Annotated in this window: 93 protein-coding genes and 2 pseudogenes (2 of these 95 running past the window's edge); 50 read left to right on the top strand and 45 right to left on the bottom strand. The window is 66.8% G+C overall.

Annotation, left to right across the window (positions count from 1 at the left end; translation table 11 throughout):
- The 4 genes and pseudogenes from kstR2 to MB901379_RS21475 all read left to right on the top strand — a co-directional run.
- Positions 1–434, top strand: partial view of a TetR family transcriptional regulator KstR2 gene (gene kstR2, locus MB901379_RS21490; RefSeq protein ID WP_158018451.1) — the 3' portion only. It extends 169 nt beyond the left edge of the window; 434 of the gene's 603 nt are visible here — the last part of the coding sequence; the start codon falls outside the window, past its left edge; its stop codon occupies positions 432–434.
- 25 nt (positions 435–459) lie between these two features.
- On the top strand, positions 460–1620 hold the full coding sequence (fadA6, locus tag MB901379_RS21485; protein ID WP_158018450.1) for a steroid 3-ketoacyl-CoA thiolase FadA6: 1161 nt from the start codon (positions 460–462) through the stop codon (positions 1618–1620).
- Positions 1621–1810: 190 nt separating this feature from the next.
- Positions 1811–2552: pseudogene (locus MB901379_RS25375) on the top strand (hypothetical protein).
- 204 nt (positions 2553–2756) lie between these two features.
- Complete coding sequence (locus tag MB901379_RS21475) at positions 2757–5087, top strand: PE family protein (protein WP_158018449.1); 2331 nt, start codon at positions 2757–2759, stop codon at positions 5085–5087.
- 16 nt (positions 5088–5103) lie between these two features.
- Here the strand turns inward: MB901379_RS21475 and MB901379_RS21470 are convergent, their stop codons facing one another.
- Genes MB901379_RS21470 through echA20 form a run of 5 tightly spaced genes read right to left on the bottom strand, consistent with a single transcriptional unit; the run spans position 5104 to position 10584 of the window.
- The gene (locus MB901379_RS21470; protein WP_158018448.1) at positions 5104–7125 is read right to left on the bottom strand and encodes a fatty acid desaturase; all 2022 of its coding nucleotides are present in this window, start codon (positions 7123–7125) and stop codon (positions 5104–5106) included.
- Positions 7126–7155: 30 nt separating this feature from the next.
- Entirely contained in the window at positions 7156–8223 is a 1068-nt protein-coding gene (ipdC, locus tag MB901379_RS21465; RefSeq protein ID WP_158018447.1) for a (3aS,4S,5R,7aS)-5-hydroxy-7a-methyl-1-oxo-octahydro-1H-indene-4-carboxyl-CoA dehydrogenase, read from the bottom strand.
- On the bottom strand, positions 8220–8963 hold the full coding sequence (gene ipdB / locus MB901379_RS21460; RefSeq protein WP_158018446.1) for a cholesterol ring-cleaving hydrolase subunit IpdB: 744 nt from the start codon (positions 8961–8963) through the stop codon (positions 8220–8222). Before ipdB ends, ipdC begins: the two co-directional genes overlap by 4 nt.
- Entirely contained in the window at positions 8960–9844 is an 885-nt protein-coding gene (gene ipdA / locus MB901379_RS21455; protein ID WP_158018445.1) for a cholesterol ring-cleaving hydrolase subunit IpdA, read from the bottom strand. Before ipdA ends, ipdB begins: the two co-directional genes overlap by 4 nt.
- Positions 9841–10584 (bottom strand): (7aS)-7a-methyl-1,5-dioxo-2,3,5,6,7,7a-hexahydro-1H-indene-carboxyl-CoA hydrolase, encoded by a 744-nt coding sequence (echA20, locus tag MB901379_RS21450; protein WP_158018444.1) that lies wholly within the window; start codon positions 10582–10584, stop codon positions 9841–9843. Before echA20 ends, ipdA begins: the two co-directional genes overlap by 4 nt.
- A 66-nt stretch (positions 10585–10650) precedes the next feature.
- On the opposite strand from echA20, the gene MB901379_RS21445 reads away from it, so the two are divergent.
- Positions 10651–11430: an SDR family oxidoreductase gene (locus MB901379_RS21445; RefSeq protein ID WP_158018443.1), complete on the top strand. Its 780-nt coding sequence runs from the start codon at positions 10651–10653 to the stop codon at positions 11428–11430.
- Positions 11431–11449: 19 nt separating this feature from the next.
- Positions 11450–12364, top strand: a complete 915-nt coding sequence (locus tag MB901379_RS21440) for an SDR family oxidoreductase (RefSeq protein WP_158018442.1) — start codon at positions 11450–11452, stop codon at positions 12362–12364.
- Between the two features lie 78 nt (positions 12365–12442).
- On the opposite strand, the gene MB901379_RS21435 is transcribed toward MB901379_RS21440, so the two are convergent.
- Genes MB901379_RS21435 through MB901379_RS21425 form a run of 3 tightly spaced genes read right to left on the bottom strand, consistent with a single transcriptional unit; the run spans position 12443 to position 14480 of the window.
- A complete protein-coding gene (locus MB901379_RS21435; protein ID WP_158018441.1) occupies positions 12443–12898 on the bottom strand; it encodes a nitroreductase family deazaflavin-dependent oxidoreductase in 456 nt (151 codons plus the stop codon).
- 20 nt (positions 12899–12918) lie between these two features.
- Positions 12919–13305 carry a hypothetical protein gene (locus tag MB901379_RS21430; protein WP_158018440.1) on the bottom strand — a complete coding sequence of 129 codons (387 nt, stop codon included), beginning with the start codon at positions 13303–13305 and terminating at the stop codon, positions 12919–12921.
- Positions 13305–14480, bottom strand: coding sequence for a steroid 3-ketoacyl-CoA thiolase (locus tag MB901379_RS21425; protein WP_158018439.1), 1176 nt, complete (start codon positions 14478–14480; stop codon positions 13305–13307). Before MB901379_RS21425 ends, MB901379_RS21430 begins: the two co-directional genes overlap by 1 nt.
- Positions 14481–14638: 158 nt before the next feature.
- Between MB901379_RS21425 and MB901379_RS21420 the strand changes: the two genes are divergently transcribed.
- Genes MB901379_RS21420 through MB901379_RS21395 form a run of 6 tightly spaced genes read left to right on the top strand, consistent with a single transcriptional unit; the run spans position 14639 to position 20614 of the window.
- Positions 14639–15895, top strand: a complete 1257-nt coding sequence (locus MB901379_RS21420) for a cytochrome P450 (RefSeq protein WP_197717838.1) — start codon at positions 14639–14641, stop codon at positions 15893–15895.
- A gap of 16 nt (positions 15896–15911) precedes the next feature.
- Positions 15912–16961, top strand: coding sequence for an acyl-CoA dehydrogenase family protein (locus MB901379_RS21415; RefSeq protein WP_158018437.1), 1050 nt, complete (start codon positions 15912–15914; stop codon positions 16959–16961).
- Entirely contained in the window at positions 16946–18109 is a 1164-nt protein-coding gene (gene fadE29, locus MB901379_RS21410) for an acyl-CoA dehydrogenase FadE29 (protein ID WP_158018436.1), read from the top strand. The genes MB901379_RS21415 and fadE29 overlap by 16 nt, the downstream gene beginning before the upstream one ends.
- On the top strand, positions 18106–19056 hold the full coding sequence (locus MB901379_RS21405) for a bifunctional MaoC family dehydratase N-terminal/OB-fold nucleic acid binding domain-containing protein (protein ID WP_158018435.1): 951 nt from the start codon (positions 18106–18108) through the stop codon (positions 19054–19056). Before fadE29 ends, MB901379_RS21405 begins: the two co-directional genes overlap by 4 nt.
- On the top strand, positions 19053–19454 hold the full coding sequence (locus MB901379_RS21400; RefSeq protein WP_158018434.1) for a MaoC family dehydratase: 402 nt from the start codon (positions 19053–19055) through the stop codon (positions 19452–19454). The genes MB901379_RS21405 and MB901379_RS21400 overlap by 4 nt, the downstream gene beginning before the upstream one ends.
- Positions 19454–20614 (top strand): lipid-transfer protein, encoded by a 1161-nt coding sequence (locus MB901379_RS21395; protein ID WP_158018433.1) that lies wholly within the window; start codon positions 19454–19456, stop codon positions 20612–20614. Before MB901379_RS21400 ends, MB901379_RS21395 begins: the two co-directional genes overlap by 1 nt.
- 303 nt (positions 20615–20917) lie before the next feature.
- Here MB901379_RS21395 and MB901379_RS21390 read toward each other — a convergent pair whose 3' ends face one another.
- Together MB901379_RS21390 and kstD are read right to left on the bottom strand one after the other, a co-directional pair.
- Entirely contained in the window at positions 20918–21778 is an 861-nt protein-coding gene (locus MB901379_RS21390; RefSeq protein ID WP_158018432.1) for a MaoC/PaaZ C-terminal domain-containing protein, read from the bottom strand.
- A gap of 1 nt (position 21779) precedes the next feature.
- On the bottom strand, positions 21780–23474 hold the full coding sequence (gene kstD / locus MB901379_RS21385) for a 3-oxosteroid 1-dehydrogenase (RefSeq protein ID WP_158018431.1): 1695 nt from the start codon (positions 23472–23474) through the stop codon (positions 21780–21782).
- 84 nt (positions 23475–23558) lie between these two features.
- Here kstD and MB901379_RS21380 point away from each other — a divergent pair, with 84 nt between their 5' ends.
- From MB901379_RS21380 to MB901379_RS21355, 6 genes are all read left to right on the top strand, one after another.
- The gene (locus MB901379_RS21380) at positions 23559–24344 is read left to right on the top strand and encodes a 2-keto-4-pentenoate hydratase (RefSeq protein WP_158018430.1); all 786 of its coding nucleotides are present in this window, start codon (positions 23559–23561) and stop codon (positions 24342–24344) included.
- Between the two features lie 44 nt (positions 24345–24388).
- Positions 24389–25315: an acetaldehyde dehydrogenase (acetylating) gene (locus MB901379_RS21375; protein WP_158018429.1), complete on the top strand. Its 927-nt coding sequence runs from the start codon at positions 24389–24391 to the stop codon at positions 25313–25315.
- Entirely contained in the window at positions 25312–26361 is a 1050-nt protein-coding gene (dmpG, locus tag MB901379_RS21370; RefSeq protein WP_158018428.1) for a 4-hydroxy-2-oxovalerate aldolase, read from the top strand. The genes MB901379_RS21375 and dmpG overlap by 4 nt, the downstream gene beginning before the upstream one ends.
- Positions 26362–26452: 91 nt before the next feature.
- A complete protein-coding gene (locus MB901379_RS21365; protein ID WP_158018427.1) occupies positions 26453–27580 on the top strand; it encodes a hypothetical protein in 1128 nt (375 codons plus the stop codon).
- A gap of 2 nt (positions 27581–27582) precedes the next feature.
- Complete coding sequence (locus MB901379_RS21360; protein WP_158018426.1) at positions 27583–28365, top strand: SDR family oxidoreductase; 783 nt, start codon at positions 27583–27585, stop codon at positions 28363–28365.
- Positions 28365–29510, top strand: coding sequence for a sulfotransferase family protein (locus tag MB901379_RS21355; RefSeq protein ID WP_158018425.1), 1146 nt, complete (start codon positions 28365–28367; stop codon positions 29508–29510). The genes MB901379_RS21360 and MB901379_RS21355 overlap by 1 nt, the downstream gene beginning before the upstream one ends.
- 191 nt (positions 29511–29701) lie before the next feature.
- On the opposite strand, the gene MB901379_RS21350 is transcribed toward MB901379_RS21355, so the two are convergent.
- Both MB901379_RS21350 and MB901379_RS21345 read right to left on the bottom strand, forming a co-directional pair.
- The gene (locus MB901379_RS21350; protein WP_158018424.1) at positions 29702–30154 is read right to left on the bottom strand and encodes a hypothetical protein; all 453 of its coding nucleotides are present in this window, start codon (positions 30152–30154) and stop codon (positions 29702–29704) included.
- Positions 30155–30159: 5 nt separating this feature from the next.
- Complete coding sequence (locus tag MB901379_RS21345; protein ID WP_158018423.1) at positions 30160–31344, bottom strand: Rieske 2Fe-2S domain-containing protein; 1185 nt, start codon at positions 31342–31344, stop codon at positions 30160–30162.
- A 114-nt stretch (positions 31345–31458) separates the two neighbouring features.
- On the opposite strand from MB901379_RS21345, the gene MB901379_RS21340 reads away from it, so the two are divergent.
- Complete coding sequence (locus MB901379_RS21340) at positions 31459–31983, top strand: gamma carbonic anhydrase family protein (RefSeq protein ID WP_158018422.1); 525 nt, start codon at positions 31459–31461, stop codon at positions 31981–31983.
- A gap of 6 nt (positions 31984–31989) precedes the next feature.
- On the opposite strand, the gene MB901379_RS21335 is transcribed toward MB901379_RS21340, so the two are convergent.
- The 7 genes from MB901379_RS21335 to MB901379_RS21305 form a co-directional block, all read right to left on the bottom strand.
- Complete coding sequence (locus MB901379_RS21335) at positions 31990–33624, bottom strand: PE family protein (protein ID WP_158018421.1); 1635 nt, start codon at positions 33622–33624, stop codon at positions 31990–31992.
- 158 nt (positions 33625–33782) lie between these two features.
- The gene (locus MB901379_RS21330) at positions 33783–34706 is read right to left on the bottom strand and encodes an NHL repeat-containing protein (protein ID WP_158018420.1); all 924 of its coding nucleotides are present in this window, start codon (positions 34704–34706) and stop codon (positions 33783–33785) included.
- Between the two features lie 135 nt (positions 34707–34841).
- Positions 34842–35249 carry a nuclear transport factor 2 family protein gene (locus MB901379_RS21325; RefSeq protein ID WP_158019362.1) on the bottom strand — a complete coding sequence of 136 codons (408 nt, stop codon included), beginning with the start codon at positions 35247–35249 and terminating at the stop codon, positions 34842–34844.
- Positions 35249–36130, bottom strand: coding sequence for a TIGR03619 family F420-dependent LLM class oxidoreductase (locus tag MB901379_RS21320; protein WP_158018419.1), 882 nt, complete (start codon positions 36128–36130; stop codon positions 35249–35251). Before MB901379_RS21320 ends, MB901379_RS21325 begins: the two co-directional genes overlap by 1 nt.
- The gene (locus MB901379_RS21315; RefSeq protein WP_158018418.1) at positions 36127–37320 is read right to left on the bottom strand and encodes a thiolase domain-containing protein; all 1194 of its coding nucleotides are present in this window, start codon (positions 37318–37320) and stop codon (positions 36127–36129) included. Before MB901379_RS21315 ends, MB901379_RS21320 begins: the two co-directional genes overlap by 4 nt.
- Positions 37320–38381: a thiolase domain-containing protein gene (locus MB901379_RS21310; protein WP_158018417.1), complete on the bottom strand. Its 1062-nt coding sequence runs from the start codon at positions 38379–38381 to the stop codon at positions 37320–37322. Before MB901379_RS21310 ends, MB901379_RS21315 begins: the two co-directional genes overlap by 1 nt.
- A 15-nt stretch (positions 38382–38396) precedes the next feature.
- Positions 38397–39386: a Zn-ribbon domain-containing OB-fold protein gene (locus MB901379_RS21305; RefSeq protein WP_158018416.1), complete on the bottom strand. Its 990-nt coding sequence runs from the start codon at positions 39384–39386 to the stop codon at positions 38397–38399.
- 58 nt (positions 39387–39444) lie between these two features.
- Here MB901379_RS21305 and MB901379_RS21300 point away from each other — a divergent pair, with 58 nt between their 5' ends.
- Positions 39445–40476 (top strand): LLM class F420-dependent oxidoreductase, encoded by a 1032-nt coding sequence (locus MB901379_RS21300; protein ID WP_158018415.1) that lies wholly within the window; start codon positions 39445–39447, stop codon positions 40474–40476.
- Positions 40477–40536: 60 nt separating this feature from the next.
- Here the strand turns inward: MB901379_RS21300 and MB901379_RS21295 are convergent, their stop codons facing one another.
- Positions 40537–41247: an acetoacetate decarboxylase family protein gene (locus MB901379_RS21295; RefSeq protein WP_158018414.1), complete on the bottom strand. Its 711-nt coding sequence runs from the start codon at positions 41245–41247 to the stop codon at positions 40537–40539.
- A 29-nt stretch (positions 41248–41276) separates the two neighbouring features.
- Here MB901379_RS21295 and MB901379_RS21290 point away from each other — a divergent pair, with 29 nt between their 5' ends.
- The gene (locus tag MB901379_RS21290) at positions 41277–42482 is read left to right on the top strand and encodes a cytochrome P450 (RefSeq protein ID WP_408632315.1); all 1206 of its coding nucleotides are present in this window, start codon (positions 41277–41279) and stop codon (positions 42480–42482) included.
- 56 nt (positions 42483–42538) lie between these two features.
- Here the strand turns inward: MB901379_RS21290 and MB901379_RS21285 are convergent, their stop codons facing one another.
- A complete protein-coding gene (locus tag MB901379_RS21285) occupies positions 42539–43381 on the bottom strand; it encodes a hypothetical protein (RefSeq protein ID WP_158018413.1) in 843 nt (280 codons plus the stop codon).
- 101 nt (positions 43382–43482) lie between these two features.
- Positions 43483–44295: a crotonase/enoyl-CoA hydratase family protein gene (locus MB901379_RS21280; protein ID WP_158018412.1), complete on the bottom strand. Its 813-nt coding sequence runs from the start codon at positions 44293–44295 to the stop codon at positions 43483–43485.
- A gap of 65 nt (positions 44296–44360) precedes the next feature.
- Between MB901379_RS21280 and MB901379_RS21275 the strand changes: the two genes are divergently transcribed.
- A complete protein-coding gene (locus MB901379_RS21275; RefSeq protein WP_158018411.1) occupies positions 44361–46007 on the top strand; it encodes an acyl-CoA synthetase in 1647 nt (548 codons plus the stop codon).
- A gap of 144 nt (positions 46008–46151) precedes the next feature.
- Here the strand turns inward: MB901379_RS21275 and MB901379_RS21270 are convergent, their stop codons facing one another.
- Entirely contained in the window at positions 46152–62294 is a 16143-nt protein-coding gene (locus MB901379_RS21270) for a PE family protein (protein ID WP_158018410.1), read from the bottom strand.
- A 220-nt stretch (positions 62295–62514) separates the two neighbouring features.
- On the opposite strand from MB901379_RS21270, the gene MB901379_RS21265 reads away from it, so the two are divergent.
- The gene (locus tag MB901379_RS21265) at positions 62515–63354 is read left to right on the top strand and encodes an amidohydrolase family protein (protein WP_158018409.1); all 840 of its coding nucleotides are present in this window, start codon (positions 62515–62517) and stop codon (positions 63352–63354) included.
- 4 nt (positions 63355–63358) lie between these two features.
- A complete protein-coding gene (locus MB901379_RS21260; protein ID WP_158018408.1) occupies positions 63359–64906 on the top strand; it encodes an acetolactate synthase large subunit in 1548 nt (515 codons plus the stop codon).
- Between the two features lie 71 nt (positions 64907–64977).
- On the opposite strand, the gene MB901379_RS21255 is transcribed toward MB901379_RS21260, so the two are convergent.
- The 4 genes from MB901379_RS21255 to MB901379_RS21240 form a co-directional block, all read right to left on the bottom strand.
- Entirely contained in the window at positions 64978–69198 is a 4221-nt protein-coding gene (locus MB901379_RS21255; protein ID WP_158018407.1) for a PE family protein, read from the bottom strand.
- A gap of 217 nt (positions 69199–69415) precedes the next feature.
- Entirely contained in the window at positions 69416–70918 is a 1503-nt protein-coding gene (fadD17, locus tag MB901379_RS21250; RefSeq protein WP_158018406.1) for a long-chain-fatty-acid--CoA ligase FadD17, read from the bottom strand.
- A 36-nt stretch (positions 70919–70954) separates the two neighbouring features.
- Positions 70955–72052 (bottom strand): acyl-CoA dehydrogenase family protein, encoded by a 1098-nt coding sequence (locus MB901379_RS21245; protein ID WP_158018405.1) that lies wholly within the window; start codon positions 72050–72052, stop codon positions 70955–70957.
- Positions 72053–72063: 11 nt separating this feature from the next.
- Complete coding sequence (locus MB901379_RS21240) at positions 72064–73245, bottom strand: acyl-CoA dehydrogenase (protein ID WP_158018404.1); 1182 nt, start codon at positions 73243–73245, stop codon at positions 72064–72066.
- A gap of 226 nt (positions 73246–73471) precedes the next feature.
- Between MB901379_RS21240 and MB901379_RS21235 the strand changes: the two genes are divergently transcribed.
- The 12 genes from MB901379_RS21235 (at position 73472) to MB901379_RS21180 (ending at position 85370) form a co-directional block, all read left to right on the top strand.
- Complete coding sequence (locus MB901379_RS21235) at positions 73472–73663, top strand: ferredoxin (protein WP_158018403.1); 192 nt, start codon at positions 73472–73474, stop codon at positions 73661–73663.
- A 104-nt stretch (positions 73664–73767) separates the two neighbouring features.
- Positions 73768–74685, top strand: coding sequence for a 3-oxoacyl-ACP reductase (locus MB901379_RS21230; protein ID WP_232021928.1), 918 nt, complete (start codon positions 73768–73770; stop codon positions 74683–74685).
- Positions 74686–74918: 233 nt separating this feature from the next.
- Complete coding sequence (locus MB901379_RS21225) at positions 74919–75683, top strand: MlaE family ABC transporter permease (RefSeq protein ID WP_158018401.1); 765 nt, start codon at positions 74919–74921, stop codon at positions 75681–75683.
- 34 nt (positions 75684–75717) lie between these two features.
- Positions 75718–76560: an ABC transporter permease gene (locus MB901379_RS21220; protein ID WP_158018400.1), complete on the top strand. Its 843-nt coding sequence runs from the start codon at positions 75718–75720 to the stop codon at positions 76558–76560.
- A gap of 12 nt (positions 76561–76572) precedes the next feature.
- Complete coding sequence (locus MB901379_RS21215) at positions 76573–77775, top strand: virulence factor Mce family protein (RefSeq protein WP_158018399.1); 1203 nt, start codon at positions 76573–76575, stop codon at positions 77773–77775.
- The gene (locus MB901379_RS21210; protein WP_158018398.1) at positions 77775–78827 is read left to right on the top strand and encodes an MCE family protein; all 1053 of its coding nucleotides are present in this window, start codon (positions 77775–77777) and stop codon (positions 78825–78827) included. Before MB901379_RS21215 ends, MB901379_RS21210 begins: the two co-directional genes overlap by 1 nt.
- Positions 78817–79878, top strand: coding sequence for a virulence factor Mce family protein (locus MB901379_RS21205; RefSeq protein WP_158018397.1), 1062 nt, complete (start codon positions 78817–78819; stop codon positions 79876–79878). Before MB901379_RS21210 ends, MB901379_RS21205 begins: the two co-directional genes overlap by 11 nt.
- Positions 79875–81308, top strand: coding sequence for a virulence factor Mce family protein (locus MB901379_RS21200; RefSeq protein ID WP_158018396.1), 1434 nt, complete (start codon positions 79875–79877; stop codon positions 81306–81308). The genes MB901379_RS21205 and MB901379_RS21200 overlap by 4 nt, the downstream gene beginning before the upstream one ends.
- Entirely contained in the window at positions 81305–82459 is a 1155-nt protein-coding gene (locus MB901379_RS21195; RefSeq protein ID WP_158018395.1) for a virulence factor Mce family protein, read from the top strand. Before MB901379_RS21200 ends, MB901379_RS21195 begins: the two co-directional genes overlap by 4 nt.
- Before the next feature lie 19 nt (positions 82460–82478).
- Positions 82479–84149 carry a virulence factor Mce family protein gene (locus tag MB901379_RS21190; protein WP_158018394.1) on the top strand — a complete coding sequence of 557 codons (1671 nt, stop codon included), beginning with the start codon at positions 82479–82481 and terminating at the stop codon, positions 84147–84149.
- A gap of 10 nt (positions 84150–84159) precedes the next feature.
- On the top strand, positions 84160–84870 hold the full coding sequence (locus MB901379_RS21185) for a mammalian cell entry protein (RefSeq protein WP_408632314.1): 711 nt from the start codon (positions 84160–84162) through the stop codon (positions 84868–84870).
- The gene (locus MB901379_RS21180) at positions 84870–85370 is read left to right on the top strand and encodes a mammalian cell entry protein (RefSeq protein ID WP_158018392.1); all 501 of its coding nucleotides are present in this window, start codon (positions 84870–84872) and stop codon (positions 85368–85370) included. The genes MB901379_RS21185 and MB901379_RS21180 overlap by 1 nt, the downstream gene beginning before the upstream one ends.
- A gap of 41 nt (positions 85371–85411) precedes the next feature.
- On the opposite strand, the gene MB901379_RS21175 is transcribed toward MB901379_RS21180, so the two are convergent.
- The 5 genes from MB901379_RS21175 to MB901379_RS21155 all read right to left on the bottom strand — a co-directional run bounded on the left by MB901379_RS21175 (position 85412) and on the right by MB901379_RS21155 (position 88665).
- Complete coding sequence (locus MB901379_RS21175; RefSeq protein WP_158018391.1) at positions 85412–85990, bottom strand: hypothetical protein; 579 nt, start codon at positions 85988–85990, stop codon at positions 85412–85414.
- Between the two features lie 69 nt (positions 85991–86059).
- Positions 86060–87550 (bottom strand): alpha,alpha-trehalose-phosphate synthase (UDP-forming), encoded by a 1491-nt coding sequence (locus MB901379_RS21170; RefSeq protein WP_158018390.1) that lies wholly within the window; start codon positions 87548–87550, stop codon positions 86060–86062.
- Positions 87551–87715 carry a hypothetical protein gene (locus MB901379_RS21165; RefSeq protein ID WP_158018389.1) on the bottom strand — a complete coding sequence of 55 codons (165 nt, stop codon included), beginning with the start codon at positions 87713–87715 and terminating at the stop codon, positions 87551–87553.
- Between the two features lie 57 nt (positions 87716–87772).
- Entirely contained in the window at positions 87773–88075 is a 303-nt protein-coding gene (locus MB901379_RS21160) for a PadR family transcriptional regulator (RefSeq protein WP_158018388.1), read from the bottom strand.
- An 83-nt stretch (positions 88076–88158) separates the two neighbouring features.
- Positions 88159–88665, bottom strand: a complete 507-nt coding sequence (locus MB901379_RS21155; RefSeq protein WP_408632313.1) for a DoxX family protein — start codon at positions 88663–88665, stop codon at positions 88159–88161.
- 140 nt (positions 88666–88805) lie between these two features.
- Here MB901379_RS21155 and MB901379_RS21150 point away from each other — a divergent pair, with 140 nt between their 5' ends.
- The 5 genes from MB901379_RS21150 to MB901379_RS21130 all read left to right on the top strand — a co-directional run bounded on the left by MB901379_RS21150 (position 88806) and on the right by MB901379_RS21130 (position 93188).
- A complete protein-coding gene (locus MB901379_RS21150; RefSeq protein ID WP_158019359.1) occupies positions 88806–89495 on the top strand; it encodes an ABC transporter ATP-binding protein in 690 nt (229 codons plus the stop codon).
- Positions 89495–90301 carry an ABC transporter permease gene (locus MB901379_RS21145; protein ID WP_158018387.1) on the top strand — a complete coding sequence of 269 codons (807 nt, stop codon included), beginning with the start codon at positions 89495–89497 and terminating at the stop codon, positions 90299–90301. The genes MB901379_RS21150 and MB901379_RS21145 overlap by 1 nt, the downstream gene beginning before the upstream one ends.
- Positions 90302–90378: 77 nt before the next feature.
- Complete coding sequence (locus tag MB901379_RS21140; RefSeq protein WP_158018386.1) at positions 90379–91314, top strand: enoyl-CoA hydratase; 936 nt, start codon at positions 90379–90381, stop codon at positions 91312–91314.
- Between the two features lie 249 nt (positions 91315–91563).
- Entirely contained in the window at positions 91564–92400 is an 837-nt protein-coding gene (locus MB901379_RS21135; protein WP_158018385.1) for an SDR family oxidoreductase, read from the top strand.
- Complete coding sequence (locus tag MB901379_RS21130; RefSeq protein ID WP_158018384.1) at positions 92397–93188, top strand: SDR family NAD(P)-dependent oxidoreductase; 792 nt, start codon at positions 92397–92399, stop codon at positions 93186–93188. Before MB901379_RS21135 ends, MB901379_RS21130 begins: the two co-directional genes overlap by 4 nt.
- Before the next feature lie 6 nt (positions 93189–93194).
- On the opposite strand, the gene MB901379_RS21125 is transcribed toward MB901379_RS21130, so the two are convergent.
- Positions 93195–94742, bottom strand: a complete 1548-nt coding sequence (locus tag MB901379_RS21125) for an LCP family protein (RefSeq protein ID WP_158018383.1) — start codon at positions 94740–94742, stop codon at positions 93195–93197.
- Between the two features lie 264 nt (positions 94743–95006).
- Between MB901379_RS21125 and MB901379_RS21120 the strand changes: the two genes are divergently transcribed.
- Both MB901379_RS21120 and MB901379_RS21115 read left to right on the top strand, forming a co-directional pair.
- Entirely contained in the window at positions 95007–95687 is a 681-nt protein-coding gene (locus MB901379_RS21120) for an LppP/LprE family lipoprotein (RefSeq protein WP_158018382.1), read from the top strand.
- A gap of 61 nt (positions 95688–95748) precedes the next feature.
- Entirely contained in the window at positions 95749–96501 is a 753-nt protein-coding gene (locus MB901379_RS21115; RefSeq protein ID WP_158018381.1) for a DUF2510 domain-containing protein, read from the top strand.
- 26 nt (positions 96502–96527) lie between these two features.
- Here MB901379_RS21115 and MB901379_RS21110 read toward each other — a convergent pair whose 3' ends face one another.
- Positions 96528–96953 (bottom strand): integrase, encoded by a 426-nt coding sequence (locus MB901379_RS21110; protein WP_158018380.1) that lies wholly within the window; start codon positions 96951–96953, stop codon positions 96528–96530.
- Positions 96954–96988: 35 nt separating this feature from the next.
- Positions 96989–97231: a hypothetical protein gene (locus MB901379_RS21105; protein ID WP_158018379.1), complete on the bottom strand. Its 243-nt coding sequence runs from the start codon at positions 97229–97231 to the stop codon at positions 96989–96991.
- 113 nt (positions 97232–97344) lie between these two features.
- Here MB901379_RS21105 and MB901379_RS21100 point away from each other — a divergent pair, with 113 nt between their 5' ends.
- On the top strand, positions 97345–98496 hold the full coding sequence (locus tag MB901379_RS21100; protein WP_158018378.1) for a TDT family transporter: 1152 nt from the start codon (positions 97345–97347) through the stop codon (positions 98494–98496).
- A gap of 109 nt (positions 98497–98605) precedes the next feature.
- On the opposite strand, the pseudogene MB901379_RS21095 reads toward MB901379_RS21100, so the two are convergent.
- A pseudogene (locus MB901379_RS21095) lies at positions 98606–98692 on the bottom strand (hypothetical protein); the annotation flags it as partial.
- A gap of 323 nt (positions 98693–99015) precedes the next feature.
- On the opposite strand from MB901379_RS21095, the gene MB901379_RS21090 reads away from it, so the two are divergent.
- Positions 99016–99708 carry a GAP family protein gene (locus MB901379_RS21090; RefSeq protein WP_158018377.1) on the top strand — a complete coding sequence of 231 codons (693 nt, stop codon included), beginning with the start codon at positions 99016–99018 and terminating at the stop codon, positions 99706–99708.
- Positions 99709–99817: 109 nt separating this feature from the next.
- Positions 99818–100693, top strand: coding sequence for an alpha/beta fold hydrolase (locus tag MB901379_RS21085; RefSeq protein ID WP_197717837.1), 876 nt, complete (start codon positions 99818–99820; stop codon positions 100691–100693).
- A gap of 54 nt (positions 100694–100747) precedes the next feature.
- On the opposite strand, the gene MB901379_RS21080 is transcribed toward MB901379_RS21085, so the two are convergent.
- Together MB901379_RS21080 and MB901379_RS21075 are read right to left on the bottom strand one after the other, a co-directional pair.
- Positions 100748–101011, bottom strand: coding sequence for a hypothetical protein (locus MB901379_RS21080; RefSeq protein WP_158018376.1), 264 nt, complete (start codon positions 101009–101011; stop codon positions 100748–100750).
- Positions 101012–101078: 67 nt separating this feature from the next.
- On the bottom strand, positions 101079–101465 hold the full coding sequence (locus MB901379_RS21075) for a hypothetical protein (protein ID WP_158018375.1): 387 nt from the start codon (positions 101463–101465) through the stop codon (positions 101079–101081).
- A gap of 206 nt (positions 101466–101671) precedes the next feature.
- Here MB901379_RS21075 and MB901379_RS21070 point away from each other — a divergent pair, with 206 nt between their 5' ends.
- Positions 101672–102088: a hypothetical protein gene (locus MB901379_RS21070; protein WP_232021926.1), complete on the top strand. Its 417-nt coding sequence runs from the start codon at positions 101672–101674 to the stop codon at positions 102086–102088.
- Between the two features lie 51 nt (positions 102089–102139).
- Here MB901379_RS21070 and MB901379_RS21065 read toward each other — a convergent pair whose 3' ends face one another.
- Entirely contained in the window at positions 102140–104005 is a 1866-nt protein-coding gene (locus MB901379_RS21065) for a DHA2 family efflux MFS transporter permease subunit (RefSeq protein WP_232021925.1), read from the bottom strand.
- Between MB901379_RS21065 and MB901379_RS21060 the strand changes: the two genes are divergently transcribed.
- Positions 104006–105496 carry a WS/DGAT/MGAT family O-acyltransferase gene (locus MB901379_RS21060; RefSeq protein ID WP_158018374.1) on the top strand — a complete coding sequence of 497 codons (1491 nt, stop codon included), beginning with the start codon at positions 104006–104008 and terminating at the stop codon, positions 105494–105496.
- Positions 105497–105556: 60 nt separating this feature from the next.
- On the opposite strand, the gene MB901379_RS21055 is transcribed toward MB901379_RS21060, so the two are convergent.
- Positions 105557–107053, bottom strand: coding sequence for an amidase (locus MB901379_RS21055; RefSeq protein WP_158018373.1), 1497 nt, complete (start codon positions 107051–107053; stop codon positions 105557–105559).
- A gap of 336 nt (positions 107054–107389) precedes the next feature.
- Between MB901379_RS21055 and MB901379_RS21050 the strand changes: the two genes are divergently transcribed.
- Positions 107390–107803 (top strand): hypothetical protein, encoded by a 414-nt coding sequence (locus MB901379_RS21050; protein ID WP_232021924.1) that lies wholly within the window; start codon positions 107390–107392, stop codon positions 107801–107803.
- Here the strand turns inward: MB901379_RS21050 and MB901379_RS21045 are convergent.
- Genes MB901379_RS21045 through moaA form a run of 5 tightly spaced genes read right to left on the bottom strand, consistent with a single transcriptional unit; the run spans position 107800 to position 111070 of the window.
- On the bottom strand, positions 107800–108399 hold the full coding sequence (locus MB901379_RS21045) for a class I SAM-dependent methyltransferase (protein WP_158018371.1): 600 nt from the start codon (positions 108397–108399) through the stop codon (positions 107800–107802). The two genes, MB901379_RS21050 and MB901379_RS21045, sit on opposite strands and share 4 nt — an antisense overlap.
- Positions 108396–109067 (bottom strand): molybdopterin converting factor subunit 1, encoded by a 672-nt coding sequence (moaD, locus tag MB901379_RS21040; RefSeq protein WP_158018370.1) that lies wholly within the window; start codon positions 109065–109067, stop codon positions 108396–108398. The genes MB901379_RS21045 and moaD overlap by 4 nt, the downstream gene beginning before the upstream one ends.
- A gap of 22 nt (positions 109068–109089) precedes the next feature.
- Positions 109090–109587 (bottom strand): cyclic pyranopterin monophosphate synthase MoaC, encoded by a 498-nt coding sequence (gene moaC, locus MB901379_RS21035; protein ID WP_158018369.1) that lies wholly within the window; start codon positions 109585–109587, stop codon positions 109090–109092.
- On the bottom strand, positions 109587–109955 hold the full coding sequence (locus tag MB901379_RS21030) for a 4a-hydroxytetrahydrobiopterin dehydratase (protein WP_158018368.1): 369 nt from the start codon (positions 109953–109955) through the stop codon (positions 109587–109589). The genes moaC and MB901379_RS21030 overlap by 1 nt, the downstream gene beginning before the upstream one ends.
- A gap of 44 nt (positions 109956–109999) precedes the next feature.
- Positions 110000–111070 carry a GTP 3',8-cyclase MoaA gene (gene moaA / locus MB901379_RS21025; RefSeq protein ID WP_158019355.1) on the bottom strand — a complete coding sequence of 357 codons (1071 nt, stop codon included), beginning with the start codon at positions 111068–111070 and terminating at the stop codon, positions 110000–110002.
- 546 nt (positions 111071–111616) lie between these two features.
- Here moaA and MB901379_RS21020 point away from each other — a divergent pair.
- On the top strand, positions 111617–115343 hold the 5' portion of the coding sequence (locus MB901379_RS21020) for a non-ribosomal peptide synthetase (protein WP_158018367.1). It continues 713 nt past the right edge of the window; the window shows 3727 of its 4440 coding nt (coding positions 1–3727); it begins with the start codon at positions 111617–111619; its stop codon lies off the right edge, out of view.

Below are 115343 nucleotides of genomic sequence, written 5' to 3'. Positions count from 1 at the left end.
TGGTCGACGAGCTGCTGCGCGGTTTCCTGGACTGGCTATTCGCCCGGTATCAGGAGATCGCCGAATCCCAGGCCAATCCGCTGGAGCGGCTCAAGGGTCTGTTCATGGCGTCGTTCGATGCGATTGAACATCGGCATGCACAGGTCGTCATCTATCAGGACGAAGCGCAACGGCTGTCGTCGCAACCGCGTTTTTCCTACATTGAGGACCTGAACAAGCAGCAGCGAAAAATGTGGGTCGAAGTGCTGAATCAGGGCATCGAGGAAGGCTATTTCCGGCCGGACCTCGATGTCGACCTGGTCTACCGATTCATTCGCGACACCACCTGGGTGTCGGTGCGCTGGTATCAGCCCGGCGGACCGCTCAGCGCCACGCAGGTGGGTCAGCAATATCTCGCCATCGTGCTCGGTGGGATTACGGCGGATTCCAAATAGATTGAAATCGAAGAGGGAGTTTGACATGCCCGAGGCGTACGTCATCGATGCTGTACGTACCGCGGTTGGCAAGCGCAATGGTGCGCTGGCCGGGATACATCCCGTCGACCTGGCGGCGGTGGCGTGGCGGGGCCTGCTCGATCGGATCGACATCGACCCCGTTGCCGTCGACGATGTGATCGCCGGTTGCGTCGACGCGATCGGCGGACAGGCCGGCAACATCGCCCGGCTGTCGTGGTTGGCCGCCGGCTATCCGGAAGAGGTGCCCGGTGTCACGGTGGATCGCCAGTGTGGTTCCAGTCAGCAGGCGATTTCCTTTGGTGCACAAGCGATCATGTCCGGTACGGCTGATCTGATCGTGGCCGGAGGCGTGCAAAACATGAGCCAGATTCCGATCTCGTCGGCAATGACGGTCGGCGAGCAGTTTGGTTTCACCTCGCCGACCAACGAGTCCAAACAATGGTTGCACCGCTACGGTGACCAGGAGATTTCCCAGTTCCGTGGCTCGGAGATGATCGCCGAAAAATGGAACCTGTCGCGCGAAGAGATGGAAAGGTACGCGCTAGCCAGCCATGAGCGCGCGTTCGGGGCGATCCGGGGCGGCCACTTCGACAATGAAATCATCCCCGTTGATACCGAATCCGGGCCTTTCCGGGTCGACGAAGGTCCGCGCGAGTCGTCGCTGGAGAAGATGGCCGGCTTGAAGACGTTGGTGGAAGGCGGCCGGCTGACGGCGGCGATGGCCAGCCAGATTTCCGATGGCGCCAGTGCGGTGCTACTGGCCTCCGAGCAGGCGGTCAAAGACCATGGGCTGACGCCGCGGGCTCGCATCCACCACATCAGCGCCCGCGCCGCTGACCCGGTGTTCATGCTCACCGGACCGATCCCAGCGACCCGCCACGCGCTGGATAAGACCGGGCTCTCGATCGAGGACATCGCCACCGTCGAGATCAACGAGGCGTTCGCCCCGGTCGTTTTGGCCTGGCTCAAGGAAATCAAGGCCGACCCGGAGAGGGTTAACCCCAACGGCGGCGCGATCGCGCTCGGACACCCGTTGGGGGCCACCGGGGCCAAGTTGTTCACCACTATGCTCAACGAACTCGAGCGCGTCGGTGGACGGTACGGGTTGCAGACAATGTGCGAGGGCGGCGGGACGGCGAACGTCACCATTATCGAGCGGCTCTAAGGCGACTACCAGCGCGGTGGTCGCTGGTTCGCCGAGTGTGAACCACGCGACGGCTAAGCGGCGGGGCGCGTCGGTATTTCACATTCGTGGAGATGTCGGTGGGTGATGCCAGCATTCGCCCATGAAGGAACTCGCGTGACCCTTCTTGGGTTCGGAGGCATTGGCCGCGCGAGCACTCCCGGAGCCGGCGATGCGTGCCAGCTACGAGCCGGTTTATCCGGGTGTCTACGTGCCGTCCGGAATCGAGCTGACAGTGACCCGGCTCGCGCTGGCGGCATGGCTGTGGTCGCGGCACCGAGCGCTGGTCGCCGGCCATTCTGCAGCTGCGCTAGGTGGTGCGAAGTGGGTTAGCCCGGCACTTGACGCCGAGTTGATTCACGACAACCGTCATCCACCCGCGGGCATCACTGTGCGCAGCGACACGGTGTGGGGAACGAGGCGCTGCAAGTCGGCGGAATTCCGGTAACCAGTGCGTCGCGGACAGCCTTTGACCTCGGCAGGCGAACAACTTCGCGGCTGCAGGCGGCCCAGCGACTCGATGCGTTGACCAACGCGACGTCACCGAGGTGGAGGCCGTCATAGCGCGACACCCGGGGGCTCGCGGCGTACGGCGTCTGCGGCAGGTATTGCCGCTTGTGGATGGTGGCGCCGAGTCCCCGCAAGGAGCCCGAACTCGGCTGGTATTGATCGACGCCGGGTTCCCCATTTCCGCGCAGCCAAATCCCCGTACTTGGTCGGGATGGATATCTCGTTGCACGCATTGATATGGGACAAACCCCTTGCAGCGAACTCGCGATCTCGATCGCTGATCTGGGGTTGCTGATTACCGTTGGACGATCATTCGGGTCGGCAGCGACACGCTCAGATATCGCGAGGGCACGCTGTTGTACCGCGTGGGTTCGGCGCTCACCGCCGCGGGACGGCGCCCGTGACCGCCGAGTGTGAACGACACGACGGCTAATCGGCGTGTCACGTCGCGGGATTCACAGTCAACGCTGAGGCATCGTTCATAGCAATTTGCAATAACGCCCTCGGTCCACTAACACCCGTTGATACTGTTTCCTCGGACCAATCGACGTGGCTGCGCGAATACCGGCGGGTACGCCCTCAGTTCGGACACGTGTTGGGAGGTAAGGATGTCGTATGTCATTGCGACTCCGGAGCTGATGCTAGCGGCAGCAACGGATTTGGCTGGGATCGAGTCAACGCTGAGTGCGGCGAACCTGGCGGCGGCCGTCCCGACGACCGGGCTACTTGCGGCCGGTGCTGATGAGATATCGGCGGCCATAGCGTCGGTGTTCGATGGCTACGCACAGCAGTACCAGGCGCTAAGCGGCCATGTGGCCGCGTTTCAGCAGCAGTTCGTACAGAGATTGAATTCTGCGGCGAGTTCGTATGCCGCTGCCGAGGCTGCCAGTGTCGCGCCGCTGCAGGGATTGTTCGACATTATCAATGCGCCGACCCAAGCACTGCTCGGGCGTCCGCTGATCGGCAACGGCGCCAACGGAGCCCCGGGAACCGGCCAAAACGGTGGCGACGGTGGGATCTTGTTCGGCAACGGCGGGGCCGGCGGGTCGGGTGCGGCCGGCCAAAACGGCGGGGCCGGCGGCAACGCGGGGTTATTGGGTGACGGCGGTGCGGGCGGCGCCGGCGGTAGCACCGACATCTTCGGGCACAACGGCGGGAACGGCGGGGCCGGTGGGGCCGGCGGGTGGCTGGGCGGTACCGGCGGGGCCGGTGGGGCGGGCGGCAACGGCTATTTCAACGGTGGTGACGGCGGGGCCGGCGGGGCCGGACGGCTGTTCAGCGCGGGCGGTGCGGGCGGGGCGGGGGGCATTGGCGGTACCAGCGGCAGCACCGGGACCGGTGGCGTCGGCGGTGCGGGCGGGGACGGCGGCAGCTCCGGCATCTTGGCCGCCGCTGACGGTGGGGCCGGCGGCGGTGGCGGCAGCGGTTACGCCGTCGGCGGTGCCGGTGGCAGCGGCGGCGACGCTGGGATATTCGGTACCGGTGGCCGCGGTGCGAACGGCGGTGCGGGCCTGACCACCGGCGGGCCGTTAACAGACCAGGTCAGCGTAGGCGGAGCAGGCGGGGACGGCGGGCACGGCGGATGGCTGGCCGGCGTTGGCGGCGCCGGTGGGTTCGGTGGGTTCGGTCAAGGTCCCGTGGGTGGTGTCGGCGGGGCGGGCGGCGACGCCGGATTGCTCGGTGTCGGTGGCTCCGGCGGGACTGGCGGCACCGGCTTTGCTGGCGTTGGTGCGAATGGCGGTGCCGGCGGCGACGGTGGCCTGCTCTGGGGGCCCGGAGGCGCCGGCGCGCGCGGCGGACAGGGCGGGGCCGGTGCCGGCGGAAACGGCGGGGCCGGCGGATTAGGCGGACTGTTCGGCGGGGATGGCGGTAACGGCGGGGTCGGCGGCACCGGCGCGGGCGGGCCCGGCGGCGCCGGCGGTGCCGGCGGCGACGCATTCCTGTTCGGCGCGGGCGGCGCGGGTGGCTTGGGTGGCACCGGCGTCGGCTTCCCCGGTGACCCTGGACTGTCGGTCGGTGGCCTAGGTGGCAATGGTGGACGCGGGGGCCTGTTGATCGGCGTGGGTGGCGCCGGGGGCACCGGCGGCTTCAGCGGTCCTCTCTCCGAGAACGCCGGCGGTGGTGACGGCGGTGTCGGCGGCAACGCCGGGCTGATCGGCATCGGCGGGGCCGGTGGGTTCGGCGGCGCCAGCGGGTTCGGGGCCGGCGGGGCCGGGGCCGCCGGCGGGACCGGCGGCTTCCTGCTCGGTATAGGCGGTGCCGGCGGCGACGGCGGGTTCGGGGCCGGCGGTGACGGCGGGGCCGGTGGCGCCGGCGGGGCCGGCAGTAGCACTGGATTCGGGTTCGGCGGCGGCGGCGGCACCGGCGGCGGCAGTGGTCTCGGCAACGGGGGCGGCGGCGGTGCAGGCGGTGTCGGCGGATGGCTTGGCGGAAACGGCGGTGCCGGTGGGGCCGGTGGGGACGGCGCGGTCGGCTTCTTGAACTACACCGCAGTGGGCGTTGGTGGTGCCGGTGGGGCCGGCGGAGCCGGCGGCTTGCTGTTCGGTGATGGTGGTGGCGGCGGCAATGGGGGTGCCGGCGGGATCTCGGTAACCGGCGCCAACGACGGTGGTGTGGGTGGTGCCGGCGGTAACGGTGGCGGGCTGCTGGGGCGTGGTGGTGCCGGTGGCGCCGGCGGGGTTGCTGGCATCGACAGCACCGGGGGTTCCGGCGGCAACGGCGGCGATGCCGCGCTGATCGGCAACGGTGGCAACGGCGGCGCCGGAGGTGAGGGCGGGGTCGCCGGAGACGGCGGTGACGGCGGTGAGGGCGGCGACGCCAAGGTGTTCGGCAGCGGCGGTAACGGCGGCAACGGCGCTACCGGGGTGACATCCGGCAGCGGCGGCGCGGGTGGCAGTGGCGGGTTGCTTGGCCCGGATGGGATAGCCGGGCAGCCCTAGCCGGGTCGGAGAGGGCTTAGCCGTCGTAGTCGACGGACACGAACGGCGTCGTCGGATGTGACTGGCAGGTCAGGATGTAGCCGGCGTCGAGCTCAGCCTGACCCAGCGCGAAGTTGTGGTCCATCGCCACATTGCCGTCGGTCAATTTGGCCCGGCAGGTTCCGCAAGCCCCACCCATGCAGGCGTACGGTGCATCGCTGCGGCGTTGCAGCGCCCCCTCCAGGATCGAGTCGCCGGGGGGCAGGTCGAACGTGTCCTGCTTCCCGGAAAGCGTGAAGGTCACCGTGGCTGCCTGGTAGTCGCGGTCGGAGGTCGGCGCAGTTTCGTAGCCGTAGAACAGCTCGAGGTGGATGTGTTCGATGCCAACTTCGTGCTCGACCAGTGACTCACGTACCGCGGTGGTCATCTCCATTGGGCCGCAGATGAACCACTCGTCCACATTGTCCGGCCGTAGTTTCGTGGTCAGCCACCTGTTGAGTTTTTCCCGATCGATGCGGCCGCGGAGTTCCGGGGTGTGCAGAGCCTCATTGGTCAGCACGTGCAGGATCTCCAACCGGTCGGCGTAGCGCGACTCTAGTCGGTCCAGCTCGGCCCTAAACATGGTGGATTCCTTGGTCCGATTGCCATAGATCAGCGTGAACCGGCTCTCGGTCTCGATTTCCAGCGTGGTGGCCAGGATGGACAGCACCGGTGTGATCCCGCTACCGGCCGCCACGCCCACGTAGTGCTTGGCGTTCAGCGGATGCAGTGGGGTGCCGAACCGGCCGGTGGGAGTCATCAGCTCCAGCACGTCGCCGGCCCTGAGCTCACTGGCGACGAACGTCGAGAACGCCCCGCCCGGAATATGTTTGACCGCGATCCGCAACTGGGCCCTGGTAGCCGGGGCGCAGATCGAGTAATTGCGGCGAATGCCTTGGCCACCCAGATCCGTGCGGACGGTCACATGCTGGCCCGGCTCGAAGCGAAACGCGTCCTGCAGCGCTTCCGGTACCGCAAAGGTCACCAGCGTGCTATCGGCGGTGATGGGATCGACCGACGCGACGGGAATGCGGTGCAGCACAGCGTGCGGAGAACTCGACCGGGTCGGCATTCGCACCGGCAGTAGCTTGGCGAGCCGGCCGTTGAGCCGTTTCCACTCCCGGAATTCCGCTGGATTCAGTTGCTGGCCAAAGACCGTGGAGATCGCCGCGTTGCGCTCCAGGTACGCCTCTTCATTGCGCTTCCAGGTACGCAGGTAGCGATAGAAGGGCACCGATGGGTGCAGATGGTGCACCAAGTGATAGTTCTGCGACAGCAGTACCGGGGTGAACAACCATTCGGCGCCGACCCGGTTACGGGTCGCCCGATAGCGGTTGGTGCGCTGAGTGTCCGCCAACCCATGGTGTGGCAGCCAGTCGAACCACCAGGCCAGCACGGTAAGGCCGATCCGCTGCGGTATCAGGAATACCACCGCCAGCGTCCAAAGGTTTCCGGTGAGGATCGCAATGGCCAGGCCGGTGATGCTGAGGGTGAACATCAACATCGTCTCGGCGAATTCGGCGACCGGTCGGCTACGGGCCCGCGGGATGTAGTACTTGAGGTAGAAGTACTCCACCATCGACCAACGCAACGGCAGTGTCCATGGCGAGCCGTGTGAGGCGAAGGTGTCCGGGTCTTCGTCGTCGTCGTTGGAGTGGCGGTGGTGTTGGATGTGGATGAACCCGAAGGCAGGGAAGGCGACTACCGGACCGACAAAGAGCCACGCCAGCCGGCCGAAGAGGCCGTTGACCCAGCGGGTTGAGCTGATCGAATAGTGCGACGCGTCATGGACCACGGTGAACATGACAAAGGTCACCGCGGCATTGATCGGGATGGCCGCCCATAACGGAACCCACCCGTTGATATAGCCGATCGTCGACACGATGAACGCAGCCAATGCAGCCAGGAAGATCCCGACGGTGGGCAAGGCCAGTCTGGGCACCGATTCACCCGGGTCAGGCAGGGCATGATGCGCGGATGAGCCCGGGGCCGCTCGGCCTACGGCGTCGATGGTCGACATAGCTGGAATAGCGTAGTCGACACGCGTCAACTACTCCACCAGCGCGGACGCGGCCCGGAGATGTTCGATCGCGTCCTGCACGATCGACTCGATCAATTGGGCGCACGACGGCAGGTCGTCGAGGATGCCGGCAACCTGACCGGAGGCCAGCACCCCAGCCTCGGTATTGCCATCGACCAGGCCGGCCTTCAGTAGCATTGGGGTGTTGGCCGCCATCAGCACCTGCGACCAGGTCAATTCCTTACCGTGGCGCATGGCAAGGCCGTCCCGAATCATCGACTGCCAGCTCATCTGTGACAGCCGTTTGAATTTCCCGGCATTGCGCACCGCTGCGGCGAAACCCCTTGCTCGCGAGCCGTTTTCAAGCTTGTCCACTAGTCCGGTGCGCAGCACTCGGTGCGGCATGCCGTCGACGCGGGTGGTGACCACGGTGCCGTCCAGGGCCGCTTCTAGATATCGGCGCTTGACGGCATCGGGCACGGTGGAATCGGAGGTGAGCAGAAACCGGGTGCCCATGGCCACGCCGGCCGCGCCGTAGGACAACGCGGCGGCCAGCCCACGTCCGTCGAAGAATCCGCCCGCGGCGACCACCGGAATGTCGGTGCCCTTGACCGCGTCCAGCACCGACGGCAGCAGCAGAGTTGTCGCAACGGGTCCGGTGTGGCCGCCGCCCTCGCCGCCCTGCACGATCATCGCGTCGGCGCCCCAACCCGCCACCTTGCGCGCGTGCTTGGCCGCGCCGATCGATGGAATGACCACCGCACCGGCCTCTTTGAGACGGGTTATCAGCTCTTGTTTGGGCGCCAACGCGAATGACGCCACTTTGACACCCTCGCGAATCATCAACTCGACACGGTCGCCGGCATCGGCGGCATCGGCGCGGATGTTGACACCGAATGGCTGATTGGTGGTGGCCTTGACCTTGCTGATGGCCGTTGCCAATTCGTCCAGGGTCATGGTGGCCGACGCCAGGATGCCCAGCCCTCCGGCGTTGGCGGTTGCCGACACCAGTCGAGCGCCGGCGACCCAGCCCATGCCGGTCTGCACCACCGGATGCTCGACGCCGACCAGCTCGGTCAGCGGCGTACGCAATCTCACGAACGTATCTCCCTATCCCGCAGTGCTTTCGGGTCGATAACCTCGCGGATCAGGCGCAGTTCGGCATCGGTCGGCAGCCGGGTTTCGTCGGCTTCATCGAGGCCATGTACCTCGAACGAGGTGGCTTCCCGGACGTCGTCGGATGTTACCCCCGGGTGTAGGGACATGGCTCGCATGGTGTGGTCCGGGCCGCCGAAGTCGAACACGCCCAGGTTGGATATCACCCGATAGACGTTGACGAACCGAAACGCGGGATTGTCCGGATCCACCTTGTCGTATCCGATTCCGGAGACGACGTCGACGGATGCACAGAACACCCGCTTGGAATGGTTGCCTACCCAATAGCTGGTGGCATGGTTGATGGTGTTGCCGGGTGAACCCCGGACTCCGAACATCTGCCGATTCGGGTGCTGCAGCGGCCCGAACGCCGAGATGTTCTGATTGCCAAAGCGATCAACCTGATTGGCGCCCATTACCACGTGCCGGCGTCCCCAGGCCAGTGTCTCGAACACCCGGCCGAACGGCATCCAACCCTCGACGGCACCCGCCGCCCCTAGCGCCGGGGTATCCGCCAGGAGCCGGGCTTCACCGTCGGTCAACAGGATGTCTGGTGCAAAGGTTAGTCGCGCCAACCGGGCCCCGACCGACGCCATGTTCGTCATCGGGCTGATCATGATTTCGCCGGCGTTCCTGAACAGCTCGGCGCAGGCGACCGCGCAGACTTCGGCTCGGGTGCTCACTTTGCTGCCTCCTCCGCAAAGGCGCGCACGGCGGCCTGGTAGTCATCTTCGGTGCCGGACAAGTAGGTTTGCCTGAACTGCTGCCAGCTCTCCTCTGATGATGCGGCTTCGGCATAGTGTCGCTGGAACTTCTCGTCGCGTGCGTAATCGGGTGCGGCGGTGGTGAAGTGGGCACCGTTTGGGGCTTCCACGACGGCGTCGACCATCATCCGGTTTACTAACAGTGCCTGGGGGGGAACGGCTTTTATCAGTTCCTCGGTGGAGACGATGCGTTCCACCGACAGCAGGCGCTTCTCGGCGGCCATCAGGAATAGGTCGTCGAAGTAGGGGTCGATTCCGGTGTAGGCGGCATTGCCTTGGCTGTCAGCGAGATTGAGGTGCGCGAAAGCCGCGTCCAGGTGTAAGGCAGGCATCGCGATCAGCGTTTCGTGCCTACCCTCCGGGGCTGGATAGGGGCTGGTGACCGTGGCCAGCTCGCCCTCCCAGAAGTCCGGAACCGAACTGCCCAGGCCGGCCCGGATGGGCAGGAAGGGCAACCTCTGGGCGGCCGCCTGCAGTCCGCAGCGCAGCATGCCTTCGTCCATTTCTCGAGCCTCGATGGCACCACTGGTCCGCGCCTTGGCGAACCATGGGTCGTAGAACGGTGCTGAGTCCAGCGACACGAATCCGTAGTACACGCGCCGAACTTTGCCGGCCGAACACAGCAGGCCTAGGTCCGGTCCGCCGTAGGTGACCACGGTGAGATCGGTGACGTCGGTGCGCAGGAGGGCGCGGACCAACGCCATGGGTTTGCGCCGCGAGCCCCAGCCGGCGATCCCGATGGTCATCCCACTGCGCAAGTGTGCGACGGCGTCGTCGAGGGTGGTTCGCTTATCGCTCATGGCTTCTTCACGAACGCGTCGCGGTGCTCGTCGGCGACTCCGGCGAGGTTGAGCTCGAAGGTAAAGCCTTGTTCCATGCGGTAACTCGAGTTGACCCGCTGCACGTCGATGAGATTGAGCGCCTCCTTGGCCGCGCGGATAACCCGAGTGTCCTTGGCGGCGATATCGCGCGCTACCCGGAGCGCCGCTTCGTGGAGTTCGGCGCGGGGCACCACTTCATGCACCGAGCCAAAGTGGTGCAAGGTGGCGGCGTCGACGGTGGCCGCGGTGAAGAACAGCCGGCGCATCATGTGCTGAGGCACCAGGCGTGAGAGGTGCGTTGCCGCGCCCAGCGCACCGCGTTCGACCTCCGGCAACCCGAAGGTGGCATCCTCGGAGGCAACAATGACATCGGCGTTGCCGACCAAGCCGATGCCTCCGCCGACACAAAATCCGTTAACCGCAGCGATTACCGGGACCGCGCATTCGTAGACCGCACGGAATGCGGCGAAGCAGCCACGATTGGCGTCGATCAAAGCGGTGAAGCCTTCGGTGTTCTGCATCTCTTTGATGTCGACGCCGGCGTTGAAGCCACGGCCTTCGGCGCGCAGAATCACCGCGCGGGTGTTGGGGTCAGCGCCGGCGGCCGTTATAGCGTCGGCGAGTTCGAACCAGCCGCGGGATGGGATGGCGTTGACGGGCGGGTAGTCGACGGTGACCGCGACTATGCCGGGCTCGGGCGTGGTGGATGTAATGGTCACTGGCACTTCCTATGGAGAAGACGGCGGCGGCTACCTAAGCAAGCACTTGCTTGGTACGCTAGCACAGTGACCCGTGCCGGAGGAGCAGACGCCATCAATTTGGGACTGGCCGGTCGGGTGGTCCTGGTGACCGGTGGCGTTCGAGGGGTAGGTGCCGGTATCAGTTCGGTTTTCGCAGATCAGGGCGCGACGGTCATCACCTGCGCACGACGAGCCGTCGAAGACCTGCCGCATGAGTTCCATTGCTGCGACATCCGGGACGAGGAATCGGTGAAGCGTTTGGTAGCAGCGATCGCCGAGAAGCATGGCCGGCTCGACGTGGTGGTCAACAACGCGGGGGGATCGCCCTATGCGCTAGCGGCCGAGGCCACGCCAACTTTTCATCGCAAGATCATTGAGCTTAATCTGCTTGCGCCGCTGCTGGTTTCGCAGTATTCATATGCGCTGATGCAAAATCAGCCCCATGGTGGGGCGATTGTCAACGTCTGCAGCGTAAGCGGTCGCCGGCCTACCCCCGGCACCGCCGCCTACGGCGCGGCCAAGGCGGGATTTGAAAACCTCACGTCCACCCTGGCGGTGGAATGGGCGCCCAAGATCCGGGTCAACGCGCTGGTGGTCGGAATGGTGGAGACCGAACAGTCCGAACTGTTCTACGGGGACGCCGAGTCCATAGCCCGCGTTGCCGCCACCGTACCCCTGGGCCGGCTGGCGCGTCCTACCGACATAGGCTGGGCCGCTGCATTTTTGGCTTCCGACCTGGCCTCCTATATCAGTGGTGCAACGCTTGAGGTTGATGGCGGTGGTGAGCCGCCGCCCTATCTGGCCGTTTCCAGCGCCAACAAGTGACAAGTAAGGAGTAATGGGTATGGGCTTGCTCGACGGCCGTGTGGTCATCGTCACCGGAGCCGGCGGCGGAATTGGGCGCGCGCACGCGCTGGCCTTCGCCGCCGAGGGCGCTCGGGTGGTGGTCAATGACATCGGGGTGGGGCTCGACGGGTCCCCCGCGGGCGGTGGCAGTGCTGCGCAGGGTGTGGTCGATGAGATCGCTTCGGCCGGAGGCGAAGCCGTCGCCAACGGATCTGATGTCTCGGACTGGGAGCAAGCGGCCGGCCTGATCTCTGTTGCTGTCGAAACGTTCGGTGGCCTGGACGTCCTAGTCAACAATGCGGGCATCGTGCGCGATCGGATGATGGCCAACACCAGCGAGGAAGAGTTCGACACCGTCATCGCGGTACATCTCAAGGGCCATTTCGCCACCATGCGACACGCGGCGTCCTATTGGCGCGGGTTGTCCAAGGCGGGAAAAACCGTTGACGCGCGGATCATCAACACCAGTTCGGGTGCGGGTTTACAGGGCAGCGTCGGGCAGGCCAACTACAGTGCCGCGAAAGCCGGCATTGCCGCGATGACGCTTGTGGCCGCCGCCGAAATGGGTCGCTACGGTGTCACCGTCAATGCCATCGCGCCGTCGGCCCGCACTCGCATGACCGAAACCGTCTTCGCCGAGATGATGGCCAAGCCCGACGAAGGGTTCGACGCGATGGCGCCGGAGAACATTTCCCCGCTGGTGGTGTACCTGGGCAGCGCCGGTTCCCGCGAAGTCACCGGGAAGGTCTTCGAGGTTGAGGGTGGGACCATCCGGGTGGCCGAGGGTTGGGCGCACGGCCCGCAGGTGGACAAGGGCGCCAAGTGGGATCCGGCCGAGTTGGGGCCCGTCATCACCGACTTGCTGGCCAAGGCGCGGCCGCCGGTGCCGGTGTATGGAGCCGCCGGTTCGTAGCTCGCGGCCCGCGCCGAACGTGCATTCACTGCGAAATTTTGGTCAATTTTTCGCAATGGATTCACGTTCGCTGAAACGCTAGGGATCGCAGACGACGATCGGGATGGTCCGGTCGGTCCAGGACTGGTAGTCGTCGTAGGACGGGTACATATCCACCAGCTGCGGCCAGTATTTGGCGCGCTCCTCGTCGGTGGCATCGCGCGCGGTCAGCTCGAGGACCTCTTTTTTGATCTGGACCGACACCTTCGGGTTGGCCTTGAGATTGAGGTACCACATGGGGTTCTTTTCGGAGCCCCCCTTGGACGCCGCGACCACCACGCGGTCTCCATCGCGCAGAAAATAAAGCGGGCTTACTCGCGGCTGGCCAGTCTTGCGACCGGTGGTGGTCAGCAGGGCGACCGGAATCTTCTGGAAGGTGCCGCCGAGACCCTCCCCGCCGTTGCGGCGGTACATCCAGGTGTTGAGGCGCGACATCCACTTGATGAAGAAATCGGTGAGCGGTGAGTTGAGGAACCGCGGCGGTGATTTCGGCATGACCCCATCCTAAGATCGCGCTATCGCTGAATAAATGGCCGAAAACGCACCGTGATGTGCTGAATCTCGGCCCTCCCGCTCGCACTTTCGGCGGGGATCACGAACGTTTCGTTAACCCGTGACGCGATCCGCCGACCGGCGAACGCCACCTTAGTCAGGACGTCGTAGGCCGCATGCACCTGGTCGCCGACGATGCGGTATGCCGGCGGCGTGGTGTCGGCGATGACGCGATACTGGGGTCCGCGATTGAGGCTGCGGCGTAAGTGGTTTCCGGAAAATCCGTTCTTGACGCCCTGCTCGATGCGGGTGCATCCGGCCGCGAACGGGACGGCGTCGGCATCATGGCTGACGAGTGCGTCGATATACGCCTGCGCGGCGGCAATGCGGTCTTCCTCGGATACGCCCATCAAAGCCGCTCGAGGATGGTGCCGGTGGACAGTGCCCCGCCCGCACACATGGTGATCAGCGCGGTGCTCTGATCGGTGCGCTCCAGCTCATGCAATGCGGTGGTGATCAACCGGCTCCCGGTGCAGCCCACTGGATGGCCCAAGGCAATCGCGCCGCCGTTGACATTGACGCGAGCCATGTCCGGCTCGTGCACCCGCGCCCAGGACAGCACGACGGACGCGAAGGCCTCGTTGATCTCGACGATGTCGATGTCACCCATCTTCATGCCCGCCTTCTCCAGCACTTTCGCCGTCGACTGCACGGGTCCATCGAGGTGGTAGTACGGCTCGGCACCGACGAGCGCCTGGCTGACGATGCGGGCCCGCGGCCGCAACCCGAGTGCCTTGGCTCTGTCTTCGTCCATCCACAGCACCGCCGCCGCGCCGTCGGAGATCTGCGACGACGTCCCCGCGGTGTGAATACCGCCCTCGAGCACCGGCTTCAGCTCGCTCAACCCCGCCATCGTGGTGTCTCGCAGGCCCTGGTCGCGCGAGACCATGTGACGCTCGGCCGTGGGTTGCTTCTGCTCGTCGAGCACCGGCGCCTCGATCGGTGAGATCTCGCGATCGAATCGACCCTCGTCCCAGGCGCGCTTGGCGCGTAGCTGGGACTCGAGCCCGAACGCGTCGATGTCCGCGCGGGTGATGCCGCGGCGCTTGGCGATCCGCTCGGCGGCTTCGAACTGGTTCGGCAGGTCGATGTCCCACGACTCGGCGCGAATGGCTGCGCGGTCGGGGCCGGCATTGGCGCCCAAGCCGACGCGGCTCATCGCCTCGATGCCACAGGCGATGCCGATGTCGATTGCGCCGATCGCGATCAATCCAGCAATCAGGTGGTTGGCCTGCTGGCCACTGCCGCACTGGCAGTCCACCGTGGTGGCGCCGACGTGGTCGGGCAGGCCGGCGGTCAGCCAGGCCACTCGGCTGATGTTGTTGGACTGCTCGCCGAACTGCGTCACGCAGCCACCGATGACCTGCTCGACGTCCCCAGCCTGAAAGCCGGCGTGCAGCCCGACACGGTCCACCAGCGCCTTCTGAACGGCTCCCAGCAGCTCGGTGGCGTGCAGCCCCGATAGCCAACCGTTGCGCTTTCCGATCGGGCTGCGTGTCGCTTCGACGATTACCGGGTTACCCATGGAGCCAGGCTAGAACACGTTTCATTACTCTGACAAGCGACGATGGCTCGTCGCCTTTTGTATGCGGTGAAGGCATGTTTTACTGGCATCAGAGCATCACTAGGACAGCTAGTGTCCTGGGATCCCAGTCATCGCAGACTGTAGTTAGGAGAACGAACGTGCCCTGCCCCAATCTGCCGTCCGGGTTCGATTTCACCGACCCGGACATCTACGCCGAGAGATTGCCGGTCGAGGAGTTTGCCGAGCTGCGATCGGCGGCTCCCATCTGGTGGAACGAACAGGCTCCCGGAACGGGCGGGGGCTTCCACGACGGTGGTTTCTGGGCGATCACCAAGCTCAAGGACGTCAAGGAGATCTCCCGGCGCAGTGACATCTTCTCCAGCTACGAAAACGGGGTTATCCCGAGATTCCACAACGACATCGCGCGCGAGGACATCGATGTTCAGCGGTCCGTCATGCTCAACATGGACGCGCCCCACCACACCCGGCTGCGCAAGATCATCTCCCGCGGCTTCACCCCGCGCGCCATCGGACGACTGCACGACGAGCTCAACGAACGTGCCCAGAAGATCGCCGAAGAGGCGGCGGCCGCGGGTAGGGGCGACTTCGTAGAGCAGGTGTCGTGCGAACTGCCGCTACAGGCGATTGCGGGCTTGCTTGGGGTGCCCCAGGAGGACCGCGGCAAGCTGTTCGAGTGGTCGAACGAGATGACCGGGAACGATGACCCTGAGTACGCCCACATCGACCCGAAGATGTCGTCGGCGGAGCTGATCATGTATGCGATGAAGATGGCCGAGGAAAAGGCCCAAAACCCCGGCGACGACATCGTGACGCAGCTGATAGAGGCCGATATCGACGGTGAGAAGCTCTCCGACGACGAGTTCGGTTTCTTTGTCGTGATGCTCGCGGTGGCCGGCAACGAGACCACCCGCAACTCCATCACCCAGGGGATGATGGCCTTCGCCGACCACCCGGACCAGTGGGAGTTGTACAAGAGGGAACGCCCGGAAACCGCTGCCGACGAGATTGTCCGCTGGGCCACCCCGGTGACCTGTTTCCAGCGCACCGCGCTGGAGGACTATGAGCTGTCCGGCGTGCAAATCAAGCGGGGTCAGCGGGTGCTGATGTTCTACCGGTCGGCGAACTTCGACGAAGAGGTGTTCGACGACCCGTTCACCTTCGACATCATGCGCAACCCCAACCCGCATGTCGGCTTCGGCGGTACCGGTGCGCACTACTGCATTGGCGCCAACCTGGCCCGCATGACGATCAACCTCATCTTCAACGCCGTTGCCGACCACATGCCCGACCTCAAACCGGTCTCGGCGCCCGAGCGGCTGCGGTCCGGCTGGCTCAACGGGATCAAGCACTGGCAAGTTGACTACAACACCGGCACCTGCCCGGTGGCACACTGACGATTTAGTGTCAACGATGGACTTTGATCTCACCGCGGAACAACAAGCCGTCGCCGATGTGGTCACGTCGGTGCTGGAACGGGACCCGACGTGGACGGCGTTGGTCGACGGGGGCGTAACCGCGCTGCCGGTGCCGGAACGCCTCGGCGGCGACGGTGTGGGTTTACTCGAGGTCGGGACGGTGCTGACCGAAGCGGGGCGGCGCGGCACCATCACGCCGGCGCTGGCAACGCTGGGCCTTGGTGTCGTGCCACTGCTGGACGTGGCCTCCGTTGAGCAGCAGGACCGCTACCTGGGTGGGGTCGCCCGGGGTGCCGTGCTCACCGCGGCCCTCAACGAGCCGGGCGCACCACTGCCCGACCGGCCGTCCGCCAGCTTTGCCGGCGGTCGGCTGTCCGGCACCAAAGTTGGTGTCGGATATGGCGAGCAAGCGGACTGGATGGTCGTGACTGCTGATAGCGCGGTGGTCGTGATATCGCCCAAGGCCGAAGGTGTGCGGTTAATCCGCACACCCACGTCGAACGGCTCGCTCGAGTACACGGTGACCTTCAGCGAAGTGGCGGTTCCCGAGTCGGACGTCCTGGCGGGGGCCGCGGCAGATCGAGTCAACCGGCTGGCTTTGGCCATGGTGGGTGCTTACGCCGACGGATTGGTGTCCGGGGCATTGCGGCTCACCGCCGACTACGTAGCCAACCGGAAGCAGTTCGGCAAGCCGCTGTCGACGTTTCAGACGGTCGCCGCGCAGTTGGCTGAGGTCTACATCGCAGCGCGCACCATCGATTTGGTGGCAAAGTCGGTGATCTGGCGACTGGCCGAGGGCAGGGACGCCGACCCCCAAACCGGGGAGGACCTCGACGTCCTTGGCTACTGGGTGACCTCGCAGGCACCGCCGGTGATGCAGATCTGCCACCACCTGCATGGTGGTATGGGGATGGACATCACCTATCCGATGCACCGCTACTACTCCACGATCAAAGACCTGTCCCGGATGCTGGGCGGGCCTTCGCTGCGCCTTGACCTCCTCGGAGGCCGTGACTCGGTGGGAGCGCAATGTTCATCGATTTGACGCCGGAACAGCGACAGCTGCAAGCTGAGCTACGGCAATACTTTTCGAACCTGATCTCCTCCGACGAGATGAAGGAGATGGAGAAGGACCGCCACAACGCGGCATACCGCGCGGTGATTCGGCGGATGGGCCAGGACGGAAAGCTCGGCGTCGGCTGGCCAAAGGAGTTTGGCGGCCTCGGTTTCGGTCCGATCGAACAGCAGATCTTCGTCAATGAAGCTCATCGCGCCGATGTGCCACTGCCGGCCGTAACCCTGCAGACGGTGGGTCCCACGCTGCAGGTGTACGGCAGCGAGATGCAGAAGAAGAAGTTCCTTCCGGCGATCTTGGCCGGAGAGGTGCACTTCGCGATCGGCTACACCGAGCCCGAAGCGGGTACCGACCTGGCATCGCTGCGCACTACCGCGGTCCGCGACGGCGACCACTACATCGTCAATGGCCAAAAAATCTTCACCACCGGTGCCCACGACGCCGACTATATTTGGCTGGCCTGTCGAACAGATCCGGAAGCCGTTAAACACAAAGGTATTTCGATTCTGATCGTCGATACCAAAGATCCTGGGTACTCCTGGACGCCGATCATACTTTCCGATGGTGCGCATCACACCAACGCGACCTACTACAACGATGTGCGGGTCCCGGCGGACATGCTGGTGGGGGAGGAAAACGGTGGATGGCGTTTGATCACAACCCAGCTCAACAATGAGCGGGTGATGCTGGGGCCGGCCGGCCGGTTCGCCAGCATCTATGATCGGGTGCACACCTGGGCGTCGAAACCGGGTGGTGACGGTGTCAGGCCGATCGATCACGAAGACGTCCGACGCGCGCTCGGTGAAATACGCGCGATCTGGCGCATCAACGAGTTGCTCAACTGGCAGGTGTCGGCCGCTGGTGAGGACATCAACGTCGCCGATGCCGCGGCGACGAAAGTGTTTGGCACCGAACGTGTTCAGCATGTTGGCCGACTTGCTGAGGAGATCGTCGGAAGGTACGGCAACGCCGCAGAACCAGATACCGGCGAGCTGCTCGAGTGGCTGGACGCCCAAACTAAACGCAATCTGGTGATCACCTTCGGCGGGGGCGTGAACGAGGTCATGCGAGAGATGATCGCGGCCTCCGGCCTCAAGGTGCCTCGGGTGCCGCGATGAGTGACATCGAGGAAGCTGTCGCGCAGATCAAGGCGGCCGGTAGCAGCAAGCCGCGTGCCGCGCGGGACCCGGTGAACCAGCCGATGATCAACAACTGGGTCGAGGCGATCGGCGACCACAACCCGATCTACGTCGAAGAAGCCGCTGCCCGGGCCGCCGGCCATCCGGGGATCGTCGCCCCACCGGCAATGATCCAGGTGTGGACCATGTTCGGTCTGGGCGGCGAACGGCCCAAGGATGATCCGCTGGGCCCCGTCATGAAGCTGTTCGACGATGCGGGCTACATTGGCGTGGTCGCCACCAACTGTGAACAGACCTATCACCGGTATCTGTTGCCAGGCGAGGAGGTCACCATCACCTCCGAGTTGGGGGAAGTGGTGGGTCCCAAGCAGACAGGCCTGGGAGAGGGATGGTTCGTCAATCAGCACACGGTGTGGCGCGTCGGCGATGAAGATGTAGCCGAAATGGATTGGCGCATACTTAAATTCAAACCGCGTACGGCATCCTCCGCGACAGCCGTTCCCGAGGACCTGGACCCGGATTCGATGATGCGCCCGTCGTCCTCGCGTGATACCGCTTTCTTCTGGGAGGGCGTGAAGGCGCACGAGTTGCGGATCCAGCGGTGTGCCGACGGCACCCTGCGACATCCGCCGGTGCCGGCGGTATGGCAGGACAAGGCCGAGCCCATTGACTACGTGGTGTCCAACGGAAAAGGCACCGTATTCAGCTTTGTGGTGCACCACGCCCCGAAAGTTCCCGGCCGCACATTACCTTTCGTGATCGCGCTGGTAGAGCTCGAAGAGGGGGTGCGTATGCTCGGCGAACTGCGCAATGTCGAGCCCGGACGGGTGGAGATCGGAATGCCAATTCGCACGATCTATATCGACTTCCCGGCCACAGCCAGCGGACCGGAATGGAGCCTCTACGCCTGGGAACCGGACGCATGAGCGCCCCCGCGATCGCGGTTGGCACCACGCTGCCCGAGCTTAAGTTGCATGGTGACCCGACGTTCATCATCTCGACTGCCCTTGCTACCCGGGACTTTCAGGATGTGCACCATGACCGTGATAAGGCGCAAGCCAAAGGATCTGACGATATCTTCGTCAACATCCTGACCGACACTGGGCTGGTGCAGCGCTACGTGACCGATTGGGCGGGGCCGTCGGCGTTGATCAAGTCGATCGGACTGCGTCTCGGCGTGCCGTGGTACGCATACGACACCGTGACGTTTTCCGGCGAGGTGACGGCGATAGAGGACGGTCTGATCACGGTAAAAGTATTGGGCCGCAACAGTCTCGGCGATCATGTCATTGCGACTGTCAAGCTGACGATCGGGGATGGATAGTGTTGTCCGGTAAGGCAGCCATCGTCGGCATCGGCGCCACCGACTTCTCCAAGGACTCCGGCCGCAGCGAGTTGCGGTTGGCCGCCGAGGCAGTGCGGGACGCGCTCGACGATGCCGGCCTGCCCCCTGCCGATGTCGACGGGCTCACGACGTTCACCATGGACACCAACACCGAAATTGCGGTGGCGCGCGCCGCCGGGATCGGTGAGCTGAAGTTCTTCTCCAAGATCCACTACGGCGGCGGCGCCGCGTGCGCGACCGTGCAGCATGCCGCAATGGCGGTCGCCACCGGTATCGCCGATGTCGTGGTGGCGTACCGGGCTTTCAATGAACGCTCCGGCATGCGGTTCGGACAGGTGCAGACTCGGTTGACGGAGAACGCGGACTCGACGGGCGTGGACAATTCGTTCTCGTATCCGCATGGGCTGTCGACGCCGGCTGCGCAGGTCGCGATGATCGCCAAGCGTTACATGCACCTGTCTGGAGCCACCAGCCGGGACTTCGGCGCAGTGTCGGTCGCCGACCGTAAGCATGCCGCCAACAACCCGAAAGCCTACTTCTACCAAAAGCCGATAACCATTGAGGACCATCAGAATTCGCGGTGGATCGCCGAGCCGTTGCGGTTGCTGGACTGCTGTCAGGAGACCGATGGGGCGGTGGCGATCGTTGTGACATCGGCGGAACGCGCCCGGGACCTCAAGCAGCGTCCGGCGATTATCGAGGCGGCATCGCAGGGAGCGAGTCCGGACCAGTACACGATGGTCAGCTATTACCGACCCGAGCTGGACGGATTGCCTGAGATGGGTCTGGTGGGCCGCCAGCTGTGGCAGCAATCGGGTCTCGAGCCATCCGACATCCAGACCGCGGTGCTCTACGACCACTTCACCCCGTTCACCCTGATTCAATTGGAGGAGTTGGGCTTTTGCGGCAGGGGAGAGGCCAAGGACTTCATCGCAGGCGGGGCGATCGAGGTCGGGGGGCGGCTGCCGATCAACACGCACGGCGGTCAGCTCGGTGAGGCGTACATCCACGGCATGAACGGAATCGCCGAAGGGGTACGGCAGCTGCGCGGTACGTCGGTGAATCCGGTAGCCGACGTCGAGCACGTGCTGGTCACCGCGGGTACCGGTGTGCCGACGTCCGGTTTGATCCTGGGCTAGCGGCGCGGGCACCAGGGCAATCCTGGGAGCTGGCAGCTCTCAGTTGAATCGTTAGGGTGTCCCGTTGCTACCGTCAGAGCGGGGAAACCGCCCAGTCCGCCAGCCCGGCCGATACCGCCGGTGGCGATGCCCGAGGTTGCGGCCCCCCTTGCCGCCGTCCCCGGCCGTGACCTTGGTCGGCGATCACGGCTCGATCAGCGCTTCGCGCGTCGCTATCGACACGCATGGCGGTCGGCTCGGAGGGGTGGCTCGGTCCCGGTACCCGGGGCGCGAGCAGGGTGCTCGCCGAGCCAGGAATCAGTGTTACGCGGGCACCAGTTCGACGCCGCTCAGCACGACGGCGTTGTCACGCGACGGCGCGACAACGCCGGCAGCAAGTCGGCCGTCGTCCTTCCAGACGTTGACCTGCAAGGTCTCGCCAGGGAATGCCACACCTGCAAAGCGCGCGCCGTAGGCGGCGACGGCGGAGGCGTCGCCGTCCAGGAACGCGTCGGTGATCGCCTTGCAGGCCATGCCGTAGGTACACAGGCCGTGCAGAATTGGCTGGTGAAACCCTGCGGCTGCCGCAAATTCGGGGTCGGAGTGCAGCGGGTTGCGGTCGCCGCAGAGTCGGTACAGCAGCGCCTGCTGCGGCAGAATCGGCAGTGCGATCTCAAGATCGGGTGCCCGCTCCGGCGCGGCATCTGACCCCGATGGTCCCCGCTCGCCACCGAAGCCACCTTCGCCGCGAGCGAAGATTGATCGCTTCTGGGTCCAGAGGTGGGTCCCGTCGGGCGCGGTGACCGTCGTCTCGCTCCAGATGACCGCGGCCTTGCCCTTGTCCCAGATGTCAGTGAACCGAGTGACGGCCCGAGCCGAACCCGACGGGGGTAGCGGCGCAGGAACTTCCACCCGCTCGCTGGCGTGCAATACCTTGCTCAGCTCGACGTCGATGCCGGGAAACTGCACGGTCGGCGGCTTGGTGGCGTGGAAGGTGGCCGCCACCGTGCCGAAGGTGGGCAACACCTGAGGCGTGTCGTCCACCAGGTAGCGCAGCTCGCGCGGATCCATCGGATCCGCGCCTGCGCCCAAGCCAAGGTGATAGAGCTGAATATCGCTGCTCGCCCACGAGAATTCGACGGGATCCAACGTGGCGTTCAAAGCGACGTCTACATCGATCGGCATGTTAGCGCTCTCCGGCAATGTGCAGGGCGGCCAGGTAGCCGAATGTCATCGCCGGCCCGATGGTGCCACCCGGACCAGGATAGGTGTGACCCATCACCGGGCCGCTGACATTGCCTGCCGCATAAAGACCTTCGATGAAGCTTCCGTCATCGCGTAAGGCGCGGGCGTGAACGTCGGTGCGGATTCCACCTTTGGTGCCGAGGTCCCCGGGAACCATTTTGGCAGCGTAATACGGGGCGTGGGTGATCTCGCCCAGGTTGGGATTGGGCTTGATGGTCGGGTCCCCGTAGTACCTGTCGTAGGCACTCTCGCCACGGTGGTAGTCCTCATCGACGCCTGCCCGCGCGAAGGTGTTGAAACGTGATACCGTCGAGACGAATTCATCGACGGGAAGGCCGGCCTTGCCGGCCAGTTCTTCAAGTGTGTCGGCCTGGACAATGACGCCCGACTCCAACCATTTACGTGGAATGCGCTGCCCGGGTTGCAGTCCCGCGAAGATGTAGCGGTCCCGGTACTGCTGATCGAATACTAGCCACGCGGGAATGTTCTCCCCCGGTCCGGGGCCCTGGCCATGCAGACCGCCGTACATGTGATGGCAGGCTTCAACGTACGGCATCGATTCGTTCATGAACCGCTTGCCCGACATATTGACGATGATCGATCCCGGCGAATTTCGCTCGGACAATGCAAACCACGGTTTGCCGACCAGTGGCACCGTCGGTCCCCACCACGCGTCCTCCATGAGATCGAGTGCGGCACCCAGTTTTTCACCGGCGATGATGCCGTCGCCGGTATTGGCCTTGGCGCCCACGGTCCATTCGGTGGTGATCGGCGCGCGCTGGTACTTCACCCGCATCTGTTCGTTGTGCTCGAAACCGCCCGCCGCCAGGATCACGCCGCGCCGGGCGCGGATCAGCCTGGGTTCAGCCGGCTCCGCAGCGTTGGTGTCGCGCACGTAGACGCCGCGGACCACACCGTCTTCGACGTGGAGGTCGGTCAACGCGGTATTGAGTACCACCGGTACACCGGCCCGCTGCAAGCCGATCCGCAGTGGTCCGATCAGGGCTCGGCCCATACCGACAAGGTTTTTGCCGGTTGCCTTCGCCCACATCGTGCGGGCACCCACCTTCATGCTGCGCAGCACACCCCGGGGGTGTCGCTTCAGTTGGTTCAGCCGCACGTAATCTTGCTGCATGACAACCACATTGAGCGGCACCTTGCCGTAGGCAGGTTCGAGCCCAGCTTCGTCGACGCCGAGCTTGCGGGCATTGAACGGCTTTGGCTCAATCGAGCGGCCGCCGGAGCGCCCGCCCGGTGCCTCGGGGTAATAGTCGGAGTATCCCGGCACCCAGCACATCTTCAACGGCGTGTGCTTCAGCACGAAGGACAGCATCTCGGGCCCACGCTGCAGGTAGGTGTCGATGCGCTGCGGGTCCACCCCGCTCACCGATTGGTCGCCGATGATGCCGTGCAAATAGGTGCGCGCCGCCTCGGGTGTGTCCGCGACCTTGGCGCGCCGGAGGACTTCGTTGTTCGGAATCCAGACACCGCCGCCCGAGCGCGCCGTCGAGCCGCCAAAGTGCGACGCCTTCTCGATGACCATGGTCGAGAGGCCCCGGTGCGCGGCGGTGAGGGCAGCGACCATGCCGGCACCGCCACTTCCGACCACGACCACGTCGTAGTCCTGTGCTGTCATGTAGAACACGTTATAGAATTGCCGGGGTCGGGCGCTACCGGCCCGGTCATCATGATGTCAGCACGACGAGGGGACTTCCGGTAAATGCTCGCTGCTCCGACCCGCGACAACATCGCCGCCGACCTGGCGCGAGCCGAACGCAGCCGTGAGCCGATTGCGCCCTTGACCCCCGCCTACCTCGATATTGACGTGGTTGACGCCTACGAGATCCAGCTGATCAACATTCGTCGGCGGGTGGGCGAGGGGGCGCGGGTGGTGGGTCACAAGGTCGGGCTGTCGTCGCCGATCATGCAGCAGATGATGGGTGTCGATGAACCGGACTATGGGCATCTCCTTGACGACATGCGGGTGTTTGAAGACGCCCCGGTCAAGGCCGCGAAGTACCTGTACCCGCGGGTGGAGGTGGAGGTCGGCTTCATCCTGTCCGCTGACCTGCCCGGTGCCGGATGCACGGAGGACGATGTCTTGGCGGGCACCGAGGCCCTGGTCCCGTCGATTGAGCTGATCGACACCCGGATCAAGGATTGGCAGATCAAAATCTGCGACACCATCGCCGATAACGCCTCCGCCGCGGGCTTCGTGCTGGGTGCGGCGCGGGTGTCGCCGGCCGATGTCGATGTGAAAGCGATCGACGCGGTGCTGACCCGCAATGGCGAGATGGCCGCCGAGGGACGCAGCGACGCGGTGCTGGGGAACCCGGCCACGGCGGTCGCCTGGCTGGCTCGCAAGGTGGAAAGCTTCGGGGTGCGGCTGAAAAAGGGCGACATCGTGCTACCGGGATCGTGCACGTTTGCGGTCGACGCCCGCGCCGGCGACGAGTTCATCGCCGACTTCACCGGGCTGGGTTCGGTTCGGTTGTCGTTCGAATAGCACCGAACTAGTTTCGAGTATCGAGAGCGGTAATAAGGAGCAGCATGCCGTCGAAGGCAAGTGTGGCCATTGTTGGTTCGGGCAATATCAGTACCGACCTGCTCTACAAGCTGTTGCGATCCGATTGGCTGGAGCCGCGCTGGATGGTCGGCATCGACCCGGAAAGCGAAGGGCTGGCACGAGCCCGCAAGTTGGGTTTGGAGACCACGCACGAGGGTGTCGACTGGCTGCTCGCGCAGCCGGAGAAACCCGACCTGGTGTTCGAGGCCACCAGTGCCTATGTGCATAAGGCGGCCGCGCCGAAGTACGCCGACGTCGGAATCCGCGCCATCGATCTGACGCCGGCCGCGGTGGGTCCGGCGGTGATCCCACCGGCGAACCTGCGGGAGCATCTGGATGCCCCCAACGTCAACATGATCACCTGCGGGGGACAGGCGACTATTCCCATCGTGTACGCCGTGGCGCGCGCGGTCGCCGAACAAGGTGGCGTCCCTTACGCCGAAATCGTGGCGTCGGTGGCCTCAGTCTCGGCAGGCCCCGGGACCCGGGCCAACATCGACGAGTTCACCAAGACCACCAGCAAGGGCGTCGAAACGATCGGCGGCGCCGACCGAGGCAAGGCAATCATCATCTTGAACCCCGCCGATCCGCCGATGATCATGCGCGACACCATTTTCTGCGCCATTCCCGTCGACGCCGACCGCGACGCGATCGCCGCCTCCATCCATGAGGTTGTGGGTGAGGTGCAGACCTACGTGCCGGGGTATCGGTTGCTCAACGAGCCGCAGTTCGATGAGCCGTCGCTGAATTCGGGCGGCCAGGCGGTGGTTACCACCTTCGTCGAGGTGGAAGGTGCCGGAGATTACTTGCCACCGTATGCCGGCAACCTCGACATCATGACGGCGGCAGCGACCAAGGTCGGCGAGGAAATCGCCAAGGAGACACTTGCGGTGTCAGGAGGAACGCGATGAGCGGCCAAATTTTTCAAGGCGCCTGGGATATCCGCATCACCGACACGTCGTTGCGCGACGGGTCGCACCACAAGCGTCACCAATTCACCAAAGAGGAGGTTGGCGCCATCGTGGCGGCCCTTGATGCCGCCGGGGTGCCGGTGATTGAGGTGACCCACGGCGACGGGCTGGGCGGGTCGTCGTTCAACTACGGCTTCTCCAAAACCCCCGAACAGGAACTGATCAAATTGGCCGCCCAGACGGCCAAGGAAGCCAAGATCGCGTTTTTGATGCTGCCAGGTGTGGGTACCAAGGAAGACATCAAACAAGCGCAGGACAATGGTGGGTCGATTTGCCGGATCGCGACCCATTGCACCGAGGCCGACGTATCCATTCAACATTTCGGGTTGGCCCGTGAACTGGGTCTGGAAACCGTCGGGTTCTTGATGATGGCCCACACGATTCCGCCGGAGAAGCTGGCCGCCCAGGCCCGCATTATGGCCGATGCCGGTTGTCAGTGCGTGTACGTCGTGGACTCCGCCGGTGCGCTGGTGCTCGACGGCGTCGCCGACCGGGTGTCCGCCCTGGTCGCCGAGCTCGGCGAGGACGCTCAGGTGGGCTTTCACGGCCATGAAAACCTTGGCCTGGGGGTCGCCAACTCGGTCGAGGCGGTGCGCGCCGGAGCTAAGCAGATCGACGGCAGCGTGCGCCGGTTTGGCGCCGGGGCGGGCAACGCGCCCGTCGAGGCACTGATCGGGGTGTTCGACAAGATCGGGGTCAAGACCGGTATCGACTTTTTCGACATCGCCGACGCCGCTGAGGACGTGGTGCGCCCGGCAATGCCCGCCGAATGTCTGCTCGACCGTAACGCGTTGATCATGGGGTACTCCGGGGTGTATTCCAGCTTCCTCAAGCACGCCGTCCGCCAGTCCGAGCGCTATGGCGTGCCGGCGCATCAGCTCCTGCACCGGGCGGGCCAGCGCAAGCTCATCGGTGGTCAAGAGGATCAGCTCATTGACATCGCCCTGGAAATCAAGCGCGAGCAGGACAGCGGCGCGGTCGTCTAGAAGTGAGCGAGCTTCGTCTACCTGCGCCGCTTCCACGCGCGCAAATGTTAGCCATTGACTCAAAATAGGAACACGTTCTAGCGTCGAAGTCGTGTTCTCAAATCCGCTGACCGCGGCGATCGCGGAAGCCGAGAAGCTGGTGGCCGCCGCGCCGCATGTTGAAACCGAAGCCGATCTGCTCGAGGGACTGCAGTATCTGGCCGGCTGCATCGCCGGCTGCATGCACCTGGCGTTCGACTATGAGCGTGACCACCCATTCCTGCAGTCGGGCACCGGCCCGTTCACCAAGATGGGGCTGGATAACCCTGACACCCTGTATTTCGGTACCAGGGTGCACGCTGACCGCGACTACGTGGTCACCGGCAGACGTGGTACCACCACCGACCTGAGCTTCCAGCTGCTCGGCGGCGAGTACACCGACGACAACGTGCCCGCCAGCCAGGCGGCATTCGACGACCGGGAACTTGAGATCGCAGCGGACGGTAGCTTCCAGTGGCAACTACGGCCGACCAGCTCCGGGCAACTCGTCATCCGTGAGGTATACGCAGACTGGTCACAGCAGCGCGGCACCCTGGCCATCTCCCGGCTCGACACCGCTGGCACTGCCCCCCGGTCGTTGACCCGCGAGACCATCGAAAAGCGCTACACCACAGCGGGAAAGCAACTCCTTGAGCGGGTAAAAACCTGGCTGCAATTTCCGCAGTGGTTCTATCTCAACATTCCGGTCAACACGATGGTGGCGCCGCGGCTGACGCCGGGCGGTTTGGCCACTCAGTACTCGTCCGCCGGCCATTTCGATCTGCGGCCCGATCAGGCCCTGGTAATCACCGTACCGGTCAGCGATGCTCCCTACCTGGGCTTCCAGCTGGGCAGCATGTGGTACATCTCGCTGGACTACATCAATCACCAGACCTCGCTGAACAACACCCAGGCACAGGCGGATCCGGACGGTAGGGTTCGCATCGTCGTCGCCGACCGCAATCCGGGTGTCACCAATTGGGTGGAGACGCTCGGTCACCGGCGCGGCTTCTTGCAGTTCCGTTGGCAGCGGGTGTCCCGGCAGCTCACCGAGGCCGACGGGCCGGCCGTCGAGCTGGTTGATTTCGACTCGATACCTGACGCGCTGCCATATCTCGACCACAACAAGATTTCCGAAGAAGACTGGCGCGCGCGAATCGCAATGCGCCAGATGCAAATTGCGGCGAGAATGCTGGGGTAACGATGACAACCATGCTGGACGGAAAGATCGTCGTCATCAGCGGGGTGGGCCCGGGACTTGGCTCCACGCTGGCGCATCGGTGTGCGCGCGCCGGCGCCGACTTGGTGCTGGCGGCCCGTAGCGGCGACCGCCTCGACGATTTGGCCAAGCAGATCGTCGACGCGGGACGCCAAGCTATTGCGGTACGCACCGACATCACCAACGAGGCTCAGGTGGTCAACCTGGTGGACGCCACTCTGGAGGCGTATGGCAAGGTGGACGTGCTGATCAACAACGCGTTTCGGGTGCCGTCGATGAAGCCATTGGCTGACACCACATTTCAACACATCCGGGACGCCATCGAACTCAGCGCGCTCGGGGCGCTGCGCCTCATCCAAGGGTTCACTCGCCCGCTCGCCGAAGCCAACGGCTCGATTGTCAACGTGAACTCCATGGTGCTGCGGCACTCGCAGCCCAAGTACGGCGCCTACAAGATGGCCAAGGCCACCTTGCTCGCTATGTCCCATTCACTGGCCACCGAACTCGGTGACAAGGGTATTCGTGTCAATTCCGTTGCACCGGGCTATATCTGGGGAGATACCCTGCAAGGATACTTCGAACATCAGGCCGGCAAGTACGGAACCACGGTGGATCAGATATACCAGGCCACCGCTGCACACGCCGATCTGAAGAGACTGCCGACCGAGGATGAGGTTGCCTCGGCGATCTTGTTCATGGCCAGCGACCTGTCCAGCGGCATCACCGGGCAGACCCTGGATGTCAACTGCGGGGAGTACCACTCCTGATGACCGATCGGACCGATGTCGGAACCGTGGCCGAACTGCATGCCTCGGCTACCAAGCTGGTGGGGCTCGACGACTTCGGCGCCGACGAGGACAATTACCTCGAAGCGTTGGAGGTGCTGCTTGACGCCTACCGGAACGAGGCCGGCCTTACGGTGTTGGGCAGCAAGATGAACCGCTTTTTCCTGCGCGGTGCTTTGGTCGCCCGGCTGCTGTCCGAAGCCGCCTGGAAGCAATATCCGCGGCACGCCGATGTGGTCATCGAGCGGCCCATCTTCGTCACCGGGCTGGTGCGCACCGGAACCACCGCGCTGCACCGACTGCTCGGTGCCGACCCGACCCACCAGGGTCTGCACATGTGGCTGGCCGAGTTCCCGCAACCGCGCCCACCCCGCGACACCTGGGACTCAAATCCGTTCTACCGCCAACTCAATGCGCAGTTCACCCAGCACCATCGGGACAATCCCGGTTATACCGGCCTGCACTTCATGGCTGCGTACGAGCTGGAGGAGTGCTGGCAGCTGCTGCGGCAGTCACTGCACTCGGTGTCGTACGAGACCTTGGCCCACCTGCCCAGCTACGCCAAGTGGCTGTCGCGTCAGGACTGGACCCCGCCCTACCGGCGGCACCGCAGGAACCTGCAACTGATCGGGCTCAATGACGTCGAAAAGCGCTGGGTTTTAAAAAATCCGAGCCATCTGTTCGCCCTGGATGCGTTGATGACTACCTATCCGGACGCGCTGGTGATCCAGACGCACCGGCCCGTTGACACGATCATGGCATCAATGTGCTCACTGGCGCAGCACACGTCCGAAGGGTGGTCGACGACGTTCCTGGGTGCCCAGATCGGCGCCGACTCGATGGATACCTGGTCGCGGGGTCTGGAACGGTTCAATACCGCCCGGGCCAAATACGATCCGGCCCAGTTCTACGACGTCGACTACGGCGATTTGGTTGCCGACCCGCTCGGCACGGTGGCCGATGTCTATCGGTACTTTGGCCTGACCTTGACCGAACAAGCTCGACAGGCCATGGCGAAGATCCATGCCGAGAGCAAGACTGGCGCGCGGGCGCCCAAACATAGCTATTCGCTGGCTGATTACGGTCTTACCGCCGAAATGGTCCAAGAGAGATTCGCTGGTTTGTGATCGGTAGTCGCAGTCGCCACCTGAGCCTCTGCTCCGCCGGCATGTGATGTGCCCACCTTCGAGCGACAAGCTGGCTGGGCTCCGGGAATTGCGGGACCGGCGAGCGCCTTGTCGCTCGAAGGCGGGCACAACGCCCACTGGTCTCAGTACGGGTCACTGTGGCGAAAGTGACAAGAGCCGCTTCGGTTGGCTCAGTCGGCGGCTGGTGTCGCATCCAGAATGCCCTCGGCCACCGCGTGCTCGATGCTGTCATGCATCTTGGGGCAAGCCTTGGTGCGTGCGGTATCTCCACCGGAGGAGCGGACTTCGGCGAAATGAGCGCAACGCTGCGTTGCCTCGGTATTCCATTGCACCGCTGTATGACCCGGACCGAGCTTCTTCACGGTCACGGTGACGTGGCAGAAGCGGCAATCCACCGGCTGCAAGCCCCCATTGAGATAGCGTTCGCGGTCGGCGCGGCTGGCTTCCCGCACCGCGGCGGCACGCTGCGGGTCGTCAGCGAAATCCCTTGATTTGGACCATGATCGGCGGTCATCGGGCGGTCCCGATGACTCATCGTGGTCATGATGGTCGCCGCGCAGCAGCAACATCGATCGGGCCAGGCGATCGACGTCAGGGAGAGCGTGCTCGTCCGACGGGTCCATGCTCGCTAGTGTTGTTTGGCGGGTACGTCCTCGGCCAGCGATTCGTCCTCGCGGGCCTCGAGTTTCTTTGTCTCCAAATTCTGTTGGACCTCGGCACTCCAGAATTCGTTGGCGCGGGTGGTGTCTACCTCCATCTCGAAACGCTCCACCATTTCGGGCTTGATGTCGGCAACATCTACATAGAACTGCTCATACCAGCGACGCATCTGATAGACGGCACCGTCTTCCTCGACCAGTAGTGGGTTGTCGATGCGCGTCTTGTGCTTCCAGATCTCCACGTCCTGCATAAAGCCTTTGCTGACGCCTTCGGTGAACACTCGAGACAGCTTGTCCGTCATCTTTTCGTCCATGCCCTTGGGCTTTTCGACGATGACACCCCACTGCAGCACGAACGAGTCCTGCGTCACCGGATAGTGGCAGTTAATCAGGATCGATTCGGACTTGTAACCGCCGTAACTGTTGTGCAGCCAGTTGATCATGAACGACGGCCCGAAGTAGGAGGCTTCCGAATCCAGATGTGCCTCACCGTAGGCGGTACCCAGATCATTCACATCGGGGCGCCCCACGTTGTGCAAATACTGCGATGCGATGTGTCCTTCGAAGACGTTCTTGAAGTACGTCGGCAACCCGAAATGGATGTAGAAAAAGTGCGCCATGTCGGTGACGTTGTCGATGATGTCGCGGCAGTTGGACCCCTCGATGAGGATGCGGTTCCAGCGCCACTGGGTCCATTCGTCACTGGCGGCCTCGGGGATGTCCGGGATCCTGACGGCCGGGTCGGGGGGGTTGCCCTCATGGTCGTGCCATACGAAGAGCAGACCGCCGCGCACATCGGTGTTCCACGATCGGGTGCGCGCCATTCTCGGTGTGCGCTTGGCATACGGCACCAGCTTGCACCGGCCGTCCCCGCCCCATCGCCAGTCGTGGAAGGGGCAGGCGATCTCATCGCCTTTGATGGTGCCCTGGGAGAGGTCGCCGCCCATGTGCCGGCAGTAATTGTCGAGGATCTTCACGTCCCCGTGCGAGTCGGTGAACACCACTAGCTTGGTGCCGAACGCCTCCACACCGTGCGGCTTGCCGTCCATGAAGTCTTCGGCCACGCCCAGGCAATGCCAGCCCCTGGCATATCTGGTCGGCAAGGCGCCCGCATCGATTTCCCGGACGCCGACGCCACTTGTGTCGGTATTCACCGTGTCACCTCCAGATCGCAGTCTCTAACTAGAACACGTTACAGTTTTGGGTCGGGGGAGTGCAACGACGGCGAGTCTGGCCACGGCATATGCGTAGTGCGGTATATGTAAACGATGCCGCTATTTTCTTTCGAGGGTCGCTCCCCCCGGGTAGATCCCACCGCGTTTGTGGCCCCAACTGCCACGCTTATCGGTGATGTGACCGTCGAGGCGGGGGCGTCGGTGTGGTTTAACGCCGTGCTGCGGGGTGACTACGCACCGGTGGTCGTGCGGGAGGGGGCCAACGTGCAAGACGGGTCGGTACTTCATGCACCGCCCGGCATCCCGGTCGACATCGGACCCGGAGCGACGGTCGCGCACTTGTGCGTGATCCACGGCGTCCACGTCGGGTCTGAGGCGTTAATCGCAAACCATGCAACGGTGCTCGACGGCGCGGTAATCGGTGCCCGCTGTCTGATAGCGGCGCATTCGTTGGTGGTAGCCGGAACCCAGATCCCGGCGGGAATGCTGGTCACCGGGGCGCCGGCCAAGGTGAAGGGACCGATTGAGGGAACCGGCGCCGAGGTGTGGGTCAACGTCAATCCACAGGCCTATCGCGACCTGGCCGCGAGGCACATGACGGGGCTCGAGCCGCTCTAGTTCCGGCTAGTCCAGCCCGGACGTCCCGTCGAGGCCGGCCAACAGGCCGCCCGCGCCGGCCGCGCCGCCCTCGCCATTACCCGCCTGGCCCGACCCGCCATTGCCGCCGTTGCCCCCGTTGCCTACCCACTGCGCGCTGCCGCCGGCTCCACCGTTACCGCCGGTGCTCCCAGGCGGCAGGGCCTGCCCGCCGGCGCCGCCCGAACCGCCGGAACCGAACACCCCAGCTCTACCACCATTGCCGCCGTCCCCGCCGACACTGCCGGACAGCGCGGTGATCCCACCACCACCGCCGGCGCCACCGTCACCGATCAGGGCGCCACCGGCACCACCGTTGCCGCCGGTGCCGCCAATCAAGTCACCGAACCCCCCGACGCCGCCGGTGCCCCCGGCCCCGACGAACCGGGCAGCGCCCCCGGCGCCCCCGGCCCCGGCGATGTTGACCGAATCTCCGCCGGTCCCACCGGCGCCACCGGCGCCGAACACGCCGGCTCGGCCGCCGGCCCCGCCCGTCCCGCCCCCGGTCCCGAGCGAATTCCCGCCGGTGCCACCCACCCCACCATCACCGGCGAGCAACGCGCCGGCCCCGCCGGCACCGCCGTCACCCCCAGACCCGCCATTCGGGTTTATCGAACTTCCGCCATTTCCGCCGCCCCCGCCGTCGCCGGAGAGCAAGCCCGCGGCGCCGCCGACCCCGCCAGCGCCGCCGACCCCGCCCACTCCGCCGTTGTTGGCCAGTGAATTCCCGCCAAGCCCGCCGACTCCACCGTCGCCGAATAGCCACCCGCCGCCGCCACCGGTGCCGCCGGTGCCGCCCGCCCCGCTGCCCTCGAGAGAAAGTCCGCCGGTGCCGCCCGCTCCGCCGGAGCCGAACAGTCCGGCGTGGCCGCCGGCCCCGCCGTCGCCGGCATACAGTTGGGCGACGCCTCCGGCCCCACCCACCCCGCCGTCGCCGACCAGCATGCCGCCGAACCCACCGGGCCCGCCTGCCCCGCCGTTGGCCGTCAACGAGCCGCCCCCGGCGGCGCCACCGGCGCCGCCCGCTCCGCCAGCGCCTCCTGTTCCGAAAAGCCCTGCAGCGCCTCCGATCCCACCGGCCCCGCCGGTCCCGGAGTTCGCGCTGCCGCCCGCTCCGCCGGCTCCGGCGGTGCCCCAGAGCAGCCCCGCTGCACCACCGTTGCCGCCCGCGGAGCCAGCCGCGCCGGACCCGCCGCTGCCGCCATTGCCGATCAAGATTCCGCCGTCGCCGCCGTTGCCACCCGTTCCCGGCGCACCGTTGGCGCCGTTGCCAATGAGCGGGCGCCCTACTGCCGCCTGGGTGGGTGCGTTCACCGCGTGCAGCAGCCCCTGCGTGAGCGAGGCGTTGGCGGCCTCGGCACTCGAATAAGACGTCGCAGCGGCGCTGAGATTGCACACGAACTCGTCGTGAAACTTCGCCGCCTGAATACTGAGTGCTTGATACGTCTGGCCGTAGCAGGCGAACAGCGCCGCAACAGCGGCCGAGATCTCATCGGCGGCCGCCGGCGCGAGCTGGGTGGTGGCGAATTCCGCCAATTTGCTGGCTTCGCGGACCAGTGACCCGATGGTTAGTGCATCGTCAGTCGTCGTTGCCAGTATGGCCGGGCTGACAGTGACAGCCATGCTTTACCTCCCGCGTTCGCAACGAGTGTCGCAGATGCGGTAAGTGAGCGGGACCGTTATTTCCTTCGCGAGTCGCTCTTCCCGCGCCGGCCCACCGCGTGCGCGGCCCCTACCGCTGCGCGAAATCGGCGACTAAGCCCCGTCGTCGGGAAGCAAGGTCATCCCGTCGCCATCAGCTTCAGCACTCGGTCCTTGAAGTCGATCACATAGACGGCACGTTGATCGTCCACTGCCACATCGGTTGGCCCGGATAGTCCGGAAAAGGGCAGCGTGGTCTGGATGTTCGAGCCGGCTGCCAGCTTGAGCACTCGATTGTTGTTCAAGTCGCCCACATAGATATTGCCGTCGCGGTCCACGGTCACTCCCGTGGGGAAATTGAGACCGGTCAACGGGAGATAGACGGGTGTTGTGGCGCCTTCGGCGAGCGCCGCCACCCGGTTATTGCCGCTGTCGCTGACGTAGACGGTTCCAGCGCTGTCCACGGCGACATCGTAGGGACGATTAAGGCCGGTGAACGACAACTCGCTGGGGGCCTCGGCGCCCGCGGGCAGCTGCAACACGTTGTTGTTGACGTGGTCAACCACATACACCGTGCCGCGGCCGTCAATTGCCAAACCATGCGGGTCGGCCAGGCCGGTGAACGCGAGCTCGGTTGGGGTTCTTAGATCGGCCGAGAGCTTCAGTATCCGCTTGCCCATCCCGTCAATGACGTAGACGGCATCGTGGCTGTCGACGGCCACGCCGTCCGGACTGAGCGGAGCGGTGATCGGTAGCGCGGTCGCCGTGCTGGCACCCACGGGCAGCTTCAGCACCCGCTTGTTGCCCGGGTCGGCGACGTAAACGGTGCCCATGCTGTCCACCGCCACGCCGTCGGGATCTCCCAGCCGGAAGGGCAGCTGGACTTGGTCCGGCCGGGCGGCAGCAGTGGACAGGCCGACCTTGTTGGCCTCGAGTTCCGCCGATGATGGCTTGAAGATCAGGAATCCGACGCCCGCGAGGACCGCGACGGCGACTATCGTCGCCCCCGCCACGAGCAAAGCGCGTCGGCGCCGCGACGAAGCGCCGTATTCCACGCCATCCATAGGCCGACTCCCTCGTCACCTTGGCTGATCGCGATCAAAAGACAGTACCGCGCACATGATCGGCATGCACGGGAAATTCGGCGGCTGGTTTGGCAAACATCGGCGGGCGGACGAAGCCGGCCCAAATGTGACGCCCTAGATTTTCCGGGTGGTTGCCGCCGCGCGGTCCATCTCCCAGTACGCGCGTAACGCCACCAGCTGTCCCGCTTCGTTAGCCTTGTAGGTGAACACGCCGTCGGCGGTGGTCTGGTAGTCGCCAGTGGTGATCAGGATGTGCCCGACGTTGGCTTCCTCGTTGCCGCATTGGTAAGTGTCGCGGAAGAAAAACTCGATCTTGGTGGTCGGGGCGATGGCCTTGTCCCAGAAGGCTGATATCGCGTCTCGGCCCTGGTGGCCCTTGCCTTCGGGGTCGAAAGCCGATGGCCCGATGGGGTCTTCGACGATCGCGTCGTCGGCGAACACCGCTAGCCAAGCATCCTTGTCGCGGGCCTCGACGGCCTGCCGGGAGCGGCGACCGGCCTCGTGTGCCGGGTGATTGCCGATCACTCGTCTTGCCAGCCGGAATGGATGTACGTGTCGGCGAAGCGCTTCATCGAGTCCCGCTTCTTGTCCAGCGGAGCGTCGAAACCGAGCCCATCAAAGACCCACGGTATGACAATGTTGTCGGTTACCCCGATCTCGGCCAGCTCCCGATGCCCATCCACCCCGAACTTGTCGATGCAAACTGCCTGGAACTCGAACGGCAGCTCGGCCCGGCCGTATTCGGCGCGCAGTTCATTGAGTTTGCCGATGGTCTCCGACAATTGCGCGCCGGTCATCATCGCGCTGGTCCAACCATCGCCGATGCGCGCCGCGCGTCGCAGCGCTACGTCGGTATGCCCGCCGACGTAGAACGGCACCGGTCGGCTGGGGGCAGGGCTCATCTGTAGGCGTTCGAAATCGTAAAACTCGCCGTGGAACTCAACCATGCCCCCACCCAGCACCAGCTTGATCACGTCGATCATCTCGTCGACCCGGGCGCCGCGCCGTTTATACGGAACGCCGCACCACTCGAACTCTTCCGGCGCCCAACCGATCCCGACCCCGAAACCGAAGCGGTTGTTGGTCAAGTTGGCCACCGAGCCGACTTGGCGGGCCAGCAGCAAGGGATTACGCGACCCAAGCTTCATTACGTTGGTGTAGAACCTCAGCTTGGAAGTGACCGCGCCCATCGCACCCGCGGCGATCAACGGGTCCACCCACGGCGTGTCCTCGTTCCACATCCGCGAGCCGTCGGGGGTGTATGGATAGTCGGCAGCCGCCTTTTCCATGAAGAACAACGAATCCGGTAGTGCGATGGAGTCGAACCCGACTTCCTCGGCGGTTTCGGCGATGCCGACCAGCTGGTCGATCGGACCCATCGCGATGCTGCAGGTGTACTTCATCCGGCGGCCAGCCTCGGTTTGTCGGAGCCGACCACCCACATGGAGTAGTACTGCGAGCCCCCACCATAAGCGTGGCCCAGGGCTTTTCGGGCGTTGGGAACCTGATGGTCTCCACCCTTGCCCATGACCTGGATGGCCGCCTCCGCGAAGCGGATCAGCCCCGAGGCGCCGATCGGGTTCGAGGAGAGCACGCCGCCGGACGGATTCACCGGCAACCGCCCGCCGATCGCGGTTTCGCCGGCCTCGGTGAGTTTCCAGCCCTCGCCCTCCGGAGCAAAGCCGAGGTTTTCCAACCACATTGGTTCGAACCAGGAGAACGGGACATAGATTTCGGCGGCGTCGATCTCATCGATGGGGCTGGTGATGCCGGCCGCTTTCCACAGCGCTGCAGCCGCGTCGCGGCCGGCCTGCGGGCTGACTTGGTCGCGTCCGGAGTATGCCAGCGGTTCGGTGCGCAGCGCGGTGGCATGGATCCATGCTACTGGGTGTCCTTCGGTCAGCCGGGCATCGGCGATCTCTTCGTTGCCGATCACGACGGCGCAGGCGCCGTCCGACGACGGACAGGTCTCGTCGTAGCGGATCGGATCCCACAGCATGGGTGATCCCATCACCTTCTCCAGGGTGATGTCGGGCTGCTGCAGGTGTGCCAGCGGGTTGCGGCTGCCATTGAGCCGGTCCTTGACCGCCACCATCGCGCCGATGTTCGTCGGAGCTCCGGAGCGTCGGATGTAGGCCCGCACATGCGGGGCGAAGTAACCGCCGGCACCGGCTCCCACCGGCTTGATGAAGGGAATCGGAATCGACAGTGCCCACATGGCATTGGACTCCGACTGCTTCTCCCAGGCCATGGCTAGCACGCGGCGGTATTTTCCGGACTGGACCAGGCTGGCAGCCACCACCCCGGTGGATCCGCCGACCGAACCCGCAGTATGCACTCGGATCAGTGGCTTGCCGGTGGCACCCATGGCGTCAGCCATGAACAGCTCCGGCATCATCACGCCCTCGAAGAAGTCGGGCGCCTTGCCGACGACGACGGCATCGATGTCAGCGAAGGTGGAGCCGGAATCCTGCAGTGCCCGGTCGATGGCCTCGCGGACCAGACCGCTCATCGAAACGTCTTGCCGTTTGGCGACATACTTGGTTTGGCCGGTACCGAGTACTGCGGCCAGCTGTGCTGCTGCTCCGGCCATCAGTTGTTCCCTTCCATGACCGCGACCAAGTTCTGTTGCAGCGCTGGCCCGCTGGTGGCGTGCGCTAGCACGCGGCCGGCCGAACCATCCCAAATGTGTCGTGCAGCAAAGCCGATGCGCTCCAGGCCGGCGACAAACATGGGGTTGGCCGCCAGCGCTCCGCCGGACGGGTTCACTCTTGTCTTCTCTGGAAGTCCGATAGCCTCGACGATAATCAAATGCTGGTGGGTGAACGGGGCATGGATCTCGGCGACGTCGATGCTGGTGTCCCCGCCGGTAGCCGCCTTGGCCGACATTGCGGTGGACGGTGAGACGGTCAAGTCGCGCACTCCCAGCGACGGGGACTCGATGCGGTGCTCGAAACCTGTTATCCACGCTGGTGATTCGCGTAGTTCCCGAGCGCGGTCATCGGCGGCCAGGACGATAGCGGCGGCGCCGTCGGTGATCGGCGCGATGTCGTGACGTCGCAGTGGGTCGTTGAAGAACGGGCGGGCCAGCAGTTCGTCGATGCTCTTGGCCGGCTTCTCGGAGTCATTTCGTGCCGAATGGGCGAACGAGTCGAGGGCGACCTGAGCCATCTGTTCGTGGGTCCACCCGCCGGACTCGAGACCCATGCGCGCCTGCAAGCCCGCCATCGACACCGAGTCGGGCCACAGCGGAGCAACCGTGTAGGGATCGGTCTGCCGCGACAGGATTTGCCGCAGGATGCCTGCCGAGGACTTGCCGAAGCCGTATACCAGGGCGGTGTCGACCTCGCCGGTCAGGATTTTGATGTAGGCCTCGTAGAGGGCCCAGGCCGCGTCCATCTCCACGTGCGATTCGTTGATCGGCGGAACGGCCCCGATCGAGTCGATCGCCGAAATGAACGAAAATGCCCGTCCAGCAAGGTAATCCGAGGACCCCGAACACCAGAATCCGATGTCGGACTTCGTGATGTCGAGTTCTTTGTAGAGCTGGGCGAAGCACGGCATCAGCATCTCGACACCGTTGGTGGTGCCATCGGTACGGCGAACATGCGGGGCGTGGGCGAAACCGACCACCGCGACATTGCGAGCGCTCATAGCTGGATATGCCCTTTACAGGTGGTGTTTGTAGGTGTCGTAGTCCGCGTCCGGTTCCCCGGTCGGCCGGAAGTACTCGATGTTGTCGATGCCAAAACCCCACTCCTCGCGGGGTTTCCACACCGCTTCGACGCGCATGCCCATCCGTACCTCGTTCGCGTCGACATCGGCGACCAGGTGCAAGAAGGGGATATCGGCGCCGTCGAGCAGCACATAGGCCGCCACGTAGGGCGGCTTGATGCGCTGGCCCTGGAACGGGATGTTGATGATCGCGAACGTCGTCACCGTGCCCTTGTCCGGCAGCTCGACGAACTCGGTGGTCGGCTGGCCGGTGGCCGGATCGGCCCCGTGCGGCGGGAAATACACTTTCCCGGTTTTCCCGGTCCTGGCGCCGAGCAGTTTTCCTTCGGCGATGGCGCGCAGGTAGGCGCTTTCTTCGTGGGATGCGGTGTGCTGGATGGTCAGCGACACCGGCGTGACGATCATGGTGACCGGGTCCTGGTCGCTTGGTACCCCAGGTGGTTCGGTGTCCTCGCCCAGCTTGAAATAGGCGATGTCGGTGATGGCGCCCACCAACTCGTCGGCCCAGTGCACGTGGACCCGGGCGCCCATCTTGATCTTGTCCGGTTCGCCCGCATCCACCGCGTGCATCAGCGGCGTGTCGGCGCCGTCCAGCTTGATCAGCGCCCACGCGAATGGGCGATCCAACGGCTGGCCGGCCAATGGCTCCGGTTGCCAGGTCCAGGATGCGACGGTGCCGACACTGGCCACCGGTACCATCTCGCTCAGCGGTTCATAGGTAACCGGGTCATATTCCGCTGGCGGTACATGCACCCGGCCATCCGATCCGCGAACCCCTAAAATCCGGCGTTCACGCAGTGCGGTGAAGAACTTGCCTAGGGTGGGACCCACCGAACGGGTGTAGTCGAACGACAACGTTAGCGGCGCGGAGAGGGGCGGCTCAGGATGATCGATCCGGGTCAGGCCGCTCGAGGTGGCTGTCACGCCTTCGAGTAGAACAGGTTCTAAGAATGGTTTCAACATTAGTCTCGGGGAGGCAGGGATGAAGCTCGGATTGCAGCTGGGCTACTGGGGCGCGCAGCCCCCGGAGAACGCCGGTGAGCTGGTCGCGGCGGCCGAGGAAGCCGGCTTCGACGCCGTCTTCACCGCCGAGGCGTGGGGATCCGATGCCTACACGCCGTTGGCCTGGTGGGGTTCGTCGACGCAGCGGGTGCGGCTGGGCACCTCGGTGATCCAGCTATCCGCGCGCACTCCTACCGCGTGCGCGATGGCGGCCTTGACGCTGGATCATCTCAGCGGCGGCCGGCACATTCTCGGGCTCGGTGTGTCCGGCCCCCAGGTGGTCGAGGGCTGGTATGGCCAGAAGTTTCCCAAGCCGCTGGCCCGCACCCGCGAATACATCGACATCCTTCGCCAGGTCTGGGCCCGGGAAAGGCCGGTGACCAGCGACGGCCCGCACTATCCGCTGCCGCTGACGGGTTCTGGGACAACCGGCTTGGGCAAGGCGCTCAAGCCCATCACCCATCCACTGCGTGCCGACATCCCGATCATGCTGGGCGCCGAGGGGCCGAAGAACGTGGCGCTGGCCGCCGAGATCTGCGACGGGTGGCTGCCCATCTTCTATTCACCGCGGATGGCCGACATGTACAACGAGTGGCTTGACGAGGGCTTCGCCCGGCCGGGAGCGCGCCGCAGCCGGGAGGATTTTGAGATCTGTGCCACCGCGCAGATCGTCGTCACCGAGGACAGGGCGGCCGCGTTCGAGGGGATCAAGCCGTTCTTGGCCCTCTACATGGGGGGTATGGGGGCCGAGGACACCAACTTCCATGCTGACGTCTACCGCCGGATGGGCTATGCCGAGGTGGTGGACGAGGTCACCAAGCTATTCCGGTCGGATCGCAAGGACGAGGCCTCGAAGGTCATTCCCGACGAACTCGTTGACGACGCGATGATCGTCGGCGACCTCGACTACGTGCGTAAGCAGATTACGGCCTGGAAGGCTGCCGGCGTCACCATGATGGTGGTGGGTGCTCGCAGCGTTGAGCAGGTCCGAGAGCTTTCTGGGTTGGTTTGAGCCCGACCTAAGCGGTTCTTGCCAGGAGATTAGAACGCGTTCTAGATTGGCCGGGTGGCTTCAGATGGCGTGGGCGTCGCCGAACGTCATCTCCACGTTGGCTGCCGACTGGGAAACCAGCGCACGCTTGGGCAGCCCAAGGGAAGCCAGCTCTTTCGCGTAGGGGTGGTTGCCCAGGTGCAGACGCGCGCCGCCAACCCGGATTCGCATTCCCGAGATCTTCATCTCCCACGGGATCTCTCTGGTCACCCCGTCCTGGTGGGAGTAGGTCTTGAGCACCTGGGCCTTGCCCGTCGGGACCGGCACGGCGTTGCTGAACTCCATCCCGGCGATCAGCTGCCCGTCGGCACTCACGTCGAAACGGAACTTCCTGCCCTCGGAGACGTTGAACTCCGCCATGATCTTGGGGAAGCCCCAGATGGTGCGGCCCGCCTCCAGGGTGAACAACTGGTCGACCGGCAGGTGATGAATGAATGCGGCCGCCCTGCCGAGCGCTCGGGGTCCGCGGGCCTGGACGCCCGGTGGGTTGACCATGACGGCGGTGCCGTATTCGTGGTACTGCCCCAAGTCGCCGTCGACGTAGCGCACCAGCATCTGCATCACCAGCGCCTTGCCCGGCAGGTATTCACACACCCGCAGCCCGCTGTAGTCGATCAGACGCTGTGTCGCGTCGGCGGGGACGGAGAACATCGCGGAGTGCAAATTGGCCGTGCGGATTCGGACCGGCATGGTGAGCACCGTGCCGGCGATGGTGTGTTGAGAGTTGGGCATGGTGCTCACTGTAATGCGAAGGAATGGCGATGACGAGACCGCTGACCAAACCCGACGTCGACCTGACCGACGGCAACTTTTACGCCAGTCATGAAGCGCGAGAGGCATATCGGTGGATGCGGGCAAACCAGCCGGTGTTCCGGGACCGCAACGGCCTGGCCGCGGCATCGACCTATCAGGCCGTGATTGACGCTGAGCGCCAACCCGAATTGTTCTCCAACGCTGGCGGTATCCGTCCCGACCAGGACGCGCTGCCGATGATGATCGATATGGATGATCCCGCGCATCTGTTGCGGCGCAAGCTAGTTAATGCGGGGTTTACTCGCAAGCGGGTCAAGGACAAGGAGCTTTCGATAGGGCACCTGTGCGACACGCTGATCGACGCGGTGTGCGAGCGCGGTGAATGCGACTTCGTACGCGACTTGGCCGCGCCGCTGCCGATGGCGGTCATCGGCGACATGCTCGGCGTGCGTCCCGAACAGCGGGACATGTTCCTGCGATGGTCCGATGACCTGGTGACGTTTCTGAGTTCGCATGTATCGCAAGAGGATTTTCAAGTCACCATAGATGCATTCGCCGCCTATAACGAGTTCACCAGGGCTACCATCGCGGCTCGTCGTAGGGAGTCCACCGACGACCTGGTCAGCGTGCTGGTTAGTTCCGAAGTGGACGGTGAGCGGTTGACCGACGACGAGCTGGTCATGGAGACTCTGCTCATCTTGATCGGCGGCGACGAGACAACCAGGCACACCCTGAGCGGGGGAACGGAGCAGCTGTTACGCAACCGGGACCAATGGGACCTGCTGCAGGGTGATCGTGCGTTGCTGCCCGGCGCTATCGAGGAGATGCTGCGCTGGACCGCGCCGGTGAAAAACATGTGTCGGGTGTTGACCTCGGATACCGAGTTTCACGGGACCGCGTTGCGCGAAGGTGAAAAGATGATGCTGCTCTTCGAGTCGGCGAACTTCGATGAGGCGGTGTTCTCCGACCCGGAGACGTTTGATATCCAGCGAAACCCGAACAGTCATCTGGCTTTCGGTTTTGGCACCCATTTCTGCTTAGGCAATCAGCTGGCCCGCCTTGAGCTGTCGTTGATGACGGATCGGGTAGTGCAACGGTTGCCGGACCTGCGGCTGGCCTCCGAGGACTCGGCGTTGCCGCTGCGACCAGCGAACTTCGTCAGTGGTTTGGAATCCATGCCCGTCGTGTTCACGCCGAGCGCGCCGCTGGGGTGATTCTCTCGCCGAGTGTGACGTGATTGCGAAAAATCTGTCGAAACCTCGCACTGAGTTCACGCTCGGCGAGCCCAGGCCGCGGCTACCCGACGCAGTATCCCGCCTGGTACATCCTCGACGGTGACCCGGACGACGATCCAGCCCAGCTCGGTGGTCAGCGTCTCGATGCGCACGATGTCCCTGTTGAATTGTCTGCGACTTATCCGGTGGTGGTCACCTTCGTATTCGACCGCGACTTTTATGTCCGCCCAACCCATATCGAGTACGGCAATCAGCTGGCCGTACTCGTCGTAAACCGGGATCTGGGTCTGTGGCCTTGGGTAGCCGGCCTCGATGAGCAGTAACCGCAGCCACGTCTCGCGGGGCGACTCCGCACCGGGGTCGACCAGGGAGAGTGTGTGTCGGGCACGCCGGATGTTTCGGTGTCCCTGGTAACGGTCGGCGAGTAGTTCGGCATCGGAGATCTTAAGTCTGGTTGCCCGGCTGAGTGCATCGACGGCCGTGACCGCCTTGCTGATCGGGTACCGACAGGCCAGGTCTAAGGCGGTGCGCGCCGCGGTGGTCGCCGTTAGACCGCCAATCAGTTCGACTTCGTCGTCGGCAACACGATCCGACCATGTTTCGATACCCATAGGGGGACGGCGATGTCCGTATAACAATTGCGCAGGCGCCCGATGGTCGACCCACTTGGCGCCGTGCAATGCCGCTGCCGATCGTCCGCCGATCACACCACGCCTGCGCGACCACAGCCAAGCGGCATGCGCACGTGTCGTCGCTGTAAGAGTAGTGCCAGGAGCGACGTAGACGTCAGGGTGGATCGCAGTGAATTTGCTTCGCAGCCGGTAGGGCGTCAACGTGCCGGAAGTGATCGCCTCGCTGCCGATAAACGGATCCGCCATGCAGGCAGTGTGCCGTGGGGGACCGACAGCCTCACCGAACGTGAAGTCAGTGCGGAATTGTCGCCCATTTTTCGCAGTCAGTTCACGCTGGGCGTGGGAGGTTAGCGGTTCTGGAAGTTGGGCGTGCGCTTCTCCGCGAATGCACGCGGACCTTCCTTGGCGTCGTCGGACAGGAAGACCTGGATACCGATTTGAGTGTCGATCTTGAACGCATCGTTCTCGGCCATACCCTCGGTCTCCCGGACGGTCCGCAGGATCGCCTGCACGGCCAACGGCCCATTGGCCGCAATGACCTCCGCGATCTCGAGCGCTCTGGTCAGTGCCTGCCCGTCGGGCACGACGTATCCGATTAGGCCCATCTCCTTTGCCTCGGCCGCGGTGATGTGCCGTCCGGTAAGCAGCAAGTCGCAGGCCACCGTGTAGGGGATTTGGCGCACTAGCCGAACCGCCGAACCGCCCATCGGATATAGGCTCCACTTGGCCTCGGAGATGCCGAATTTTGCGCTCTCGCCGGCGATGCGGATGTCGGTGCCCTGCAGGATCTCGGTCCCGCCGGCGATTGCGGGGCCTTCGACGGCAGCAATGAGGGGTTTCGTAAGCCTGCGGCCTTTGAGCAGGGCGTCAATGCGCGACGGGTCGTAGCTGCCGTCTTTGAAGGAGTCGCCGGGCGGCTTGTGGGTTGCCGCCTTGAGGTCCATGCCAGCGCAGAAGTAGCCACCGGCACCGGTCAGGATGCAGCAACGGATGTCGGGATCGTTGTCGACGCGGTCCCATGCGTCGACCATGATTTGCATCATTTCACCACTTAGAGCATTACGCCGCGACGGTCGGTTCATGGTCACGATCAGGGTGTGCCCGCGCTGTTCCACTAGCGCGTCGGGTCCGGACTCCTCGTTTGCTGGTGTCTCGACCACGGTAACCGCCTCTCGTTCGACATCTGCGCGTTCGCTTGTCAAGAAATGTAACACGTTCTAGTTTGGTGGCCGTGGCCCTGAATATTGCCGATCTCGCTGAGCACGCCATCGACGCTGTGCCTGACCGCGTAGCCCTCATCTGCGGCGATGAGCAGCTGACCTACGCCCAACTGGAGGAGAAAGCCAACCGTCTTGCGCACTATCTGATCGGCCAGGGCGTCCAGCAGGACGACAAGGTCGGTCTTTACTGCCGCAACCGCATCGAGATCGTCATCGCGATGCTCGGCATCATCAAGGCGGGCGCCATTCTGGTGAACGTCAACTTTCGGTATGTCGAAGGGGAACTTCGATACCTGTTCGACAACTCCGACATGGTGGCGCTGGTCCACGAGCGGCAGTACTCGGACCGCGTGGCCAACGTGTTGCCCGAAACCCCCAACGTGAAGACGATCCTGGTCGTCGAGGATGGCAGCGATACGGACTACCAGCGCTACGGCGGCGTCGAGTTCTACTCGGCGATCGCTGACAGTTCACCCGAGCGCGACTTCGGCGAACGCAGCGCCGACGCCATCTACCTGCTGTATACCGGTGGTACGACCGGCTTTCCGAAGGGCGTGATGTGGCGCCATGAGGACATCTACCGGGTGCTTTTTGGTGGAACCGACTTCGCGACAGGAGAATTCGTCAAGGACGAATACGACCTGGCGAAAGCCGCCGCCGCCAACCCGCCGATGATCCGCTATCCAATTCCGCCGATGATCCACGGCGCCACCCAGTCGGCCACCTGGATGTCGATCTTCTCGGGTCAAACCACGGTTCTAGCACCGGAATTCAATGCCGACGAGGTATGGCGCACGATCCACAAGCACAAAGTAAGCCTCTTGTTCTTCACTGGCGATGCCATGGCCCGGCCGCTACTCGATGCGCTGCAGAAAGACAACGACTACGATCTTTCTTCGCTATTTCTGCTGGCCAGCACCGCGGCCTTGTTCTCGCCGAGTATTAAAGAGAAACTCCTTGAACTGCTGCCGAATCGGGTTATCACGGACTCAATTGGCTCGTCGGAGACCGGATTTGGCGGCACCAGCATCGTCGCCTCGGGGGCGCCGCACAGTGGTGGTCCGCGCGTGAGCATTGACCATCGCACCGTCGTACTCGATGAGGACGGTAACGAGGTGCAGCCCGGGTCGGGCGTGCGCGGCTTCATCGCCAAGAAAGGCAACATTCCCGTCGGCTACTACAAGGACGAGAAGAAGACCGCCGAGACGTTCCGCACGATCAATGGTGTGCGCTATGCGATTCCGGGTGACTACGCACAGGTCGAGGAAGACGGTACTGTCACCATGCTGGGTCGTGGCTCGGTGTCCATCAACAGCGGTGGTGAAAAGATCTACCCCGAAGAAGTCGAAGCGGCGTTGAAAGGCCATCCCGACGTGTTCGACGCCTTGGTGGTCGGGGTGCCCGATCCGCGGTACGGGCAGCACGTGGCTGCGGTCGTGCAAGCCCGGTCCGGCTGCCGCCCGTCGCTGGCTGAATTGGATAGCTTCGTGCGCTCTGAGATCGCGGGATACAAAGTGCCGCGCAGTCTTTGGTTTGTCGACGAGGTGAAGCGCTCACCCGCGGGCAAGCCCGATTACCGCTGGGCCAAGGAACAGACGGAGGCTCGCCCCGCCGATGACGTGCATGCGAGCCATGTGGCGGCCGGCGGATGATGGGTATCGCCTAGCCGGCCGAAAACGTATTCCAGGTCGAGTCGCCAACGCCTGCGAATCGGCCTTTGCCTGAATAGGCAAACAGCTTGGCCGCCAACTGAGCAGACTTGTCACGGCTATCGCTGTATCGCTGCCCTCGCCCGATCAGGGTTGGCCTCCGCTGCCACCGGTGCCGGCTTTGCCCCCGGTTCCGCCGGTCCCGCCCAGGACACCGGAAGGGCCCTTGCCGGCCGTGCCGACACCCCCGCTGGTGCCGTTGATGCCGGGAACGACGCCACCGTCGCCAGCGCCGCCCTTGCCCCCGTTTCCGCCGTGGCCGCCGCCGCCACCGGTTCCGCCGGTGCCGGTACCGGCACCGCTACCACCTGCACCGCCGGTGCCACCAACTGCACCAGCGCCGCCACCGCCGCCCGCGCCTCCGCTGCCGTTGCCGCCGCCGGTCCCGCCGATGCCACCACCGCCGCCGGCGCCGCCGGTGCCACCTGCCCCTCCGTTGCCGTTCCCGCCGACACCGGCGTTGCCGCCCGTGCCGCCGTTACCGGCGGCGCCACCCGCGCCGCCCGCGCCGCCAGTGCCCGTACCGGCGGCACGGGCGTTGCCGCCTGCGCCGCCGCCACCGCCGCTGCCACCGTCGCCGGCGGTACCGCCGTTGCCGCCGCCAGTTCCTCCGGCTCCGCCGTTGCCCCCCGTGCCGGCCGCACCGCCCATACCGCCGATACCGCCGGTCCCATTCCCAGAGGTGCGGTTACCGCCAGCACCGCCGTCGCCGCCGTTGCCGGCGTGGCCGCCGGCTCCGCCGGTGCCACCACCAGTGGAACCGATGCCGGCACCGCCGGTACCGCCGTCACCGCCCCTACCACCGATTCCGCCGGGGCGGCCAGCTGTGCCATTGCCGTTTACGGCGCCGCCCTTTCCGCCGTTGCCGCCACTTCCTCCGGCACCTCCAGTTCCACCGGTACCGTTGGCCCCACCGCCGGCACCGCCGGAGCCGGCGGCACCACCTGCACCGCCGGTCCCGCCGGCTCCGCCGTTGCCGCCGTTTTGGTTGGTCCCGCCGGATCCGCCGTTTCCGCCGTTTCCGGCGATGCCGCCGTTTCCGCCGTTTCCGCCGTTTCCGCCACCGGTCCCACCAATGCCGGCGCCGCCGGTCCCGCCGGCTCCGCCGGCGCCCCCGGCAAAGCCCACACCGCCGGCGGCCCCGCTACCGGCGTTTGCGTTTGCGCCCGTGCTGCCGGCCCCGCCGGTGCCGCCGTTTCCGCCGCCGCCACCGCTACCGGAGCCACCGTTAGCTCCTGCACCGGACCCGCTGCCGCCGGCGCCGGCAGTACCGCCGGTACCGCCCGCGCCGCCAGCTCCGCCCTTGCCCCCGGCGCCGGGCTCGGCGTCTCCGCCGATACCGCCGGTGCCGCCAATGCCTCCGCTCCCGCCGGCACCGCCGTTGCCATTACCGCCGGCACCAGCGTCGCCGCCCTTCCCGCCAGCACCGGCAGCGCCGCCCTTGCCGCCGGCGCCCCCGTCGCCGCCAGAACCACCGACCCGAGGGTCGCCTATGCCGCCGTTTCCGCCGTTGCCGCCAGCGCCGCCTTTGCCACCGGAGCCGCCGCCGATGCCGCCGGTGCCGCCGGTGCCGCCGGTGCCGGCAGCTCCGCCGACGCCGCCGGGGCCACCGACCTCGCCGCCGTCTCCGCCAGTGCCACCGTCGCCTGCCGCGCCGCCGATCCCACCGATGCCTCCGCCGGTGGCACCTATGCCAGCGCCGCCGGTACCGCCGGTGCCGCCGTCGCCGCCCTTGCCCCCAATGCCACCGGGGTCGCTATTGAGGGGGCCCTGGCCGCCGTGGCCGCCGGTGCCGCCCACACCACCGGTGCCGCCGGTCCCGCCGGTGCCGTTGCCACCCGTGACCGAGCCGCTACCGCCGGCGCCGGCGGCGCCGCCGGCGCCGCCCTGGCCGCCCTGGCCGCCGTCGCCGCCGGCTTTCGCCGTCATATTGGCGCTGTTGTCGGTGCCGGCGCCGCCGTTGCCGCCGTTGCCGCCGTTGCCGCCGTTTCCGCCGAGGCCGCCGACTCCCTGCTTGCCACCGGTACCGGAACCGGCCGCACCGCCGGTGCCACCTTGGCCGCCGGCGCCCCCGGTGGCGCCTTGTCCGCCGTTGCCGCCGTTGGCGGCGCCTGCGCTGCCAACGCCGCCGGTGCCGCCGCTGCCGCCTTGTCCGCCGGTGCCACCGTCGCCGGCGGTGCCGGAGGCGGCTTGTCCGCCGGTGCCGGTACCGCCGAGGCCTGCGGCGCCGCCGGTGCCACCAGTGCCGCCTTTGCCGCCTTGGCCGCCGACCAGGCCGGGGTTGGCGCTGTTGTCGGTGCCATTCCCGCCGGTGCCTCCAGTGCCGCCGGTGCCGCCGGTGCCGCCGGTGCCGCCGGCGCCTTGTTGGCCGGCGGTGCCGCCGTTGGCGTTGCCGGCGTCGCCGCCGTTGCCGCCTTGGCCGCCGGCGCCCCCGGTGGCGCCTTGTCCGCCGGTGCCGCCGTTGGCGGCGCCGGTGCTGCCGGCCCCGCCTTGTCCGCCGGTGCCGCCTTGTCCGCCGGTGCCGCCGTCCCCGGCGGTGCCGGAGGCGGCTTGGCCTCCGGTGCCGACCCCGCCGAGGCCTGCGGCGCCGCCGGTGCCACCAGTGCCGCCTTTGCCGCCTTGGCCGCCGACCAGGCCGGGGTTGGCGCTGTTATCGGTACCGGCACCGCCTTGGCCGCCGCCACCGCCGGTGCCGCCGGTGCCGCCTTGGCCGCCCGCGCCTTGTTGGCCGGCGGTGCCGCCGTTGGCGTTGCCGGCGTCCCCGCCGTCGCCGCCTTGGCCGCCGGCCCCACCGGTAGCGCCTTGGTCGCCGGTGCCGCCCCCGGTCGCACCCATCGCCCCGGCCCCACCAGCGCCGCCGGTACCACCCTTGCCGCCGGTGCCGCCATCGCCGGCAGTACCCGCTGCGGCTTGCCCGCCCAAACCATTGCCGCCGAGGCCGGCGGCGCCGCCGGTGCCACCAGTGCCGCCCATACCACCGTCACCGCCGACCAGGCCGGGGTTGGCGCTGTTGTCGGTGCCATTCCCGCCGGTGCCTCCAGTGCCGCCGGTGCCGCCGGTGCCGCCGGTGCCGCCCGCGCCTTGTTGGCCGGCGGTGCCGCCGTTGGCGTTGCCGGCGTCCCCGCCGTCGCCGCCTTGGCCGCCGGCCCCACCGGTAGCGCCTTGGTCGCCGGTGCCGCCCCCGGTCGCACCCATCGCCCCGGCCCCACCAGCGCCGCCGGTACCACCGATCCCGCCGGTGCCGCCATCGCCGGCAGTACCCGCTGCGGCTTGGCCTCCGGTGCCGACCCCGCCGAGGCCGGCGGCGCCGCCGGTGCCACCAGTGCCGCCCATACCACCGTCGCCGCCGACCAGGCCGGGGTTGGCGCTGTTGTCGGTGCCATTCCCGCCTTGTCCGCCGCCACCGCCGGTGCCGCCGGTGCCGCCTTGGCCGCCCGCGCCTTGTTGGCCGGCGGTGCCGCCGTTGGCGTTGCCGGCGTCCCCGCCGTCGCCGCCTTGGCCGCCGGCCCCACCGGTAGCGCCTTGGTCGCCGGTGCCGCCCCCGGTCGCACCCATCGCCCCGGCCCCACCAGCGCCGCCGGTACCACCGATCCCGCCGGTGCCGCCATCGCCGGCAGTACCCGCTGCGGCTTGGCCTCCGGTGCCGACCCCACCGAGCCCGGCGGCGCCGCCGGTGCCACCAGTGCCGCCTTTGCCGCCTTGGCCGCCGACCAGGCCGGGGTTGGCGCTGTTATCAGTGCCATTCCCGCCGGTGCCTCCAGTGCCGCCGGTGCCGCCGGTGCCGCCGGTGCCGCCCGCGCCTTGTTGGCCGGCGGTGCCGCCGTTGGCGTTGCCGGCGTCCCCGCCATCCCCGCCTTGGCCGCCGGCCCCACCGGTAGCGCCTTGGTCGCCGGTGCCGCCCCCGGCCGCACCCATCGCCCCGGCCCCACCAGCGCCGCCGGTACCACCCTTGCCGCCGGTGCCGCCATCGCCGGCAGTACCCGCTGCGGCTTGCCCGCCCAAACCATTGCCGCCGAGCCCGGCGGCGCCACCGGTGCCACCAGTGCCGCCCATACCACCGTCACCGCCGACCAGGCCGGGGTTGGCGCTGTTATCGGTGCCATTCCCGCCGGTGCCTCCAGTGCCGCCGGTGCCGCCGGTGCCGCCGGTGCCGCCCGCGCCTTGTTGGCCGGCGGTGCCGCCGTTGGCGTTGCCGGCGTCCCCGCCGTCGCCGCCTTGGCCGCCGGCCCCGCCGGTAGCGCCTTGGTCGCCGGTGCCGCCCCCGGTCGCACCCATCGCCCCGGCCCCACCAGCGCCGCCGGTACCACCGATCCCGCCGGTGCCGCCATCGCCGGCAGTCCCCGCTGCGGCTTGGCCTCCGGTGCCGACCCCGCCGAGGCCTGCGGCGCCGCCGGTGCCACCAGTGCCGCCTTTGCCGCCTTGGCCGCCGACCAGGCCGGGGTTGGCGCTGTTGTCGGTGCCATTCCCGCCTTGTCCGCCGCCACCGCCGGTGCCGCCGGTGCCGCCTTGGCCGCCGGCGCCTTGTTGGCCGGCGGTGCCGCCGTTGGCGTTGCCGGCGTCCCCGCCGTCGCCGCCTTGGCCGCCGGCCCCGCCGGTAGCGCCTTGGTCGCCGGTGCCGCCCCCGGTCGCACCCATCGCCCCGGCCCCACCAGCGCCGCCGGTACCACCCTTGCCGCCGGTGCCGCCATCGCCGGCAGTCCCGGAGGCCGCTTGCCCACCCAGACCATTGCCGCCGAGCCCGGCGGCGCCACCGGTGCCACCAGTGCCGCCCATACCACCGTCACCGCCGACCAGGCCGGGGTTGGCGCTGTTATCGGTGCCATTCCCGCCGGTGCCTCCAGTGCCGCCGGTGCCGCCGGTGCCGCCGGTGCCGCCCGCGCCTTGTTGGCCGGCGGTGCCGCCGTTGGCGTTGCCGGCGTCGCCGCCGTTGCCGCCTTGGCCGCCGGCGCCCCCGGTGGCGCCTTGTCCGCCGGTGCCGCCGTTGGCGGCGCCGGTGCTGCCGGCCCCGCCTTGTCCGCCGGTGCCGCCTTGTCCGCCGGTGCCGCCGTCCCCGGCGGTGCCGGAGGCGGCTTGGCCTCCGGTGCCGACCCCGCCGAGGCCTGCGGCGCCGCCGGTGCCACCAGTGCCGCCTTTGCCGCCTTGGCCGCCGACCAGGCCGGGGTTGGCGCTGTTATCGGTACCGGCACCGCCTTGGCCGCCGCCACCGCCGGTGCCGCCGGTGCCGCCTTGGCCGCCCGCGCCTTGTTGGCCGGCGGTGCCGCCGTTGGCGTTGCCGGCGTCCCCGCCGTCGCCGCCTTGGCCGCCGGCCCCACCGGTAGCGCCTTGGTCGCCGGTGCCGCCCCCGGTCGCACCCATCGCCCCGGCCCCACCAGCGCCGCCGGTACCACCCTTGCCGCCGGTGCCGCCATCGCCGGCAGTACCCGCTGCGGCTTGCCCGCCCAAACCATTGCCGCCGAGGCCGGCGGCGCCGCCGGTGCCACCAGTGCCGCCCATACCACCGTCACCGCCGACCAGGCCGGGGTTGGCGCTGTTGTCGGTGCCATTCCCGCCGGTGCCTCCAGTGCCGCCGGTGCCGCCGGTGCCGCCGGTGCCGCCCGCGCCTTGTTGGCCGGCGGTGCCGCCGTTGGCGTTGCCGGCGTCCCCGCCGTCGCCGCCTTGGCCGCCGGCCCCGCCGGTAGCGCCTTGGTCGCCGGTGCCGCCCCCGGTCGCACCCATCGCCCCGGCCCCACCAGCGCCGCCGGTACCACCGATCCCGCCGGTGCCGCCATCGCCGGCAGTACCCGCTGCGGCTTGCCCGCCCAAACCATTGCCGCCGAGGCCGGCAGCGCCACCGGTGCCACCAGTGCCGCCCATACCACCGTCACCGCCGACCAGGCCGGGGTTGGCGCTGTTGTCGGTGCCATTCCCGCCTTGTCCGCCGCCACCGCCGGTGCCGCCGGTGCCGCCGGTGCCGCCCGCGCCTTGTTGGCCGGCGGTGCCGCCGTTGGCGTTGCCGGCGTCCCCGCCGTCGCCGCCTTGGCCGCCGGCCCCACCGGTAGCGCCTTGGTCGCCGGTGCCGCCCCCGGTCGCACCCATCGCCCCGGCCCCACCAGCGCCGCCGGTACCACCGATCCCGCCGGTGCCGCCATCGCCGGCAGTACCCGCTGCGGCTTGCCCGCCCAGACCATTGCCGCCGAGGCCGGCGGCGCCACCGGTGCCACCAGTGCCGCCCATACCACCGTCACCGCCGACCAGGCCGGGGTTGGCGCTGTTATCGGTGCCATTCCCGCCGGTGCCTCCAGTGCCGCCGGTGCCGCCGGTGCCGCCGGTGCCGCCCGCGCCTTGTTGGCCGGCGGTGCCGCCGTTGGCGTTGCCGGCGTCCCCGCCGTCGCCGCCTTGGCCGCCGGCCCCGCCGGTAGCGCCTTGGTCGCCGGTGCCGCCACCGGCCGCACCCATCGCCCCGGCCCCACCAGCGCCGCCGGTACCACCCTTGCCGCCGGTGCCGCCATCGCCGGCAGTACCCGCTGCGGCTTGTCCGCCGGTGCCGGTACCGCCGAGGCCTGCGGCGCCGCCGGTGCCGCCGGTGCCGCCGGTGCCGCCTTTGCCGCCGGCTACACCGGGGTTGGCGCTGTTATCAGTGCCATTCCCGCCTTGGCCGCCGCCACCGCCGGTGCCGCCGGTGCCGCCGGTGCCGCCCGCGCCTTGTTGGCCGGCGGTGCCGCCGTTGGCGTTGCCGGCGTCCCCGCCGTCGCCGCCTTGGCCGCCGGCCCCACCGGTAGCGCCTTGGTCGCCGGTGCCGCCCCCGGTCGCACCCATCGCCCCGGCCCCACCAGCGCCGCCGGTACCACCCTTGCCGCCGGTGCCGCCATCGCCGGCAGTACCCGCTGCGGCTTGGCCTCCGGTGCCGACCCCGCCGAGGCCGGCGGCGCCGCCGGTGCCACCAGTGCCGCCCATACCACCGTCGCCGCCGACCAGGCCGGGGTTGGCGCTGTTGTCGGTGCCATTCCCGCCTTGTCCGCCGCCACCGCCGGTGCCGCCGGTGCCGCCTTGGCCGCCGGCGCCTTGTTGGCCGGCGGTGCCGCCGTTGGCGTTGCCGGCGTCCCCGCCGTCGCCGCCTTGGCCGCCGGCCCCGCCGGTAGCGCCTTGGTCGCCGGTGCCGCCCCCGGTCGCACCCATCGCCCCGGCCCCACCAGCGCCGCCGGTACCACCGATCCCGCCGGTGCCGCCATCGCCGGCAGTACCCGCTGCGGCTTGGCCTCCGGTGCCGACCCCGCCGAGGCCGGCGGCGCCGCCGGTGCCACCAGTGCCGCCTTTGCCGCCTTGGCCGCCGACCAGGCCGGGGTTGGCGCTGTTGTCGGTGCCATTCCCGCCGGTGCCTCCAGTGCCGCCGGTGCCGCCGGTGCCGCCGGTGCCGCCCGCGCCTTGTTGGCCGGCGGTGCCGCCGTTGGCGTTGCCGGCGTCCCCGCCATCCCCGCCTTGGCCGCCGGCCCCGCCGGTAGCGCCTTGGTCGCCGGTGCCGCCACCGGCCGCACCCATCGCCCCGGCCCCACCAGCGCCGCCGGTACCACCCTTGCCGCCGGTGCCGCCATCGCCGGCAGTCCCGGAGGCCGCTTGCCCACCCAGACCATTGCCGCCGAGCCCGGCGGCGCCACCGGTGCCACCAGTGCCGCCCATACCACCGTCACCGCCGACCAGGCCGGGGTTGGCGCTGTTATCGGTGCCATTCCCGCCGGTGCCTCCAGTGCCGCCGGTGCCGCCGGTGCCGCCGGTGCCGCCGGCGCCTTGTTGGCCGGCGGTGCCGCCGTTGGCGTTGCCGGCGTCGCCGCCGTTGCCGCCTTGGCCGCCGGCGCCCCCGGTGGCGCCTTGTCCGCCGGTGCCGCCGTTGGCGGCGCCGGTGCTGCCGGCCCCGCCTTGTCCGCCGGTGCCGCCTTGTCCGCCGGTGCCGCCGTCCCCGGCGGTGCCGGAGGCGGCTTGGCCTCCGGTGCCGACCCCGCCGAGGCCTGCGGCGCCGCCGGTGCCACCAGTGCCGCCTTTGCCGCCTTGGCCGCCGACCAGGCCGGGGTTGGCGCTGTTATCGGTACCGGCACCGCCTTGGCCGCCGCCACCGCCGGTGCCGCCGGTGCCGCCTTGGCCGCCCGCGCCTTGTTGGCCGGCGGTGCCGCCGTTGGCGTTGCCGGCGTCCCCGCCGTCGCCGCCTTGGCCGCCGGCCCCACCGGTAGCGCCTTGGTCGCCGGTGCCGCCCCCGGTCGCACCCATCGCCCCGGCCCCACCAGCGCCGCCGGTACCACCCTTGCCGCCGGTGCCGCCATCGCCGGCAGTACCCGCTGCGGCTTGCCCGCCCAAACCATTGCCGCCGAGGCCGGCGGCGCCGCCGGTGCCACCAGTGCCGCCCATACCACCGTCACCGCCGACCAGGCCGGGGTTGGCGCTGTTGTCGGTGCCATTCCCGCCGGTGCCTCCAGTGCCGCCGGTGCCGCCGGTGCCGCCGGTGCCGCCCGCGCCTTGTTGGCCGGCGGTGCCGCCGTTGGCGTTGCCGGCGTCCCCGCCGTCGCCGCCTTGGCCGCCGGCCCCGCCGGTAGCGCCTTGGTCGCCGGTGCCGCCCCCGGTCGCACCCATCGCCCCGGCCCCACCAGCGCCGCCGGTACCACCGATCCCGCCGGTGCCGCCATCGCCGGCAGTACCCGCTGCGGCTTGCCCGCCCAAACCATTGCCGCCGAGGCCGGCAGCGCCACCGGTGCCACCAGTGCCGCCCATACCACCGTCACCGCCGACCAGGCCGGGGTTGGCGCTGTTGTCGGTGCCATTCCCGCCTTGTCCGCCGCCACCGCCGGTGCCGCCGGTGCCGCCGGTGCCGCCCGCGCCTTGTTGGCCGGCGGTGCCGCCGTTGGCGTTGCCGGCGTCCCCGCCGTCGCCGCCTTGGCCGCCGGCCCCGCCGGTAGCGCCTTGGTCGCCGGTGCCGCCACCGGTCGCACCCATCGCCCCGGCCCCACCAGCGCCGCCGGTACCACCCTTGCCGCCGGTGCCGCCGTCCCCGGCAGTACCCGCTGCGGCTTGCCCGCCCAAACCATTGCCGCCGAGGCCGGCGGCGCCGCCGGTGCCACCAGTGCCGCCTTTGCCGCCTTGGCCGCCGACCAGGCCGGGGTTGGCGCTGTTGTCGGTGCCATTCCCGCCTTGTCCGCCGCCACCGCCGGTGCCGCCGGTGCCGCCTTGGCCGCCGGCGCCTTGTTGGCCGGCGGTGCCGCCGTTGGCGTTGCCGGCGTCCCCGCCGTCGCCGCCTTGGCCGCCGGCCCCGCCGGTAGCGCCTTGGTCGCCGGTGCCGCCCCCGGTCGCACCCATCGCCCCGGCCCCACCAGCGCCGCCGGTACCACCGATCCCGCCGGTGCCGCCATCGCCGGCAGTCCCCGCTGCGGCTTGGCCTCCGGTGCCGACCCCGCCGAGGCCTGCGGCGCCGCCGGTGCCACCAGTGCCGCCCATACCACCGTCACCGCCGACCAGGCCGGGGTTGGCGCTGTTATCAGTGCCATTCCCGCCTTGTCCGCCGCCACCGCCGGTGCCGCCGGTGCCGCCTTGGCCGCCGGCGCCTTGTTGGCCGGCGGTGCCGCCGTTGGCGTTGCCGGCGTCCCCGCCGTCGCCGCCTTGGCCGCCGGCCCCGCCGGTAGCGCCTTGGTCGCCGGTGCCGCCCCCGGTCGCACCCATCGCCCCGGCCCCACCAGCGCCGCCGGTACCACCCTTGCCGCCGGCGCCGCCATCGCCGGCAGTACCCGCTGCGGCTTGCCCGCCCAAACCATTGCCGCCGAGGCCGGCGGCGCCACCGGTGCCACCAGTGCCGCCCATACCACCGTCACCGCCGACCAGGCCGGGGTTGGCGCTGTTGTCGGTGCCATTCCCGCCTTGTCCGCCGCCACCGCCGGTGCCGCCGGTGCCGCCGGTGCCGCCCGCGCCTTGTTGGCCGGCGGTGCCGCCGTTGGCGTTGCCGGCGTCCCCGCCGTCGCCGCCTTGGCCGCCGGCCCCGCCGGTAGCGCCTTGGTCGCCGGTGCCGCCCCCGGTCGCACCCATCGCCCCGGCCCCACCAGCGCCGCCGGTACCACCGATCCCGCCGGTGCCGCCATCGCCGGCAGTCCCGGAGGCCGCTTGCCCACCCAGACCATTGCCGCCGAGGCCTGCGGCGCCGCCGGTGCCACCAGTGCCGCCCATACCACCGTCACCGCCGACCAGGCCGGGGTTGGCGCTGTTGTCGGTGCCATTCCCGCCGGTGCCTCCAGTGCCGCCGGTGCCGCCGGTGCCGCCGGTGCCGCCCGCGCCTTGTTGGCCGGCGGTGCCGCCGTTGGCGTTGCCGGCGTCGCCGCCGTTGCCGCCTTGGCCGCCGGCGCCCCCGGTGGCGCCTTGTCCGCCGGTGCCGCCGTTGGCGGCGCCGGTGCTGCCGGCCCCGCCTTGTCCGCCGGTGCCGCCTTGTCCGCCGGTGCCGCCGTCCCCGGCGGTGCCGGAGGCCGCTTGCCCGCCCAGACCATTGCCGCCGAGCCCGGCGGCGCCGCCGGTGCCACCAGTGCCGCCCATACCACCGTCACCGCCGACCAGGCCGGGGTTGGCGCTGTTATCGGTACCGGCACCGCCTTGTCCGCCGCCACCGCCGGTGCCGCCGGTGCCGCCGGTGCCGCCCGCGCCTTGTTGGCCGGCGGTGCCGCCGTTGGCGTTGCCGGCGTCCCCGCCGTTGCCGCCTTGGCCGCCGGCCCCGCCGGTAGCGCCTTGGTCGCCGGTGCCGCCCCCGGTCGCACCCATCGCCCCGGCCCCACCAGCGCCGCCGGTACCACCCTTGCCGCCGGTGCCGCCATCGCCGGCAGTCCCCGCTGCGGCTTGGCCTCCGGTGCCGACCCCGCCGAGGCCTGCGGCGCCGCCGGTGCCACCAGTGCCGCCTTTGCCGCCTTGGCCGCCGACCAGGCCGGGGTTGGCGCTGTTGTCGGTGCCATTCCCGCCTTGGCCGCCGCCACCGCCGGTGCCGCCGGTGCCGCCTTGGCCGCCGGCGCCTTGTTGGCCGGCGGTGCCGCCGTTGGCGTTGCCGGCGTCCCCGCCGTCGCCGCCTTGGCCGCCGGCCCCGCCGGTAGCGCCTTGGTCGCCGGTGCCGCCCCCGGTCGCACCCATCGCCCCGGCCCCACCAGCGCCGCCGGTACCACCGATCCCGCCGGTGCCGCCATCGCCGGCAGTACCCGCTGCGGCTTGGCCTCCGGTGCCGACCCCGCCGAGGCCGGCGGCGCCGCCGGTGCCACCAGTGCCGCCTTTGCCGCCTTGGCCGCCGACCAGGCCGGGGTTGGCGCTGTTGTCGGTGCCATTCCCGCCGGTGCCTCCAGTGCCGCCGGTGCCGCCGGTGCCGCCGGTGCCGCCCGCGCCTTGTTGGCCGGCGGTGCCGCCGTTGGCGTTGCCGGCGTCCCCGCCGTCGCCGCCTTGGCCGCCGGCCCCACCGGTAGCGCCTTGGTCGCCGGTGCCGCCCCCGGTCGCACCCATCGCCCCGGCCCCACCAGCGCCGCCGGTACCACCGATCCCACCGGTGCCGCCATCGCCGGCAGTACCCGCTGCGGCTTGCCCGCCCAAACCATTGCCGCCGAGGCCGGCAGCGCCACCGGTGCCACCAGTGCCGCCCATACCACCGTCACCGCCGACCAGGCCGGGGTTGGCGCTGTTATCAGTGCCATTCCCGCCGGTGCCTCCAGTGCCGCCGGTGCCGCCGGTGCCGCCGGTGCCGCCCGCGCCTTGTTGGCCGGCGGTGCCGCCGTTGGCGTTGCCGGCGTCCCCGCCATCCCCGCCTTGGCCGCCGGCCCCACCGGTAGCGCCTTGGTCGCCGGTGCCGCCCCCGGCCGCACCCATCGCCCCAGCCCCACCAGCGCCGCCGGTACCACCGATCCCACCGGTGCCGCCATCGCCGGCAGTACCCGCTGCGGCTTGCCCGCCCAAACCATTGCCGCCGAGGCCGGCAGCGCCACCGGTGCCACCAGTGCCGCCCATACCACCGTCACCGCCGACCAGGCCGGGGTTGGCGCTGTTATCGGTACCGGCACCGCCTTGTCCGCCGCCACCGCCGGTGCCGCCGGTGCCGCCGGTGCCGCCCGCGCCTTGTTGGCCGGCGGTGCCGCCGTTGGCGTTGCCGGCGTCCCCGCCATCCCCGCCTTGGCCGCCGGCCCCGCCGGTAGCGCCTTGGTCGCCGGTGCCGCCCCCGGTCGCACCCATCGCCCCAGCCCCACCAGCGCCGCCGGTACCACCGATCCCGCCGGTGCCGCCATCGCCGGCAGTCCCGGAGGCCGCTTGCCCGCCCAAACCATTGCCGCCGAGGCCGGCAGCGCCACCGGTGCCACCAGTGCCGCCCATACCACCGTCACCGCCGACCAGGCCGGGGTTGGCGCTGTTATCAGTGCCATTCCCGCCGGTGCCTCCAGTGCCGCCGGTGCCGCCGGTCCCGCCGGTGCCGCCCGCGCCTTGTTGGCCGGCGGTGCCGCCGTTGGCATTGCCGGCGTCCCCGCCATCCCCGCCCTGGCCGCCGGCCCCACCGGTAGCGCCTTGGTCGCCGGTGCCGCCCCCGGTCGCACCCATCGCCCCAGCCCCACCAGCGCCGCCGGTACCACCGATCCCGCCGGTGCCGCCATCGCCGGCAGTACCCGCTGCGGCTTGCCCGCCCAAACCATTGCCGCCGAGGCCGGCAGCGCCGCCGGTGCCACCAGTGCCGCCCATACCACCGTCACCGCCGACCAGGCCGGGGTTGGCGCTGTTATCGGTGCCATTCCCGCCGGTGCCTCCAGTGCCGCCGGTGCCGCCGGTGCCGCCGGTGCCGCCCGCGCCTTGTTGGCCGGCGGTGCCGCCGTTGGCGTTGCCGGCGTCCCCGCCATCCCCGCCTTGGCCGCCGGCCCCACCGGTAGCGCCTTGGTCGCCGGTGCCGCCCCCGGCCGCACCCATCGCCCCAGCCCCACCAGCGCCGCCGGTACCACCGATCCCGCCGGTGCCGCCATCGCCGGCAGTACCCGCTGCGGCTTGCCCGCCCAGACCATTGCCGCCGAGGCCTGCGGCGCCACCGGTGCCACCAGTGCCGCCCATACCACCGTCACCGCCGACCAGGCCGGGGTTGGCGCTGTTATCAGTGCCATTCCCGCCTTGTCCGCCGCCACCGCCGGTGCCGCCGGTGCCGCCGGTGCCGCCCGCGCCTTGTTGGCCGGCGGTGCCGCCGTTGGCATTGCCGGCGTCCCCGCCGTCGCCGCCTTGGCCGCCGGCCCCACCGGTAGCGCCTTGGTCGCCGGTGCCGCCACCGGCCGCACCCATCGCCCCAGCCCCACCAGCGCCGCCGGTACCACCGATCCCGCCGGTGCCGCCATCGCCGGCAGTACCCGCTGCGGCTTGCCCGCCCAAACCATTGCCGCCGAGGCCGGCAGCGCCACCGGTGCCACCAGTGCCGCCCATACCACCGTCACCGCCGACCAGGCCGGGGTTGGCGCTGTTATCAGTGCCATTCCCGCCTTGTCCGCCGCCACCGCCGGTGCCGCCGGTGCCGCCGGTGCCGCCCGCGCCTTGTTGGCCGGCGGTGCCGCCGTTGGCGTTGCCGGCGTCCCCGCCATCCCCGCCTTGGCCGCCGGCCCCACCGGTAGCGCCTTGGTCGCCGGTGCCGCCCCCGGTCGCACCCATCGCCCCAGCCCCACCAGCGCCGCCGGTACCACCGATCCCGCCGGTGCCGCCATCGCCGGCAGTACCCGCTGCGGCTTGCCCGCCCAAACCATTGCCGCCGAGGCCGGCAGCGCCACCGGTGCCACCAGTGCCGCCCATACCACCGTCACCGCCGACCAGGCCGGGGTTGGCGCTGTTATCAGTGCCATTCCCGCCTTGTCCGCCGCCACCGCCGGTGCCGCCGGTCCCGCCGGTGCCGCCCGCGCCTTGTTGGCCGGCGGTGCCGCCGTTGGCATTGCCGGCGTCCCCGCCATCCCCGCCCTGGCCGCCGGCCCCACCGGTAGCGCCTTGGTCGCCGGTGCCGCCCCCGGTCGCACCCATCGCCCCGGCCCCACCAGCGCCGCCGGTACCACCGATCCCGCCGGTGCCGCCATCGCCGGCAGTCCCCGCTGCGGCTTGGCCTCCGGTGCCGACCCCGCCGAGGCCTGCGGCGCCGCCGGTGCCACCAGTGCCGCCCATACCACCGTCACCGCCGACCAGGCCGGGGTTGGCGCTGTTATCAGTGCCATTCCCGCCTTGTCCGCCGCCACCGCCGGTGCCGCCGGTGCCGCCTTGGCCGCCGGCGCCTTGTTGGCCGGCGGTGCCGCCGTTGGCGTTGCCGGCGTCCCCGCCATCCCCGCCTTGGCCGCCGGCCCCACCGGTAGCGCCTTGGTCGCCGGTGCCGCCACCGGCCGCACCCATCGCCCCAGCCCCACCAGCGCCGCCGGTACCACCGATCCCACCGGACCCCCCATCGCCAGCAGTCCCGGAGGCCGCTTGCCCACCCAGACCATTACCACCGAGCCCGGCGGCGCCGCCGGCTCCACCTTTACCGCCGCCACCACCGTCACCCCCGGCCACACCGGGGTTGGCGCTGTTATCGATCCCATCCCCACCGGTGCCACCGCCACCGCCAACGCCACCGTGACCGCCTACGCCGCCAGCACCTTGGCTGGCACCAGTTCCGCCGCCGTCCCCACCCGCGCCGCCGGCACCCCCGGCAAAGCCGGCTCCACCGGTAGCCCCGGAGCCAGGCGCTGCGTCGGCGCCGGCAGCCCCGGCCCCACCAGCACCGCCGGAACCCCCGGCGCCGTTAGTGCCCGTGCCGCCCGCGGCGCCCCCGGAACTAAAGAATTGACCGGCAGCACCACCGGCCCCCCCTTGGCCTGAGGTACCCCCAACGCCGCCGGTGCCGCCAGTGCCGCCGATACCGCCCAGGCCGGCTAGATCGCCGTCGGCACCGGTGCCGCCGGTGCCACCGATCCCGCCGGCGCCGCCAACGCCCCCGCCTCCTGCGCCGCCGAACAGCAAAGCTCCGTGGCCGCCGGCTCCACCCGCACCGCCCGTACCCCCGGCTCCACCGGTACCGCCTAGCGGCCCGCCGTTGCTGCCCGAGCCGCCTGCCCCACCAGCACCGCCAGCGCCACCGGCGCCGCCGTGGCTGAACAACCAGCCGGCTCCGCCCGCTCCGCCGGCGCCGCCGGCACCGCCGGAGCCACCACCTGGAGCAGTGTCGGTGCCCGCTCCGCCGGCGCCGCCGGCGCCGCCCGCGCCGAACAGGAACTCGGCGCGCCCGCCGGCACCGCCGGTGCCGCCGCCGACTCCACCGGCGCCGCCAGCTCCGCCACCGCCAATCAAGAGCCCGCCGTCGCCGCCGGCCCCACCCGCACCCCCGCCGGTGCCGCCGGCCCCGCCCGCGCCGCCGGCGCCGAATAGCAATTCGCCGCGTCCGCCGGCGCCGCCGGTGCCGCCGCCGGCCCCGCCAGCTCCGCCTGTACCGCCGCCACCCCATAGGACTCCGCCGTCGCCGCCGGCCCCGCCCGTGCCCCCGTCCGCGCCGCCGGCGCCGCCCGCGCCGCCGGCGCCGAATAGCAATTCGCCGCGTCCGCCGGCGCCGCCGGTGCCGCCGCCGGCCCCTCCACTGCCGCCGACACCGCCGCCGCCCCATAGGATTCCGCCGTTACCGCCAGCGCCGCCGGTGGCTCCACCGGCTCCACCGGGGCCCCCGGCGCCGCCTACACCCAACAGCCATCCGCCGTTGCCACCGGCTCCGCCGTTCGCGCCGACACCGCCGGCACCGCCGATGCCGCCGTTGCCCCACATGCCCGCAGACCCACCGGCACCGCCAGCCTGCTGCGGTCCACCAGGTGCACCGTTGCCGCCGCTACCGAACAGGATCCCGCCGTCGCCCCCGGCGCGGCCAGGGGTGGTTGCGTTGGCACCGTCACCGATTAGTGGGCGCCCCAACAGCGCCTGGGTCGGCGCATTGATCAAACCGAACAACGCTTCTTCGGCGTTTTGGGCCTCGGCCCATGAATATGAGCCGGCGCCGGCCCGCAGCGTTTGGATGAATCGCTCCTGGAACTGCGCAACCTGAGCGCTGACGGCTTGATATTCGAGGCCGTGGCCGCCGAACAGCGCCGCGATTCGTATCGAGACCTCATCGGCGCCGGCCGCGAGCAGCTCGGTCGTCGCCGCCGACACCGCCGCGTTGGCCAGGCTGACCGTAGAACCGATGCTAGCTAGATCCCCCGCTGCTGCCGAAACGACTTCAGGGGACACGAAGACATACGACACAGCGGCACTCTCCAAACGGCGCAGACGGACTTGACAATCTCCGCCCCACGCCGGGATCGCTAGCGAGAAGCATAATTTTCGCGAACGTCATTGTCTTCGTTTTACGGATATCTAATTCGCCTCGGTCCGCCGCGATGGGCCCGAGTGCCGAGCGCGGGGGAGACGGCCTTTCGCTGGTTCACCACGTCAGCGTCACCACGGCGTCTACAGTCAAATCGCGATGACGATCGATGTATGGATGCAGCATCCTTCGCAACGGTTTCTGCGCAGCGACATGTTGGCCTCGCTGCGCCGCTGGACCGGTGGTTCAACGCCAGATTCCGAGATTCCCATCGAGGTGACCATCGCCTCGATGGATGCCGCCGATGTTGGGGTGGGTTTGCTTAGCGCATGGCACGCTCCGGGCGGCCAGGAATTGGTCTCCAATGATGAGGTCGCACAATGGGTTCGGTTGCACCCAAACAGGTTTGCCGGTCTCGCCGCGGTCGACCTCGATCATCCGATGCAAGCGGTTCGCGAGCTGCGGCGCCGCGTGCACGATGACGGATTCGTCGGCCTGCGGGTGGTCCCTTGGCTGTGGAACGCGCCACCCACCGATCGGCGCTACTATCCGCTTTTCGCCGAGTGCGTGGAATCGGCAGTGCCGTTTTGCACCCAGGTAGGGCACACCGGCCCGTTGCGACCATCGGAGACCGGGCGCCCGATCCCCTACATCGATCAGGTCGCACTCGATTTTCTGGAGCTGGCGATCGTGTGTGGCCACGTCGGCTATCCGTGGACCGAAGAGATGGTTGCTGTCGCCCGCAAGCACGAGAACGTCTACATCGACACCTCCGCCTACACGATCAAGCGGCTGCCCGACGAGCTGGTCCGGTTCATGAAAACCGGCACCGGGCAGCGGAAGGTCCTCTTCGGTACCAACTACCCGATGATCGCCCACTCCCACGCTTTGGCGGGCCTTGACGAACTCGGCCTGGCCGACGAGGCTCGACGCGACTTTCTGTACGCCAACGCCGAGCGAGTCTTCGGGCTCGCTAATCGAACCCCAGCAAAGGAGTAGACAGGTGAACGGTGCTCAGGCCCTGATCAACACCTTGGTCGACGGCGGTGTCGACGTCTGCTTCGCCAATCCCGGCACGTCGGAGATGCATTTTGTGGCGGCGCTGGACACCGTCCCAAACATGCGCGGGGTGCTGACCCTCTTCGAGGGCGTGGCCACCGGAGCCGCTGACGGGTATGCCCGCATCGCAGACCGGCCCGCGGCGGTGCTGCTCCACCTGGGCCCCGGACTGGGCAACGGGTTGGCCAACCTGCACAATGCGCGCCGAGCTCGGGTGCCGATGGTGGTTGTCGTCGGTGACCATGCGACGTATCACAAGAAGTACGACGCCCCTTTGGAATCCGATATCGACGCGATCGCGGGCACGGTGTCGGGGTGGGTGCGCCGGACCCAGACGGCGACGGACGTCGGGGCGGATACCGCGGAGGCCATCGTGGCGAGCCGGTCGGGTCCGCAGATTTCGACGGTGATTCTGCCCGCGGATGCGTCCTGGTCCGATGGCGCTGGGCCGGCCGCACTGAAACCCGCACAGCCCGCGCCAACCACGACCGATCTCGGGACGATTGCGAAGGTGCTGCGTTCGGCAGAGCCGGCCATGATCCTGGTCGGCGGGGATGCGACCCGTGGGCCGGGTTTGGCCGCGGCCGCTCGGATCGCAGAGGCAACCGGGGCCCGTTGGTTGTGCGAGACGTTTCCCACTCGGCTGGAGCGCGGTGCCGGGGTCCCGGCGGTCGAGCGCCTCGGGTATTTCGCGGAGGCGGCCGCCGCGCAACTCGACGGCGCAAAGCACCTGGTGCTGGCCGGGGCCAAATCACCGGTGTCGTTCTTCGCTTACCCGGGCATGGCGAGCGACCTGGTGCCGGCCGGCTGCGCGGTACACGTGCTCGCCGAGCACAGGGGAGCGGCCGACGCCTTGGTCGCGTTGGCTGACGAGCTGGCGCCGGGGACAAGCGCACCGGTAGCGAGTGCGTGGCGACCCGAACTGCCGACGGGCTCGCTGACCTCGATAACGGCGGCCGACGTGATCGGCGCGCTGATGCCTGACGCGGCGATTGTCGTCGACGAGTCCAACACCTCCGGCGTGATGCTGCCGCAGGCGACCGCAGGAGCGCCCGCTCATGACTGGCTGACGTTGACCGGCGGGGCGATCGGCTATGGCATTCCGGCGGCGGTGGGCGCCGCCGTCGCCGCGCCGGAGCGTCCGGTGCTGTGCCTGCAGTCCGACGGGTCGGCGATGTACACGATTTCGGGTTTGTGGACCCAGGCGCGAGAGAACCTCAACGTCACAACCGTGATCTACAACAACGGCGCCTACGACATACTGCGGGTCGAGCTGCAACGCGTCGGCGCGGGATCGGCGCCCGGCCCCAAAGCGTTAGATCTTCTCGACATATCCCGCCCGACAATGGATTTCGTCAGGCTTGCCGAAGGTATGGGTGTCCCGGCGCGACGCGTTAGCACGTGTGAAGAGTTCGCCGACGCCCTGCGCGAGTCGGTGGCCGAACCGGGGCCGCACTTGATCGACGCGGTGGTGCCATCGCTATTGGGATAGCCGCCGCCGGTCGCGGATAAAGCGGAATGGTCCCGACGCGCACTGTCCCCGCCATGGCGGACGGACGTGGCTCACACTATGGCGTTGCCGCCCAAACCGGCGGCGCCGCCATCGGAGCCGGTGGCGCCGGTGCCGCCCACACCGCCGATGGCACCGGTGCCGGCCTGGCCGTCGCCCCCGTCTTCGCTCGGGTCGCCGTCGCCGCCCACGCCACCGGCTTGTCCGGTGCCGGAGAGTCCGCCGCTGCCGCCATCCCCACCGGCACCGCTGGCGCCTCCGTTACCGCCGGTGCCGCCGGCACCCGATGTGACGCCCGTCCCGCCGTCTCCGCCGACGCCGCCGTCGCCGCCGGTGCCACCCTGGCCGCCGGCGCCGCCGCTGCCGCCGTTGCCAGCGACACCGCCGCCGGAACCGGCGGAGCCGCCGTTGCCGCCCTGACCGCCGGTGCCGCCGGCCGCACCCGCAGAGCCGACGCCGCCGGTGCCGCCGTTGCCACCGTTACCACTGTCACCGCTGCCGTTGTTGGTGCCGCCGTTACCGCCGCCCCCGCCGCTGCCGCCTATGACACCGCTGCCACCCTTGCCGCCGTTTCCGCCGGTACCCCCGGTGCCACCGTTGCCTCCGTTGGCACCGCCGGCGCCGGCCGAGCCGCCGTTGCCGCCGTTGCCACCCGTGCCGGCATTGAGGGTGCCGTCATTGCCGTTGCCGCCATTGCCGCCGTTGCCGGCGGTGCCGGTGGCGCCCAGGTCCACGTCGCCGCCGTTGCCGCCGGTCCCCCCGCTAGCACCATTGCCACCAGCGGGAAAACCTTCGATGGTGCCGTTCGTGGCGTTGCCGCCATCACCGCCGTTGCCGGCGACGCTGCCAGTCGATCCGGCGGTGACGTTGCCGCCGTTTCCGCCGTTGCCACCGGCCGCGAACCCGCCGCCGGCTCCGCCCTGCCCACCGTCACCGGCCGTCGCTGTATCGCTGGCCGAGGCGTTACCGCCGGCGCCGCCGTTACCGCCGGGTCCGCCGAGAATGCTGCCGGTCCCGCCAGCTCCGCCCTTTCCGCCGCTGGCATCACCGCTGCCGTTGCTCCCAGCGCCGCCGGCACCGCCGTCTCCGCCCTGCTGGACTTGCGTGATTGGGGTTCCTACCGGCGGGGCGACGTCAGGCATGCCGACATCGCCGGGGCCCCCGTCACCGCCCGTCGTGCCCGAGGTGCCGGTGGTTCCGGTCCCGGCCTGGGGCTCGTTTGGGCTGTAGGCCGTATTGACGGCACCCGCACCTTGGCCGCCGTTGCCGCCGTTGCCGCCATTTCCGCCGTCGCCGCCGGCGCCCTGCGCGCCGGCGCTGCCTCCGCTGCCGGTGCCCAGGCTGCCGCCCGCTCCGGGCGCGCCGCCGTTGCTTCCGCCACCGCCACTGCCGCCGGCTCCGCCCGAGGGGGTCGGCAAGCTGCTGGCGGGGACGAACTGTGCGCCGATGGCACCTGCGGCGCCATCGCCGCCGTCGGCGCCGTCGCCGCCGTCGCCGCCGAGGCCCCCGTTGCCGCGAATGGGCCCAGCGCCGCCGGTGCCGCCTTGACCGCCATTTCCGGCCGTGCCGGCGTCGCCACCGCTGCCGCCCGCACCTGACCTGCCATCGCTGGTAAGGCCACCGAACGCGCCATCGCCGCCGTCGCCACCCCGGCCGGCATTGCCGCCGGACCCGCCGGTCCCGCCCTTGCCGGCTTGGGTGTTGGTGGCTCCGGCGCCGCCCGTGCCGCCAATGCCGCCATTGCCGGCATTGCCGCCACCACCGCCGTCGCCGCCGGATCCGGGGGCCGCGATCGTGGTGCCCTGCACACCGTTGCCGCCATCGCCGCCCCTACCGCCGGCGCCGCCACTTCCGGCGTCTCCGCCGACGCCCCCTTGCCCACCGACGCCCGCGGCGCCGCCGTTGCCGCCTTGCCCGCCCTCGCCGCCTTGGCCGCCGGAACCTCCTTGCCCGCCCTTTGCCTCAGTCCCAACACCCAGGCCAGGGTCCGTCGCGGCGCCGCCGGCGCCGCCTTGGCCGCCCACGCCGGCGTTGCCGCCGGTGCCGCCGATGCCGCCGGTTCCGCCGATGCCCCCGGCATCGCCGGCGTTGCCGCCCGCCCCGCCATTGGCGCCGCTGCCGCCGCCGCCACCGGCTCCGCCGGCGGGCGCGGTGGATATGCCGGTGGTTCCGCTGCCGCCCTCGCCGCCGCTACCGCCCTGGCCGCCGTTGCCGCCGTTGCCGCCGCTACCGCCGGTCCCGCCGTTCGCGCCGGCGGCCCCGCCCGAACCGCCGTTACCACCACTGCCGCCCGCGGTGCCGTCGCCGCCAGCGTCGCCGGAGAAAAGTAGCCCATCGGCGCCGTCGACGCCGTCGCCGCCTTGTCCGCCATTGCCGCCCAAGCCGCCGTTGCCGCCAACGCCAGAGCTGCCTGCTTGACCACCCGCACCGGCCAGGCCGGCCGCTCCGGGCGCGCCGCCGTCGCCGCCAGCGGCCCCCGCGCCACCGTTGCCGCCGGCTTGAGTTGACGTCCCCCCGCCGCCGGTGCCACCACTACCGCCGTCGGCGCCGTTGCCGCCGTCGCCGCCGTCGCCGCCGGTGCCGTTGGTACCCCCTTGGCCGCCGTCCCCGCCCTTACCGCCGGCGCCTCCCGCTACCCCAGGGTCCCCGTTGGCGGCGGTAGCACCGTTGCTGCCGTCGCCTCCGCTGCTGCCGTTGCCGCCATTTCCTCCGGTCCCGCCGGTGCCGCCGATGCCGAGGCTGCCTGCCTGACCACCGCCGCCGGCGCCGGCGAAACCACCGGTACCTGGCTCGCCGCCCAGCCCACCGTTACCGCCGTTGCCACCAGCGCCGGCGACGCCGCCACCGGCGACTCCGTTGGCGCCGTCGCCTCCGCCTCCGCCTTGACCGCCGGCGCCGCCCTGCCCGCCGTTGCCGGCGACGCCACCGCCGACGGCAGCTCCGCCGTTGCCGCCGTTACCGCCTTGGCCGCCCCCCAAGCCGGCGGTGCCGTCGTCGCCCAGGTTGACGCCGTTGCTGCCCATCGCGCCGGCACCGCCGGTGCCGCCGGTGCCGCCGGTGCCGCCGGCTCCGAACGTGCCAGCAAGGCCGGCGTTGGTCAGCAGTCCGGCGGCTCCGGCCGCACCGCCATTGCCGGCCGCCCCGCCATTTCCGCCGTCACCTCCGGTGCCGGCGGTGATGGTGTTGGTGCCGGCGCCGCCGGTGCCACCCATGCCGCCGGTGCCGCCCTGGCCGCCGAGGCCGCCGGCGCCACCGTGGCCGAACAACACCGGCCCAGCACCGCCCGTGCCCCCGGCGCCGCCGTTGCCACCCAGGCCGCCATTTCCTCCGGTCCCGCCGGCGCTGGCCGCGGCCGAACCTGCCGTGCCGTCCCCGCCCTGGCCGCCCGCGCCGCCGTCCCCGCCGTTCATGAACAGTCCACCCGCGCCGCCGTTGCCGCCGGTGCCTCCGTTACCGGCATTCCCACCGCCTGCGGTGCCCGTCGCCCCGATGCCACCGGCTCCGCCCGCCCCACCGGCGCCAATCAACCACGCGCCGTCGCCGCCGTTACCGCCGTAGCCGCCGGTACCGCCGTCGGTTCCGCCCATGCCGCCGGCCCCGCCGACGCCGCCGCCGCCTATTAACCACGCGCTATTGCCCCCGTTGCCGCCGGTACCACCCATGGAACCAGTGGCGCCGGTGCCGCCCGTGCCGCCGGCGCCGCCGGCGCCGAATAGCAGCCCGCCGCTGCCGCCGTTACCGCCGGCAGCGCCGCCCGTGCCGCCGGTGCCGCCCGCGCCACCATTGCCCCACAGCCCGGCCGAGCCGCCGTGCCCACCGGCCTGGCCGGCGGCCCCGGCGGCCCCGTTGCCGCCGCTGCCAAACAACCAACCGCCGTCTCCGCCGTTGCCGCCGGGTGTCGTCGCGTTGGCGCCGTTGCCGATCAGTGGGCGCGACAGGAAAGTTTGCGCCGGCGCACTTATCGCATTAATCGCCGATTCCAGCGGCGATGCGTTGGCCGCCTCTGCGGCGGCGTATGACCACCCGGCCGTGTTCAGGGTTTGCGTCAACTGGCTATGAAACGTCGCCACCTGCGCGGCCATCGTCTGGTAGCCCGCGGCGTGCTGGGAGAAGAGCGTGGCAATGGCCGTGGATACCTCGTCGGCGGCAGCGGTCAATACTGTTGTCGTACGGCTGGCCGCGGCCGCGTTGGCGGCAGCGATCGACGAGCCAAGACTGGCCAAATCGGCGGCGACTGCCGTCATCGTCTCTGGCGCAGCAAGCAGGTACGACATTCGGCAACCTTACGCTGAATAGAGGCGCGATTCTGAGCACTTATCCGAGCCGGATCGTATCGCGATCCGGGAAATTCATCGGCCGTTTCTGGCGAACCAAATTGCGCCAATTGCGCAGACTGCGGCGCGCATTTCGTTGAGTGGCAGCGACACACCGCCGGGCCGCGAAACGTGAATTGGCCACCCGTGAATTATTTCTAGCAGGCTGGCGGGCCGGTTATTGCCGAATCGACCAGACGGGATCGCCGCAGTCGATACCCTCGGCCGCAAGCCGTCGTTTGAGCACTTTGAAGGTCATTGTGCGCGGCAGCGCTGAGCTGACTCGGACATAGGACGGCCACTGCTTGGGTCCGAGGTCGGACTGTTCGGCCAGGAAGGCTGCGAACTCGTCGGCATCGAACTCTGTGCCAGGGGCCATCACGAATGCGGCCATCACCTGGTCGCCTACCACCGGATCAGGCACCGCATACACCGCAACCTCGGCGGACCCGGGGTAGCGCAGCAGCACCCGCTCGATCGGTGCGGTGCCGAGGTTTTCACCGTCGACGCGCATCCAATCGCCGAGCCGGCCAGCGAAGTACGCATAGCCCGCCGGGTCCTGGTAGGCCAGGTCACCGCTGTGGTAGCTGCCGCCGGCCATCCGCTCGGCGGTGGCGGCTTCATCGTTGTAGTAACCCTCGAACCGGCCCGGTCCGGAGGTGTTGACCAGCTCCCCGACCACGCCGGGCGGGCATCGTTCGCCGGTGTCGGGGTCGATGATCTGGACGCCGTCGGGCAGTGGCCCCAGTGCGCCTTCGGGGGTGTCGGGAGTGCGTGCGATGGCCACCCCACCTTCGGTGGAACCGAAGCCGTCCTGCACGACACAACCGAACCGGCGGCCAAATCGCTCGACGTCGGCGGGTACGCCCTCGTTGCCGTACACCGCGCGCAGCGGGTTATCCGCGTCGTCGGGTTGTTCGGGTGTGGCAAGCACGTACGACAACGGCTTGCCCACATAGTTGGCGTAGGTTGCGCCGTAGCGGCGGACATCTACCAGGAACCGCGACGCAGAGAACTTGCGCCGCAACGCCATGGACCCCTGACACGCCAGTGCCACCGCCCACCCGACCAGGACCGCGTTGGAGTGGAACAACGGCATCGACACGTAGCAGACGTCGTCGCGGCCGAGCCCGAAGCGCTGTGTCATTGTTAGTCCGGCGATCGCGACTTTGCTGTGGCTGCACTTCACCGCCTTTGGATCGCCGCTGGTGCCCGAGGTGTAAATCAACATGAAATGATCTTCTGGCAAGGCAGATTGAAACGTGATCTTCGTATCCCGCTGGGCGGCAACCTCTTCAGTCCACTCGACGGAATCGACGTTTATGTGTTCGATTTCGCCCAGCGTCGCAGCCGATTCGGAATCGGCGAGCACCGCTTGGCAGTGCGCGTGCTCGATGTCACGAACCAGCGCGCTGCCGCGGCGCACCGGATTGAGGCCAACAGGAATGATCCCTGACATCCCGGCCGCGACCAACATCGCCGAAAAGAACGGGGTGTTCTGCAGCAGCACCCCCACGTGTGGTGGGCGTGCGGGATTCAGGCGCTCACGCAATGCCGCCGCGATCGCCGCGCCGTGCTGAAGGTGGTCGTGCCAGCTGGTAAACGTGTCCTCGAAATAGACACCCCGATCGTCGATTTCGGCTAGCGGCGCCAGGAGTTGCGTTACGGTTAGGTCACTCATTTAGGACATCCTGCCGCGCTCCTGGTCGGGGCCTTCCTAGGCGGGGGCTTCGGCCAGTTCGCGGCCGATCCGGCGCAGCTGTCCGGTGGCACCGCCCAGGGCAAACTCGGTCTCTTTGGCAGCTAGAAAGTAGCGGTGCACCGGGTGATCGGTGTCGACGCCGACCCCGCCGTGGACATGCACGATGGTGTGCGCGACACGGTGTCCGGCATCGGCGGCCCAGAAAGCTGCCGACGCCACGTCAATCTCTGCGGGAAGGTCCTCCGATACTCGCCAGGCTGCTTGGGTGAGTGTCAGTCGCAGCCCTTTGACGTCGATATAGCCGTCGGCCAACCGCTGCCCCACTGCTTGAAAGCTGCCGATCGGGCGGTCGAACTGTTCACGGGTGCGAGCGTATTCGGCCGTCATTTGTAGCCCGCGTTCGAGCACGCCGAGCTGAAATGCGCTGCGGCCCAGCGTCGAAATAGTACGGAGCCAAACGGCGACATCGCTTCCGCCGACCTTGCGCGCAGCGTCCAGCCGGGTCCCGTCCAAAGCCAGATGGCCGACGCTGCCCAGGCCAGTGGTCTGCAGAGGCGTCACCGTGACCGCCGGGTCGTCGGCAGCGACAAGGAAAACGGCGGTGCCGGAATCGGTTTCTGCTGGTACCAAAAACGCGTCCGCCGCCGGGCCGTAACCGATCTGGGTCCGGGTACCGGTCAGGCGATAGCCGTCACCGGCCCCGGTGGCTCGCACCGGGCCCTCGCCCATCTCGCCGTCGAGGGCGACCGTGAGGATCTTCTCGCCGTTGACCGCGGGCACGCCCCAGTCCTGCTGCAGGCCTTCGGCGCCGAACCGGGCCAGTGCGCCGGCGGCCACTACCACCGAATCTAGGTACGGAACGGCGGCCAGTTGGTGGCCCAGCGCCACCAGGATGGCGATCTGCTCGAGCAACCCGAAACCATCGCCGCCCACTTGGGTGGCGGCCGCGCTGGTCAGGATGTCGGAATCGATGAGCTTGCGCCACAACTTGCGATCGACCCGTTGCTCCAGCTTGTCGAGTTCGCGCTGATGCTCGGGGGTGCACACCGCGTCGACGATGGTGTCCACCAGGCCGCCGAGATCCTGCGCCGCTTCGGTTGTCGAGAAGTCCATGGTTGATCCTTTCAGCGGCTGGCTCGGGGCAATCCCAACGCGACCATGCCGATAATGTCGCGCTGGACTTCGTTGGTCCCGCCCCCGAAGGTCAAGATCAGGCACGCGCGGTGCATCCGCTCGACCCGGCCGCGCAGTAGGGCACCGGGGGAGTCCTGGCGCAGCGTGGCCGCGGTGCCCAGCACCTCCATCAGCAGCCGGTAGGCCTCGGTGGCCAGTTCGGTCCCGAACACCTTGGCCGCGGAGGCATCGGCCGGTGACGGGGATTCGTTTTCCGACGACGCGAGCTCCCAGTTGATCAACTTGAGGACCTCGGCCTTGGCGTGTACCCGGGCCAGGTTGAGCTGCACCCATTCGGAGTCGATGAGCCGCGCTCCGGTGACGTCCTTGGTGTTCTGTGCCCACTCCCGCACCTCTCGCAGGCACAGGAAGATCGGCGCCGGTGACACGAGCGCGACGCGTTCGTGGTTGAGCTGGTTGGTCACCAGCTTCCAGCCCGCGTTCTCTTCACCGACCAGATTGGTCACCGGCACCCGTACGTCGGTGTAGTAGGTGGCGCTGGTGTCGGGGCCGGCCATAGTGTGCACCGGTGTCCAGGAGAAACCCTCGGCGGTGGTCGGCACGATCAGCATCGAAATGCCACGGTGCTTTTTGGCTTCGGGGTTGGTGCGCACCGCCAGCCAGACATAGTCGGCGTAGGCGATCAGGCTGGTCCACATCTTCTGGCCGTTGATGACATAGTCGTCGCCGTCGCGTACCGCGGTGGTACGCAGGTTGGCGAGATCGGTGCCGGCGCCGGGTTCGGAGTAGCCGATCGAGAAGTGCAGGTCCCCGGCCGCAATCTTGGGCAGGAAGAACTTCTTCTGCTCGTCGGTTCCAAACGCCATGATCGTGGGCGCGACGCTGTTGATGGTCAGGAATGGCACCGGAGCGCCCGCAAGCGCGGCCTCATCGGTGAAGATCAGCGAGTCCATCGGGGAGCGGTCCTGGCCGCCGTACTCCTTGGGCCAGTTGAGCGTGAGCCAGCCGTCCTTGCCCATCTGCGCGACAGTTTCTCGGTATACGTTGCCGGTGCCGTACTCACCTTGTACCGAGCTCAGCGCCTCGCGCCGCTCCGGGGTCATCAGTTGTGAGAAGTACGTCCGCAGCTCGCGACGCAGCTCCTCCTGCTCAGGTGTGTAGCTGATGCGCATTCCTGCCGCCTTCGGTCGAACAATCGTATTTGGGTCACCAGCGATGACGTGCCATCGCGCATCGGCCGCAACTGAGCCAGCGGCGACCCACGCGTTATCCCGGTTGTAACACGTTCTAGTCTGGGAATCCAGCGACGGTCGGATCGGTATCACTGGAGCTCGGCGGTGGGTCCTATGGTGGTGCTAGACACTGATCAGGTGCTGAGCCGGGTTCAAGGAGGATGCCGTGCGAGTGATAGTGGACCGTGACCGGTGCGAAGGCAACGCGGTGTGCTTGGGGATTGCGCCGGATATCTTCGACCTGGACGACGAGGATTACGCCGTCGTGAAGGTGGACCCCGTCCCGGCCGATCAGGAGGCGCTGGCGGAGCAGGCCATCGCCGAATGTCCACGCGCCGCCCTGTTGCGCGAGGACTAGGCAGGAGCGGAGCGGACTGGGCAGGACCTGGAAATCTAGACCCCGCAACTGTGCCCGACTCGGCGGCCAGCCTCGGGTACCCGGAAACTAGAGGTATTCATAAATTGACTAGCAGCACGAACGCGACCGATCTGTCCGGAAGGGTCGCGGTGGTGACCGGCGCGGCAGCGGGGCTGGGCCGCGCCGAGGCGGTGGGCCTGGCCAGGCTCGGAGCCACCGTCGTCGTCAATGACATCCGCACCGCCCTGGACGCCTCCGACGTTATCGACGAGATTAGCGCCGCCGGGGCCAAGGCGGTGGCCGTTGCCGGCGACGTTAGCCAGCGCGCAACCGCCGACGAGCTGATCGCCAGTGCCGAAGGACTGGGCGGGCTGGACATCGTTGTCAACAACGCCGGCATCACCCGGGACCGGATGCTGTTCAACATGACCGACGAGGACTGGGACCAGGTCATCGCGGTGCACCTGCGCGGCCACTTCCTGCTCACCCGAAACGCGGCCACCTACTGGCGCGCCAAAGCAAAGGGAACCACGGACGGCTCAATCTACGGTCGGTTGATCAATACCTCGTCGGAGGCCGGGTTGATGGGCCCGGTGGGGCAGGCCAACTACGGTGCCGCCAAGGCGGGTATCACCGCGCTTACCTTGTCCGCGGCGCGGGCGCTGGGCCGCTACGGCGTGTGCGCCAATGCGATCTGCCCGAGGGCGCGCACCGCGATGACAGCCGATGTTTTCGGTGCCGCGCCAGATATCGGCGAGGGCGAGGTCGACCCGCTGTCGCCCGAGCACGTGGTCACCCTGGTGCAGTTTCTGGCGTCCCCCGGGGCTGCGGAGGTCAACGGGCAGCTGTTCATTGTGTACGGCCCGCAAGTGACTTTGGTGTCGGCGCCGAGCGTGGAGCATCGGTTCAGCGCGGACGGGCCGGCGTGGGAGGCAACCCAGCTGAGCGCGACGTTGCACGACTACTTCGCTGGCCGCGATGCGGATCTCAACTTTGCGGCCACCGGTCTAATGGCCAATTAGTGTTCCGGGGTCTGTGCCGCACGGCCGGCCACGGGTTGGAACCAGGGTCAAAATCGCTGCACGACAAGTGGTTTGACCAGCTAAATTGGCGCCCATCATACAGAGATTCCGTTCATTGACATGGGCAAGTCGTTCTGGGTTAGTATGAGCCGGCTCACACGCAGCCGGGTTGAAACCCTGGTCGGGGCTCAGGGGACAAGTCGGCTGCGCCGCCTAGCAGACGGGGGACCAAGTTGATTCAACAACTTGCGGTTCCGGCCCGGGCCGTGGGCGGGTTCTTCGAAATGTCCATCGATACCGCTCGTGCGATGTTCCGGCGGCCGTTTCAGTTCCGCGAGTTCTTGGATCAAACGTGGATGGTTGCTCGCGTTTCGCTCGTGCCGACGCTGCTGGTTTCCATTCCTTTCACCGTCCTGGTCGCGTTCACCCTCAATATCCTGCTGCGTGAAATCGGTGCCGCTGACCTCTCCGGCGCCGGAACTGCGTTCGGCACCATCACCCAGCTGGGCCCGGTGGTCACCGTGCTTGTCGTGGCCGGGGCCGGTGCCACCGCTATCTGCGCGGACCTAGGTGCCCGGACCATCCGCGAGGAGATCGATGCAATGCGGGTGTTGGGTATCGACCCGATCCAACGTCTGGTCGTACCCAGAGTTCTCGCTTCGACCTTGGTTGCGCTGCTGCTCAACGGCCTGGTGTGCGCGATCGGTCTGTCGGGTGGCTATGTCTTCTCCGTTTTCTTGCAGGGCGTCAACCCCGGAGCGTTCGTCAACGGGCTTACCGTGCTCACCGGGTTGCGGGAATTGATCCTCGCCGAATTCAAGGCGCTGCTGTTCGGAGTGATGGCCGGCTTGGTCGGCTGCTACCGAGGCCTGACCGTCAAAGGCGGGCCGAAAGGTGTGGGTAACGCGGTCAACGAAACTGTGGTCTACGCGTTCATCTGCCTGTTCGTCATCAACGTGGTCATGACCGCCATCGGCGTAAGAATTTCGGCGCGGTAACAGATGACGGACAGCAAGCGATGGTGATGACGGGATGAGTTACGACGCCACTATCCGCTTTCGCCGATTGATGTCGAGGCTGCAAGCGCCGGTCGACAACTTCGGCGAGCAGGCGCTGTTCTACGGCGAAACCATGCGTTACATCCCCAACGCCATCACCCGCTACCGCAAGGAGACGATCCGACTGGTTGCCGAGATGACGCTGGGCGCGGGAGCTCTCGTCATGATTGGCGGTACCGTCGGGGTCGCCGCGTTTTTGACCCTGGCGTCCGGCGGCGTCATCGCGGTGCAGGGGTACTCATCGCTCGGCGATATCGGTATCGAGGCCCTTACCGGTTTCCTGTCGGCGTTTCTCAACGTGCGCGTGGTGGCACCGGTGATTGCCGGCATCGCGCTGGCCGCCACCATTGGCGCGGGCGCCACCGCCCAGCTAGGCGCCATGCGGGTGTCCGAGGAGATCGACGCCGTCGAATGCATGGCGGTCCACTCGGTCTCGTACCTGGTGTCAACTCGGTTGATCGCCGGGCTCGTCGCGATCATTCCGTTGTATTCGCTGGCGGTGTTGGCCGCGTTCTTTGCCGCGCGCTTCACCACGGTGTTTATCAACGGGCAGTCCGCGGGCCTCTACGACCACTATTTCAATACCTTCCTAATTCCTTCCGATTTGTTGTGGTCGTTCCTGCAGGCCATCGTGATGTCGATCGCGGTGATGTTGGTGCACACCTATTACGGCTACAACGCCAGCGGCGGATCGGTGGGTGTGGGGGTCGCCGTCGGTCAGGCTGTGCGCACCTCGCTGATCGTGGTCGTCGTCATTACCCTGTTCATCTCGCTTGCCGTCTACGGCGCGTCCGGCAACTTCAACCTCTCCGGATAAGGGCAACAGACTATGGCAAGCGGCGGATCGCGACGCACCAGCGTGCGGGTGGCGGCGGCGCTGCTGGCCGGGCTGATGGTGGCCGCGGCCGTCCTGACCTACCTGTCCTACACCTCCGCCTTCACCTCGACCGACACCGTCACGGTGTCGTCGCCGCGGGCCGGGCTGGTGATGGAAAAGGGGGCCAAGGTCAAATACCGGGGCATCCAGGTCGGCACCGTCGAAGACATCACCTACAGCGGTGAGCAGGCGCGGCTGAAGCTGGCCATCAGAAGCGGGGAGATGCATTTCATCCCATCCAACGCGACGGTGCACATCGCCGGAAACACCATCTTCGGGGCCAAATCGGTGGAATTCATCCCCCCCAGGGTGCCGTCACCGACCTCGCTGAGTCCGAATGCGCACGTGGCGGCCGCCCAGGTGCAGCTCGAGGTCAACACGCTGTTCCAGTCGCTGATCGACCTGCTGCACAAGGTCGATCCGGTGGAGCTGAACGGAACGCTGAGCGCACTGTCCGAAGGCCTGCGTGGCCACGGAGACGACTTGGGGGCGCTGCTTTCGGGGCTGAATACGCTGACGCGCCAAGCGAACCCGAAGCTGCCCACCCTGCAGGAAGACTTCCGCAAGGCGGCCATCGTGACCAACGTCTACGCCGATGCCGCGCCCGATCTGAACACCGTGTTCGACAGCCTGCCGACAATCAACAAGACGGTGGTGGACAAGCAGGACGACTTGAACACCACGCTGTTGGCTACCATCGGTCTGGCCAACAACGCCTACGAGACGCTGGAGCCGGCCGAGCAGAACTTCATCGACGCGATCAACCGGGTTCGGGCACCGCTGAAAGTGGCTCATGATTACTCACCCGAGCTTGGCTGCCTGTTCAAGGGGATCGACCGTGGTGTCAAGGAATTCGCTCCATTGATCGGTGTGCGCAAGGCCGGACTGTTCACTTCGTCGAACTTTGTGTTGGGCGCACCGTCGTACACCTACCCGGAGAGCCTGCCGATCGTGAACGCCTCCGGTGGTCCGAACTGTCGTGGCCTGCCCGACATTCCGACCAAGCAAACCGGCGGGTCGTTCTATCGGGCACCGTTTTTGGTTACTGACAACGCCTACATTCCTTACGAGCCGTTCACCGAGGTGCAGGTCGATGCGCCCTCGACGTTGCAGTTCCTATTCCACGGCACCTTTGCAGAACGGGACGACTTCTGATGGCGGCGGGGGGAGTGCCGTCGCATCGTTCGATGGTGATCAAGGTGAGCATCTTCGCGGTGGTCATGTTGGTGGTCGCCGCGGCTTTGGTGGTGGTGTTCGGTGATTTTCGCTTCGGGCCCACCAGCGTCTACCACGCGACCTTCACCGATGCGTCGCGGCTGAAGGCCGGCCAGAAGGTGCGCATCGCCGGGGTGCCCGTTGGTTCGGTCAAAAACGTCAAACTCAACCCGGACAACACCATCGACGTGGCCTTCGCGATCGACCGGGCCTACACGGTGTACTCGTCGACCCGCGCGGTGATTCGGTACGAAAACCTGGTCGGCGATCGGTATTTGGAGATCACGTCGGGTCCCGGCGAGCTGCGGAAGTTGCCTCCGGGTGGCACGATAAACGCCCAGCACACGCAACCCGCGCTGGATTTGGATGCGCTGCTGGGTGGATTGCGGCCGGTGCTCAAGGGTCTGGACGCGGACAAGGTCAATACCATCACCAGTGCCGTCATCGAATTGCTGCAGGGACAGGGCGGGGCGTTGGCCAACGTGCTCGCCGACACCAGCGCCTTCTCGACGGCGCTGAGCCGACGTGACCAGCTGATCGGCGACGTGATCAACAATCTGAACTCGGTGTTGGCCACCGTCGACCAACGCAGCGCACAATTTTCGGCCAGCGTCGACCAGCTGCAGCAGCTGATCACCGGACTGGCCGACAACAAGGACGCGATCGCCGGCGCGATTCCGCCGCTGGCGTCCACGACGACCGATCTCACCGAGTTGTTGCGGAATTCGCGCCGACCCTTGCAGGGCGTGCTGGAAAACGCCCGGCCGCTGGCCACCGAACTCGACGACCGAAAAGCCGAGATCAACAACGATGTCGAGCAACTGGGCGAAGATTACCTGCGGTTGGCCGCGCTGGGTTCCTACGGGGCATTTTTCAACATTTACTTCTGCACAGTGACAATCAAGATCAACGGACCGGCCGGGAGCGACATCCTGATCCCGATGGGGGGCCAGCCGGATCCCAGCAAGGGGAGGTGTGCTTTTGCCAAGTAGCAAACACGACCGCGACCCGTTGCGCACCGGCATCTTCGGGCTGGTGCTGGTGGTCTGCGTGGTGCTCATTGCGTTCGGTTACAGCGGACTGCCGTTCTTTCCGCAGGGCAAGACCTACAACGCCTACTTCACCGACGCCGGCGGCATTACGCCGGGAAACAACGTCTACGTCTCGGGCTTCAAGGTCGGCAGCGTCACGGACGTGAGTCTGGCCGGGGACAGCGCCAAGATCACCTTCAGTGTGGACCGCAATGTGGTGGTTGGTGACCAGTCGCTGGCGGCCATCCGAACCGACACCATCCTCGGCGAACGGTCTATCGCGGTGACCCCGGCGGGCAATGGAACGGCGACGGCGATTCCCCTGAGCAGGACCACCACGCCCTACACCCTCAACGGCGCGTTGCAGGATTTGGGCCAAAGCGCCAACAATCTGAACAAGCCTCAACTCGAGCAGGCGTTGGGGGTCCTCACCGACACGCTGCACGACGCCACACCGCAATTGCGCGGTGCGCTGGACGGGGTGACGTCGCTCTCGCGCACTCTCAACACGCGCGATGAAGCGCTGCAGGGCCTGTTGGCGCACGCAAAGACGGTCACCGGGGTGTTGTCCCAGCGCGCCACGCAGGTCAACAAGCTGATTGTGGACGGCAATCAGTTGTTCGCCGCCCTGGATGAGCGACGCTCCGCCCTCAGCGCGCTGATCTCGGGAATCGATGACGTCTCGGCGCAGCTTTCCGGATTCGTCAACGACAACCGCAAGGAATTCGGCCCGGCGCTGAGCAAGCTGAATCTGGTGCTGGCCAACCTCAATGAGCGCCGGGACTACATCACCGAGGCGCTCAAGCGACTGCCCGCCTACGCCACCACCCTAGGTGAAGTGGTCGGCTCGGGCCCCGGGTTCAACGTCAACGTCTACAGTGTGCTGCCGGCGCCGATGGTCGGCATGGTGTTCGACCTCGTCTTCCAACCTGGCAAGCTGCCGGACAGCTTCGCCGATTACCTACGCGGGCTCATTCAGGAGCGCTGGATCATCAGGCCGAAATCACCATGATGAAGCAACGTTTCGGCGGTCGGGGTATGCGGGCGATGATCATCGTCGCGTTGGTTGCCGCGTTGGTGGGCGGCGTTTACGTGTTGTTCTCCGCCGGCGAGCGCGGTCGCAAAATTGTCGCGTACTTTACCTCCGCGGTCGGCATCTATCCGGGTGATGAGGTCCGCATCCTGGGTGTCCCGGTCGGTGAGATCGACTCGATCGAGCCACGGCCGACCGACGTCAAAATCACCATGTCGGTGTCCAAGGACGTCAAGATTCCCCGCGACGCCCAGGCGCTGATCATTTCGCCGAACTTGGTGGCGGCGCGGTTCATTCAGCTCACCCCGGTCTACACCGGAGGAGCCGTGCTGCCGGACGGGGCCAGCATCGAGTTGTCTCGCACCGGAGTTCCGGTGGAGTGGGACGAGGTCAAGGAAGCGCTGACCAAGTTGGCTGTTCAGCTCAGTCCTGCCGCCGGCGAACTTCAGGGCCCACTGGGGCTGGCGATCAACCAGGCCGCGGACACCCTCGACGGCAATGGCGAATCGTTCCACAATGCCTTGCAGGAACTTTCGCAGGTCGCTGGGCGCCTGGGCGACTCACGCAACGATATCTTTGGCACCGTCAAAAACCTGCAGGTGCTGGTTGAGGCGCTGTCGCAGAGCAACGAACAGATCGTGCAGTTCGCCGGTCACGTGGCCAGGGTGTCTCAGGTGCTCGCCGACAGCTCACGCAATCTTGATCACACCCTGGGCACACTCAACCAGGCACTTTCCGATGTGCGCGGCTTCCTGCACGAGAACAACTCGACGCTGATCGAAACGGTCAACCAGCTGGGTGACCTCACCCAAACCCTGAGCGACCAAAGCGACAACATCGAGCAGGTATTGCATGTGGCCGGACCTGGTATCGCCAACTTCTACAACATCTATGACCCCGCGCAGGGCACGTTGAACGGTCTGCTGTCGATACCCAACTTCGCCAACCCGGTGCAGTTCATCTGCGGCGGCTCCTTCGACACCGCCGCCGGATCGGCGGCGCCCGATTACTATCGGCGCGCGGAACTGTGCCGAGAGCGGCTGGGGCCGGTGCTGCGGCGGCTTACGGCGAATTACCCGCCGATCATGTTCCACCCGCTCAACACCATCACCGCCTACAAAGGCCAGGTCATCTACGACACCCCGGCCACCCAGGCGAAGGCGGAGACGCCGGTGCCGGAGCTGACCTGGGTACCGGCTAGAGGTGCGACGCAGCCTGCGCCGGGCAACACCACCGATCTGCAGAGTCTGTTTGTCCCGCAGGCCCCGGGGCCTGCGCCCGGATCTCCTCCGGGGTACGGTCCCGCGCCGGGACCGCCGCCCGCAGGGGCACCCGCCGGGCCGGGCGCCGGTCTATCGAGTCCAGCATCCGGGGCGCCGCTACCCGCGGAGCAGGGGGCGGGCGGATGAAACGAATCTGGTTGCGCGGCAGTGTGTTTGTGGCTGGTTGCGCGCTGCTCGCCGGTTGCCAGTACAGCGGGCTGAACTCGCTGCCAATGCCCGGAACCGCCGGCCATGGCAGCGGCGCGTATTCGGTCACGGTGGAAATGCCTGACGTGGCAACGATGCCGCAGAATTCACCGGTGATGGTCGATGATGTCACCGTTGGCAGTGTTGCCGGCATCCGAGCCGTGCAACGGCCCGACGGATCCTTCTTTGCCGCGGTCAAGCTGGCATTGGACGAGAACGTGGTGTTGCCGGCGAACGCCACCGCGAAGGTCTCCCAGACGTCGCTGCTGGGTTCGATGCACATCGAGCTGGCCGCGCCGGCGGATGAACCGGCCGAGGGCCGGCTGGTGGACAAGTCAGTCATCCCGGAGTCGCGCACCGGCCGCGCGCCCACCACCGAGGAGGTGTTCTCGGCGCTTGGCGTGGTGGTGAACAAAGGCAATGTCGGTGCGCTGGAAGACATCACCGATGAGGCCTATCAGGCTTTGGCGGGCCGGCAGGGGCAGTTCATCGACCTTGTCCCCAGGCTGGCGGAGCTGACGGCAGGACTCAAGAAGCAGGTTAACGACATCATCGATGCGGTCGACGGGCTCAATAGGTTCGCCGCGATCCTGAACAAGGATCGCGACAGCCTCGGCCGGGCGCTGGACACCTTGCCCGACGCGGTCCGGGTGCTCAACAAGAACCGGGGCGATATCGTCGAGGCGTTCACCTCACTCAAGCGGCTGGCCATGGTCACCTCACACGTACTGTCCAAGACCAAGGTGGACTTTGCCGAAGACCTCAAGGCGCTGTACTCGGTCGTCAAGGCTCTCAACGACAATCGCAAGGAATTCATCACCTCGCTGCAGTTGCTGCTGACCTTTCCGTTCCCGAATTTCGGCATCAAGCAGGCGGTGCGCGGCGATTACCTAAACGTGTTCACCACATTCGACCTGACCCTGCGCCGCATCGGCGAGACGTTCTTCACCACGGCGTACTTCGATCCGAACATGGCGCACATGGACGAGATCCTGAACCCGCCCGACTTCCTGGTCGGCGAACTGGCCAATCTGTCCGGACAGGCGGCCGATCCATTCAGCATCCCGCCCGGTACGGCTTCAGGACAGTAGGGACAGTAGGGGTCCGACGATGATCGACAGACTCACCAAGATTCAGCTGGCGATATTTGCGCTGATCACCGTCGTCACGCTGATCGTGATGGGCATCTTCTACTTGCGGCTGCCCGCCACCTTCGGCCTTGGTACCTACCACGCGAGCGCCGATTTCGTTGCCGGCGGTGGCCTGTACAAGAACGCCAACGTCACCTACCGCGGTGTTGCCGTGGGGCGGGTGGAGTCAGTCGAACTAAACCCCAATGGTGTCACCGCGCGAATGCGGCTCAACAGTGGCACGCCCATCCCGTCCAACGTGATTGCCAGCGTGAAGAGTGTGTCCGCCATCGGCGAGCAATACATCGATTTGGTGCCGCCGGACAATCCGGCGCCGGGCAAGTTGCGCAACGGATCTCAAATCGAACGCAAGAACACCCGTATCGGTCAGGATGTCGCCGACCTGTTGCATCAGGCCGAGACGCTGGTCAACAGCCTCGGCGATACCCGGTTACGGGAGGTGTTGCACGAGGCGTTCCAGGCGACCAACGGCACGGGTCCGGAGTTGGCCCGGTTGATCGAATCGGCACGATTGCTCGTCGACGAGGCCAATGCCGACTACCCGCAGGTATCTCAGCTGATCGATCAAGTCGGTCCGTTCCTGCAAGCCCAGGTTCGCGCCGGAGGGGACATCAAGTCACTCGCCGATGGGCTGGCCAGGTTCACCTCCCAACTCCGTCAGGCCGACCCGCAACTGCGGGGCACGCTGGCCACCGCCCCCGATGCCATCGACGAGGCCAACACCGCATTCTCCGGAATCCGTCCCTCCTTCCCGGCGTTGGCGGCCAGCCTGGCCAACCTGGGGCGGGTGGGCGTGATCTATCACAAATCGATCGAGCAGCTGTTGGTGGTCTTGCCGGCCTTGTTCGCCGCGATCACCACGGCTGCCGGCGGCGTGCCGCAGGACGAGGGCGCCAAATTGGACTTCAAGATCGACCTGAATGACCCACCACCATGCAACGTGGGCTTTCTGCCCCCGCCGCTGATCAGGTCGCCCGCCGATGAGTCGCTGCGCGAACTGCCGTCGGACATGTATTGCAAGGTGGCCCAGAACGACGCCACCACGGTGCGCGGCGCGCGTAACTACCCATGCCAGGAGTTCCCGGGCAAGCGGGCGCCCACGATTCAGCTCTGTCGTGACCCGAAGGGCTACGTACCGGTTGGCCGCAATCCCTGGCGCGGACCGCCCGTCCCCTACGGCACACCGGTAACTGACGGGCTGAATGTGTTGCCGCCCAACAAGTTTCCCTACATCCCGCCGGACGCCGATCCCGATCCGGGTACCCCGATTGTCGGTCCGCCGCCGCCGGGCGTAACCCCCGGTCCCGGGCCGGCGCCGCACCAGCCGGCGCAGCCCGCGCCGCCGCCCAACGACAACGGGCCGCCCCCGCCGTTTACGTCGTGGATGCCGCCGGATTATCCACCGGAGCCGCCGCAGATTCCGTACCCCAAGACGCTGCCGCCGCCGCCCCCACCGGTGGGTACCGGACCGGAACCACAGGCCAGTGGCCCGGCCTATACCACCTATGACCAGATGACCGGAATCTTTACGGACCCGGCGGGTGGCACTGGTATCTTCGCGGCTGGCATCAACGGCGCTTCCAGTGCGGAGAATTGGGTGGACCTTATGCTTGCTCCCAGGCCCATGTAGGGGCCACGTGGTGGACGTGGCGGAAACAGAACAACAGCCGACGGCGCGTGTGCGGCGGCGCGCGTCTCGCGCCGCGGGTCCGGCGAACAGCGAGGTCACCGGCGGCGATGCGCGCGAAACCACGGTTAAGGTCAATTCCCCTCCCGCCGATCGGAAGCGGCCGGCCAAGCCGCTGAAGGCGGTGCGGCCACCGCCGCGGCGGCCGGCCCACCGCAAGCTGGTCGGGTGGCTGTCCGCGGTCGCCGCGGTGTTGCTGATCGCCGCGCTGGCCAGCTGTGTGCTCGTTCTGGTTTCCCAGCACCGTGACGCCGAGGCCGCGCAGGCACGTCGGCAGCGTTTTGTCGACACCGCGACCCAGACGGTGGTCAACATGTTCAGCTACACCCCGGACACCATCGACGAGGCCGTCAACCGGTTCGTGGGCGGTACCAGTGGCCCACTGCGCGGAATGTTGAGCGCCAACAACAACGTGGAAAACCTCAAGGGTCTGTTTCGGGCCACCAATGCGACGTCGGAGGCCGTCATCAACGGCGCGGCGCTAGAAGAAATCGACAACATCAGCGACAACGCATCGGTGCTGGTATCGGTGCGGGTGACGGTCGCCGACATCGACGGTGTCAACAAGCCGTCGATGCCTTACCGGCTGCGCGTCATCGTGCACGAGGACGAAACCGGACGGATGACCGGCTACGACCTGAAGTACCCGGACGGGGGCAACTGATGCGATTGAGGCAGTGGCGGCGGTGGGCGCTCACTGCCGCCGGCGGCTTGCTCGTTGTCGTCATCGTGGGGCTGGCCGCTGCCGGCGGCTGGTTCTACTGGGACCGGGTGGAGGCCCAGGGCGAGGCCGCGGCGCGGGCAGAGTTGCCGGGATTGGCCGCGCGGGAGATACCCCAAGTCTTCGCCTACGACTACCAGACGGTGGAGCGCAGTCTTACCGCGGCATATCCCATGCTCACGCCGGATTACCGCGAGGAATTCCAGAAGAGCGCCAACGCCCAAATCATTCCGGAGGCCAAGAAACGCGAGGTAGTGGTCCAGGCCAACGTCGTTGGCGTGGGCGTCATGGTGGCGAAACGGAATTCGGCGTCGGTGATGGTCTACATGAATCGCACGGTCACCGACAAGTCGCGCCAGCCACTGTACGACGGCAGCCGGCTACGGGTGGACTTCAAGCGGATAGATGGAAAGTGGCTGATCGCCTATATCACGCCAATCTGATCCGAGGGCGCCACACCGGCTCCGCCCCGACGCCGGACGGCTCAATAGCACATGGCAATGCCGTTGCAGTACAACGGATAACGTTCGATCGGACTGGGTGGGGGGCCCACCATCTGCAGCGAGAACGATTCCTTCTTCATGTCCGGCGCCAGACCGCAGACCGCGCCGTGCAAGGTGGTGTGCGTGCCGCTGAGGTTCTCGTCGCTGAAGGCATAGGTTTCGGTGGACGGCGCGGTGCTGCCGTCCGGACACAACACGCCCTCCGGCTTGTTTACCTGGAAGGTCCATAACACGCTGGACAGCCGAGCCCTGCCGCTGAAGTTTTGTAGCCGGTCGGCGCGGGTGATCTGCTCGGGTGTCGTACTGACCACGTTCAGCGCACAGTTAAATGCCCAAACGACGGGGTCGGAATAGTCGTTCATGTTTCGGGTGCCGGAGGGCTGATCGCACAGTGCCGTGATCGTCCAGGTAACGCCGGATACGCCTGCCTGGTTGAAGGTATAGGCGCCATCCGGCGGTGGTCCGAGCGCGTGCGCGGGGTTTCCCGAGTCCAGCGCGATTCCCACCGCGGTGGCTGTGCAGATGGTGGCGGTGGCGGCCAGCATGCGACGGATCTTCATCGCGATCCTCCCTTCACGCTGCATCGAGTATCACAGCGATCCGGCGGCAACACCATGGCCCGAGCCTAGCTAGTTGGTGTCGTGCGGATTTGCCTCCGCGAGAGCGTCCAGGAATGCCTTCGCCCACCGGTCCACATCGTGGGCGAGCACCTGGCGTCGCATTGACCGCATCCGTCGCCGCCCGGCCTCCGCGGTCTGGTTGAGCGCCTCGTCGATCCCGTCTTTGACGCCTTCCAAGTCGTGCGGGTTGACCAGATAGGCGTGCCGAAGTTCGGCCGCGGCTCCGGTGAATTCACTGAGAACTAGGGCCCCACCGAGATCGCTGCGGCACGCGACGTACTCCTTGGCCACCAGGTTCATGCCGTCCCGCAGCGGGGTGACCAGCATGACGTCGCTGGCCACAAAGAACGCGATGAGTTCGTCACGCGGCACCGGGCGATGCAGGTAGTGCACCACCGGGTGGCCGACCTCGGCGTACTCACCGTTGATGTGGCCGACCTGGCGTTCGATGTCGTTGCGCAGAATCTGGTAGCTCTCCACCCGTTCGCGGCTCGGTGTCGCCAACTGGACCAGGACGGTGTCATCGCGTTTGACCCGTTCCTCGGCGAGCAGCTCGGCAAAGGCCTTGAGTCGGACGTCGATGCCCTTGGTGTAGTCGAGCCGGTCGACACCCAGCAGGATCTTGCGGGGATTGCCCAGTTCGGTGCGAATCTCGCGGGCGCGGCGCCTGATGTTGCGATCGCGGGCCGCATGGTCAAGTGCGCCGGAGTCGATCGAGATGGGAAAGGCGCCGACCCGGATGGTGCGGGATCCGAGCATGACCTCGCCGAACCGGGACCGCACACCGACCGTCCCGCGCGAGGTGTCGGCCCCCACCAGGCGCCGCGACAGGATCAAGAAGTTCTGCGCACCACCTGGCAGATGGAAACCGACCAGGTCGGCACCCAGCAGTCCCTGGATGATCTCGGTCCGCCAAGGCAGTTGCATGAACAGCTCGACCGGCGGGAACGGGATGTGCAGGAAAAAGCCGATGGTCACGTCCGGCCGCATCGCGCGGAGCATCTTTGGGACCAGTTGCAGCTGATAGTCCTGGACCCACACGGTGCCGCCGTGGGCCGTCGCACGGGCGGTGGCCTCGGCGAACCGGCGGTTCACATCGACGTAGCGATCCCACCATTCCCGGTGGTATTGCGGCCGGACTATGACGTCGTGATACAGCGGCCATAGCGTGGCGTTGGAAAAGCCCTCGTAGTACTGGGCGACGTCCTCGGCGCTGAGCCGCACCGGGTGAAGTTGCAGTTCGTCTTCGGCGATGGGCTCGTCGAGGACGTCGACATCGGTTTCGATCACGCCGGGCCAGCCCACCCAGGCGCCGCGCCGTCGTCGCAGCAGCGGTTCCAGGGCGGTCACGAGCCCGCCGGGGCTGCGTTTCCAGGTTGTGGTGCCGTCGGGAAGGCGCTCCTGATCCACGGGCAATCGGTTGGCAACGACTACAAAATCGGAGTCGCCGAAGATCTCCGTTCGTGTTGGCTCCGCGGACCGGTGTCCTCTGGGAGCCATTTAGCTCTCAGACTTCGCCGGTCCAATACCGAGCATGGATAAGAAAACGCGGCACTCGTCGGCATCGTTTGCGTATGCGGCGACGACACGCCTGGCCTGGTTGGCGGTGCTGTCGGCCAGCGGCTCCACGTCGCCGATATCGCCATGGTCAGTTTTTGTAGGCATTACACAACTGTAAGCCAAGGCCGGGCCGTGTTGCCGGCTGCCGACGTGGTGCGGCCGCTAGATATCGCTGCCGAGCACTTCCCGGGCGAGCTCGCGCAGCGCGCGGCGATCCTCGGTCAGCGCCGCCAGCCCGGCCGGGGTGGCCTGATAGACCCGGCGGGTGCGGCCGTCGACGACCTGATGCTCGGACACCAGCAAACCGTCGGCCTCGAGCCGGTGCAGGGTGGGATACAGGGTGCCTGGGCTGACCCGGTAGCCGTGGCGGCTCAGCTCCTCGGTCAGCCAGGCGCCGTGGACCTCGTCGGCCGCGGCGTGATGCAGGATGTGCAATCGCACCGCGGCCCGCTGGAACTCCCGCAACGACACCACCTCCGACAGCTGGCCAAACCGATATCGACTTGCGATTCTGTGGTGCTCAAGCTTACGAGCGGGGGCGACATCGGCTACCTCGTGCGCCTCGCGCTGGTTCCGGCGGGGGGCTTGCGGTGCTCAGGGGGGCTGGGGCATTCGGTTGCGAGTCGGGCATCCACCGACCAGCGGCCGGGGCCAGACCACAGCAGGAAGGCCAATCCGAGCAGCATCGACAGGTCGGTGCGGGCATCATGAGCCATGCCCCAGAAGCCTTCCACCCCGAGAAACCCGCCCGGTTGCAGTTCTGGGAGTTTTGTCAGCACTATCGCGCCCACGATGTCGATGAGTAGGGGAATCGCCGCGGCCCGGGTCACCATGCCCACGACGATCAGAGTGCCGCAGACGATCTCGATCACTCCGTCCAGATTGGCCAAGAACGTGGCGGCGGGGATGCCGATCCGCTCGAAGCGGCCCGGCCCTAGCTGGTGTGGGAACAGGAACTTTTGGATGCCCTCGCTGAGGAACACCAACCCCACCATCAGTCTTATACAGATCGCCGCGGGTGATCCCTGCGCGCCCAGGAGTCGCCGCCATGACATTCGCGGTGTTCGGGCCCAACTCGCTACGTCCAACTCGGTCTCCGATATCGTTTTCCGATAGTGGAGCCGAGCTTACCGGCTGGCTCGGCCGGCGCAGCGAGTGGAAGGGTGCCGTGGTGGATGGGGACTCAGCGGATGTGATGTTCGAGTTTCGCGACGTGGTGGTGGAGCGCGACCGGATGCGAGCCTTGGACGGGTTCAGCGCTTCGATTCCTGGCCAGGGCGTGACCGCGGTGGTCGGTCCCTCGGGCGCCGGGAAATCGACGTTGTTGCGCCTCTGCAATCGACTGGAGGTGCCAGTGGGTGGGCGGGTGTTGTTTCGAGGGAAAGACATCGGCGCGACCGACCCATTGTGGCTGCGGCGCCGGGTGGGCATGTGCTTTCAGCGTCCCACGCCGTTCCCGGGCACCGTGGCCGACAACCTTCGCGTCGCCCAGCCGGATGCCTCCGACGAGCGGATGGCGGAATCGTTGGCCCGGGTGGCGCTCACCGGATGGGGCGACCGATCAGGGTCGCGATCGTGGCTGGACCGAGATGCGACCGCGCTGTCGGGTGGGGAGGCGCAACGCATGTGCCTGGCCCGCACCCTGATGGCGCAACCGGAGGTGTTGCTGCTGGATGAACCCACGTCGGCCGTCGACACCGATGCGGCCGAGGCTATCGAGCGCGTGGTCCGGCAGCTGGCCGCCGATGGGATTCCCGCGCTCTGGGTCACCCACGATCCGGCCCAGGCAAAGCGGGCCGCGGACCGGGTTCTGTGCGTCGAAAGGGGCCGCTGCCTGGGCGTTGGCCCGGTCGCGAGCAAGTCGGACGACGGGCCGACGACGTGATGAACGGCCAGATCGGTTGGCTTGGGCTGGCGACGTCGCTGGCCTTGGTGGTGGTTGCGGCGGCGATCTCGCTGTGGCAGCGGCTAGGGCTGGAACGCCAAGTGGTGTGGGCGGCTGCCCGCGCCCTGGTCCAGTTGCTTCTGGTGGGTGGTGCCTTGACGTTGCTGTTTGACCCAGGCCGGTCGTTGTGGTGGTCGTGGATGTGGATCGTCGGCATGATCGCCTATGCGGGCGATGTCGCTCGCCGACGGGCGCCCGAGGTGCCCTGGCTGGCGCCGCTGGCGATCGCCGCGTTCGCATCCGCGGCGGCGATCACGCTAGGCGTGATATTCGGTCTGCGGGTATTCCCGCTGCAGGCCCGGACGCTGGTGCCGATCGCGGGGATGATGATCGGCAACTCGATGACGGCCATGGTGCTGGTGGCCCGGCGCCTGGTCGACGAGCTGCGCGACAAGCGGGACGAGGTCGAAGCCAGACTCGCCCTCGGCCAGCCCTCTCGGCAGGCCGCTTCCCCCTACCTGAGAATCGCGTTGCGATCGGCCATCTCCCCGCAAATCGAAACCACCAAGGCCACCGGGCTGGTGTTTCTGCCGGGCGCCATGACCGGTCTCATCCTTGCTGGCGTACCGCCGGTGCAAGCGGTGCTGGTACAGGCGATTGTGATGTTCCTGGTGCTCAGCTCGGTGGCTACCACCACCGTCGTCGTGGGCCTTGGCCTGGTCCGTCTGGTGTTCACCCGCGACCATCGGCTGCGGCCGCTGGGGCATCGCGGCCAAGGTGTCGCACCGGCCCGATCCAAGCCGTGACCGGCGGCCAACCGCTTACACGCCGGACGTAATCTGTAAAGATCGATGCAAGCCCCGTGACAAGTTAGGTGGGCGGAATGACACTCTCCGACCAAGCCGGTATCCAGGCGAACAGCGCCGCACCGGCCGAGCTGGTGGCCTACGAAACCCTCGAGGAGGGCCGCATTGCCCGGATCTGGCTCAACCGGCCCGAGGCCCACAACGCGCAAAATCGCACTCTGTTGGTCCAACTCGATGAGGCGTTCTGCCGTGCCGAGGCGGATGACACCGTTCGCGTGGTGATCCTGGCCGCGCGGGGCAAGAACTTCTCCGCCGGACACGACTTGGGGTCGGAGGAGGCGATGCTGGAGCGCAAGCCCGGGCCGGCGCAGCATCCGACCTTCCGCTCCCATGGCGCAACTCGCGACGCGGTTATGGAGAAGCTGTACCTGCAGGAGTGGCATTTTTACTTCCAGAACACTTGTCGCTGGCGTGACCTGCGAAAGATCACCATCGCTCAAGTGCAGGGCAACGCGATCTCGGCGGCCCTGATGCTGATCTGGGCTTGCGATCTGATCGTTGCCGCGGACAACGCCAGGTTCAGTGACGTGGTCGCGGTACGGCTCGGCATGCCGGGTGTCGAATACTATGCCCACCCTTGGGAGTTCGGTCCTCGCAAGGCCAAAGAACTTCTGCTGACCGGTGATTCGCTGGACGCCGACGAGGCCTATCGCCTCGGCATGGTGTCCAAGGTTTTTCCGGTCGACGAACTGGCGGAGAAGACGTTGGAGTTCGCGCGGCGCATTGCCGAGCGGCCCACTATGGCGGCCTTGTTGGTCAAGGACTCGGTCAATGCCGCCTCCGACGCGATGGGATTCACCGAAGCGCTGCGGCACGCATTTCATGTCCACGAGTTGGGGCACGCGCACTGGGCGGCCCACAACGAGAACAGGTACCCAATTGGTCTGCCACCCGACGTCGAGGACTGGCGCACAGGCAAACCGACCAAAGTGGCCCGCCGCGATACGCCGTAGCCGGCCCGAAGACCGGTGGCCGTACTTAGTCGCTGACCGCCCGGGACCTGGGCTCACAGGTCCCCGCCCGACGCTCCGCACCGCGGGCCGTCTTGGCGCGATGTCGCGAGTCATAAACCATGGCAACGATCTGCGGCGCGTCGTGTACGACGTTTATGTGTCGCGGTAGGTGGGACTCGACCGGCCCGAGTGACGGCCGCCATGGTTCTATAACGAGAACCTGTTGCAGTTTCGGCGAGAGGGGTTCACATGCAGCTTTCGTTCCAGGACCGGACCTATTTGGTCACCGGCGGTGGCAGTGGCATCGGGAAAGGGGTGGCTGCCGGTCTGGTGGCAGCTGGAGCCTCGGTCATGATCGTGGGCCGCAACCCCGACCGGCTGGCAGGTGCCGTACAGCAACTTGAGACCCTGACCGGCCACGGTAGTTCCATTCGCTTTGAACCCGCCAATGTCACCGACGAGGAGGAGGCATCGCGCGCCGTGGACGCGGTCACGGCCTGGCATGGTCGATTGCATGGCGTGGTGCATTGCGCAGGCGGGTCGGAGACCATCGGGCCGGTCACCCAAATCGATTCCGCAGCCTGGCGTCGCACCGTCGACCTCAACGTCAACGGGACCATGTATGTCCTCAAGCACGCCGCCCGGGAGATGGTGCGCGGCGGCGGCGGGTCATTTGTCGGCATCTCGTCGATCGCGGCCAGCAACACCCATCGCTGGTTTGGCGCGTACGGGGTGACCAAATCGGCCGTCGACCACTTGATGCAGTTGGCGGCCGACGAGCTGGGGCCGTCCTGGGTCCGGGTGAACAGCATCCGCCCGGGCCTGATCCGTACCGAGCTCGTCGCGCCGGTCACCGAATCACCCGAGCTGAGTCGGGACTACGCGATCTGCACGCCGTTGCCACGGGTGGGTGAGGTAGAGGACGTCGCCAACTTGGCGATGTTTTTGCTCAGCGATGCCGCCAGCTTTGTCACCGGGCAGGTCATCAATGTCGATGGTGGCCAAATGCTGCGACGGGGCCCAGACTTCTCAGCGATGCTGGAACCGGTGTTCGGCTCCGACGGGCTGCGCGGGCTGGTCCCGTGAAGCGGCTCAAGGGCCAGCGAATATTGGTAACCGGCGCGGGATCCGGCATCGGCCAGGCCACCGTGCTGCGGCTGCTGGACGAGGGCGCCGCGGTGGCCGGGGCGGACGTCGTTGTCGCCGGTCTGGCGTCCACCCAGGCAAGAGCGGTCGAGGCGGCGAATGACGCGAGGTTCACCCGGTACGAAATGAACGTCGCCGACGAGCATTCGGTGATCGATGGGGTGCGCTCCGCGGTAACCACCCTGGGCGGCCTGGACGCGCTGGTCAACGCCGCCGGCATGCTGCGCGCCGCACATACCCACCAGACCAGCACCGAGCAGTGGAATCAGATCCTCGCGGTTAACCTAACCGGCACCTTTCTGGTCGTTCGCGAGGCGCTGCCGGCGTTACTGGAAAATCAGCGCAGCACGATCGTGAATTTCAGCTCGACCTCGGCGTCCTTTGCACACCCCTACATGGCCGCCTACGCGGCGAGCAAAGGCGGAGTCCAGGCGTTCACCCATTCGTTGGCACTCGAGTACGCGAGTGCCGGGCTGCGCGCGGTATGCGTGGCACCGGGCAGCATCAAGTCCGGCATCACCGACGCCACTGGCGGATATATCCCGCAGGACGCCAACTGGTCGCTGTTTAGCCGGTTGCTGCCGATCCTGCCTACCAGCGTGAAATCCAGCGGTGCCGGAATGGCTGATCCTGCGGCGGTGGCCGGGGTGATTGCCATGCTGGTGTCCGCCGACGGGGCCTTCATTACGGGCACCGAGATCCGCATCGATGGCGGAACGCACGCCTGATTGCGGCTAGTTGACGCAGGGAACGCCGCCACCGTCGATCGGTTTTCCGCGGTCGGGTGCCGGGTAGGCGGTGGTGGCACCGCCGTTGTAGTACGTGTTGGGCTTGCTGTACGTGGTGGTGGGCGTTGTGCTGCCGTCTTGGTAGTCGTCCGGCGCCGGCATGGAAAAGTTGGTGTCCACGGTCACTTGGATGTGGCCGGGTTCGATGCTGGGATCCGGCTGCGCGGCGGCGTCGACGCCGATCAGGGTGCCCAGATTCAGCGCGTCGGCTTGTGCGCCCACGCCGTACTCGATCGTGGTCGACGTCGGGTCACCGGATGCACGGTCGCGAACCTGACCAGCGGTGTAGCCGTGCTTGCGCAGCGCGCTGGACACCTGGCTGGCCAGCCCACTGATGCTGCCGGCATTGACTACGTCGACGACGGTGGACGGGTTGGGTTTGGCGGTCGTCGCGGTTGGGGTGGGCGTCGGGGCGCGGCCGATGGCGGCGGCCACCTCGGCTTTGATCGCGGCCGGGTCGACGATGTTGACGTCTTGGCCGTCGATGTTGTCGTAGCGGACCACGGGCAGCGTCCTGAACTCGACGTTTCCGCCGGCCAGGTCTCCCATACGGCGGAACAGATCTTCATCCCAACCGGCTGACAGGACGACATCCTTGCGCGCCACGGCCATCAGGCCGTCCAGCCTGTCGAGGTTGGTGAACGTGCCTGAATCCTGCAGGTCCCGCATCGCCGACGACAGGAACGCCTGCTGTCGATGGGTACGGTCCAAGTCCCCGTTGTCCAGGCCATGGCGCTGCCGCACGAACGCCAGCGCCTGGGAGGCGTCCAACCGCTGGCGGCCGGCCGGGAAGTCGGCTCCCGAATATGAGTCGTACACGGCGTGGTTCAGACACACCTCGACGCCGCCCAAAGTCTGGGCCAGATCATAGAAACCGGCCAGGTTGATCTCGGCGAAGTAGTCGATCGGAACGCCGGTCAGACTTCGTACCGCGCGCAGGGTTGCGGCCCGACCGGCTTCACGCCCCCGGGTTTCCAGTTCTCGCTGGCTGCTCACGCCCTGATCGGCGAGCTTTTGCGCGACGTATTGCTTGGTAAGCCCGTAGGCCTCTTTGATCTTGATGTGGGTGTATCCCGGAACCCCCGTGAAGGGCACCCAGTCGTCGCGGGGGATGGAGAAGGCGACCACGTTGCCGTCCGCTCCTACGTGCACGAGTATCAGGGTGTTGGTGTTGTAGCCACCCTGATCGGAATCGCCCGCGTGTAGGTGCTTCAAGACGGACCAGGGCAGGTCATTGCCTTCCTGGTCCTTGCGGGAATCCAGCCCGATCAGCAGGATATTCATGTTGTTGCCCGTGGAACGTGGATCCTCCGCGGTAAGGGCCTGAGAAATGGTGATGCCACCGAGCGCGCCGTGCGCCACCCAGTACCCAGCTCCTGTCATGCCCAGGGCGACGATTGATGTCAGCGTCATGAAGCTGCGCGACAGCCGTTGACGGATGCGCGACGGCTTTCGGACCGCCCGATGGCGGGCCTTGCTGCGGGAACGCGTCATCACAAGCCCCGACCGATCGCCGACAAACCACGTGGCGCTCGGCCAGTGGTTTGCGGCGTCGTCGCTTGCAGCATGCCGTCTAGTATGCGGTAGATTGCTGTGGAGCCCACACTCCAGTTGCGTTGATGTGGGCAGATTCACCCATTGGAGCAGACCGGCCGCCCGCCCGGCTCATGCCCGCTACCTGCAGGTTCTGGCTGCAATTCGGCAAGCTCGGAACGCCGGGGAAGTGTCGGAAGGGTATTGGGGAGGATCCCGGGAAATATGTCGTCTGGCGAGATCGACCCCAACTGGCCTCCGCCGGCCTATGAGCCGTCCGATGCCGTCGATACGACACCACCGGCGACGGCACGCCGGTCTGGCCGCGGCATCTGGCTGCCGGTGCTGCTTGGGCTCATCTGTGTCGGCTTAGTGGTCTCTGTGGGCTTCGTGGTGTTTGTGGGCAAGCGCGGGTCGATCCCAAGTCCGGCGGCGCCGACGACCGTGCAACCGAACCCCACGTCGACAACGTCTGCGGCCTCCAACGCACCCGGGGCGTGCGGACCGGACGAGGCCGCCGCGGTGTCAGCGGCGCTAGCCAAGCTGCCCCCGGACAGGAAGACGGGTAGACCGTGGAATCCCGCCCCGGAATCCAGCAACTACGACTCGTGCGCGGAGTTGTCCGCAGTCGTGGTGACCGTGCAGGACTCCACCCGCAGTTCACCCGATCAGGTGCTGATGTTTCATCGCGGAGCATTCGTCGGCACCGCCACGTCTGAGGCTTACCCGTTCACCGAGTTGGAGGCGCCGGCTTCCACCGACGACCTGGTGGTCCTCACCTATCGGGCGAATCAGAGCTGCGACACCTGCCTGGATGGCACCTTGACCACCGTTGGTTTTCAATGGCAAGCGGACCACGTCCAGATGCTCGATCCGCCGCCGGACTCGTTGAATACGCCGCCGTGATCCGGCGCGCCGTGACCAGCCGCAGCCGACCGAAGACCCTGACGTTGAATGGAGCGTGACCGTGCCGACTGCACCGCCGGCAGGATGGTATGCCAATCCCGACGGTTCAGGGGGACAAAGATATTGGGACGGTGAACACTGGACCAAACATTGTCGGGCGCACCGTTCGCTGCCGCGATCGCGACTGGCGGCCATTGCGGATCGGATGCGTCGGGTCTGGTCCGCGATTCCTGCGGTGGTGCGGATAGCGCTGCCCGTCGCATTGGTGCTGCCGGTGGTCGGAATTGGGCTTGCGGTCTGGCTAAACTCGCCGCGCAACGACAATTGGACGCAGTTGCCCAGCCAGCTCAACTGTCAGATACAGGCTGGACCAAGGCCGCCCGAGAGCATCACCGTGGCTTCGGTGATTGTTCAGCATCCGCGCAGCGGCGTACTGGAGCTGGTGATCCGATTTGTACAACCGTTGCCCCCGTCGCCAACGGGCACCCACGCGTCGGGATTTGTCGGCTACGTCCTGACATACAGCCTCGCCAACAACGGCAAGAAGTTTGTCGAGCTGGGTCCGGAAGAGGACACCGACGACCTTGCCATCGTCAGCACGTTGGCGTCCAACAACAGCGACGCATCCATGCGGCCCGACCGGGATACCAACGCCCGCAAGACCGCGCCCGACACCATTCAGATCAATCTCGACCTCCGTCGACTGCGGATCGACAACCAACCGGTGGATCCCGTGCTGACCGTCGATTCGCAGTTCAATACGCCGTCGACCACCACAGTGAAGTTCGCGCCGCAAATCTGCCACGGCTCGTGACCCCTGCCGACCGCACTACGGCGCCCTCAGCAATACAGGTAGGCGATGTGCCAGCGGCCGTTGACGTAGTCGGCGGTGAACTGGCCGCCCAGCCGGGAATCGTCGTCGACGATGTTGCCCGAACCGCCCACGTACGCTGTGAAGCCGGGCGGATTCCAGTTGACAGCTTGCGGGTGCGGTGTGAGGTCGGGTGTGCAACCGATCTGCTTGGTGACGTAGCCGTCAATGATCTGCCGTTCCGCGGTCGCTTGATCCCCACCCATGGGTGCATCGGGTGCCGGGTCCGCGGGGCACGAACGCGTTGGGCCGCACCAGCCTCCGCTCGGGTTGGTGAGTACGACGGCGGGCGCGCCGGGGGCGGCATAGGTACTGCAAATCAGCATCGTCGAGGCGAGCATCGCGGCCGCAGCGCAGTTGATCGGGCTGACCCGTCGGGTGATCCGGTGGACCATCGGCCGCGTACCTCCAGACTGTTCCTGACGGGAAATCACTGGAGTTTCACTATTTCGTCTCCCGACGTGTAATACAACGGGATATTCGAACCCAAGGCGTGCTCAAGGAGGAATACGCCGAATGGTTCGATTTCGTAGTAGTAGTGAATATATCCGTGCGTATCGACCGCGGTAGCGCACCTGCGGCCCGGGGCACCGCACCGTTGCTTGATCGGCATAGCCAGCGCGGCAACCAGCAGTACAACGGCAATCCAGACCGCCAGTGGGGCTCTGGTCAAATGCGAACCTCGTTCCTAAGGAGGCACTACTGCAAGGCAGTGTATGCGGCATTCCGCGATGCCCTCGTCCACCGGTTCGCAGCGGCTTGTTGCTGCATTAGGGTCTGTCAGCTATGGCCGTTGCAAGCTCGGACGAGGCCCCATCGCTGCGTACGCGCGTCGAAGTGCTAGGCAATATCGGGCCCAACTGGTTCGCCTCGGTAATGGGCACCGGAATCGTTGCGGTCGCCGGGGCTACCCTGCCGCTGCACGTGCCGGGACTACGCGGGTTTACCGAGGTGGTGTGGGTGATCGCCGCCGTCTTGCTCGGCGTGCTGATCGTGCTGGTGGGCGGTCACTGGTTGCGTCATCCCACGGTGGCGCGCGCCCACGCCCGCAATCCGCAGATGGCCCACTTTTACGGTGCGGCGCCCATGGCGCTGATGACGGTCGGCGCCGGAGGGGTGCTGGCCTGCGGGGACCTCATCGGCCAACGCGTCGCTGTCGACCTGCACTGGGTGCTGTGGACGGCGGGCACGCTGGGTGGCCTGTTCACCGCTGTCAGCATTCCGTTCTTGATGTTCACTCAGCTCCGCGTCGAGCCCGACGCGGCATTCGGTGGTTGGCTCATGCCGGTGGTCCCGCCGATGGTTTCGGCCGCGACCGGTGCGCTGCTGCTCCCGCACATGCCGCCGGGAACGGGTCGCGAGACCATGCTGTACGGCTGCTACGCGATGTTTGGACTGTCCTTGCTGGCTTCGCTGAATATCATTGCGATGATTTGGAGCCGGCTGGTGCTCTACGGCACTTCCGGCACGGCACGAGTGCCGACGCTATGGATCGTGCTTGGGCCGCTTGGCCAATCGGTCACCGCGGCCGGGCTGCTGGGTGCCGGCGCCGCGACTGGGGCCGTTGATCAGAAACTGGCCGAGGACATGCAGGCGTTCGCGATCGTCTTCGGCGTTCCGGTCTGGGGCTTTGCGGTGCTGTGGATTGCGCTCGCCAGCTCGCTGACGGTGCGTACGCTGCGGCGTGGCATGCCCTTCGCCCTGACCTGGTGGAGCCTGACCTTTCCCGTTGGCACCTTTGTCACCGGTACTTGTCAGTTGGCCTTGCACACTCATCTCCCGGCGTTCAAGGTGGCTGCCGCGATTGCCTATGCCGGCCTGCTGACCACCTGGGTGCTGGTGACCATCCGCACCGTGCGCGGCAGCCTGCGCGGCAACCTGCTCAAATTGCCGCCGAGCACTGCGCCGATCAAGGCCAGTAAGGACCCGGTGTCCTGATCACTCGGTGGCGGTTGTAGACGGCGTTCCTGGACGGCTGTAGATGATCAGGTCTCAACCCGACGGCTCACGCATATCGTCGGGTCTGTGGATCACATCAGCGTGGCGTTCAGGGCTGGCGTGCGGCGGGGGCCACGACCACGAAGTCGGCGTCTTTGCCCACGGCGAAGTTGCCGAACCGGTCTTCCATGGCGAGTGCGCGTGCCGTCTAAGGTGGCGATGAATAGTGTCTCGGCCGAGTGCGCGGAGATACGGCGGCGCCGGGTTCGCAGAGATGCACTTTTGAACGCGGCGCCGACCGCCTGTGGACGGAGTCATGGGTCGGCACAGCGAAATCCGTTCCGGCACCGATACTTACCCCCCGGGCCAGCGCCCGTCGTGCGAAATCTTGGTTGGCGAAGCGGGATTTCGATGGCGGCACGCACGGGGGCTGTCGTTCGACTAGCTGGCCGCCAGGAGGCTCTCATTCGGTGAAACTAGTGTGGCCTGGCGGATTGTGGTGGTCAGTGGTTTGAGACGATGCGAAGATTGCTGCCCGTGACAGGAAGTTGGGGTTCATTGCTGACCAGTCTTGTTCCGCTTGCCCTCGTAATTGCGGTTTCCCCGATAACGGTCATTCCGGCGGTGTTGGTGCTGCACTCGCCGCGACCACGCCCGGCGAGTCTGGCGTTTTTGGCCGGTTGGTTGCTCGGGTTGGCCGCGGTCACCGCGATCTTTGTCCTAGGCTCGGGCATGCTTGGCGGTCTGCATCAGAAAGCGCCGCCGGGCTGGGCTTCCTGGCTGCGCGTGATCCTTGGTTCGGCGTTGATTCTCTTCGGTATCTATCGCTGGCAGACCCGGCACGGATTCACCGAATCCCCGCGCTGGATGCGTTCGTTTTCGACCATCACACCGCGGCGGGCGGCGATAACCGCGGCCGTGCTGGTGGTGGTGCGCCCCGAGGTCCTGATTATTTGTCTGGCGGCCGGGTTGGGCATTGGCACGAGTGCGCTCGGGCTGGCGGGTAAATGGGTGTGCGCCGCGATCTTTGTTGCGATTTCGGCATCGACGGTCATCGTTCCCATCGTGGCGTTTGTGAGTGCCGGTGATCGCCTTGATGAGCCGCTGACCCGACTCAAGGACTGGATGGAGAAGAACAACGCGGCGATGCTAGCGGTCGTTCTGGTCCTTATCGGGTTGATGGTGCTCTACAACGGAATCAGCGCCTTATGACGATGGCCTGAGCGGCGTTTGGGGCGGGCGCCGCCGCCTGGGTTGGAGCCGGGCCCAGCGTGGTGCGACCTCGCGGGGGCGGCCGAGACGTGCGTCTTACTATCGGGTGATGGTGGCCGCGCCGGAGCCGTTCGCTGTTCGGGGAACGGGGGGTGTCCGTATCGTCGCCGATCGGTTGGGTGATGGGCATGCGCGTGCCGTGGTGTTCTTGCACGGCGGGGGTCAGACCCGCCGCTCGTGGGGCCGGGCGGCCGCAGCCGTGGCCGAGCGAGGTTGGCAGGCCGTCACGATCGACTTGCGGGGCCATGGCGAATCCGACTGGTCGGTTGACGGCGACTACCGCGTGGTGAGCTTCGCCGGCGACGTGCAGGAGGTGCTGCGCGGTCTGCCCGCCAAACCGGTGCTGGTGGGCGCCTCACTGGGCGGGTTCACCACGATGCTGCTGGCCGGGGAGGTTTCCCCGGGTATCGCCAGCGCGGTCGTGCTCGTTGACATCGTGCCGAACATGGATCCCTCCGGGGCGAATCGGGTACATGCGTTCATGGCTGATCGGGTGGAATCGGGCTTCGGCTCACTGGACGAAGTCGCCGACATGATTGCCGAGTACAACCCGCATCGACCTCGGCCCGTCGACCTGGATGGGCTGACCACCAACCTGCGCCGGCGCGGTGATCGCTGGTATTGGCACTGGGACCCGCAGTTCATCAGCGGCACCGCAGCGTTTCCCCCGATCGAGGTGACCGAGTCCGAGCGCCTGTACACCGCCGTCGAGGCGATCCTGCGCGACGGCGTACCGATGCTGCTCATTCGGGGCCAGATGAGTGATTTGGTCAGCCAGGAGCGTGCCGATGAGTTCTTGGCCCGTTTCCCGCAAATCGAGTTCACCGATGTGCGCGGCGCCGGGCATATGGTGGCGGGTGACCGAAACGACGTCTTCGCCGATGCCGTCTTGGACTTCCTCAGCCGGCGTGTGGACCGCGGGTAAGCTGCTTTTCGGCTTGCGGATGTGAAAAGGACTTGTCCGCCAAGAAGATTCGGATTATCGCTCGAGCGCTTTCACCAGCAGGTTCTTGATCTCCAACGTGGATGCCTCGATAGCGCGGATGCGATTGTTGGAGTCGTCGGCCGTGGCTCGCACCTCGCCGCCGTATGCACGAAGCACGTCGGCAAGCATCTGTTGGGTGTTGCCGAACGCTGTGATCGCCTCGACCAGGGAGCGGTAGTCGGCCTGCGACTTTTCGACAGCCGCAACCCGGGATTTGAGATCTTCTAGGGCGTTGTTGAGCGACTCTTGTGTGGTCACTCCGGCATCGTAAGCGCGCTGTCCGCCCAAATGTCAGAATTCGGCTCTGGTCCGTTCCGGAGCAACGTCAGCCGGCAACTCCGGTGATGACCAGACTCTGCACGCCGCTGGCGCAGCCCCGAAGGAAGTCCTCGTCATTGACACCGTCGACCTCCCGGACGGACGCCAACTCCCTGGCACAGACATTGTGTGTCTGGCCGGAGATGACCGTTGCCGCATCGGGGAATCCCATTGCCCGCAATCTGGTCACCGTGTAGCGGCCGTCCTCGACCGCCTTGTTGTAGCCCAGTTGGTAGGACGGACCGGAACCCTCGCCGGGGTCGGCATTGGCGGGCGCGGCAACCATTACGGTCGCTCCGGCGGCGATGCCAAGCAACACGCGGGGCAGCCGCCCCACGATGGAGCGCCGGGTTGCCTGCTGCGGGTGGTTGAAGGTCGCTGCGCCATCGGTCATCGCACTAGCCCCGATCTATAGTGAGGATCCCGTTTCCTGTGACGGTCTTCCGTGCCGTCTGGGGGCCCATGCGAGTAACTTTACGATAGATGTTCCAAAAATGGAATAGTCGTCCCGAAAATATCAACTGAGGTGGCTGCAGGGTGTCTGTGATCCGCTGGCGCGCCAAAGTTGACTGGAACCGAAACCAGAAATAGGTTGGTGAAATGCCGAGACTGAACCGTGCAGGTAAAGACCTTGGCCGTGTCCTTGAGTGGCTGCTCAACCGCGATATCCCGGACAGCGAAATCGGTTCCGCGCTCAACCTGCCGAAGGCCACCTACTCCCGGCGCAAGGACGCCGAAGACTTTCCCGACTACGCCGAGCTGATCGCGATCGGGGAGTACTTCGGCATCTCGGCACGCGTCCTGCAGATTGCCTTCGGCTGGCGCGGCGAGGACGAATTGATCCTGCTGGACATCGATGAGATGCGGCTATACATGGAGCAAGCCGGGTCGGCGCTATTTGGCAACGAACGGATTCGGCGCTACATCGAGCAACGCGAGGGCGCCGATTACCCCTTGGCTTCGGCCATCCTGAAGATGGCGGCGCCGGGCACAACGTCGGCGACTGACGGCAGGTGACACCGCTGGCGCTCGGCGCCCGGATCGGGGCGGGCATACCGCCCGGTCGGGCTACGGATCGGGCTGCGCCAACTCCACCCGGGCCGTGGGACGTTTAGGTAGGAACGATGCCGGTATCGCGGTGGCCGCGACCACGATCATGGCGACCAGGAAGACTCCGGCGTAGGCCAGGGACAATTCGTTGGTGAGCTGCTCGGAGGCGTCGGGCGGGAAAGCCTGCGCGGGCAGGCGCGACGGGATGGGTTGCCCGACCCGTCCAACGAGGCCGTCCTGGTGGACGCTGTCCGCGTGTTCGGCCACGGTGATGATGGCGCTGTCGTCGAATCTGCTGGTGAGGATCACCGACATCAGTGCGGCGCCGGCAGCGGCGGCGACGTTGTGGTTGACATTGAATAACGTTGAGCCGTGCGCGACTTCGCTGGAGTTCAGCGTGCGCACGGCCGACCAAGAGACCGGAACCATCATGCAGGAGCTGCCGACGCCGAATGTCGCGAGCCCGGCCAGCAGTATCGCTAGGTGTACGTGCTGTCTGCTCATCGCGTAGATAAAGATGCCCATGCCCGTGAGGATCACACTGGTACCGATCAACACCACACCGCGCGGCCCGTGCTTTTCCATGGCCCGCCCGACGATCGGCATGGCCGCGGCGGCGGCCAGTGTTTGCGGGATCAGCAGCAATCCCGATTGGAAGGGTGTCTTTCCGAGCACCTGCTGGAAATACGCCGGAAATAGCAGGCAGCTGCCGAAAAAGGTGACGGCAAACATGAACCTGGTGGCGTTGGCCGCGGCCACCGTCCGGTTTTGGAGTAGGCGCAAATCGATCAGGGCATGGTTGGCCCGGTGCAGCGCGTGGAGGATGAATGCGCCGATCAATAGCACGCCCGCAATCACCGGCACCCAGGCATGCGGATTGGCGAAGGTGTCGAGTCCGGGTATCTCTGACAGGCCGTAGAGAAACAACACCAGGCCTGGAGACAGCAACGCCATGCCCAGCACGTCCAGCGGCTCCGCGGGCATCGGATCATCCTTGGGCAGAACGAATCCCGCCAATACCAAAGTGAGTGCACCCATCGGGAGGTTGATCAGAAAGATCCATGGCCAGCCGAAGGCGTCGATCAGCCAGCCGCCCAGGATGGGCCCGGCGATCGGGGTCAGTAACACGGTGATCATGCTGATCGTCAGCACCCGGCCCAACCGCGCCGGACCGGCCGCACGAGCCAGAATGATGAGCTGCAGTGGGATGAGTATTCCCCCACCCACACCCTGCACGGCCCGAAAGGTCACCAACAGTGCGATATTCGAGGCCAGTGCGCACAACAACGATCCCAGGGTGAACAGCAACACCGAGGCCACCACCAACCGTTTGGTGCCCAACCGGTTGGCCGCCCAGCCGGTGAGCGGAATCACCGCCGCCAGTGACAGGGTGTAGCCGGTCGACGTCCATGCGACGACTGCTTGGGTGGAGGAGAATTCGTCGATGAAGGTCCGCTGCGCCACGTTGACGACGGTGGTATCCAAGGTGACCATCACCGGAAGCATCAGGCACGTCAGCGTGGTCATCAAAAGCCTGGAATCCAGCCCGATGGGATAGTCGTCGGCCCGGGCGTCACCGTCCAGTCGCGATTCGCCCGCGGCGCCCGCACTGGCAACGGTCTTCGGTAGCCGCGGCGGCCGACCCGCCCGCCGACGCATCTTGTCACTGTATCTGCCGGCGTCGCCGTCCAATGGGGTGGCCGCCGGGCCGGGCGGCGCCCGATATGTCTGGTCCCGTGTCGTCGACATCGCGGGGCAATGCCCCCACCGGAAACCGCGGGCGTGGACGACCGCGGGTTGGGTTACGGTCGAATCCTGGAAACGTTCTGTGCCATCGCTGACCGGCTCGGTGCGCGACGACACCGGCACTGAAGGAGTGGTCACATGGGCAAGACCGCCAGGCGGCTGGGACCGCAAGACATGTTCTTCCTCTTCTCCGAATCGCCGAGCACCATGATGCACGTAGGCGCGCTGATGCCGTTCGCGCCGCCAGCGGACGCGCCGCCGGATTTCCTACGCGGACTTGTGGACGACAGCAGGGCCAACGAGGTGGTGGAGCCGTGGAATCTCAAACTCAGCCATCCCGATCTGCTTTACAGCCCCACGCAGTCATGGGTTTTCGACGAGAATTTCGATCTGGACTATCACGTGCGGCGCTCGGCGCTGGCCAGTCCGGGCGACGAGCGTGAACTCGGAATCTTGGTGTCCCGCCTACATAGCCATGCCCTGGACCTGAGCCGTCCGCCGTGGGAAATGCACTTCATCGAGGGACTGGAAGGCGGGCGGTTCGCCATCTACATCAAGATGCACCATTCGCTGGTGGACGGGTACACCGGTCAGAAAATGTTGGCCCGCAGCATGTCTACCGACCCGCACGACACCACCTATCCGTTGTTCTTCAACATTCCGCTGTCAGACCGGGGGCCCGCCGAAGCCGAGCAAACCACCGGCGCGGGCCTGATGAGTGGGGCGGGCAGCATGCTCAGCGGCGTAGGCGACATGGTCAAGGGCCTCGGCGGCCTGGTAAGCGGCGTGGGTAGCGTGCTCGGGTCGGTGGCCAACGCGGGACGATCCACGATCGACCTCACCAAGGCGCTCGTCAACACCCAGCTGCGCAGCGACCACGAATACCGCGACCTCATCAGCTCGGTGCAGGCCCCGCACTGCATACTTAACACCCGCATCAGCCGCAACCGCCGCTTCGCCACCCAGCAATACTCGCTAGATCGGCTGAAAGCTATTGGCGCCCAAAATGATGCAACGGTGAACGACGTCGCGGTGGCGATCATCGGCGGCGGTCTACGCCGCTTCCTGCGCGAGCTTGGTGAGCTGCCCGACAAGTCGCTGATCGCGGTCTTGCCGGTCAACGTCCGACCCAAAGACGACGAAGGCGGCGGCAACGCCGTGGCGACCATCCTGGCGACGTTGGGCACGGACATTTCCGATCCGGTGCAGCGCCTGCAGGTCGTCACCGCCTCGACCCGCATGGCAAAAGCCCAGCTCAAGACCATGGACAAAGAGACCATCCTGGCCTACACCGCGGCGTTGATGGTGCCCTATGGGATACAGCTGGCCAGCACCATGAGCGGGGTGAAGGCGCCCTGGCCGTACGCCTTCAACCTCTGCGTCAGCAATGTCCCGGGGCCCGCGGATGTGCTCTATCTGCGGGGCAGCCGGATGGAAGCGTCGTATCCGGTCTCCCTGGTGGCTCACAGCCAGGCCCTCAATGTCACCCTGCAAAGTTATGCCGGGACACTGAACTTCGGGTTCATCGGTTGCCGCGATACGCTGCCGCACTTGCAACGGCTTGCCGTCTACACCGGTGCGGCCCTCGACGAATTGGACGAGCTGACGGCCTCATCCGCGGCGAACTGACGCGCATCGCGCGGGAATGCGGGAATACGGTAACGGTGGTGTCGGCTGAAATTCGGTGAACTAGTCGAGCGTTGCCGCGGCTGCCGGATGCCGGTGCGCCCACGGTTGGGCTTCTTCGAGTTGTGCTGCCAGCTGCAGAAGATCTCCATCGGCACCCAGTCGCCCAACGAACTGCACGCCCAGGGGCAGCCGGTCGGCTGTCCAATGCAGGGGCACGTTGATGGCCGGCCGTCCGGTGAGGTTGGCGAGCTGGGTGTAGGGCACCCAGCCCAGACTCTCTTGGATAAGCTCATCCATAATTCCACTAAGCGCCAGCACTTTTCCTGCGCGGAGCCTGCTCATAACCCGAGCCACCGACTGCAAGCGGTGCGAGGTCGTCGTCGCGCCGATGGGCAGCGGTGGGGTGGCCAGGGTGGGGGTCAGAAAGAAGTCGTGGGTTTCGTGAAACGTTGTCAGGGATTGGATGTAGTTGTTGATGTGTTCCAGCGCCTGCATCGGTGCCAGCACGCCGGTCGATCGCGCCAGCTCGCACATTGCCAGCGTGTCTGCCTCGAAGTCGTTGTCGCGGGCTCCCGTTCGTTTCTTGATGTCGGCGACTTGGCGGTGGAGCTGTGCGAACCAGATGGTCAGGAAGTCGCGCGCCAACGCGGCATCGTCGTAGGGCGGCTCGACCTCCTCGACCTGATGGCCCAGGTCGCTTAGCAGCTGGGCTGCTTGCTGGACCGCCGCGATGGCCTCCCGGTGCGGATGGGCAGTGATCGCGGAGGAGGTCGAGTATCCGATTCTCAGGGTGCCCGGACGGTCCGTGATGTGTGCGGTGAATGGGCGGTCGGGAAGTGCAACCCGATAGGCGGCGCGTGGGTTGGGGCCAATGATCGCGTCCAAGAGGGCGGCGCTGTCTCGAACGGTGCGCGAAACCACGCCCTGGGCGACCATGCCGAACATCGGCTCGCCGGTCTGCGGGCCGTACGGCGACAGCCCGCGGCTGAGCTTGAGACCGACGAGCCCGTTGCAGCCGGCGGGAATGCGGATCGAGCCACCGCCGTCGTTGGCCCCGGCCGCTGGGACAATTCCAGCGGCCACCGCCGCACCGGATCCGCCGGAGGATCCGCCGGGGGTGCGTTGCAGGTTCCACGGGTTACGCGCCGGACCCCAGTACTCGGATTCGGTGACTCCTTTGGCCCCGAATTCGGGGGTGTTGGTCTTGCCGAAGATCACCAGTCCGGCGTCCAAGAACCGCTGCGTAACCAGGGCGTGCCGCTGGGCGACGTCGGTCGCCAGTGACCGCGATCCGCAGGAGGTGGCAAATCCGCGGTATTCCTGATCGAGGTCTTTGATCAGGAATGGCACCCCGGCAAACGGTCCCTGCAGTTTGGGGTCGGCGGCCCGCCGGTCGGCAACCTCGTCGAGGCGCGAAATGATTGCGTTTAGCCGGGGATTGACCGCGTCGGCTTGTTGGCGTGCCAGGGCAAGAACTTCGGCCGGGGTGACCTGCTTGCGTTCGATCAATTCGGCCAGGGCGGTTGCATCCAAGGACAGGTATTCGTCGAGCTGCATTGGCCGATCTTATGACTCAGGCCCGGTCGGCAGCGTCGTGATTGCATCCACGGTTTGTCAACCGACGTCGAGGCGGCCGGAATCGCCGGCTCAACATTTCGAATCAGCGGTACCGGAAACCACTTTTCGCTGGGCTGCTGTAGTTGTGAAAATAATTGTGGCACAACGCCATATAACCACCGTCGGCATGCCGTGTGCGACCCGTCCAATGGGCTCTTGACAGTGCGCGCGGCGGGCGCTCATTCTGGTCGGATGGCAACCAAAGTCGCGATCAAAACGGGGAAGAACGAGAGGCCTGCCGATCCGACCGCTGTGAGCAATCGGCAGGGTAGCCAGGTGACGGAGTGTGCGCCGAGGACCGCGCCGACCACCGGCGCCAGCCACTCGGCCGGTGCCGAATTGCCGGAGCTCGCGCTATTCGAGGTGAATCGGCCGGTCCGGGTAACCATTCCCGCGGAGCTGATGTCGCTTTGTGCGGAGGATCCCGAATCAACGACGGTAAGTGTTAGCAAAGTCGAGGTTTCGTTTACCGCGATTACCCACACGATTGGTGTGAAGTCGTTCTGGCATTTCGTCGCCTCGTTTCCGCTGCGGCGAGCCTTTTCCGAGCAGCTGGCCATGGAACTGCATGACGCCATAGTCGCTCGCATCCCAGCCGAGGCTATGGACGATGTGCGTGTGCGCGTGACCAAGTACACGCGAGGAAGTCTCATCATGGTCGTGGACTATCCCGCGGTGGATGGCGGCTAGCTGGCCTCCCCGGCCCTGCTGGCGATCATCCGACGTGAGGCATGTGCATCGCTGGCGATGTCGACCTGCCGCAACAGCGTGAAATCGGATGTTAGGAGGCTGGCGGGCTCGCCGGGCTTCGGCCGCCACGCTTCCCGCATGTTGTCGCCCACCGTCGCTTCCCACGCCACCAGCCCACCGGGCAGCACCATGGTGCAGGCCCTCTGGAAGACCGCTCGATCCCAGAAGAATCGGCACATCACCAACGCGAATCGGTCCTTGGTCGGCACCCAGTCGGACAGGTTCGCATGCACCAGGTGCAGGCGTTCGGCAACATTGCGCCGCGTCGCTTCGGCGTCAAGTTCTCCCAACGCGACATCCGAGACGTCGACCGCAGTGACCTGGCAACCCAATTCCGCCAGCGCCAGTGCTGCGCCGGATCGTCCACACGCCAACTCGAGCACGTCGCCCGTCGGCGTGAAGAATTCGAGGATGTCGCCCATCCATTCACCAGTCGTGAAATTGGCACCGCGATGGCGGACGGCACGCGAATACTTCTCATTCCAGCGGACACGATCGGGGTCTTCGGCCAACGATGGAACGACCGTAAGTGTCACGGCCGCATGCCAATCCACTCGGCGCCGTCGGAGGAGAATTCCTTCTTCCAGATGGGTGTCTCCTGTTTGAGCAGTTCGATGCACATGCGGCAGGCGTCGAATGCTTCGCCCCGATGCGGCGCGGCGGCAGCGATGACGACGGCGAAATCGCCAATTTGTAGGTGCCCGGTGCGGTGTGCCACCGCGACTCGAACTCCATCCGCGGTCGCCTCGCAGCGTTCGATGATGGAATCGAGGGTCCTCAACACCATCTCTGGGTATGCCTCGTAGAACAGATGCGTGACCTCGTGCCCCTCATTGTGGTCACGAACGATCCCGACGAAGATCGCGACGGCTCCCTGTTTGGGGCTCTTGACCGCGGCGAACACCTCGTCGATGCTGAGCGGTTCTTCGGTCAGCCGGCAGTACCGGCCGCCGCCACCGGCGACCGGTGGGATAAAAGCGATGGTGTCGCCTTCCGTCAACGTTGTCGACGTGGGTGCGATTGCTTCGTTGATCGCGATTTTGACCGCCCGGTGATGCTTTGCCAACGTGGGATAGCGATCCACCAACGTCGTGATCAGGTCGTTGACGGTCGAGCCCTGCGGGATCGTGACTTTCTCCTCGCGTGTTTTGCTGCAAGCCTCGCGAATCAGTCCGAAGTACAGAACATTAACCGTGATGTCCATCTAGCTCACACCCACTTTGAAGTCAGGAACTATTCTCCGCGTCGCGGCGATAGTGGCCCGAACGTCCGCCTGATTTCTCTTCCAGGACGATTTCGGAAATGACCATGCCACGATCGACCGCCTTACACATGTCGTAGATGGTGAGCGCGGCCACCGAGACCGCGGTCAGTGCCTCCATCTCTACTCCGGTGCGGCCGACGGTCGTCGTCGTTGCAATGATCAATATTCTGTCGGGCGGTTGCGGGACCAGTTCGACGACGACGGCGTCCAGGCCTAAGGGATGGCAAAGCGGGATGAGTTCGCCGGTTCGTTTTGCCGCCATGATGCCTGCCAGGCGTGCGGTGGCCAGCACATCGCCCTTGGACGCGGCACCGCTGATGATCATGTCCAAGGTTGCCGGGTCCATGATGACCGCGCCGGAAGCACGCGCCTGACGGTGCGTCGATTCCTTGGCCGATACATCAACCATCCGGGCCGCGCCGTGTTCGTCGAGGTGGGTCAAGATGTTCCGGTCGGCCATTAGTGTCCTGCTTCCTTGCGCGCCACGGGATATGCGGCGGTGATGGCGTGCGCGAGATCAAAATCGACTGGTGTGAGACAGCGCGACTGCCGCGTCCAGATAACCACGCTGACTTCCCTTTTGTTGGTGACGGCGAAATCAGGATGATGGTTGTGTCTCTCGGCGAGCATGGCCAGCTGGGTCACGAAACCAACGGATTCCGCAAAACTCGCGCAATGGAATGTTCGATGCAGGTGCCCGTCGACAAGCTGCCATCCCGGCATTGAGTTCAACCGGACGGCGATGTCTGCCGCGTTTAGGGCGACCGCGGCGCCGTCACACACAGCGTGCGGTTTGACGTGACCGTGGCCGGAGTCAACAAGGGCCATGGCTCTTCTCCTTAGTCGCCGTCGGCTTCTTTGTCTCCAATGCTCTAACCGCCTCGGGTGTGCATCTCAAGGTGGGGGTCACGCTGCAACGAACTAACTGGAAGGAATACGCCCCGCTCCTGTTGGGCAAGCCGGTTTTCCGCTCCCCGGTCGGCCCGCCGTTTCCATCCCTCGCTGATAATTGCCAGCAATTCGGAATGAGTGGCGCCGGCTCGCAAAGGGTCGCGCAGGTTGATCCCGTTCAATGCGTACAGGCAATGCAGCCAAATCCCGTCGGCGGTCAAGCGAGATCGATCGCAGGTGGCACAAAAGGGATCGGTGGTCGACGCCACAATACCGAAAATCGTGCCGTCGGGTAACGAGAATTGATTGGCCGGCGCGCTGTCGAGCTTCGGTAGGGGCTGAATTGCCCCATAGTGTCTTTCTAAGGTGGCCAGCATTTCTGCTTTCGGAACTACCATCGCGGATGACCAGTTTGTTGCGCCGCCAACATCCATGTATTCGATAAATCTGACCTCGGCGGCTACGGTCTTGCCGAATTCGATGAGATCGCGGAGTTCATCGTCATTGACATGCCTTATCACCACGGTATCGAGCTTGGTGTTGGAGAAACCGGCCGCAAAAACCGAACGAATGCCGGCGACGATCTTGGCGTGCGTACTTGGCCGGCGTCGGCTCAGCGCCTCGAAGCGGTCGGGGCGCAGCGTGTCGAAACTGACGGTTACCCGGCACAGACCCGCGGCCTTCAGCTCTTCGATGCGGTCGGCTAGCAACACGCCATTAGTGGTTATCGCGATGTCGCTGAGGTCAGCGGGTCCCATCAACTTGCGGGCAAGTACCTCGACAATTTCGGCCAGATCCGGCCGGATCAACGGCTCGCCACCGGTTATGCGTACTTTCCGCACCCCGGCCTCGGCAAACACATCGACGATGCGGTCAATCTCGTCGCAGGTCAGCAGGTCGCGTTTCGGCAACCATTTGTAGTGTTCCTGGGGCATGCAATACTGGCATCGTAGATTGCATTGATCGATCACCGACAGTCGCAAATCTGTCAACGGACGGCGAAAGATGTCACGCACTATCGTCGAGTTCAACCCGGCCTCCGGTAATAGGATCCGTGCTGCTTGCCGTCAAATTGGGTGGTTTCGTCGCCGGGCACGAAGTGGGCTCCTAAATTCGTCGATATATGAATAAATATTGTCATCGGTTTGGCGCGGGTGCATCGCTATGAATCAACCCGTCTGGCGCAGAACCGGCGAACATCGTCGACCGCGGTCACGCATCCCACCTTACCTCGCAGAGTTTGTCGGCTCTAGATTTCTCCGGAAAACAAGAAGCGTTCATTGCGCGCTGAATTGGTGACCGCTTGGTATGACGTTGATTGACCGGGTGGCGCGTTGTCGCGAGACTGTGCTGATTACCGAAGCCATGAAACATAGTGAACTGCAGCAAAATTCGAATTTCGTGACGATGGTCCGACCTGAGATGCCGCGGTGATGGCTTCGGCCGGTGGCGTCGAGCGCCCAATCCGACGCTGCCCTAGCCCACCCCGGGCTATGCTCGGCCCGTGTCGGCCGTCCAGGTCACGTCCAACGACAATCTGACTCAAATGCGTAGCCGGGAGTTCGGAAAAGACACGCCGGACCGGCGGCGCCGGTGCCATGCGCCTTGACGAGCGCGCGCTTCCGCTGACGCGCTCGCAGCTTGATATCTGGCTTGACCAGGAACTCGGCGCCCCTGGCGCCGACTGGCAGGTCAGCTGGTTCGTGATCATTCGTGGCGTGGTGGAACCCGATCTGCTGGAGCGCGCGGTCCGGCAGGTGGTAGCTGAAGCCGAGCCGATGCGGGCGTCATTTTTCCAAGCCGACGGCCAGGTTCTCCAGCGGGTCATCGATGGTCCAGAAGTCCGGGTCCCCTTCTACGATATGAGCGGCTTGCCGGATGCGTTGGGCGAGGCCGACAGGTTGGCGACGTCGATCCAGCGCACGCCGATGCCATGGACCGGGCCATTGTTCAGGTTTGCCTTGTTTAGGACCGGGCCTGCCGAATTTCGGCTCTTCATGTGTATGCACCACATTGTCGTCGACGGCTTTGCGTCGGTTCTTCTTATCAATCGAATCGCATCGGTGTATTCGGCGATCGCCTCCGGCGCAGCGGTTCCGGCTGGGTTCTTTGGCTCGTTGCGAGACCTGGTTGACGCTGAAGCGGAGTACGAGAACTCCAGTGATTACGCGGACGACCGTGCCTACTGGCGGCGCAATGCCGTCCCGGAAACCGAGTCAGGTCATCGGCTGCAACACGCCCCGAGCCAGTGTGATCCGGATATCGCTTCGGCGCCAGTCGAGTTGGATCCGGCCGTTCTGGCCGCTGTGCAACGGCTGGCGGACACCGTAGGAGTTCGTCGATCGTCGGTCATTGCCGCGGCGTGTGGGCTGTTGGTGCGTGGGCGTGGTGGCGGCGGATCAACGGTAGTGCTCGATTTTCCGGTCAACAGGCGAACAGCGCCACGGTTACGGACAATTCCGGGTCTGCTCGTCTCGACGGTGCCGCTGGTGTTGAGACTTTCGGCAGGTTCGACGGTTGCCGAATTGTGTGAGCATGTGGACTCCCGGATCCGGGAAGCGGTACAGCATCAGCGATTTCCAGCCGCAACACGCTCCGCTGGAGCCGTGAGTGTCAATGTCTTCCCACTGGCGGCCATTGCCCCATTCGGCGAAGCGCCCGCGTCGGTGCTGTACCGGAACTTCGGTCGAGTCGAACAGTTCAAAATGTCCTTCATCAGTGACGGTCGCCGGATGTCGTTGATCACCGCGGGGGCTGGTCCGCCTCTTGCCGAACTCGATGTCGCAGTTGTGGCCAACCGGTTGGACAAGCTGTTGGCCACCATGGCCTCCGATCCCGGGCGACGACTGTCCTCGATCGAGTTGATCGACCAACGCGAGCGCGCCCTACTCGATGAGTGGGGCAACCGTTCCGCCCTGAGTCGCGTCACAGCCGAGATGCCTTCGGTGCCAGCGCTGTTCGCGGACCAGGTGGCCCGGGTCCCCGAGGCGGTGGCGCTGAGCTGCGTGGGCAACGCGATGACCTATCGGCAACTCGACACCGCCAGCAACCGGCTTGCCCACCGCTTGACCGGTCATGGGGTGGGTCCCGGCGACGTGGTGGCGCTCCTGATGGCCCGCAGTCGCCAGGCCGTCGTCGCCATCCTGGCGGTGCTGAAGACCGGCGCCGCTTACCTGCCCATGGATCCGGCGCACCCGACGGCGCGTATCGCCTTCATGCTGGCGGACATCAACCCGGCCGCCGTGCTGACGTCCGGTGACTTCACCGCTCGGCTTGCCGGCAATGACCTGGCTGTCATCGATGTCGACGACCCCTCCCTCGCCAAGGAATCCGACCGCGACTTACCGCCGCCGGTCGCCGACCATATCGCCTACGTGCTGTACACCTCGGGAACCACCGGTGAGCCCAAGGGGGTGGCGATCACCCACCGCAATGTCGTCCAGCTCATCACGTCGCCCACGCCCTTTACCGCCTCGGCGTGTCAGGCGGTCACCCATTGCCATTCGTATGCTTTCGACTTTTCGGTGTGGGAAATTCTGAGCCCCCTGCTGCAGGGTGGGCGGGTGGTGGTCGTACCCGAACAGGTCACCGGGTCTCCCGAGGACTTCCGTGCGCTGCTAGCGGCTCAACGAGTCACCGCGTTGACTCAGACGCCCTCGGCGGCGGCGGCGTTGTCTCCGGACGGGCTGACCGGCACGGCGTTGGTGGTGGGTGGGGAAGCCTGTCCCAGTGAGTTGGTGCAGCGGTGGGCGTGCGGTCGGGTGATGATCAACGCCTATGGGCCGACCGAAGCCACGGTATGCGTGTGCGTCAGTGCGCCGTTGACACCGGGCTCGGGGGCGCCGCCGATCGGTCGCCCGTTGCCCGGGGTGGCGCTATTCGTGTTGGATCAGTGGTTGCAGCAGGTGCCCGTGGGCGTGGTGGGCGAGCTGTATGTCGCGGGCGACCAGCTAGCATGCGGATACTGGCGCCGCTCGACGTTGACGGCAACACGGTTCGTTGCGTGCCCGTTCGGCGGTGCCCGGGCCGCGGGCCGGCGCATGTATCGCACCGGTGACCTGGTGTGGTGGGGCGCTGACGGACAGCTGTATTTCCTGGGTCGCTGCGATGGGCAAGTCAAGATTCGTGGATACCGGATCGAACCCGGCGAGGTCGCGGCCGCGTTGTCCCGGTTGCCGGGGGTGGGTCAAGCGGCGGTGATCGCTCGCGAGGACCGCCCCGGTGACAAACGTCTGGTGGGCTACATCACCGGTGTGGCCGAGTCGGCCGCGGCCCGCGAAGCATTGGCCGCTATCTTGCCGCCTTATCTGGTGCCCGCCGCGATCTTGGTTCTAGATCGGCTGCCGTTGACCGCGAACGGCAAGCTTGACATCGCCGCCTTGCCCGCTCCCGACTACACCAGCCATCGGTATCAGCCTCCCACTACCGCCGTCGAGGAAATCGTGGCCGGCATCTACGGGCACGTCCTGGGTGTTGAACGCGTCGGCATCGACCAATCGTTTTTCGATCTGGGCGGGGACTCCCTGCTCGCGATGCGTGTGATCGCCGCGATCAACACCACCTTGGATGCGCAGCTATCGGTACGGGCGTTGTTCGAGACGCCGACGATCGCCCAACTGGCCCCGCGGATCGGCGCCGGATCGACTCGGCCCGCTCCGTTGGTGCCGGTGCGACGTCCGTCGCGGGTGCCGTTGTCATTTGCCCAGGAACGGATGTGGACCGTCAACCAGCTGCGCGGTGGCTCTCCGGTCTTCAACATTCCCTGGGCGCTGCGACTTGGCGGGGCGCTCGACGTGGCAGCGCTGCACCAGGCGCTGGCCGATGTGGTGGACCGCCACGAAGCCTTGCGCACCATTTACCCAACCGTTGGGGAAATGCCCCACCAGGTCGTGTTGCCCGCGCGACAGGCTGACTTCGGCTGGGAAATCATTGACGCCGTGGCATGGCCGGACGAGCGGCTCCACCAAGCCCTCGCCGTCGATGCCCGCCACAGCTTCGACTTGGCCACCGAGATCCCTTTGTTCGTCCGGCTTTACCGGCTCGGCGACGATACCCATCTGCTGGCCGTCATCGTGCATCACATCGCTGCCGATGGTTGGTCGCTGGCTCCGCTCGCGGCCGATCTCGACATGGCGTATCGCAGCCGATGCGACGGAGAGGCCCCGGCGTGGGCACCGCTCCCGGTTCAGTACGTCGACTTCACGCTGTGGCAGCGCGCATACCTGGGCGATCTTTCCGATCCTCAGAGCAATATGTGCGCACACCTTCGATATTGGGAAGAGGCGCTGGCTGGCATCCCTGAACAGGTTGAGCTGCCCGGCGACC

Origin of the sequence: Mycobacterium basiliense (assembly GCF_900292015.1) — a bacterium.
Classification (GTDB): Bacteria; Actinomycetota; Actinomycetes; order Mycobacteriales; family Mycobacteriaceae; genus Mycobacterium; species Mycobacterium basiliense.
This window is presented reverse-complemented; position numbering and strand designations above follow the sequence as displayed.

Excerpts from the sequence above, each read along its gene's own strand:
- fadA6 (WP_158018450.1), top strand. The coding sequence starts at position 460 with ATGCCCGAGGCGTACGTCATCGATGCTGTACGTACCGCGGTTGGCAAG.
- MB901379_RS21475 (WP_158018449.1), top strand. The coding sequence starts at position 2,757 with ATGTCGTATGTCATTGCGACTCCGGAGCTGATGCTAGCGGCAGCAACG.
- MB901379_RS21470 (WP_158018448.1), bottom strand. The coding sequence starts at position 7,125 with ATGTCGACCATCGACGCCGTAGGCCGAGCGGCCCCGGGCTCATCCGCG.
- ipdA (WP_158018445.1), bottom strand. The coding sequence starts at position 9,844 with ATGAGCGATAAGCGAACCACCCTCGACGACGCCGTCGCACACTTGCGC.
- MB901379_RS21440 (WP_158018442.1), top strand. The coding sequence starts at position 11,450 with ATGGGCTTGCTCGACGGCCGTGTGGTCATCGTCACCGGAGCCGGCGGC.
- MB901379_RS21435 (WP_158018441.1), bottom strand. The coding sequence starts at position 12,898 with ATGCCGAAATCACCGCCGCGGTTCCTCAACTCACCGCTCACCGATTTC.
- MB901379_RS21430 (WP_158018440.1), bottom strand. The coding sequence starts at position 13,305 with ATGGGCGTATCCGAGGAAGACCGCATTGCCGCCGCGCAGGCGTATATC.
- MB901379_RS21425 (WP_158018439.1), bottom strand. The coding sequence starts at position 14,480 with ATGGGTAACCCGGTAATCGTCGAAGCGACACGCAGCCCGATCGGAAAG.
- MB901379_RS21415 (WP_158018437.1), top strand. The coding sequence starts at position 15,912 with ATGGACTTTGATCTCACCGCGGAACAACAAGCCGTCGCCGATGTGGTC.
- fadE29 (WP_158018436.1), top strand. The coding sequence starts at position 16,946 with ATGTTCATCGATTTGACGCCGGAACAGCGACAGCTGCAAGCTGAGCTA.
- MB901379_RS21405 (WP_158018435.1), top strand. The coding sequence starts at position 18,106 with ATGAGTGACATCGAGGAAGCTGTCGCGCAGATCAAGGCGGCCGGTAGC.
- MB901379_RS21400 (WP_158018434.1), top strand. The coding sequence starts at position 19,053 with ATGAGCGCCCCCGCGATCGCGGTTGGCACCACGCTGCCCGAGCTTAAG.
- MB901379_RS21390 (WP_158018432.1), bottom strand. The coding sequence starts at position 21,778 with ATGCCGATCGATGTAGACGTCGCTTTGAACGCCACGTTGGATCCCGTC.
- kstD (WP_158018431.1), bottom strand. The coding sequence starts at position 23,474 with ATGACAGCACAGGACTACGACGTGGTCGTGGTCGGAAGTGGCGGTGCC.
- MB901379_RS21380 (WP_158018430.1), top strand. The coding sequence starts at position 23,559 with ATGCTCGCTGCTCCGACCCGCGACAACATCGCCGCCGACCTGGCGCGA.
- MB901379_RS21375 (WP_158018429.1), top strand. The coding sequence starts at position 24,389 with ATGCCGTCGAAGGCAAGTGTGGCCATTGTTGGTTCGGGCAATATCAGT.
- dmpG (WP_158018428.1), top strand. The coding sequence starts at position 25,312 with ATGAGCGGCCAAATTTTTCAAGGCGCCTGGGATATCCGCATCACCGAC.
- MB901379_RS21360 (WP_158018426.1), top strand. The coding sequence starts at position 27,583 with ATGACAACCATGCTGGACGGAAAGATCGTCGTCATCAGCGGGGTGGGC.
- MB901379_RS21355 (WP_158018425.1), top strand. The coding sequence starts at position 28,365 with ATGACCGATCGGACCGATGTCGGAACCGTGGCCGAACTGCATGCCTCG.
- MB901379_RS21350 (WP_158018424.1), bottom strand. The coding sequence starts at position 30,154 with ATGGACCCGTCGGACGAGCACGCTCTCCCTGACGTCGATCGCCTGGCC.
- MB901379_RS21340 (WP_158018422.1), top strand. The coding sequence starts at position 31,459 with ATGCCGCTATTTTCTTTCGAGGGTCGCTCCCCCCGGGTAGATCCCACC.
- MB901379_RS21335 (WP_158018421.1), bottom strand. The coding sequence starts at position 33,624 with ATGGCTGTCACTGTCAGCCCGGCCATACTGGCAACGACGACTGACGAT.
- MB901379_RS21330 (WP_158018420.1), bottom strand. The coding sequence starts at position 34,706 with ATGGATGGCGTGGAATACGGCGCTTCGTCGCGGCGCCGACGCGCTTTG.
- MB901379_RS21320 (WP_158018419.1), bottom strand. The coding sequence starts at position 36,130 with ATGAAGTACACCTGCAGCATCGCGATGGGTCCGATCGACCAGCTGGTC.
- MB901379_RS21315 (WP_158018418.1), bottom strand. The coding sequence starts at position 37,320 with ATGGCCGGAGCAGCAGCACAGCTGGCCGCAGTACTCGGTACCGGCCAA.
- MB901379_RS21310 (WP_158018417.1), bottom strand. The coding sequence starts at position 38,381 with ATGAGCGCTCGCAATGTCGCGGTGGTCGGTTTCGCCCACGCCCCGCAT.
- MB901379_RS21300 (WP_158018415.1), top strand. The coding sequence starts at position 39,445 with ATGAAGCTCGGATTGCAGCTGGGCTACTGGGGCGCGCAGCCCCCGGAG.
- MB901379_RS21295 (WP_158018414.1), bottom strand. The coding sequence starts at position 41,247 with ATGCCCAACTCTCAACACACCATCGCCGGCACGGTGCTCACCATGCCG.
- MB901379_RS21290 (WP_408632315.1), top strand. The coding sequence starts at position 41,277 with ATGACGAGACCGCTGACCAAACCCGACGTCGACCTGACCGACGGCAAC.
- MB901379_RS21285 (WP_158018413.1), bottom strand. The coding sequence starts at position 43,381 with ATGGCGGATCCGTTTATCGGCAGCGAGGCGATCACTTCCGGCACGTTG.
- MB901379_RS21265 (WP_158018409.1), top strand. The coding sequence starts at position 62,515 with ATGACGATCGATGTATGGATGCAGCATCCTTCGCAACGGTTTCTGCGC.
- MB901379_RS21255 (WP_158018407.1), bottom strand. The coding sequence starts at position 69,198 with ATGTCGTACCTGCTTGCTGCGCCAGAGACGATGACGGCAGTCGCCGCC.
- fadD17 (WP_158018406.1), bottom strand. The coding sequence starts at position 70,918 with ATGAGTGACCTAACCGTAACGCAACTCCTGGCGCCGCTAGCCGAAATC.
- MB901379_RS21245 (WP_158018405.1), bottom strand. The coding sequence starts at position 72,052 with ATGGACTTCTCGACAACCGAAGCGGCGCAGGATCTCGGCGGCCTGGTG.
- MB901379_RS21240 (WP_158018404.1), bottom strand. The coding sequence starts at position 73,245 with ATGCGCATCAGCTACACACCTGAGCAGGAGGAGCTGCGTCGCGAGCTG.
- MB901379_RS21220 (WP_158018400.1), top strand. The coding sequence starts at position 75,718 with ATGAGTTACGACGCCACTATCCGCTTTCGCCGATTGATGTCGAGGCTG.
- MB901379_RS21215 (WP_158018399.1), top strand. The coding sequence starts at position 76,573 with ATGGCAAGCGGCGGATCGCGACGCACCAGCGTGCGGGTGGCGGCGGCG.
- MB901379_RS21210 (WP_158018398.1), top strand. The coding sequence starts at position 77,775 with ATGGCGGCGGGGGGAGTGCCGTCGCATCGTTCGATGGTGATCAAGGTG.
- MB901379_RS21200 (WP_158018396.1), top strand. The coding sequence starts at position 79,875 with ATGATGAAGCAACGTTTCGGCGGTCGGGGTATGCGGGCGATGATCATC.
- MB901379_RS21195 (WP_158018395.1), top strand. The coding sequence starts at position 81,305 with ATGAAACGAATCTGGTTGCGCGGCAGTGTGTTTGTGGCTGGTTGCGCG.
- MB901379_RS21190 (WP_158018394.1), top strand. The coding sequence starts at position 82,479 with ATGATCGACAGACTCACCAAGATTCAGCTGGCGATATTTGCGCTGATC.
- MB901379_RS21180 (WP_158018392.1), top strand. The coding sequence starts at position 84,870 with ATGCGATTGAGGCAGTGGCGGCGGTGGGCGCTCACTGCCGCCGGCGGC.
- MB901379_RS21175 (WP_158018391.1), bottom strand. The coding sequence starts at position 85,990 with ATGAAGATCCGTCGCATGCTGGCCGCCACCGCCACCATCTGCACAGCC.
- MB901379_RS21170 (WP_158018390.1), bottom strand. The coding sequence starts at position 87,550 with ATGGCTCCCAGAGGACACCGGTCCGCGGAGCCAACACGAACGGAGATC.
- MB901379_RS21165 (WP_158018389.1), bottom strand. The coding sequence starts at position 87,715 with ATGCCTACAAAAACTGACCATGGCGATATCGGCGACGTGGAGCCGCTG.
- MB901379_RS21155 (WP_408632313.1), bottom strand. The coding sequence starts at position 88,665 with ATGTCATGGCGGCGACTCCTGGGCGCGCAGGGATCACCCGCGGCGATC.
- MB901379_RS21150 (WP_158019359.1), top strand. The coding sequence starts at position 88,806 with ATGTTCGAGTTTCGCGACGTGGTGGTGGAGCGCGACCGGATGCGAGCC.
- MB901379_RS21145 (WP_158018387.1), top strand. The coding sequence starts at position 89,495 with ATGAACGGCCAGATCGGTTGGCTTGGGCTGGCGACGTCGCTGGCCTTG.
- MB901379_RS21140 (WP_158018386.1), top strand. The coding sequence starts at position 90,379 with ATGACACTCTCCGACCAAGCCGGTATCCAGGCGAACAGCGCCGCACCG.
- MB901379_RS21135 (WP_158018385.1), top strand. The coding sequence starts at position 91,564 with ATGCAGCTTTCGTTCCAGGACCGGACCTATTTGGTCACCGGCGGTGGC.
- MB901379_RS21125 (WP_158018383.1), bottom strand. The coding sequence starts at position 94,742 with ATGACGCGTTCCCGCAGCAAGGCCCGCCATCGGGCGGTCCGAAAGCCG.
- MB901379_RS21120 (WP_158018382.1), top strand. The coding sequence starts at position 95,007 with ATGTCGTCTGGCGAGATCGACCCCAACTGGCCTCCGCCGGCCTATGAG.
- MB901379_RS21110 (WP_158018380.1), bottom strand. The coding sequence starts at position 96,953 with ATGGTCCACCGGATCACCCGACGGGTCAGCCCGATCAACTGCGCTGCG.
- MB901379_RS21100 (WP_158018378.1), top strand. The coding sequence starts at position 97,345 with ATGGCCGTTGCAAGCTCGGACGAGGCCCCATCGCTGCGTACGCGCGTC.
- MB901379_RS21090 (WP_158018377.1), top strand. The coding sequence starts at position 99,016 with ATGCGAAGATTGCTGCCCGTGACAGGAAGTTGGGGTTCATTGCTGACC.
- MB901379_RS21085 (WP_197717837.1), top strand. The coding sequence starts at position 99,818 with ATGGTGGCCGCGCCGGAGCCGTTCGCTGTTCGGGGAACGGGGGGTGTC.
- MB901379_RS21075 (WP_158018375.1), bottom strand. The coding sequence starts at position 101,465 with ATGACCGATGGCGCAGCGACCTTCAACCACCCGCAGCAGGCAACCCGG.
- MB901379_RS21070 (WP_232021926.1), top strand. The coding sequence starts at position 101,672 with ATGCCGAGACTGAACCGTGCAGGTAAAGACCTTGGCCGTGTCCTTGAG.
- MB901379_RS21060 (WP_158018374.1), top strand. The coding sequence starts at position 104,006 with ATGGGCAAGACCGCCAGGCGGCTGGGACCGCAAGACATGTTCTTCCTC.
- MB901379_RS21055 (WP_158018373.1), bottom strand. The coding sequence starts at position 107,053 with ATGCAGCTCGACGAATACCTGTCCTTGGATGCAACCGCCCTGGCCGAA.
- moaD (WP_158018370.1), bottom strand. The coding sequence starts at position 109,067 with ATGGACATCACGGTTAATGTTCTGTACTTCGGACTGATTCGCGAGGCT.
- moaC (WP_158018369.1), bottom strand. The coding sequence starts at position 109,587 with ATGGCCGACCGGAACATCTTGACCCACCTCGACGAACACGGCGCGGCC.
- MB901379_RS21030 (WP_158018368.1), bottom strand. The coding sequence starts at position 109,955 with ATGGCCCTTGTTGACTCCGGCCACGGTCACGTCAAACCGCACGCTGTG.